The sequence below is a fragment of the Sandaracinobacter neustonicus genome (assembly GCF_006385875.1).
GTDB lineage: Bacteria > Pseudomonadota > Alphaproteobacteria > Sphingomonadales > Sphingomonadaceae > Sandaracinobacteroides > Sandaracinobacteroides neustonicus.
The window spans coordinates 228,995-338,897 of sequence record NZ_VFSU01000011.1 but is presented as its reverse complement, the minus strand read 5'-3'; the positions used below and the strand labels follow the sequence as shown (position 1 = coordinate 338,897).

The 109,903-nt window shown below is 63.3% G+C and carries 124 protein-coding genes, 2 tRNA genes, 1 pseudogene and 1 riboswitch (2 of these 128 cut by a window edge); of the genes and pseudogenes, 89 read left to right on the top strand and 38 right to left on the bottom strand.

Translation table 11 applies throughout. The annotated features are described in order from the left end of the window. From FJQ54_RS03265 to FJQ54_RS03205, 13 genes and pseudogenes are all read left to right on the top strand, one after another. Positions 1–1,288, top strand: a pseudogene (locus FJQ54_RS03265) (conjugal transfer protein TraG); it begins 697 nt to the left of the window's first position. Positions 1,289–1,297: 9 nt separating this feature from the next. Further along, positions 1,298–1,729, top strand: a complete 432-nt coding sequence (locus tag FJQ54_RS03260) for a hypothetical protein (protein WP_024350828.1) — start codon at positions 1,298–1,300, stop codon at positions 1,727–1,729. A 217-nt stretch (positions 1,730–1,946) separates the two neighbouring features. Further along, positions 1,947–2,879, top strand: a complete 933-nt coding sequence (gene trbB, locus FJQ54_RS03255) for a P-type conjugative transfer ATPase TrbB (RefSeq protein ID WP_275436986.1) — start codon at positions 1,947–1,949, stop codon at positions 2,877–2,879. A 2-nt stretch (positions 2,880–2,881) separates the two neighbouring features. Further along, positions 2,882–3,211, top strand: coding sequence for a TrbC/VirB2 family protein (locus tag FJQ54_RS03250; RefSeq protein WP_432215183.1), 330 nt, complete (start codon positions 2,882–2,884; stop codon positions 3,209–3,211). Continuing rightward, positions 3,211–3,492 carry a VirB3 family type IV secretion system protein gene (locus tag FJQ54_RS03245; RefSeq protein ID WP_027297074.1) on the top strand — a complete coding sequence of 94 codons (282 nt, stop codon included), beginning with the start codon at positions 3,211–3,213 and terminating at the stop codon, positions 3,490–3,492. The genes FJQ54_RS03250 and FJQ54_RS03245 overlap by 1 nt, the downstream gene beginning before the upstream one ends. Before the next feature lie 11 nt (positions 3,493–3,503). Continuing rightward, positions 3,504–5,957: a conjugal transfer protein TrbE gene (gene trbE / locus FJQ54_RS03240; protein WP_027297075.1), complete on the top strand. Its 2,454-nt coding sequence runs from the start codon at positions 3,504–3,506 to the stop codon at positions 5,955–5,957. Continuing rightward, complete coding sequence (trbJ, locus tag FJQ54_RS03235) at positions 5,954–6,724, top strand: P-type conjugative transfer protein TrbJ (protein ID WP_027297076.1); 771 nt, start codon at positions 5,954–5,956, stop codon at positions 6,722–6,724. Before trbE (FJQ54_RS03240) ends, trbJ (FJQ54_RS03235) begins: the two co-directional genes overlap by 4 nt. A gap of 11 nt (positions 6,725–6,735) precedes the next feature. Further along, on the top strand, positions 6,736–7,122 hold the full coding sequence (trbK-alt, locus tag FJQ54_RS03230) for a putative entry exclusion protein TrbK-alt (protein ID WP_070154328.1): 387 nt from the start codon (positions 6,736–6,738) through the stop codon (positions 7,120–7,122). A 4-nt stretch (positions 7,123–7,126) separates the two neighbouring features. Beyond that, the gene (gene trbL / locus FJQ54_RS03225; protein WP_024350822.1) at positions 7,127–8,482 is read left to right on the top strand and encodes a P-type conjugative transfer protein TrbL; all 1,356 of its coding nucleotides are present in this window, start codon (positions 7,127–7,129) and stop codon (positions 8,480–8,482) included. Further along, positions 8,482–9,165 (top strand): conjugal transfer protein TrbF, encoded by a 684-nt coding sequence (gene trbF, locus FJQ54_RS03220; RefSeq protein ID WP_024350821.1) that lies wholly within the window; start codon positions 8,482–8,484, stop codon positions 9,163–9,165. Before trbL (FJQ54_RS03225) ends, trbF (FJQ54_RS03220) begins: the two co-directional genes overlap by 1 nt. Next, positions 9,162–10,211 (top strand): P-type conjugative transfer protein TrbG, encoded by a 1,050-nt coding sequence (trbG, locus tag FJQ54_RS03215; protein WP_140926875.1) that lies wholly within the window; start codon positions 9,162–9,164, stop codon positions 10,209–10,211. The genes trbF (FJQ54_RS03220) and trbG (FJQ54_RS03215) overlap by 4 nt, the downstream gene beginning before the upstream one ends. 80 nt (positions 10,212–10,291) lie before the next feature. Further along, positions 10,292–11,428, top strand: coding sequence for a TrbI/VirB10 family protein (locus FJQ54_RS03210; RefSeq protein ID WP_275436983.1), 1,137 nt, complete (start codon positions 10,292–10,294; stop codon positions 11,426–11,428). Beyond that, positions 11,428–11,667, top strand: a complete 240-nt coding sequence (locus FJQ54_RS03205; protein ID WP_081798497.1) for a DUF2274 domain-containing protein — start codon at positions 11,428–11,430, stop codon at positions 11,665–11,667. Before FJQ54_RS03210 ends, FJQ54_RS03205 begins: the two co-directional genes overlap by 1 nt. Here the strand turns inward: FJQ54_RS03205 and FJQ54_RS03200 are convergent. Next, positions 11,664–12,566 (bottom strand): LysR family transcriptional regulator, encoded by a 903-nt coding sequence (locus tag FJQ54_RS03200; RefSeq protein ID WP_027297081.1) that lies wholly within the window; start codon positions 12,564–12,566, stop codon positions 11,664–11,666. The genes FJQ54_RS03205 and FJQ54_RS03200 overlap by 4 nt on opposite strands. Before the next feature lie 213 nt (positions 12,567–12,779). Between FJQ54_RS03200 and FJQ54_RS03195 the strand changes: the two genes are divergently transcribed. Together FJQ54_RS03195 and FJQ54_RS03190 are read left to right on the top strand one after the other, a co-directional pair. Further along, positions 12,780–13,313, top strand: a complete 534-nt coding sequence (locus FJQ54_RS03195; RefSeq protein WP_081798498.1) for a MarR family winged helix-turn-helix transcriptional regulator — start codon at positions 12,780–12,782, stop codon at positions 13,311–13,313. 18 nt (positions 13,314–13,331) lie between these two features. Then, the gene (locus tag FJQ54_RS03190) at positions 13,332–14,309 is read left to right on the top strand and encodes a YeeE/YedE thiosulfate transporter family protein (RefSeq protein WP_328592158.1); all 978 of its coding nucleotides are present in this window, start codon (positions 13,332–13,334) and stop codon (positions 14,307–14,309) included. Here FJQ54_RS03190 and FJQ54_RS17990 read toward each other — a convergent pair. The 5 genes from FJQ54_RS17990 to gap form a co-directional block, all read right to left on the bottom strand. After that, positions 14,289–14,753 carry a DUF6314 family protein gene (locus FJQ54_RS17990; protein ID WP_072492850.1) on the bottom strand — a complete coding sequence of 155 codons (465 nt, stop codon included), beginning with the start codon at positions 14,751–14,753 and terminating at the stop codon, positions 14,289–14,291. The genes FJQ54_RS03190 and FJQ54_RS17990 overlap by 21 nt on opposite strands. An 11-nt stretch (positions 14,754–14,764) precedes the next feature. Then, complete coding sequence (locus tag FJQ54_RS03180; protein WP_027297082.1) at positions 14,765–15,271, bottom strand: YkgB family protein; 507 nt, start codon at positions 15,269–15,271, stop codon at positions 14,765–14,767. A 35-nt stretch (positions 15,272–15,306) separates the two neighbouring features. Then, complete coding sequence (locus tag FJQ54_RS03175) at positions 15,307–15,816, bottom strand: MarR family winged helix-turn-helix transcriptional regulator (RefSeq protein WP_072492849.1); 510 nt, start codon at positions 15,814–15,816, stop codon at positions 15,307–15,309. 92 nt (positions 15,817–15,908) lie between these two features. Beyond that, the gene (locus FJQ54_RS03170; protein ID WP_197430705.1) at positions 15,909–16,130 is read right to left on the bottom strand and encodes an XRE family transcriptional regulator; all 222 of its coding nucleotides are present in this window, start codon (positions 16,128–16,130) and stop codon (positions 15,909–15,911) included. 141 nt (positions 16,131–16,271) lie between these two features. Then, positions 16,272–17,279, bottom strand: coding sequence for a type I glyceraldehyde-3-phosphate dehydrogenase (gap, locus tag FJQ54_RS03165; protein ID WP_037249475.1), 1,008 nt, complete (start codon positions 17,277–17,279; stop codon positions 16,272–16,274). A 258-nt stretch (positions 17,280–17,537) separates the two neighbouring features. On the opposite strand from gap, the gene rpiA reads away from it, so the two are divergent. Next, complete coding sequence (gene rpiA / locus FJQ54_RS03160; RefSeq protein WP_027297085.1) at positions 17,538–18,239, top strand: ribose-5-phosphate isomerase RpiA; 702 nt, start codon at positions 17,538–17,540, stop codon at positions 18,237–18,239. A 311-nt stretch (positions 18,240–18,550) separates the two neighbouring features. Then, entirely contained in the window at positions 18,551–19,045 is a 495-nt protein-coding gene (locus FJQ54_RS03155; RefSeq protein WP_230450755.1) for a MarR family winged helix-turn-helix transcriptional regulator, read from the top strand. A 20-nt stretch (positions 19,046–19,065) separates the two neighbouring features. On the opposite strand, the gene FJQ54_RS03150 is transcribed toward FJQ54_RS03155, so the two are convergent. The 3 genes from FJQ54_RS03150 to FJQ54_RS03140 form a co-directional block, all read right to left on the bottom strand. Next, positions 19,066–19,719, bottom strand: a complete 654-nt coding sequence (locus tag FJQ54_RS03150; protein WP_235890294.1) for a ZIP family metal transporter — start codon at positions 19,717–19,719, stop codon at positions 19,066–19,068. A gap of 184 nt (positions 19,720–19,903) precedes the next feature. Beyond that, positions 19,904–20,440 (bottom strand): peptide-methionine (S)-S-oxide reductase MsrA, encoded by a 537-nt coding sequence (gene msrA / locus FJQ54_RS03145; protein WP_072492901.1) that lies wholly within the window; start codon positions 20,438–20,440, stop codon positions 19,904–19,906. 28 nt (positions 20,441–20,468) lie between these two features. Beyond that, entirely contained in the window at positions 20,469–21,638 is a 1,170-nt protein-coding gene (locus tag FJQ54_RS03140) for a bifunctional alpha/beta hydrolase/OsmC family protein (RefSeq protein ID WP_235890293.1), read from the bottom strand. 283 nt (positions 21,639–21,921) lie between these two features. On the opposite strand from FJQ54_RS03140, the gene FJQ54_RS03135 reads away from it, so the two are divergent. From FJQ54_RS03135 to FJQ54_RS03105, 7 genes are all read left to right on the top strand, one after another. Continuing rightward, complete coding sequence (locus FJQ54_RS03135; protein ID WP_140926873.1) at positions 21,922–22,797, top strand: LysR family transcriptional regulator; 876 nt, start codon at positions 21,922–21,924, stop codon at positions 22,795–22,797. A 146-nt stretch (positions 22,798–22,943) separates the two neighbouring features. Then, the gene (gene msrB / locus FJQ54_RS03130) at positions 22,944–23,387 is read left to right on the top strand and encodes a peptide-methionine (R)-S-oxide reductase MsrB (protein ID WP_024350804.1); all 444 of its coding nucleotides are present in this window, start codon (positions 22,944–22,946) and stop codon (positions 23,385–23,387) included. Between the two features lies 1 nt (position 23,388). After that, positions 23,389–23,928 (top strand): peptide-methionine (S)-S-oxide reductase MsrA, encoded by a 540-nt coding sequence (gene msrA / locus FJQ54_RS03125; protein ID WP_027297090.1) that lies wholly within the window; start codon positions 23,389–23,391, stop codon positions 23,926–23,928. Between the two features lie 134 nt (positions 23,929–24,062). After that, complete coding sequence (locus tag FJQ54_RS03120) at positions 24,063–24,767, top strand: glutathione S-transferase N-terminal domain-containing protein (RefSeq protein ID WP_027297091.1); 705 nt, start codon at positions 24,063–24,065, stop codon at positions 24,765–24,767. After that, positions 24,764–25,732 (top strand): magnesium and cobalt transport protein CorA, encoded by a 969-nt coding sequence (locus FJQ54_RS03115; RefSeq protein WP_027297092.1) that lies wholly within the window; start codon positions 24,764–24,766, stop codon positions 25,730–25,732. The genes FJQ54_RS03120 and FJQ54_RS03115 overlap by 4 nt, the downstream gene beginning before the upstream one ends. 106 nt (positions 25,733–25,838) lie before the next feature. Continuing rightward, on the top strand, positions 25,839–26,399 hold the full coding sequence (locus tag FJQ54_RS03110) for a hypothetical protein (RefSeq protein WP_230450757.1): 561 nt from the start codon (positions 25,839–25,841) through the stop codon (positions 26,397–26,399). 81 nt (positions 26,400–26,480) lie between these two features. Further along, complete coding sequence (locus tag FJQ54_RS03105) at positions 26,481–26,930, top strand: hypothetical protein (protein ID WP_140926871.1); 450 nt, start codon at positions 26,481–26,483, stop codon at positions 26,928–26,930. 106 nt (positions 26,931–27,036) lie between these two features. On the opposite strand, the gene FJQ54_RS03100 is transcribed toward FJQ54_RS03105, so the two are convergent. The 6 genes from FJQ54_RS03100 to nadE all read right to left on the bottom strand — a co-directional run bounded on the left by FJQ54_RS03100 (position 27,037) and on the right by nadE (position 31,484). After that, entirely contained in the window at positions 27,037–27,333 is a 297-nt protein-coding gene (locus FJQ54_RS03100; RefSeq protein ID WP_027297095.1) for an AzlD domain-containing protein, read from the bottom strand. Continuing rightward, positions 27,333–28,055 (bottom strand): AzlC family ABC transporter permease, encoded by a 723-nt coding sequence (locus tag FJQ54_RS03095; protein ID WP_051544221.1) that lies wholly within the window; start codon positions 28,053–28,055, stop codon positions 27,333–27,335. The genes FJQ54_RS03100 and FJQ54_RS03095 overlap by 1 nt, the downstream gene beginning before the upstream one ends. Positions 28,056–28,131: 76 nt before the next feature. After that, positions 28,132–29,391, bottom strand: coding sequence for an MFS transporter (locus FJQ54_RS03090; protein ID WP_027297097.1), 1,260 nt, complete (start codon positions 29,389–29,391; stop codon positions 28,132–28,134). Between the two features lie 8 nt (positions 29,392–29,399). Next, a complete protein-coding gene (locus FJQ54_RS03085; RefSeq protein WP_027297098.1) occupies positions 29,400–29,891 on the bottom strand; it encodes a DM13 domain-containing protein in 492 nt (163 codons plus the stop codon). Between the two features lie 3 nt (positions 29,892–29,894). Beyond that, entirely contained in the window at positions 29,895–30,368 is a 474-nt protein-coding gene (locus tag FJQ54_RS03080) for a peroxiredoxin family protein (RefSeq protein WP_027297099.1), read from the bottom strand. Between the two features lie 234 nt (positions 30,369–30,602). Further along, complete coding sequence (gene nadE / locus FJQ54_RS03075) at positions 30,603–31,484, bottom strand: ammonia-dependent NAD(+) synthetase (RefSeq protein ID WP_051544223.1); 882 nt, start codon at positions 31,482–31,484, stop codon at positions 30,603–30,605. 302 nt (positions 31,485–31,786) lie between these two features. Between nadE and FJQ54_RS03070 the strand changes: the two genes are divergently transcribed. From FJQ54_RS03070 to FJQ54_RS03000, 15 genes are all read left to right on the top strand, one after another. After that, positions 31,787–32,392 carry a sulfite oxidase-like oxidoreductase gene (locus FJQ54_RS03070; RefSeq protein WP_024350792.1) on the top strand — a complete coding sequence of 202 codons (606 nt, stop codon included), beginning with the start codon at positions 31,787–31,789 and terminating at the stop codon, positions 32,390–32,392. Continuing rightward, positions 32,385–33,131 (top strand): ferredoxin reductase, encoded by a 747-nt coding sequence (locus tag FJQ54_RS03065; RefSeq protein WP_027297101.1) that lies wholly within the window; start codon positions 32,385–32,387, stop codon positions 33,129–33,131. The genes FJQ54_RS03070 and FJQ54_RS03065 overlap by 8 nt, the downstream gene beginning before the upstream one ends. A 72-nt stretch (positions 33,132–33,203) precedes the next feature. Further along, positions 33,204–34,217: an NADP-dependent oxidoreductase gene (locus tag FJQ54_RS03060; protein ID WP_027297102.1), complete on the top strand. Its 1,014-nt coding sequence runs from the start codon at positions 33,204–33,206 to the stop codon at positions 34,215–34,217. A 75-nt stretch (positions 34,218–34,292) separates the two neighbouring features. Then, positions 34,293–35,558 carry a thiolase family protein gene (locus FJQ54_RS03055; RefSeq protein WP_027297103.1) on the top strand — a complete coding sequence of 422 codons (1,266 nt, stop codon included), beginning with the start codon at positions 34,293–34,295 and terminating at the stop codon, positions 35,556–35,558. A 14-nt stretch (positions 35,559–35,572) separates the two neighbouring features. Further along, a complete protein-coding gene (locus FJQ54_RS03050; RefSeq protein WP_051544225.1) occupies positions 35,573–36,643 on the top strand; it encodes an NADP-dependent oxidoreductase in 1,071 nt (356 codons plus the stop codon). Between the two features lie 66 nt (positions 36,644–36,709). Further along, the gene (locus tag FJQ54_RS03045) at positions 36,710–38,314 is read left to right on the top strand and encodes a sensor histidine kinase (RefSeq protein ID WP_051544228.1); all 1,605 of its coding nucleotides are present in this window, start codon (positions 36,710–36,712) and stop codon (positions 38,312–38,314) included. Positions 38,315–38,330: 16 nt separating this feature from the next. Continuing rightward, positions 38,331–38,690, top strand: coding sequence for a response regulator (locus FJQ54_RS03040; protein WP_223850255.1), 360 nt, complete (start codon positions 38,331–38,333; stop codon positions 38,688–38,690). A gap of 131 nt (positions 38,691–38,821) precedes the next feature. Continuing rightward, complete coding sequence (grxC, locus tag FJQ54_RS03035) at positions 38,822–39,094, top strand: glutaredoxin 3 (protein WP_027297105.1); 273 nt, start codon at positions 38,822–38,824, stop codon at positions 39,092–39,094. A 64-nt stretch (positions 39,095–39,158) separates the two neighbouring features. Beyond that, entirely contained in the window at positions 39,159–39,440 is a 282-nt protein-coding gene (locus tag FJQ54_RS03030; protein WP_062342448.1) for a DUF427 domain-containing protein, read from the top strand. Between the two features lie 38 nt (positions 39,441–39,478). After that, positions 39,479–40,234 carry an SDR family NAD(P)-dependent oxidoreductase gene (locus FJQ54_RS03025; protein ID WP_027297106.1) on the top strand — a complete coding sequence of 252 codons (756 nt, stop codon included), beginning with the start codon at positions 39,479–39,481 and terminating at the stop codon, positions 40,232–40,234. A gap of 160 nt (positions 40,235–40,394) precedes the next feature. After that, positions 40,395–40,841: a nuclear transport factor 2 family protein gene (locus FJQ54_RS03020; protein WP_207790344.1), complete on the top strand. Its 447-nt coding sequence runs from the start codon at positions 40,395–40,397 to the stop codon at positions 40,839–40,841. A 62-nt stretch (positions 40,842–40,903) separates the two neighbouring features. Continuing rightward, positions 40,904–41,170: a hypothetical protein gene (locus FJQ54_RS03015; protein ID WP_024588016.1), complete on the top strand. Its 267-nt coding sequence runs from the start codon at positions 40,904–40,906 to the stop codon at positions 41,168–41,170. A 193-nt stretch (positions 41,171–41,363) separates the two neighbouring features. Further along, positions 41,364–41,858, top strand: coding sequence for a Dps family protein (locus tag FJQ54_RS03010; protein ID WP_027297107.1), 495 nt, complete (start codon positions 41,364–41,366; stop codon positions 41,856–41,858). A gap of 29 nt (positions 41,859–41,887) precedes the next feature. After that, entirely contained in the window at positions 41,888–42,742 is an 855-nt protein-coding gene (locus FJQ54_RS03005; RefSeq protein WP_072492847.1) for an alpha/beta fold hydrolase, read from the top strand. Between the two features lie 2 nt (positions 42,743–42,744). Further along, positions 42,745–43,230 carry a peptide-methionine (S)-S-oxide reductase gene (locus FJQ54_RS03000; protein WP_027297108.1) on the top strand — a complete coding sequence of 162 codons (486 nt, stop codon included), beginning with the start codon at positions 42,745–42,747 and terminating at the stop codon, positions 43,228–43,230. A gap of 36 nt (positions 43,231–43,266) precedes the next feature. Here FJQ54_RS03000 and FJQ54_RS02995 read toward each other — a convergent pair whose 3' ends face one another. The 3 genes from FJQ54_RS02995 to FJQ54_RS02985 all read right to left on the bottom strand — a co-directional run bounded on the left by FJQ54_RS02995 (position 43,267) and on the right by FJQ54_RS02985 (position 45,438). Then, positions 43,267–44,148, bottom strand: coding sequence for a hypothetical protein (locus FJQ54_RS02995; RefSeq protein ID WP_140926869.1), 882 nt, complete (start codon positions 44,146–44,148; stop codon positions 43,267–43,269). Continuing rightward, entirely contained in the window at positions 44,115–45,056 is a 942-nt protein-coding gene (locus FJQ54_RS02990) for a hypothetical protein (protein ID WP_140926867.1), read from the bottom strand. Before FJQ54_RS02990 ends, FJQ54_RS02995 begins: the two co-directional genes overlap by 34 nt. 305 nt (positions 45,057–45,361) lie before the next feature. Next, positions 45,362–45,438, bottom strand: a tRNA-Arg gene (locus FJQ54_RS02985). Positions 45,439–45,756: 318 nt separating this feature from the next. Here FJQ54_RS02985 and FJQ54_RS02980 point away from each other — a divergent pair. The 7 genes from FJQ54_RS02980 (at position 45,757) to chrA (ending at position 51,641) form a co-directional block, all read left to right on the top strand. After that, positions 45,757–47,112 (top strand): tyrosine-type recombinase/integrase, encoded by a 1,356-nt coding sequence (locus tag FJQ54_RS02980; protein WP_039248776.1) that lies wholly within the window; start codon positions 45,757–45,759, stop codon positions 47,110–47,112. Between the two features lie 159 nt (positions 47,113–47,271). After that, entirely contained in the window at positions 47,272–47,643 is a 372-nt protein-coding gene (locus FJQ54_RS02975; RefSeq protein ID WP_039248779.1) for an ArsR/SmtB family transcription factor, read from the top strand. Continuing rightward, positions 47,636–48,163, top strand: a complete 528-nt coding sequence (locus FJQ54_RS02970; RefSeq protein WP_039248782.1) for an arsenate reductase ArsC — start codon at positions 47,636–47,638, stop codon at positions 48,161–48,163. The genes FJQ54_RS02975 and FJQ54_RS02970 overlap by 8 nt, the downstream gene beginning before the upstream one ends. Before the next feature lie 8 nt (positions 48,164–48,171). Continuing rightward, positions 48,172–48,597 carry an arsenate reductase (glutaredoxin) gene (arsC, locus tag FJQ54_RS02965; RefSeq protein ID WP_039248784.1) on the top strand — a complete coding sequence of 142 codons (426 nt, stop codon included), beginning with the start codon at positions 48,172–48,174 and terminating at the stop codon, positions 48,595–48,597. A gap of 9 nt (positions 48,598–48,606) precedes the next feature. Then, positions 48,607–49,662 carry an ACR3 family arsenite efflux transporter gene (arsB, locus tag FJQ54_RS02960; RefSeq protein WP_039248786.1) on the top strand — a complete coding sequence of 352 codons (1,056 nt, stop codon included), beginning with the start codon at positions 48,607–48,609 and terminating at the stop codon, positions 49,660–49,662. Beyond that, complete coding sequence (gene arsH, locus FJQ54_RS02955; protein ID WP_039248788.1) at positions 49,662–50,375, top strand: arsenical resistance protein ArsH; 714 nt, start codon at positions 49,662–49,664, stop codon at positions 50,373–50,375. The genes arsB and arsH overlap by 1 nt, the downstream gene beginning before the upstream one ends. Positions 50,376–50,441: 66 nt before the next feature. Next, the gene (gene chrA / locus FJQ54_RS02950) at positions 50,442–51,641 is read left to right on the top strand and encodes a chromate efflux transporter (RefSeq protein ID WP_140926865.1); all 1,200 of its coding nucleotides are present in this window, start codon (positions 50,442–50,444) and stop codon (positions 51,639–51,641) included. A gap of 130 nt (positions 51,642–51,771) precedes the next feature. Here the strand turns inward: chrA and FJQ54_RS02945 are convergent, their stop codons facing one another. Genes FJQ54_RS02945 through FJQ54_RS02925 form a run of 5 tightly spaced genes read right to left on the bottom strand, consistent with a single transcriptional unit; the run spans position 51,772 to position 58,401 of the window. Next, on the bottom strand, positions 51,772–52,479 hold the full coding sequence (locus FJQ54_RS02945; RefSeq protein WP_140926863.1) for a competence protein CoiA: 708 nt from the start codon (positions 52,477–52,479) through the stop codon (positions 51,772–51,774). Positions 52,480–52,481: 2 nt separating this feature from the next. Then, on the bottom strand, positions 52,482–56,006 hold the full coding sequence (locus FJQ54_RS02940; RefSeq protein ID WP_039248213.1) for a DEAD/DEAH box helicase: 3,525 nt from the start codon (positions 56,004–56,006) through the stop codon (positions 52,482–52,484). Continuing rightward, positions 55,993–56,775, bottom strand: a complete 783-nt coding sequence (locus tag FJQ54_RS02935) for a HamA C-terminal domain-containing protein (protein WP_039248215.1) — start codon at positions 56,773–56,775, stop codon at positions 55,993–55,995. The genes FJQ54_RS02940 and FJQ54_RS02935 overlap by 14 nt, the downstream gene beginning before the upstream one ends. Positions 56,776–56,792: 17 nt before the next feature. Next, entirely contained in the window at positions 56,793–57,809 is a 1,017-nt protein-coding gene (locus FJQ54_RS02930) for a nucleotidyl transferase AbiEii/AbiGii toxin family protein (RefSeq protein ID WP_140926861.1), read from the bottom strand. Further along, positions 57,802–58,401 (bottom strand): DUF6088 family protein, encoded by a 600-nt coding sequence (locus FJQ54_RS02925; RefSeq protein ID WP_235890292.1) that lies wholly within the window; start codon positions 58,399–58,401, stop codon positions 57,802–57,804. Before FJQ54_RS02925 ends, FJQ54_RS02930 begins: the two co-directional genes overlap by 8 nt. A gap of 269 nt (positions 58,402–58,670) precedes the next feature. On the opposite strand from FJQ54_RS02925, the gene FJQ54_RS02920 reads away from it, so the two are divergent. From FJQ54_RS02920 to FJQ54_RS02725, 40 genes are all read left to right on the top strand, one after another. Then, positions 58,671–59,639, top strand: coding sequence for an ArdC family protein (locus FJQ54_RS02920; protein WP_039248296.1), 969 nt, complete (start codon positions 58,671–58,673; stop codon positions 59,637–59,639). Then, positions 59,636–60,007 (top strand): DUF2958 domain-containing protein, encoded by a 372-nt coding sequence (locus FJQ54_RS02915; protein ID WP_039248219.1) that lies wholly within the window; start codon positions 59,636–59,638, stop codon positions 60,005–60,007. The genes FJQ54_RS02920 and FJQ54_RS02915 overlap by 4 nt, the downstream gene beginning before the upstream one ends. A gap of 178 nt (positions 60,008–60,185) precedes the next feature. After that, a complete protein-coding gene (locus FJQ54_RS02910) occupies positions 60,186–62,321 on the top strand; it encodes a ParB/RepB/Spo0J family partition protein (protein WP_039248222.1) in 2,136 nt (711 codons plus the stop codon). 43 nt (positions 62,322–62,364) lie between these two features. Continuing rightward, positions 62,365–62,598, top strand: a complete 234-nt coding sequence (locus FJQ54_RS02905; RefSeq protein WP_235890291.1) for a hypothetical protein — start codon at positions 62,365–62,367, stop codon at positions 62,596–62,598. Between the two features lie 108 nt (positions 62,599–62,706). Then, positions 62,707–63,264 carry a hypothetical protein gene (locus FJQ54_RS02900; RefSeq protein WP_039248223.1) on the top strand — a complete coding sequence of 186 codons (558 nt, stop codon included), beginning with the start codon at positions 62,707–62,709 and terminating at the stop codon, positions 63,262–63,264. Positions 63,265–63,327: 63 nt separating this feature from the next. Beyond that, entirely contained in the window at positions 63,328–63,744 is a 417-nt protein-coding gene (locus tag FJQ54_RS02895) for a hypothetical protein (protein ID WP_039248226.1), read from the top strand. After that, entirely contained in the window at positions 63,737–64,381 is a 645-nt protein-coding gene (locus tag FJQ54_RS02890) for a hypothetical protein (protein WP_039248228.1), read from the top strand. Before FJQ54_RS02895 ends, FJQ54_RS02890 begins: the two co-directional genes overlap by 8 nt. Before the next feature lie 159 nt (positions 64,382–64,540). Further along, on the top strand, positions 64,541–68,872 hold the full coding sequence (locus tag FJQ54_RS02885; protein WP_039248230.1) for a bifunctional class I SAM-dependent methyltransferase/DEAD/DEAH box helicase: 4,332 nt from the start codon (positions 64,541–64,543) through the stop codon (positions 68,870–68,872). Further along, positions 68,872–69,912, top strand: a complete 1,041-nt coding sequence (locus FJQ54_RS02880; RefSeq protein ID WP_181159964.1) for a DUF7146 domain-containing protein — start codon at positions 68,872–68,874, stop codon at positions 69,910–69,912. The genes FJQ54_RS02885 and FJQ54_RS02880 overlap by 1 nt, the downstream gene beginning before the upstream one ends. 308 nt (positions 69,913–70,220) lie before the next feature. Beyond that, on the top strand, positions 70,221–71,147 hold the full coding sequence (locus FJQ54_RS02875; protein ID WP_039248301.1) for a DUF2493 domain-containing protein: 927 nt from the start codon (positions 70,221–70,223) through the stop codon (positions 71,145–71,147). A gap of 213 nt (positions 71,148–71,360) precedes the next feature. Beyond that, positions 71,361–71,735 carry a hypothetical protein gene (locus tag FJQ54_RS02870; protein WP_039248234.1) on the top strand — a complete coding sequence of 125 codons (375 nt, stop codon included), beginning with the start codon at positions 71,361–71,363 and terminating at the stop codon, positions 71,733–71,735. A 203-nt stretch (positions 71,736–71,938) separates the two neighbouring features. Continuing rightward, positions 71,939–72,106: a hypothetical protein gene (locus FJQ54_RS17380; RefSeq protein WP_167334182.1), complete on the top strand. Its 168-nt coding sequence runs from the start codon at positions 71,939–71,941 to the stop codon at positions 72,104–72,106. Positions 72,107–72,181: 75 nt separating this feature from the next. After that, positions 72,182–72,685: a hypothetical protein gene (locus FJQ54_RS02865; RefSeq protein WP_292075224.1), complete on the top strand. Its 504-nt coding sequence runs from the start codon at positions 72,182–72,184 to the stop codon at positions 72,683–72,685. A gap of 565 nt (positions 72,686–73,250) precedes the next feature. Then, positions 73,251–73,577, top strand: a complete 327-nt coding sequence (locus tag FJQ54_RS02855; RefSeq protein ID WP_039248240.1) for a DUF736 domain-containing protein — start codon at positions 73,251–73,253, stop codon at positions 73,575–73,577. Between the two features lie 194 nt (positions 73,578–73,771). Further along, positions 73,772–74,020, top strand: a complete 249-nt coding sequence (locus tag FJQ54_RS02850) for a helix-turn-helix domain-containing protein (protein WP_039248242.1) — start codon at positions 73,772–73,774, stop codon at positions 74,018–74,020. A 98-nt stretch (positions 74,021–74,118) separates the two neighbouring features. Next, positions 74,119–74,400, top strand: a complete 282-nt coding sequence (locus tag FJQ54_RS02845; RefSeq protein ID WP_084140443.1) for a DNA -binding domain-containing protein — start codon at positions 74,119–74,121, stop codon at positions 74,398–74,400. A 101-nt stretch (positions 74,401–74,501) separates the two neighbouring features. Further along, positions 74,502–74,723: a transcriptional regulator domain-containing protein gene (locus tag FJQ54_RS02840; RefSeq protein WP_084140445.1), complete on the top strand. Its 222-nt coding sequence runs from the start codon at positions 74,502–74,504 to the stop codon at positions 74,721–74,723. Positions 74,724–74,874: 151 nt separating this feature from the next. Continuing rightward, positions 74,875–75,267, top strand: coding sequence for a DUF2285 domain-containing protein (locus FJQ54_RS02835; protein WP_235890290.1), 393 nt, complete (start codon positions 74,875–74,877; stop codon positions 75,265–75,267). A gap of 140 nt (positions 75,268–75,407) precedes the next feature. Then, positions 75,408–75,689 (top strand): helix-turn-helix transcriptional regulator, encoded by a 282-nt coding sequence (locus tag FJQ54_RS02830; protein ID WP_039248249.1) that lies wholly within the window; start codon positions 75,408–75,410, stop codon positions 75,687–75,689. 17 nt (positions 75,690–75,706) lie between these two features. Next, entirely contained in the window at positions 75,707–76,867 is a 1,161-nt protein-coding gene (locus tag FJQ54_RS02825) for a replication initiator protein A (protein ID WP_140926857.1), read from the top strand. Further along, on the top strand, positions 76,864–77,517 hold the full coding sequence (gene parA / locus FJQ54_RS02820) for a ParA family partition ATPase (protein WP_039248252.1): 654 nt from the start codon (positions 76,864–76,866) through the stop codon (positions 77,515–77,517). The genes FJQ54_RS02825 and parA overlap by 4 nt, the downstream gene beginning before the upstream one ends. Next, positions 77,514–77,765 carry a hypothetical protein gene (locus FJQ54_RS02815; RefSeq protein ID WP_039248255.1) on the top strand — a complete coding sequence of 84 codons (252 nt, stop codon included), beginning with the start codon at positions 77,514–77,516 and terminating at the stop codon, positions 77,763–77,765. The genes parA and FJQ54_RS02815 overlap by 4 nt, the downstream gene beginning before the upstream one ends. After that, positions 77,762–78,283, top strand: a complete 522-nt coding sequence (locus tag FJQ54_RS02810; protein WP_039248256.1) for a DUF2840 domain-containing protein — start codon at positions 77,762–77,764, stop codon at positions 78,281–78,283. The genes FJQ54_RS02815 and FJQ54_RS02810 overlap by 4 nt, the downstream gene beginning before the upstream one ends. Next, on the top strand, positions 78,280–78,825 hold the full coding sequence (locus FJQ54_RS02805) for a S26 family signal peptidase (RefSeq protein ID WP_039248259.1): 546 nt from the start codon (positions 78,280–78,282) through the stop codon (positions 78,823–78,825). The genes FJQ54_RS02810 and FJQ54_RS02805 overlap by 4 nt, the downstream gene beginning before the upstream one ends. A 39-nt stretch (positions 78,826–78,864) precedes the next feature. Next, complete coding sequence (locus FJQ54_RS02800) at positions 78,865–79,197, top strand: DUF736 domain-containing protein (protein ID WP_039248262.1); 333 nt, start codon at positions 78,865–78,867, stop codon at positions 79,195–79,197. Between the two features lie 4 nt (positions 79,198–79,201). Beyond that, a complete protein-coding gene (locus FJQ54_RS02795) occupies positions 79,202–79,924 on the top strand; it encodes a lytic transglycosylase domain-containing protein (protein WP_039248264.1) in 723 nt (240 codons plus the stop codon). Between the two features lie 243 nt (positions 79,925–80,167). Then, complete coding sequence (locus FJQ54_RS02790) at positions 80,168–81,907, top strand: relaxase/mobilization nuclease domain-containing protein (RefSeq protein WP_039248266.1); 1,740 nt, start codon at positions 80,168–80,170, stop codon at positions 81,905–81,907. Between the two features lie 24 nt (positions 81,908–81,931). Next, positions 81,932–83,926 (top strand): conjugal transfer protein TraG, encoded by a 1,995-nt coding sequence (locus tag FJQ54_RS02785; protein WP_039248269.1) that lies wholly within the window; start codon positions 81,932–81,934, stop codon positions 83,924–83,926. Continuing rightward, positions 83,907–84,392, top strand: coding sequence for a CopG family transcriptional regulator (locus tag FJQ54_RS02780; protein WP_207790343.1), 486 nt, complete (start codon positions 83,907–83,909; stop codon positions 84,390–84,392). The genes FJQ54_RS02785 and FJQ54_RS02780 overlap by 20 nt, the downstream gene beginning before the upstream one ends. 150 nt (positions 84,393–84,542) lie before the next feature. Next, positions 84,543–85,523 carry a P-type conjugative transfer ATPase TrbB gene (trbB, locus tag FJQ54_RS02775; RefSeq protein ID WP_039248272.1) on the top strand — a complete coding sequence of 327 codons (981 nt, stop codon included), beginning with the start codon at positions 84,543–84,545 and terminating at the stop codon, positions 85,521–85,523. After that, on the top strand, positions 85,520–85,852 hold the full coding sequence (locus FJQ54_RS02770; RefSeq protein WP_039248274.1) for a TrbC/VirB2 family protein: 333 nt from the start codon (positions 85,520–85,522) through the stop codon (positions 85,850–85,852). The genes trbB (FJQ54_RS02775) and FJQ54_RS02770 overlap by 4 nt, the downstream gene beginning before the upstream one ends. Continuing rightward, positions 85,852–86,133 (top strand): VirB3 family type IV secretion system protein, encoded by a 282-nt coding sequence (locus tag FJQ54_RS02765; protein ID WP_039248277.1) that lies wholly within the window; start codon positions 85,852–85,854, stop codon positions 86,131–86,133. The genes FJQ54_RS02770 and FJQ54_RS02765 overlap by 1 nt, the downstream gene beginning before the upstream one ends. Before the next feature lie 12 nt (positions 86,134–86,145). Then, positions 86,146–88,599, top strand: a complete 2,454-nt coding sequence (trbE, locus tag FJQ54_RS02760) for a conjugal transfer protein TrbE (protein WP_039248279.1) — start codon at positions 86,146–86,148, stop codon at positions 88,597–88,599. 2 nt (positions 88,600–88,601) lie between these two features. Then, positions 88,602–89,369: a P-type conjugative transfer protein TrbJ gene (trbJ, locus tag FJQ54_RS02755; protein ID WP_039248282.1), complete on the top strand. Its 768-nt coding sequence runs from the start codon at positions 88,602–88,604 to the stop codon at positions 89,367–89,369. 10 nt (positions 89,370–89,379) lie between these two features. Further along, positions 89,380–89,664, top strand: a complete 285-nt coding sequence (gene trbK-alt / locus FJQ54_RS02750) for a putative entry exclusion protein TrbK-alt (protein WP_039248284.1) — start codon at positions 89,380–89,382, stop codon at positions 89,662–89,664. 3 nt (positions 89,665–89,667) lie between these two features. After that, positions 89,668–91,020, top strand: coding sequence for a P-type conjugative transfer protein TrbL (gene trbL, locus FJQ54_RS02745; protein ID WP_039248287.1), 1,353 nt, complete (start codon positions 89,668–89,670; stop codon positions 91,018–91,020). Between the two features lie 5 nt (positions 91,021–91,025). Further along, a complete protein-coding gene (trbF, locus tag FJQ54_RS02740; protein WP_430803293.1) occupies positions 91,026–91,709 on the top strand; it encodes a conjugal transfer protein TrbF in 684 nt (227 codons plus the stop codon). Continuing rightward, positions 91,706–92,686, top strand: a complete 981-nt coding sequence (gene trbG / locus FJQ54_RS02735) for a P-type conjugative transfer protein TrbG (RefSeq protein ID WP_039248291.1) — start codon at positions 91,706–91,708, stop codon at positions 92,684–92,686. Before trbF (FJQ54_RS02740) ends, trbG (FJQ54_RS02735) begins: the two co-directional genes overlap by 4 nt. A gap of 62 nt (positions 92,687–92,748) precedes the next feature. After that, entirely contained in the window at positions 92,749–93,855 is a 1,107-nt protein-coding gene (locus FJQ54_RS02730) for a TrbI/VirB10 family protein (protein ID WP_207790352.1), read from the top strand. Between the two features lies 1 nt (position 93,856). Beyond that, a complete protein-coding gene (locus FJQ54_RS02725) occupies positions 93,857–94,096 on the top strand; it encodes a DUF2274 domain-containing protein (protein ID WP_084140360.1) in 240 nt (79 codons plus the stop codon). Here the strand turns inward: FJQ54_RS02725 and FJQ54_RS02720 are convergent. From FJQ54_RS02720 to FJQ54_RS02670, 12 genes are all read right to left on the bottom strand, one after another. After that, complete coding sequence (locus FJQ54_RS02720; RefSeq protein ID WP_039246130.1) at positions 94,029–95,012, bottom strand: LysR family transcriptional regulator; 984 nt, start codon at positions 95,010–95,012, stop codon at positions 94,029–94,031. The genes FJQ54_RS02725 and FJQ54_RS02720 overlap by 68 nt on opposite strands. 27 nt (positions 95,013–95,039) lie before the next feature. Then, positions 95,040–95,435: a monovalent cation/H(+) antiporter subunit G gene (gene mnhG / locus FJQ54_RS02715; protein WP_205618580.1), complete on the bottom strand. Its 396-nt coding sequence runs from the start codon at positions 95,433–95,435 to the stop codon at positions 95,040–95,042. Further along, complete coding sequence (locus tag FJQ54_RS02710) at positions 95,432–95,725, bottom strand: monovalent cation/H+ antiporter complex subunit F (protein ID WP_052247720.1); 294 nt, start codon at positions 95,723–95,725, stop codon at positions 95,432–95,434. Before FJQ54_RS02710 ends, mnhG begins: the two co-directional genes overlap by 4 nt. Continuing rightward, positions 95,722–96,063 (bottom strand): Na+/H+ antiporter subunit E, encoded by a 342-nt coding sequence (locus FJQ54_RS02705; protein ID WP_039246132.1) that lies wholly within the window; start codon positions 96,061–96,063, stop codon positions 95,722–95,724. The genes FJQ54_RS02710 and FJQ54_RS02705 overlap by 4 nt, the downstream gene beginning before the upstream one ends. Then, the gene (locus tag FJQ54_RS02700; protein WP_207790342.1) at positions 96,060–97,067 is read right to left on the bottom strand and encodes a proton-conducting transporter transmembrane domain-containing protein; all 1,008 of its coding nucleotides are present in this window, start codon (positions 97,065–97,067) and stop codon (positions 96,060–96,062) included. Before FJQ54_RS02700 ends, FJQ54_RS02705 begins: the two co-directional genes overlap by 4 nt. Then, positions 97,061–97,570 (bottom strand): hypothetical protein, encoded by a 510-nt coding sequence (locus FJQ54_RS17600; protein ID WP_207790341.1) that lies wholly within the window; start codon positions 97,568–97,570, stop codon positions 97,061–97,063. Before FJQ54_RS17600 ends, FJQ54_RS02700 begins: the two co-directional genes overlap by 7 nt. Further along, a complete protein-coding gene (locus FJQ54_RS02695; protein WP_039246135.1) occupies positions 97,567–97,947 on the bottom strand; it encodes an NADH-quinone oxidoreductase subunit K in 381 nt (126 codons plus the stop codon). Before FJQ54_RS02695 ends, FJQ54_RS17600 begins: the two co-directional genes overlap by 4 nt. After that, complete coding sequence (locus FJQ54_RS02690; RefSeq protein ID WP_039246136.1) at positions 97,944–98,351, bottom strand: MnhB domain-containing protein; 408 nt, start codon at positions 98,349–98,351, stop codon at positions 97,944–97,946. The genes FJQ54_RS02695 and FJQ54_RS02690 overlap by 4 nt, the downstream gene beginning before the upstream one ends. 2 nt (positions 98,352–98,353) lie before the next feature. After that, positions 98,354–100,666 carry a hydrogen gas-evolving membrane-bound hydrogenase subunit E gene (mbhE, locus tag FJQ54_RS02685; protein WP_205618581.1) on the bottom strand — a complete coding sequence of 771 codons (2,313 nt, stop codon included), beginning with the start codon at positions 100,664–100,666 and terminating at the stop codon, positions 98,354–98,356. Next, on the bottom strand, positions 100,657–101,811 hold the full coding sequence (locus FJQ54_RS02680; protein ID WP_181159950.1) for a M20/M25/M40 family metallo-hydrolase: 1,155 nt from the start codon (positions 101,809–101,811) through the stop codon (positions 100,657–100,659). Before FJQ54_RS02680 ends, mbhE begins: the two co-directional genes overlap by 10 nt. Before the next feature lie 228 nt (positions 101,812–102,039). Further along, the gene (katA, locus tag FJQ54_RS02675; protein ID WP_140926851.1) at positions 102,040–103,545 is read right to left on the bottom strand and encodes a catalase KatA; all 1,506 of its coding nucleotides are present in this window, start codon (positions 103,543–103,545) and stop codon (positions 102,040–102,042) included. Positions 103,546–103,856: 311 nt separating this feature from the next. Then, positions 103,857–105,212 (bottom strand): IS1380-like element ISPme1 family transposase, encoded by a 1,356-nt coding sequence (locus tag FJQ54_RS02670; protein WP_011997539.1) that lies wholly within the window; start codon positions 105,210–105,212, stop codon positions 103,857–103,859. A 109-nt stretch (positions 105,213–105,321) separates the two neighbouring features. On the opposite strand from FJQ54_RS02670, the gene FJQ54_RS02665 reads away from it, so the two are divergent. Continuing rightward, positions 105,322–106,179: a LysR substrate-binding domain-containing protein gene (locus FJQ54_RS02665; RefSeq protein WP_084140400.1), complete on the top strand. Its 858-nt coding sequence runs from the start codon at positions 105,322–105,324 to the stop codon at positions 106,177–106,179. 157 nt (positions 106,180–106,336) lie between these two features. After that, positions 106,337–106,398, top strand: a riboswitch (Fluoride riboswitch). A gap of 26 nt (positions 106,399–106,424) precedes the next feature. Continuing rightward, the gene (gene crcB / locus FJQ54_RS02660; RefSeq protein WP_039247165.1) at positions 106,425–106,814 is read left to right on the top strand and encodes a fluoride efflux transporter CrcB; all 390 of its coding nucleotides are present in this window, start codon (positions 106,425–106,427) and stop codon (positions 106,812–106,814) included. A gap of 28 nt (positions 106,815–106,842) precedes the next feature. On the opposite strand, the gene FJQ54_RS02655 is transcribed toward crcB, so the two are convergent. Next, a tRNA-Arg gene (locus FJQ54_RS02655) sits at positions 106,843–106,919 on the bottom strand. Between the two features lie 338 nt (positions 106,920–107,257). After that, a complete protein-coding gene (locus tag FJQ54_RS02650; RefSeq protein ID WP_140926849.1) occupies positions 107,258–107,776 on the bottom strand; it encodes a L,D-transpeptidase family protein in 519 nt (172 codons plus the stop codon). A gap of 71 nt (positions 107,777–107,847) precedes the next feature. On the opposite strand from FJQ54_RS02650, the gene FJQ54_RS02645 reads away from it, so the two are divergent. Further along, complete coding sequence (locus FJQ54_RS02645) at positions 107,848–109,902, top strand: patatin-like phospholipase family protein (protein WP_140926847.1); 2,055 nt, start codon at positions 107,848–107,850, stop codon at positions 109,900–109,902. On the opposite strand, the gene FJQ54_RS02640 is transcribed toward FJQ54_RS02645, so the two are convergent. Beyond that, a protein-coding gene (locus FJQ54_RS02640) for a GTP cyclohydrolase II (protein ID WP_235890289.1) crosses the window boundary here: on the bottom strand, positions 109,899–109,903 show its final stretch. Its footprint extends 1,069 nt past the window's final position; the window shows 5 of its 1,074 coding nt (coding positions 1,070–1,074); its start codon lies off the right edge, out of view; its stop codon occupies positions 109,899–109,901. The two genes, FJQ54_RS02645 and FJQ54_RS02640, sit on opposite strands and share 4 nt — an antisense overlap.

Below are 109,903 nucleotides of genomic sequence, written 5' to 3'. Positions count from 1 at the left end.
TCGACCCGGAAGGCTCGCTCGAAAAGCGAAACCACTGGGAGAAGACATCGCACGCGCTTCTGGTCGGCGCGATCCTGCACGTCCTGTACGCAGAGGCCGACAAGACATTGGCCGGCGTCGCCGCCTTCCTCTCCGATCCGAAGCGCCCGATCGAGTCGACGCTCGCGGCGATGATGAAGACCGCCCATCTCGGCGAGGCCGGTCCACATCCGGTGATTGCCAGCGCCGCCCGCGAGTTGCTCAACAAGTCCGATAACGAGCGCTCCGGGGTGCTGTCGACAGCGATGTCGTTCCTCGGCCTGTATCGCGATCCCGTGGTCGCGGAAGTTACCCGTCGGTGCGACTGGCGCATCGCCGACATGGTCGGCGGCAAGTATCCGACCACGCTCTACCTCGTGGTGCCGCCATCTGACATAAACCGGACCAAGCCGCTGATCCGCCTGATCCTTAATCAGGTCGGCCGCCGTCTGACCGAGGACCTCCAGGCGAAGGGCAATCGCCATCGGCTGCTGCTCATGCTCGACGAGTTTCCCGCGCTTGGGCGCCTGGACTTTTTCGAGAGCGCGCTCGCCTTCATGGCGGGCTACGGTCTGAAGGCGTTCCTCATCGCGCAATCGCTGAACCAAATCGAGAAAGCTTACGGTCCGAACAACTCGATCCTCGATAACTGCCATGTGCGCGTCAGCTTCGCCACCAACGACGAGCGAACTGCGAAGCGCGTTTCGGATGCGCTTGGAACCGCGACCGAAATGAAGGCCATGAAGAACTACGCCGGCCACCGGCTATCGCCCTGGCTCGGCCACCTGATGGTCTCGCGCTCGGAGACTGCTCGGCAACTGCTCACGCCGGGCGAGATCATGCAGCTCCCGCCGTCAGACGAGATCGTCATGGTCGCCGGCATCCCGCCTATCCGCGCAAAGAAGGCCCGCTATTACGAGGATCGTCGGCTTCAGGAGCGCATCCTTACGCCTCCCGCACTCACGAAGCCCGCAAGCGCTCGAGCCGACGATTGGAGCGCGCTCGCCATACCGAAACCCCCGTGCTGAGTGCGCCAGCTACGGCAGATAATCTGGCCGACGACGACCCGACGGACTCCGAGCAACGGCATCAGCCTGAACTGAGCCGCACGAAAACCGTCGAACGCAAGGCGATCGTCGACAACGAATTCGAGATCGATCCTCGCGACGACGTCGATGAGGATGCTGCGCGCCTCAGCCGCATGACGCAGACCATGCGCCAGGTCGCTCGGCAGGCATCGCTCGATCCTGGCGATGGCATCGAGCTGTAGGAGGCGGGGGTGACCAAGCCTTTGAAGAAGCAGCGGCTGTCGGTCTATCTCGACCCGGACGTCATGAAGGCGCTCGCAGCCCATGCTGCCCGGCGCGATCTGTCCCTGTCACTGGTAGCCGAGGCCGGTATCGCTTCATTCCTCTCGCCGGACGCTGCCGAGCGTCAGGAGGCCGCGACGACGAAGCGGCTTGACCAGCTCGACCGACGCATGGCGCGTATGGAGCGCGATCTGGGAATATCGGTCGAGACGCTCGCAGTGTTCATCCGCTTCTGGCTGACCTCCAACCCGCCGTTGCCGGAGCCGGCGCAGGTCGCGGCTCGCGCCAAAGCGTCGGAGCGCTACGAAGCCTTCGTGACCGCGCTCGGAAGACGACTCGCGCAAGGTCCGAAGCTCAGGCAGGAAATCGCGGAAGACATCCCCGCGCGCGACGCGGAATAATCACTGTTTGACGCATCACAAGTATTCGACCGTTCCGCCGTTTCCCTGTCTTTGTACGCCACAGTACGACGGCCACATGATGGTTGTTGTCACGCCATGATTTCTGCCTCTTCTACTCATCCCCGATCCAGGGCCGCCCGCGGCGGTCCCGCAAAAGAACGGGGACGACGTGACGGCAGCTCACCAGAAATCGGAGGCGATCCTTCGCGGGGCTCGGATGCTGCGCACTGCGCTCGGCCCGGCGATCGCCACGTTTTTGGAAGACCCCGCGATCGTCGAGGTGATGCTCAACCCCGACGGGCGGCTCTGGGTCGACCGGTTGTCGGAAGGTCTCTCCGACACCGGTGAACGCCTATCTCCAGCCGACGGCGAACGCATAGTTCGACTTGTCGCGCATCACGTCGGGGCCGAGGTTCATGCCGGGGCGCCTCGCGTCTCCGCCGAACTGCCTGAAACAGGGGAGCGGTTTGAGGGCCTTCTGCCGCCGGTGGTGTCCGCGCCGGCTTTCGCGATCAGGAAGCCAGCCGTCGCCGTGTTCACGCTCGATGACTATGTCGCGGCAGGCATCATGCTGTCCGACCAAGCCGAAACGCTGCGTCAGGCCGTTCTTCATAGGCGGAACATTCTCGTAGCCGGCGGCACCTCCACCGGTAAGACCACGCTCACGAACGCCCTGTTAGCGGAGGTATCGAAGACTTCCGATCGCGTCGTGTTGATCGAGGACACCCGTGAACTGCAATGCGCCGCGCCAAACCTGGTCGCAATGCGCACGAAGGACGGCGTCGCTTCTCTCTCCGATCTTGTCCGTTCCTCGCTGCGTCTTCGTCCCGACCGCATCCCGATCGGCGAGGTGCGCGGTGCAGAGGCGCTCGATCTGCTGAAGGCCTGGGGCACTGGGCATCCCGGCGGCGTCGGCACGATCCACGCCGGCACCGCCATCGGCGCTCTTCGCCGGATGGAGCAACTCATCCAGGAAGCCGTCGTCACGGTTCCGCGCGCGCTGATCGCCGAGACCATTGATCTGGTTGCGGTGCTCTCCGGCCGCGGCTCCTCGCGCCGCCTGGCCGAGCTTGCCCGCGTCGAAGGCCTGGGCCCCGACGGTGACTACTGCGTCACTCCAACAATTCCGTCCATCTCAGGAGACAGGTAATGATCAAGCATGCCCTGCGCATCCGCCGTCACATCGCCACGGCGGCTTCCGTCACTTTCATTTCCATAGCCCTCGCACCTGCCGCTCATGCGTCCGGTTCGTCGATGCCATGGGAAGCTCCCCTGCAGTCGATTCTCGAATCGATCGAGGGCCCGGTCGCAAAGATCATCGCGGTGATGATCATCATCATCACCGGCCTGACTCTCGCCTTCGGCGACACGTCGGGCGGAGCGCGCCGCCTGATCCAGATCGTGTTCGGCCTGTCGATCGCCTTCGCCGCGTCGAGCTTCTTCCTGTCGTTCTTCTCGTTCGGCGGCGGGGCGCTTGTCTGATGGCCGTTGGAGCGGATCATAGCGCGGACGTGCCGGGCTTTTCCGTGCCGGTTCATCGTGCGCTGACCGAGCACATCCTGCTCGGCGGTGCGCCGCGCTCGCTCGCGATCCTCAATGGCACCCTGGCCGCCGCGCTTGGCTTGGGCCTTCGCCTTTGGCTGGTCGGGCTGGCGCTATGGGCAGTCGGCCACTTCGCCGCCGTCTGGGCGGCCAAACGTGATGCGCAATTTGTCGACGTCGTGCGCAAACATCTGCGCATCCCCGGCCACTTGGCGACTTGAGGAGCCGGGCAGTGATGAACCTATCCGAATACCGCAATCGGAATACCCGACTCGCCGACTTCCTACCCTGGGCGGCGCTCGCCGGCGAAGGCGTCGTCCTCAACAAAGACGGCAGCCTGCAGCGCTCGGCCCGCTTTCGCGGTCCTGACCTCGACAGCGCAGTGCCAGCCGAGCTCGTCGCCGTCGCTGGCCGGCTGAACAACGCCTTCCGTCGCCTCGGTTCCGGATGGGCCATATTCGTCGAAGCGCAGCGCCATGGCGCGGTGTCATATCCGGCAAGCACGTTTGCCGACAGCGCTTCGGCGCTTGTCGATGCCGAGCGCAAGGCAGACTTTGAAGAAGCCGGCGCCCATTTCGAATCCAGCTACTTCCTCACATTCCTTTATCTACCGCCAGCCGAGGATGCCGCCCGTGCCGAGACCTGGCTTTACGAGGGTCGGGACCATGCCGGCGTCGATGCGCGCGAAGTGCTCCGAAGTTTTGTCGATCGCACCGACCGTATCCTCAACCTGATAGACGCCTTCATGCCGGAGTGCGTATGGCTCGATGACGCCGAAACGCTCACCTACCTGCATTCGACGATCTCGACGAAGCGCCATCGCGTCCGCGTGCCCGAAACGCCGATGTACCTCGACGCTTTGCTCGCCGATCAGCCGCTTACCGGCGGGCTGGAGCCCCGGCTTGGAGATGCGCACGTACGCATCCTCACTATCGTCGGCTTCCCGACCGCGACGACGCCCGGCATCCTCGACGAGCTGAACCGGCTCGCCTTTCCCTATCGCTGGTCGACCCGAGCGATCCTGCTCGACAAGACCGACGCGACCAAGCTGCTGACGAAGATCAGGCGGCAGTGGTTCGCAAAGCGCAAGTCGATCGCCGCCATTCTCAAAGAGGTGATGACCAACGAGGCATCGGCGCTCGTTGACACTGACGCAGCCAACAAGGCCGCTGACGCTGATATGGCGCTGCAGGAACTGGGCGCCGACTATGCCGGCCAAGCCTACGTGACCGCGACCATCACCGTCTGGGACGATGATCCCCGCGTCGCGGCCGAGAAGCTCCGGCTGGTGGAAAAGGTCATTCAGGGCCGCGACTTCACGGCGATGACTGAGACCATCAATGCTGTCGACGCCTGGCTGGGCTCACTCCCCGGGCATGTCTACGCCAACGTCCGCCAGCCGCCCATCAGCACATTGAATCTCGCTCACATGATCCCGCTGTCAGCGGTGTGGGCGGGACCGGAACGGGACGAGCACTTCGATGCACCCCCACTGCTTTACGGCAGAACGGAGGGCTCGACCCCGTTCCGGCTTTCCATCCACGTCGGCGATGTCGGTCATACGCTGATCGTCGGGCCGACCGGCGCCGGTAAATCGGTGCTTCTCGCACTCATGGCGCTCCAGTTTCGCCGCTATGCACAATCTCAGGTCTTCGCCTTCGACTTCGGCGGATCGATCCGCGCCGCGGCGCTCGCCATGCAGGGCGACTGGCATGATCTCGGCGGCGGTTTGACCGAGGGTTCCGAGGAGAGTGTGTCGCTCCAGCCGCTCGCCCGCATCGACGACGTCGCCGAGCGCGCCTGGGCCTCCGACTGGCTGATCGCGATCCTCTCCCGAGAGAGCGTGCCGGTCACGCCCGAGGTCAAGGAGCATCTGTGGTCAGCGCTTTCGTCGTTGGCGTCAGCGCCGGTCGCCGAGCGCACGTTGACCGGGCTGTCGGTACTTCTCCAGTCCAATGACCTGAAACAGGCGCTACGACCCTACTGCGTCGGCGGCCCCTATGGCCGGCTGTTGGACGCTGAGGCCGAGCATCTCGGCGAGGCGCATGTCCAGGCTTTCGAGACCGAAGGTCTGATCGGCACCGGTGCAGCGGCAGCGGTGCTCGCCTATCTCTTCCATCGCATCGAGGACCGCCTCGACGGCCGGCCAACACTCCTGATCGTGGATGAAGGTTGGCTCGCCCTCGACGACGACGGCTTCGCCGGACAACTCCGCGAATGGCTGAAGACGCTGCGCAAGAAAAACGCCAGCGTCATCTTCGCCACCCAGTCGCTCTCCGACATCGACGGCTCTGCGATAGCGCCGGCCATCATCGAGAGCTGCCAAACGCGCATCCTCCTGCCGAACGAGCGCGCGGTCGAGCCGCAGATCACCGCGATTTATCGCCGCTTCGGTCTCAACGACCGGCAGATCGAAATCCTCGCGCGGGCAACGCCCAAGCGAGACTATTACTGCCAATCGCGACGGGGCAATCGCCTGTTCGAGCTGGGCCTGTCGGATGTGGCGCTGGCGCTGTGCGCAGCCTCATCCAAACAGCATCAAGCGATGATCGCCGATGTCCACGCCCGAAGCGGCACCGAGGGGTTCCTCGCCGAGTGGCTGGCGGCCAACCGACTCGACTGGGCTGCCGACCTGATCACCGACCTCACCAACGTCAATCAACGAGACCCGGAGGCACGTCCATGACACGTCTGATTCAAACCCACAGTCGCGCACTGCGCGTGACGGCCGCACTCCTCGCGGTCCCGCTCGCACTTTCACCGGTCCTCAGCACCCCGGCTGCCGCTCAGTGGATCGTCTACGACCCAACGAACTATGCCCAGAACGTCCTCACTGCGGCGCGGACCCTCCAGCAGGTGAATCAGCAGATCACTCAGCTTCAGAACGAAGCTCAGATGCTGATCAATCAGGCGCGTAATCTTGCCAGCCTCCCGCACTCTTCGCTTCAGCAGCTTCAACAGTCGGTTCAGCGGACGCAACAGCTTCTGAGCGAGGCGCAGGGGATAGCCCTTAACGTCCAACAGATCGACCGAGCATTCCAGACCACCTATGGCAATGCCTCGATGTCCGCCTCGGATCAGGCGCTCGTCACACAGGCGCGGGAGCGCTGGCAGAACACTGTCGGTGGTCTGCAGGACGCTATGCGAGTCCAGGCGGCTGTTGTCGGCAACATCGACACCAACCGTACGGAGATGTCAGCGCTTATCGGCCAAAGCCAGGGCGCGACGGGGGCGTTGCAGGCGACGCAGGCCGGCAATCAACTGCTCGCACTGCAGGCCCAACAGCTCGCCGACCTCACCGCCGTCGTCGCCGCTAACGGGCGCGCTCAGAGCCTATCCGAAGCCGAGCGCGCCGCAGCGGCGGAACAGGGTCGTGAGCAGCGCCGTCGCTTTCTCACGCCCGGCAGCGGCTACCAGCCGGGCAATGCGCGCATGTTCCCGAACGGCAATTGAGGGGACCGACCGTGGACGGCAAATTGGTCGCTCGGATGGGCGCGGTGATTTTCGTCGCGGTTGCGGTCACCGCGACCGCGATCGAGATGTCCCGGAAAGAGGAAGTGCCTGAGGCTTGGTCGTCCGGACGAACGCCTCAAGAAACTGCGGATCCCCTGCGCGACGCGCTCATCCGCTGCCAGGCACTCGGCGAAGAAGGTCCGCGAGACCCCGCCTGCCGCCGGGCGTGGGCCGAGAACCGACACCGCTTTCTCGCGCCCGGTTCTCGTCCCGTCGAGCGCTTGCCGGACGTAGCATCACCCATCGGTGACGTCTTCAGCCCTCAACCACGAGGGACAGACGCGCAAGATCACGCGCCGACCGCGCCGAGCACGCCACAGATCAACGAAGCGCGATAGCATCATGGGCAACACCGGGGTCATCGACCACTTCCTCGAGGTCTTCACTCGCTACATCGACAGCGGGTTCGGCCTGCTTAGCGGAGAGGTCGCCTTCATCGCCACGACCCTGATCGTCATCGACGTGACGCTCGCTGCACTGTTCTGGAGCTGGGGCGCCGACGACGACATCATGGCGCGGCTGGTGAAGAAAACGCTCTTCGTCGGCGTCTTCGCCTACATCATCGGCAACTGGAACAACCTCGCACGTATCGTCTTCGAGAGCTTCGCCGGTCTCGGGCTGAAGGCGAGTGGCACCGGATTTTCAACTGCGGACCTCATGCGCCCGGGAAGAGTCGCGCAGACCGGCCTAGACGCCGGTCGACCATTGCTCGACTCCATCTCCAGCCTGATGGGCTACTGGTCGTTCTTCGAGAACTTCATCCAGATTGCCTGCATGTTTCTTGCCTGGGCGCTGGTCCTGCTCGCCTTCTTCATTCTCGCCATCCAGCTGTTCGTCACCCTCATTGAATTCAAGCTGACGACGCTCGCCGGCTTCGTCCTGATCCCGTTCGGCCTGTTCGGCAAATCCGCGTTTATGGCCGAGCGCGTGCTCGGCAACGTCATCTCCTCCGGCATCAAGGTTCTGGTCCTCGCGGTCATCATCGGCATCGGGTCAACGCTCTTCTCAGAGTTCACTTCCGGTTTTGGCGGGCAGAATCCGTCGATCGACGAAGCCATGGCGATCGTGCTGGCCGCGTTGTCACTTCTCGGCCTCGGCATTTTTGGTCCCGGAATCGCCACCGGGCTCGTTTCTGGCGGCCCGCAGCTCAGTGCAGGCGCGGCGATAGGAACCGGCCTCGCAGCGGGCGGCGTGGTCGCTCTTGGCGCCGGCGCCGTCGGTGCAGCAGCCTCCGGCGGCGCGGCCTTGGCAGGCGGTGCGGCAGCCGCAGCTCGTGGTGGCGCCGCCATCGCGGGTGGAGCGTCCACAGCCTACAGCCTTGGCGCAGCCGGACAGTCCGGCGCGGCCGGGGTGGCCTCCGGCCTCGGAGGCGTTGCGCGTGCAGGCGGCAGCGCGGCTGTCTCACCTCTGCGCCGTGCCGCATCGCGCGCTGCCGACACAATGAGGTCAAGCTTCAACGCAGGCGGCAAAGCGGCGTTCGAAGCGACAGGCGGAACGTCCACCATGGGCTCGATAGGGGGTGATGCCGCCAGCGATGGCGCGGCGCCTGCGAGCGCTGGCGGGCCGCCGGCTTGGGCGCAGAGAATGCGCCGGTCCCAGCAAATGACTCACGCCGCCCAGGCCACGGCTCATGCCGTCCGCTCTGGCGACGCCCATGGCGGCGGTTCCTCGGTAAATCTGACTCAAGGCGACCGCTAATGTTCAAACGACCATCCACTCACTACGGCAAGGCACCCGAGCCGGAGACGCCGTATCAACGTGCTGCCCAAGTCTGGGACGATCGGATCGGGGCCTCCAGGATCCAGGCGAAAAACTGGCGGCTGATGGCTTTCGGCTCGCTGATCCTTACGGCGGGGTTCGCCACCGCCCTCGTCGTGCAATCAGCTCGCGGGACCGTCGTGCCGTGGGTCGTGCAGGTCGATCGACTGGGTCAGTCCCAGGCGGTCGCACCCGCCGAGGCCGACTTCCGGCCCACCGATCCACAAATCGCCTTTCATCTCGCGCGCTTCATCGAACAGGTTCGCAGCATCCCGGCGGACGCGATCATCGTGCGCCAGAACTGGCTACGGGCGTACGACTTCACCACTGATCGCGGCGCCATGGCGCTCAACGACTATGCTCGCTCGAACGACCCGTTCACGCGGGTCGGCCGACAGCAGGTTGCTGTCGATGTCTCAAGCGTCATCCGCGCCTCGCCCGACAGCTTCCGCGTCGCCTGGGTCGAGCGCCGCTATGAGAACGGCCAGCTCGCCGAGACCACGCGCTGGACCGCGATCCTGACGATCGTCGTGCAGGTCCCCCGCAACGCCGATCGGCTGAGGGCAAACCCGCTCGGCATCTATGTCAACGCCATCAATTGGTCACGGGAGCTTGGGCAATGAAGCCGTCTTTCCGTAAAGCCGGAAACCCGGCTTCACACGCACTTGTAAACCCGGCTCTCCGCAGAGCCGCAATCCCGATGGTCCTGCTGGCGACAACTGCGCTCGCGGGCTGCGCCACCACGAACCCACCGCCCGAGATCTCCTACGACAACGCGGCTCCCGCCGTGCAGACCGTCGATCCGCCAGCGCCTGTCACCGTGGTCGAACTGCCGCGGCCGCTGCCGCTACCCGGCCAGTTGCAGCGTGTGCCGGAGACGCGACGCGCGCCCGAGCCCGCCAACCCAACGGCGCGCGTCAACCAGGCTAATGAGGCGGCCCGCGTCCAGCCGGTGCGCGACGGCTTCATCAACTCCATGCAGGTCTATCCCTGGACGCAAGGCGCGCTCTATCAGGTATATACCGCTGTCGGTCAGATCACCGACATTGCGCTTCAGCCCGGCGAACAGCTCGTCGGCGCAGGCCCTGTTGCGGCCGGGGACACGGTGCGCTGGATCATCGGCGACACCGAGAGCGGATCGGGCGCGACGCGCCAGATCCACATCCTCGTGAAGCCCACACGGGCCGACCTGATGACGAACCTGGTCATCAACACCAACATGCGCACCTATCACATGGAGTTGCGGTCGACAGAGCGAACCTACATGGCTTCAATGTCCTGGCAGTATCCGCAGGATCAACTCATCGCGCTGCGCCGGCAGAATGCCGACGCGCAGGCCGCTCAACCGGTTGCGAGCGGTGTCGATCTCGCGAACGTCAATTTCCGCTATGCCATCGAGGGTGACCGCGCTCCTTGGCGCCCACTGCGCGCCTTCGACGACGGTCGCCAGGTCTTCATCGAGTTTCCGCGAGGCATTGGTCAGGGCGAGATGCCGCCGCTGTTCGTCGTCGGGCCCGAGGGCAACACCTCAGAACTGGTGAACTACCGCGTTCGCGGCCACCACATGATCGTCGATCGACTCTTCGCGGCGGCGGAACTGCGGTTCGGTTCCGGTCGCGAGCAGAAGCGCGTCAGGATCGTCCGAACAGACGGGAGGCCCACCTCGTGAGCGCGAACTCGCCCCCAAATGAGGAAGTGCCAGACGATGATGCACAGCCCCTGACCGGTGAGCCGGTCGGGCCAGCGCCGATGCGTCTGCGCGCCGAACCGCCCCGCGTCACTCGACTATCGCGCAAGGTCCTCGCCGGCCTTGGTCTTGTCGCCAGCGTCGGCCTCGGCGGTGCACTGCTCTACGCGCTGCAGACGCGCGACGCCGGTCGGCCCAACGACGAACTCTATTCGACCGAAAATCGCTCGACGGCTGACGGCTTGGCCGGCCTGCCGCGAGATTACAGTGGCGTGCCGCAGCTCGGTCCGCCCCTTCCCGGTGACCTCGGCCGGCCGATCCTCAGCACCCAGGATCGCAGACAGCCCGTGCCCGCACCCGGTATCGCCACGCCCAACCCCGGTATCAGCGCGGAAGAGCAACGCCGCCTTCAGGAAATCGAGACCGCACGCACCAGCCGTCTGTTTTCCGGATCGGAAAGCCGGGGCGCTCCCGCTGCAGCGGGAGCTGCCCCAGCACTCCCGTCCGCCCCGGATTTGGCGAGCCTCGGCCTCGCACCTCCGCCGGCCACCCCCTCCGCACAGGAGCGTCAGAACGCTTTCCTGAACGCAGCGACCGATCGACGGACGGTGTCGCCCGATCGCGTCGTTGCTCCAGCGTCGCCAAATGTCCTTCAGGCCGGCGCAGTTATCGCAGCAGCTCTCATAACCGGCATCCGATCCGACCTTCCGGGCCAGATCACCGCTCAGGTGACCGAAAACATCTACGACAGCCCGACAGGGCGCATTCTGCTCGTGCCACAAGGCACGCGGGTTATCGGCCAGTACGATAACAATGTGCAATTCGGTCAAAGCCGCGTCCTGCTAGTCTGGAATCGACTGATTTTCCCAAATGGCCGTTCAATAGTGCTCGAGCGCCAGCCCGGCGCAGACGTCGAAGGCTATGCCGGCCTGCAGGATGGCGTCGATTACCACTGGTGGGATCTTGCCAAGGCCGCCGGCCTCTCGACTCTTCTCGGAGTCGGCGCCGAGCTCGCCGCCGACAATGACGACCGTCTCATCCAGGCGATCCGGAATGGCGGTCAAGACACGATCAACGATGCCGGTCAGCAGATCGTCAGACGGCAACTCAACGTGGCTCCAACATTGACGATCCGACCGGGATTTCCTGTGCGTGTTGTCGTGACCCGTGATCTCGTACTCGAACCTTATGGGGGCTGATGATGTCGAAGCTCAAGCTGGGGCCGATCGCCGACCAGAAGCCGATCAAGGTTCAGGTAGAGCTGCCGGCGGCTCTCCACCAAGACCTTTCTGATTACGCGGATTTGTTGGGACGCGAACAAGGCCTGCCTGCTGTCGAGCCCGCGCGGTTGATCGTACCGATGCTGCAGCGGTTCATCGCAACCGATCGAGGTTTCTCGAAGGCTAGGCGTACGAAGACCCAGAACGCCTCCGATTAGCTGGCGCTGCTCTGCTTGAAGGCTGGCAGGACATCGAAGCACTTCAGCAGCAGCGGCAGAGCCGGATTGTCGTTATCGCTCGACGAAATCATAGCCGCCGTCGGCGCGCGCGCTGGTGTGAGCGGAACCAATGCAATATCGGGCCGATGCACGACGCTCGTTATCGTCAGCCCGAAGCCTTGCTCGACCATGGTCAGAAGTGTTTCCCTGCTGACCTGCTGGATAGATAGTTGGATCGCCTCTTCGGCAGCGCCCAGCATCCGCCGGAGAATAGCTGCGAGTTCGCGCCCGGCACCATCTGAGCGGACAAGAAAGACTTCGTCGCAAATGTCCTCCCAGGCGAGCCGCGGTCGCGACGCGAGTTGGTGTATGGGTGATAGGGCAACGAAGAGGTCGGGTTCGCACAACCGTCGAATCTGAAACGGAGGTCCCTTCGTTGCGCCCAGGCTGATCGCCGCGTCTAGCAGCCCGCGCTCCACGCCGAGGGTGTTCTGCTCTGACGTGCCTTCTTCGAGCTTCACCTCGATCGTCGGGTATCGCTGTCTAAAGGTCGCCAAGAGGTCGATTATGGGACATGCCGGAAACGCCTCGAGCATCCCGAACCTGACTAGTCCAGTCGTAGGTTTACGGACCGATCGCATCTCAGTGGCGGCCTCGCGAAGATACCTCGCTCCGACCGCAGCTTGCTGCAGAAATCGCTCTCCTTCCGGCGTCAATCCAGCGCCCGATCGCGTGCGTTTGAACAGGGAAACGCCAAGCTGCCGTTCGAGCATCTGAACGCGGCGGCTGACCGTTGATTGCGATATCGAAAGGCGGTCCGCCGCCCTGCGGAAACTACCCGCTTCGGCGACATGGATAGCATACTTAAGGTATCGAAGATCGAGCGTCAGATCAGGCATGACGCGCATTCCCCGTTCCCGGCTTCCGTTCACACGAGCAGCGCGCGACGCTCCAAAGCCTTTGCTGGAGGCCCCGCTTTTCGATCTCAGATGGGGAATCCAAGCCGAGCCCATCAGTGAGCATGACCATCTCCGAATCCGTGATAGATGTATGCGCCGGTCATACATATTCGGGCGCTTGATGTCTATGCGTGACGCATATATTCTTTCCGGATGGAGCCCGAGGCCGCCAAATATCATTTTGGTGCACTTGCGCTCGCGGTAGCTGACAGCATCGCGAGCGCATCAGCCTCGCTTTCGCCGAGCGGCCCCGCGGCTGCATTGATGGTTTTCCTTAGCTTCGAGCCGGGATTGCCTATCAGTGTCCTTGCGAGCCGGATCCGGCTTTCGCATGCGGGAACGGTCCGATTGATCGATAGGCTCGAATCCGATCACCTGGTGGAAAGGCGGCGACACACGGCGGACAAGAGGGCGCGCTTTATCCACTTGACCAATGCAGGTGTGAAAATGACCGGCGCTCTGCTCAGAGCGCGCGAACAAGTGATTGCAGCGTGTGTCTCGCCGCTGTCGCCGGCTGACCTGAACAAACTAGGCCGATTGTCCCAGCGGCTCCTTATCGCAAACGGTTACGAGAAATCTGGTGTCGAGACTATGTGGCCCGTGGTTGGCTACCCGGGACAGACACCGGCTGAAAATCCATCTCAGCCCTCCCGCCAGCTGCGCCGGCGCCCTTCGCACAAGGGCTGATGAGAAACCGAGGCAGGCTTGATATCTTTGGCATCGATCGCGTTCGACTTTCTCATATGCATACTGGCCTTCTGGTTCGGGTATTCTGCGAACCGAGGCGGCACGTGCTTGGTCGTAGCGGCTCATGAGTTGCAGCAACGGCGCCGACCAAGAATGTTCGTTGGATTTGTTGCGGCGTCTGCGGCTGCTGGCCTTATTGCGATACCGCTCGCCTGGTCGGGGACGCTGAACGCGACCCTCCCACTCTCGACGAGCGTCAACGGCCTCGTCATCATCGGCGCCATCGCCTTCGGCCTCGGCGCGCTCATAAATGACACCTGCCTGCTAGGTTCACTGGCACGGTTAGGGGATGGAGAGATGCGGTTGCTCGCCCTTCCTGCCGGACTGGCAATCGGCATCTTGGCCGCTGATCTCGGCCGGTTTGGCCCCGTCGCGACATGGCCAAGTTTTATCGCTAGGCCGAGTGTCCCAGGGGGCGCGACGCTTCTCGCCTTAGGCGTGGTGCTCGGGCTAGCGGCGATTTTCGTGTCACGGAAGACCGCACCGCAAAGAAGGCAGAACTGGGCGTTTGGCGCTTCAATGATTGGCCTCGGTATGACTGGTGGGCTTCTCTACGCTCTTTCACCAGCATGGACATTCGCTGACCTCATCCAACGCGGCCTTCCTCTTCGAATGTCGCCGACAGGCGAGGTCGCACTGGTTGCGGTCATTGCCTCTGTTGCGGGAGCAATCACGGCATCCGTGCGTCAGGGTCGCTTGCGTTTCCAGCGACCGACGCTCGCCGGCATCCTGCGGTCGATCGCCGGCGGCGCGTTGATGGGAATAGGCATCGGCCTGATACCCGGTGGCAACGACGCTTTAATCCTTGCCGCAATGCCTACGCTTTCTCCGGGTGGCATTGTCGCCTACCTCGTGATGACGACCACGATCGTTTTTGGATTCGAAGCGCGTGACAGACTGGCCAGGAGCGGCGCGTCAGGCCAGGGGAAAAAGTAGACGGTCCGGCGTCGTTCGTGACACCTTTGAGTACCGGCTCCGCAGGTCGTACGCCTTTCGTGGACCAATGACCCTGATAACTGTCTCGAAAGATCCTGCGTCGAGAATTCGGTAAAAAGCGTGATAGGCGTCGTCACCGCAGACGTGGGTGTCTGTTGCCTCGTACCCCCTATTCTTGCGCGAGAATTCAAGGTTGAGAAACAGCTTCCCGGTGTTCGGTCCGTCTGCGAACTGAACGTCTACTCGGTGGCCGACCGCGCAGTACCGATATTGCCGAGACGCTGAGAGTTCGCGGCCATCCCGAAGCCGAAGTATCCCGCTTTCTCGATAGGTGAGCGCGGATTCACCTGTCGAAGCGAAATCCGCGTCGCCAATCAGTTGTTCGCCCGTCGGATCGACGTTGCGACGAAGCGCCCACTCTCCACGGAGCGTGTCCAAGACCATCGTGCCTATGCTCACGACCGATCGGTGGTCATCGGCCCCAGGCGCTCATTTTTGGGTTGGACCGACGCAAGCAGCAGCACAAGTGATGCCGCCAGCAAGACTGCGTCCTTCAGCAGAAACTGGCCAGGAGCGGCAGATATCGCAGGAAAGCCTCCGGCGGTCGGCTCCCCGACCCCAGGCGTCGTAAAAAAGAAGGTTAGGGTGATGAAGTAGGTCGCCGCCGACATGAGCGCGCCAAGCGCTGAGAAGGATGCGCGGAAAGCCCCTAAGGCCAGCACGACTGCGGTCGACAGCTCGATGACGCCGACAAAGTAACTTTGGCCCTGTACCCCGAACATACCCAGCCAACTCATGATCGGACTATGGCCGATGAAGGGGGCGATGCCATCGGCCTCGTAGGCCGTGAATTTCATCGCGCCGAACCAAGAGAAAACGATCACGAGCGCCCATCTCAACAGCGCCAGTTCCTTCCGACTGCGCTCGGGCACAAGCAATTCATACCGATCGAAAATACTCATATCGAACTCCTCAAAAGGGGATGATCGTCAGGGCGTCACGGACGATGGTGGCCGACTGGGCAATCGGTACAGCGGGCCTGATCGCACAGACGACAGGTTGCCAAGCCGCCGTGGGGGTCCGAGAACAGCGACGACAGGATGTTGTCCGCGGCCCGCTCCAGCACGACGCGATCGTCAGCCGACACTTTGCTCAGCAGCTCGGACACCGCCGCGTTCCGCAGACCTAGCAGCTTGGCCCGCTCCACCTGACCACGCGAGGTCAGCGAGACATGAACTACCCGGCGGTCAGAGGGCGATGGCGATTTCGCCACCAGGCCTTGCTCGCCTAGCCTCTCGACGACGCGAACTGCACCTGCATGCGAAAGCCGGAGAGTTTGCCGTACCTGGCCGATCGACATTCCTGGCGCGTGACCGATCGCGATCAAAGCCGCGGCCGTCTCGCCCCCCGCATTGAATGCTTCAGCGATCGCCAAGCGCACGCGGTCAGACACCGCTTGAGACAGCGCGCCAAAGATGTTGATCAAGCGATCCGAGGGGTCATCCATCGCCGCGACTCACGCAATATATGCGTCGCGCATACAATATCTGTGGGCCGGTGTCGAGCCTCGTGCCGGAGTACAAGCGTTCGCTGGAAGGCTTAGACGTCGTCGGTGCCTACCGGCCCACCTTCGCCCTCCATCCGATTGATCGCACGCACATCCTTGGCGTTGAACTTGAGCCTCACGCCGAGCCCTCCACTATTGTCCTCGCCGATGAAGACCGCGCCGCCGCGTTCGAGCGCGTCCCGCAGCCGCGTCAGATCCGAGGCTGCAAACACGCTGGCGCCGGCTTCGAATTGAGCTAGCGCCTCTTCCTCCAAGCCTGCGATCTTGGCGACATGTGATCGCGGCCACTGAATGAGCGCTCTCGCTGCACGTGCTAGTGGCCCATTCATGTTCAATGCCTCCGTTTCGCGAACGCATCTTGTCGCCAAGATCCGACTTTTCCCGCAACCGATCCGCTAGATGAGCTTCGCCATCACCACGGCGACATCCGCCATGCGTGTCGCAAAGCTCCACTCGTTGTCGTACCAAGCAAGCACGCGAACCATCCGGCCATCGACGACATCGGTCTGGGGTAGCGCGACGATCGAGGATTCGGTCCGGTGGGTCAGATCCACAGACACCAATGGCTCTGTCGTGTAAGCGAGCACCCCACTCATAGGACCACTCGCAGCCTGACGAATGGCGTCGTTCACTTCGTCGATCGTGACCTCCCGGGATGCGGAAATAGCGAGATCGACGACCGATACGTTCGGCGTTGGCACGCGGATTGACGAGCCATGGAGCTTGCCTTTCAGTTCTGGCAGCACGCGTCCGATTGCGTTCGCGGCTCCGGTCGAGGTTGGGATCATCGACAGCGCGGCTGCCCGTGCGCGGTAGAGATCCTTATGCACCGTATCTAGCGTCGGTTGGTCACCGGTATAGGCGTGAACCGTGGTCATGTAGCCCCGCTCAATGCCACATAGATCGTTCAGGATCTTCGCGACGGGGGCGAGGACATTCGTGGTGCATGAGCCATTCGATACGACGACATCATCGGTTGTCAGCGTTTCGTGATTGACCTTGAAGACGATCGTCTTGTCTGCCCCCTCGCTGGGCGCGGAGACGAGCACGCGCTTTGCTCCCGCACGGATGTGCGATTCAGCCTTCTCCCTGGAGGTAAACAGACCTGTGCATTCGAGCGCTACGTCCACTCCAAGCTCATCATGCGGAAGCTTTGATGGATCGCGCTCTGAAGATACTTGGATTTTACCAGACCCGACGTCGATCCAGTCTTCGCCGGTGGCTATTGATCCTTGAAAGGGGCCGTGAACTGAATCGTATTTCAGGAGGTGCGCCAACGTAGCAACCGGCCCGAGGTCGTTGATCGCAACCACCTCGATGTCCTCACGCCGTAGTTCGACGATCGACCTTAAAGCTAGTCGTCCGATCCGACCGAAACCGTTGATTGCGACCTTGACCGTCATGCCTGTGTCCCCTGGTTCGCCGAGATAGTTACGGCATATGCACTTCGCTCAGTGCCGACTGGCACCCGGAGGTGCACTCCGGCAGCGAAAGCTTGCCGATCAGACCATCCGCATTATGTATGCGTCACGCATAGACCTATCCGTCTGCAGGCTGTAGGTCAACGAGGCAATGTCGGCATCGAGGATCAGATTTGCGCTGCCCAGTTTCACAATCGACCTGGTGAAGGCACGCATACCGGCGAGATGAAGTGGCGTTAGATGTTTTCCCAAGAAGCAGAGAAGAGGCTGGCTGCGGCCAGAGCAGTCGACGAGATCGAAGATGGCATGTTCGTTGGCCTTGGGACCGGAAGCACAACAGCCTATGCCATTAAGAGCCTGAGCGACCGCATTCGGCAGGGCCTTCGCATCACCGCTGTCGCCACCTCCCGAGCGACCGAAATGTTCGCTCGTCGTCTCGCGGTGCCGCTCGTTCCTTTTGAGCAGTTCAGTTCGGTAGACCTCACGATCGACGGCGCTGACGAGATCGACTGCCACTTTCAGGCGATCAAAGGCGGCGGCGGCGCCTTGCTCCGAGAGAAGGTCGTGGCCGCCGCTTCTAGCCGGATGATCGTGATCGTAGACGCTAGCAAAGTCGTTCGACGACTCGGCGAGTTTCCTCTGCCGGTCGAAGTCGTGCCCTTCGCGAGCGAGTTCGTTCGAACGCATCTTGCCAAGCTCGGAGCCAGTGTGACGCTTCGCTCGGTCGGCGGAGAACCATTCATCACAGACCAGAGCAATCACATCTTGGATGCAGCCTTCGGCAAGGCCCTTCGGCCGATCGAGATCGCCGGAGCGATCGATGCCATCCCCGGCGTCATGGAGCACGGCTTGTTTCTTAGCGAGATTGACACTGTGGTGGTCGGACGCGGTGAGACGGTCGAGGTGCATCTCAGAAAGCAAGCCCCCGGATCCCTCCGTTAGGTGCCGACGAGGGGTGGCACCTGGCGCAGGCGTGATGTGATTCGGCCGTCAGGCAGCCGAAATCACGACAGCCCACCCCGATCCATAGCCGCCAGGTATCGCCATTTTGTGTGACCCGACGATCGAAGTCCTGTATTTCAATCTTCCGCGCCATCCGCAGCGCATCCTAAACCACTGTAAAGGCGCGCCTTTCGGTTTGCCACAATCCCCCAGCGCCGCAGGGGTATGGCTTGCTGTCTATGCTTCGCGCACATATAGATGGGGCAATGGATGGACCTCGAGATCGAAATATCTTTGGGGCGTTCGCACTCATGATCAGCGACGACATCGTTCGCGCTAGTTCATCGCGGGCGCCAGAAGCTGGACCCGCCGCCTCGGCGCTTGCGTTGATTGCCCATAAGCCAGGGCTATCGATCCGCATGCTGTCAGTTGGGGTGGGACTTTCCCATGCCGCGACCGTCCGCTTGGTGGACCGTTTGTCGACGGAGGGATTGGTCGAGCGGCGTGAGCATTCGACTGACGGGCGCACGCGGTCCCTCCATCTTACAGAGGCTGGCAAGGTCGCGAGCGATGCGGTCTTGGCGTCGCGCGACAAGGTGATCGCTGAGGGACTATCGATCCTCACCCCTACCGAGTTGGACGCCCTTTACAGCATTGCTGAACGCGTGCTGCGCGACCGCTTGGAAAACCTCGAGCATTCCTACCGCATCTGCCGTTTGTGCTGTTACGAGGGCTGCACGAATTGCCCGATCGATGCCGAATTGCACGAGCGCGGGGTAGATCGCGAGAACGGCGGCGAGGCTTAGGGCTCCGGAATTCGCAGGTTTCAGTGTTGAGCGATGAGATACGCCGCCAGGAACCCCACGACCGTGATCAGACCTATGAACGGCGGCGCCTTCTCGAAAGCCTCGGGGATCATGGCCTCCGCCAGCATCGCTATGACCGCGCCAGCTGCGAACGACAGAATGGCAGGGGCTTGAGTGGACGCCGAGCCGAGCAGAAGGTTTCCCGTACCGGCGGCGATGCAAACAAGTAGCGGAATACCGATCCAGACCGCGTAGATATAGCTTCGCGATCGGCCCGCGACCTTCATTCCGGAAGTGCTCGATAGACCCTGTGGCACATTAGCCAAAAAGAAGCCTGCCACTACTGCAAGGCTGATCTTGCCTCCGCCAGCCACGGACATCCCAATCACGAGGGCCTCTGGAATGCCGTCGAGAACGCTGCCGAGCGCAATCGCAGCACCGCTGCCGCGGTGCTCCTGTTCAGTGGCCTGCTCGGTGCATTCACCGCATCGCTTTCGATGCTTCGCGCCCCGCCGAGAGAGAAACCAGTTTGTGCCGCTGAAGATTGCGGCCCCTGCGAGCAGCGCAAAGATCGCCAAGGGTCCCATGCCAGCCGACACGCGATCACCTATGAGTTCGGTAGCGACCACGGCAATCAACACACCACCACCGAAGCCCATCACCGCTGAGATCATGCGGTGAGTGAGTCGCCCGTACAGCACGTCCGCAAGTACCGCCCCCACCAGAAGTCCGCTTCCTGACAAAAGCCCCCACAAGCCGGCGATTGCGTATTCGGGTATCATCGCAAGAACCCGGCTGACCTAGCGACGCGGGGCGAGCGCCATCGCGTGCGTATCGTTGATGACCGTCCCTGCGTGCTCATCGTTTCGCTCGGTCCAGTCGCCAGGCCGGTCGCTCGAAGTGGCAGCTATAGCCGCCGGGTCGACGCTGGAGGTACTGCTGATGCTCTGGCTCGGCCTCCCAGAACGGCTCTTCCGGGTTGATCTCTGACACGACAGGTCCCGGCCAGCGACCCGACGCTTCGATCTCGGCGATTGTCTCCAGAGCAACGTCCATCTGCTTTTCGGACGTGTAGAAAATCGCGGACCGATAGCTTGGTCCGACGTCGCTACCTTGTTGCTCGTATGTCGTCGGATCGTGGATTTGGAAGAAGAGTTCCAGGAGAGCACGATACGTCAGTATCGAAGGATCAAACGTGACCTCCACCGCTTCCGCATGACCATGGTGTCTCGTGTAAGTCGGGTCCGGCAGTTCGCCGCCGATGTAGCCCACACGCGTCGTCACGACGCCCTTCGCGCGGCGAAGTAAATCTTCGAGGCCCCAAAAACATCCACCCGCAAGTATCGCTCGCTCGGTTCGTGTCGGCGTTTGGTCAGTAGTGGGCAGACTCTGCATCCGATCAACCTCCGCTATGTGCACCACATCAGATCGCCGGCGCCGCACCTGCAGGCTGCGCATTGTTCGAAAGTTGGGTCTGCACATCCGAGCCTCGGACGAGTGTCAGGTCGACCGGACACCGATCCGCGATTTCCAGTATGCGCGCCCGCTGTTCATCGTTGAGCGGCCCGTCGAGAAAGACGGTGCGCGTGAAGCGGTCGGGAGGCACCATGTCCGCCACTTTCTCGTGTCGCACGGTCGTCGTCGCTCGCTCCAGCGGAAAGCCTTTGCGGTTCGCGTAAAGACGCATTGTCATCACCGTGCAGGCGGCCAGTCCGGCCGACACCAGTTCGTAAGGAGACAGCCCGCTGCCGAGACCTCCGACCGATTCTGGTTCATCGGCGAACAGCGTGTGCCCGCCACTACGGACCGTGAGTTGGAACTTCCCCGCCAACGTTTCCGACGCCACGACTCCATTCGCTAACTCGACTTGTGGAAGGTCCGCCGCGAGCGGCGGCAGGAAGCGGCTTGCCCACGCTGCGACCATAGCTGAGACGTAATTCGCATCTTCGACATCGGTGAGAAGGTGATCGGCCGTGTCGAGCGAAACAAAGCTCTTGGGATGGCGCGACGCGACGAAGATGCGCGAGGCGTGCTCGATACCCACGACTTGATCCACCGGTGAATGCATCACAAGCACCGGACGTCGAAGGGCAGCGATAGACCTCTCGATGTCCACTTCGTCGACCGTTTCCAGGAAACTGCGGCGGATCAGGAAGGGCCTGCCAGCAATCTCCACAGATGCCTCGCCCTCGCTCGCTATCGCGTCTAGGTCGGCAGGTTGAAAGACGCGCAATATATGCTGAAGGTCAGCCGGGGCGCCGATCGTCACTACCGCCGCGATATCCGGCAAGTCGGCGGCGGCTACGATCGCAGCCGTGCCACCCAGGCTGTGTCCGACAAGGAGGGAGGGCGCCTTACCGGCGACAGCCATGGCCTCCGCGGCGGCCTTAAGATCATCGACGTCGGAAGCGAAGCTTATCGCCTCATCCGCAGAACTCTCGATCCCTGTGCCGGCGAAGTCGAACCGCAAGACGCCGATGCCAGCCCGCGAGAGGGCGCGTGCGATGTACACGGCGGCGCGGCTGTCTTTCCCGCAAGTGAAGCAATGGGCGAAAATAGCCCAGCCGCGAGGCGTACCTTCGGGCGCCTCCAAATACCCGGTTAGATCAGAGCCTCCACCACCGGGAAACGTGAACGGTGTTCCTGTCATAAGCGTCGAGCCTCCCACGGCGACTTAGTGGGTGCACCGGAACCCTTGGGCCCTGGCGGAAGCGCCATCAGGCCCGGACTAGCCGTCCAAGACATTCTTTTTATATGCGTGGTGCATATAGACAAGCCCCTAAAGCGTGATTATATGCGTCGCGCATACTTCTGGTGGCGGTCGAAAAGACCGGTCCTGGAAGCGGCATCAGTCAGGGCGCGCAGGCCGAAGGGCTATGGAACTCAATCAGGTCAGCTATTTCATCAACTTGGCCGAGACGCTGAATTTTACAGCAGCGGCGCGGTTGAGCGGTGTGTCCCAGCCAAGTCTGACACGCGCGATCCGCCGCTTGGAGGAAGAACTCGGCGGTCCGCTCATTTATCGCGATGGGAAGAACAGCCGTCTCACCGGCCTTGGCCAGGACGTGGAGGCTGAGTTTCGGCGCATGTTAGTCGCGATGAAAAGTGTTCGGCATCATTCTGAGAACTGGGCCATGGGAAGGCACCGGGTCTTGGACGTAGCCGTCGCTCCGACCGTCGGGCCGAAGCTTTTCACGACTTTTTTCGAGAGCGCGTTGGCCGAGGTGCCATCGATCGAGATCAAGATGCATTCGCTTGGGGCGAGTGAAGACACATCGGAGGTGCTGTCGGGCAAGTATCACGCATGCATCCTGCCACGCGAGACGCGGCCGGACCGCAAGCTTGATGTGCGACCTCTGTTCCGCGAGCGCTTCGTGCTCGGCTGTTCCGCAAAGCACCCGCTCGCGGCGAGCGATATCGTGCGCGGCGAGGACCTGTTGGAGTTCCCGTTCGTCGATCGTCTGAAGTGTGAGTTTCGCGAGCAGATCCTAGACCATTTCGCACGACGGGAGGTGCTGATGCGACCGCGCTTCCGGTCCGATCGTGACGATTGGGTGCAACGGGTCGTCGCCGAAGGCGAGGCCATATGCATCCTTCCGGAGCGGTCGGCTACAGCCCAAGGTCTGGTTACCCGCCCTATCGACGGGTTCGTCCTCGAACGAGAGGTCGTGATCGCGACGGTCTCCGGCTCCACGGTGCCGGTTGAGATCCGAAAGATCGCGCAGCTGGCGGCCAGATACGCGTGGAACTGAACACCGCTGACACAGCGGAGCTATCGAAACTATACGCACAGCGTATTGGATAAATATATTTGGCACTGCGATAGTCGAGGCGACCGTCAAGCAAGATAAGATGTCCGTAATGTGCCTGGCCCTGTAACCAAGTATTGGAGACGATCATGAAGTTTGAAAAGTCTCAGGCAGCGATCGACCGCCTGACCCCCGAGCAACGCCGGATCACTCAGGAAGACGGCACGGAGCGGGCCTTCACCGGTGAATACAACGACAACAAGGAACCGGGCATCTACGTCGATGTCGTGTCCGGCGAGCCGCTTTTCGCATCGACGGACAAGTTCGAGTCGAAATCCGGCTGGCCCAGCTTCACCAAGCCTATCGTCCCCGCGCACGTGAACGAGGTGCGGGACAGTTCTCACGGCATGGTCCGGACGGAAGTTCGATCGGTCCATGGCGACAGCCATCTCGGCCACGTGTTCCCCGACGGTCCGGCCGACCGTGGCGGACTGCGGTATTGCATCAACTCGGCCGCCCTTCGCTTCATCCCGCGCGATGAGATGGAAGCCGAGGGCTACGGCGAGTATCTCGATCAGGTGGAGGAGGCGTAACATGCATCAGCGCGCTGTTCTCGCAGGCGGATGTTTTTGGGGCATGCAGGATCTGATCCGCAAGCAGCCCGGCATCGTGTCGACCCGCGTCGGATACACCGGTGGCGACGTCCCGAACGCCACCTATCGCAATCACGGCACTCACGCTGAAGGGATCGAGATCATTTTCGACCCGGCAGCGACAAGCTACCGCAACATCCTCGAATACTTCTTCCAGATCCACGACCCGACGACGAAAGATCGGCAAGGCAACGATCGCGGCCTCTCCTATCGATCAGGCATCTACTATGTCGACGAGGAGCAGAAACGGGTCGCCGAGGAGACGATCGCCGACGTCGACGCCTCCGGACTGTGGGACGGAAAAGTCGTCACCGAAGTCGAGCCCGTCGGCGATTTCTGGGAAGCGGAGCCGGAGCACCAAGACTATCTCGAGAAGCGCCCGGGCGGTTACACGTGCCATTTCCCGCGCGCGAATTGGGTGCTCCCCAAGCGTGACGACGCTGGTGCTACCCAGCCTACCACCGGAGCGGCAGCTGAATAGCTGCAGCGCCTATCGCGACATAGCGCTCTGCATCGCAAGCAATGGGACCGCATCGGCGAACGATGCGGTCCTCGAACGGCCCCTCAAGCGGTCATGCCGCTTGCCGGCCATCGATTTGGTAGGATTGCCCCAGCATGCCAGACCTTTCGTCATATCCGATCACCGAGCGCTGGCCTGCCTCCAATCCTGATCTCCTGCAACTCTATGCGGCGCCCACGCCCAACGGCGTCAAGGTGTCCATCATGCTTGAGGAGACCGGGCTGCCATACGAGCCGCACTTTATCGACATCAGCAAAAACGAGACCAAAGACCCCGCATTCGTGTCGCTGAACCCAAACGGGCGGATCCCTGCGATCATCGATCCGTCAGGCCCCGATGGTGAGCCGCTCGGGGTTTGGGAGTCCGGTGCGATCCTCGTTTACCTTGCCGAGAAGACGGGCCGGCTGATCCCACCGGGACAAGCCAGGCGCTATGAGGTGCTGAGCTGGGTATTCTTCCAGATGTCTGCGATCGGCCCGATGTTCGGTCAGCTGGGCTTCTTCCTGCGCTGGGGCGGAAAGGACTACGAAGACAAGCGGCCTCAGCAACGGTTCGCCGACGAGTCGAAGCGCCTGCTGGGAATCTTGGATCGCCAGCTTGATGGGCGCGAGTGGATCGTCGACGACTATTCCATCGCCGACATCGCGACGCTCGGCTGGGTCAATGCCCTGGTCGGCACCTATGACGCCGGCGACCTGTTGCGCATCGCCGATCATCGGAACGTCCGGGGTTGGTTGGATCGCGGCCTCGCTCGACCAGCCGTGCAGCGGGGCCTGGTCATCCCGGCGAGGCCCGCATGAGCGTCATCGCCGCTTATTATTACAACGAGGGTCGCCGCATCCGCGAGGTCGCTATCGACGAGCGGATCGAACTCGACAAGAACCGATCTGGCTTCTGCTGGATCGGGCTCAGCGAGCCTTCGGTCAGCGAACTCAGGGCGCTTCAGGCGACCTACAATCTGCATCCATTGGCGATCGATAACGCGATGCACCCGATGTGCCCGCCGAAGCTCGAAGTCTATAACGGCGAGCTTTACGTCGTCGCTCAGACGGCCGAGCTGGTCGGGGACCGCATACGCTACGGCAAGACGGCGATCTTCACTGGTCACAACCATCTGATCACCGTGCGTCACGGCAACGCCGGAGCGCTCGGCAATCTTCGCGAGCAGCTTGAGGGTTCGCCTGCTCAGTTTGGTAAGGGTGTCGATTACGTCCTGCACGCCATCCTTCACCGCATCGTCGATCAGTATCTGCCGATCTTCGAAATGATCGAAGACGACGTCCTCGCGATGGAGAGGCGATCGCTCGACGACTTCCTGGGGCGGGAGGAGGTCGCGCGCATCTTCGGCTTGCGGTGCGAATTGACCCGTTTCCAGCGAACCCTTGGCGCTATGGCGGAACTGGTGCGCAAGCTTGTTCGCGGACATTTCCCGTGTATCAGCGCTGAGGTGCGGCCGTATTTCAACGACGTTGCCGACCACGTCGACCGCGTCCAGTCCATGGTCGATGGCCTCCTCCAGGTGCTGTCCACGGTCTTCGAATTCAGCAGCCTTCTCGAGGCGCAAAGGACAGGCGTCATCACACGCCAACTCGCTGCATGGGCGGCGATACTCGCGGTCCCTACGGCTATCGCGGGGATATATGGAATGAACTTCAGGAACATGCCGGAGCTGGACACAGCGTACGGCTACTTCGTCGTGCTCGGCCTGATGCTGACGTTCTGTCTTTTCCTGTTCGTCCGCTTCAAGCGAGCCAAGTGGCTGTGATGGCGCTCCGCACCTTCCGTGCTGGTCGGTCACCGCGCCAATGCGCGCCTTCGGTCGGCGCGCAACCCTTACAATCCGAACTCGAGGTGCGTTGATGACAACTCAAGTGACAGACGTTCTGGACGCCGTGCAGTCTTTCGTGGCTAAGGGCTATGACCGAGAGTACCGTGTGAAGGACGGCGCTCTCGTCGATCTCGAGCTCGGATCGACCCTCGACGCATGCAGCATCCGTGTCGATGCCGCGGTACGCCTCGAAAGCGGCGATGGAGCCGAAGACGCATCGAACATCTACGCCATCACCGACCCGGCGACCGAGCACAAAGGTCTGCTGATCGATGCCTTCGATGTGTTCGACGAGATATGCCACCGCGACCTGTCCGAACGGCTTCTTGAGCATCGTGAAACATCTCCGGCCGGTGACGCGGACGTGCCGAGCAAGCATGGGCTGCGCAAGGTCTATAAAAGCGAGTTTGATCGCGACCCTGAGCGTTACGTTCTGCGGGAAGGCTTCCCAGACTTCCCGGCATGCCCGTTCGGGGGAGCCTTCAGCATCCTTGGCTTCGATACAGCAGAACAATCATACGTCTGGCTCGTGACGAGCATTATTCGGGATCCCCGGCTGATAAGGATTCCCTACCAGGGCGAAGACGTGATTCCCGACGAATGAGGTCGGCGCAGCGTGCGGGAACAAATTGGACCCGAACGAAGGATGGGATTTCCCTTTCAGGTCAGCGATAACGAGGCAGAGATGGACTGGAATAAGGACCACATTCGCGAGACCATGCTGTCTCTTGAGACAGCGGCACTGAAAAGCGCTCGCGAGAAGTATCTGGATTACGTTTCCACCGCGCGCCTCGATCGCAGCGAGCCGATCGAGAACGACGAGCAGGCGCAAGCCGAGGTGGCGAGCGATTTCGCTGAGGCGCTCGATGACACTCTCGATGACTATGTTGATAAGCTCGACAAGCTTCGGACGATCGATTTTGGACCGAAGTCAGAAGTCTCGGAAGGCGCCGTCGTCAAGCTGTCCGGCAAGCACTTCGTCATTTCGGTCTCGACTGGCAGGTTCATTTGTCATGGGCAGGAACTGATGGGCATCTCGACGATAGCCCCGATCTACGAGGCGATCGAAGGCGCGCGAGCCGGGGAAACGGTGCAGTTCAATGGCCGCGATTTGACCGTGGAGGCTGTTGCGTAGGCAAGGACCCGCGGTCCTCGGATCGTGAGTGCGGGCCATCGACGTTCGCAGCCTGACTGGACGACTGCTGGCCTCCCCATAGCTCCTTCTCGCAGATGATCGGCACTTACGAGCCAAGCCACCCCAGACCTGCGTAGGCGAGCATTCCCAATACCATCGCCACGATGACCTGGTTCGTGGCGATCGCTGCACCCAGCGCGACACCGGCCGCGATCCAGGTTGGAGGTGGCTGACCGATCAACGACGAAGCGACCAAGCTGACCACGATCAGCCCAGGCAACTCGTCCAGAACCCAAGCCTGCCTGGAAACCCTAATTCGCTCACCGGCAATCAACCCGGCGACCCGGATCGCAAACGCAGCCACGACGAGCAAACCGACGACAGCCCAGTGCGAAGCGCTCATCAGGCTGCCGCCTCGATCCTGCGCTTCAAGGAGATCACCACCAAGCCGAAGAATGCGCCGACGATGATCCCGTAAGCTTTGGGCATGCCGAGCGAGATGACGGCCATGGTCGCTGCCGCGGCCATGGTCCATGGCAGGGCTTGGGAACGTCCCCGCCACAGACCTCGCGCCATTGCAATGAAGGCCGCCGTGAACGCGAAGCTCAGGCCAAAGCGTCCGAGATCGGGCAGCGCGGCGCCAAGCAAAGCCCCGAGCGTCGTGGAGGCTGTCCACATGGAGATATTCACCAGCCCTGAGCCTATGAGGAATGGTGCTCCGACATCGGGGGACTTTGCCCGCTCGGACATCGTCAAAGCCCAGTTCTCGTCGCCAGTAATGTGGATGGCGAAGAGCTTTTTCCTCAGCGACAAGCCGGCCAGCACCTCGGATAAAGAGGCGATGATGCCGACATAGCGCAGGTTCAGTGACGCACCGGCCAGAACCGCGCCCAACACGACACCTGTGGAAGCGAACTGCTCAACCGCGATGATCTGCGAAGAGCCCGCATGGGTAGAGGCGCTCATGATCGCGACGCCCCACCATGGGAAACCTACCTGTACGGCCAGGAAACCGAAGGCCAAGCCATACACGCTGGCCCCGAAGGCCAACGGGAGGATGGCGATCGCCCCCCGTTTAGCCTCGTATGCGTCTCTCGGGGCTGAAGCCTTCACGCCCTCATCCATGACGCGTTCCACCTTGTTCTCAGCCAGGCTCCTCTAACAGCCGACTGGCAGTCCTTCGGTTATGGGCATCGTCGTCTCAGCGGCGCTGATCCGCCGGGGTTCGTATCATCGCGTCGAGCGACCCGGTTATCATCGCCGTGCTCGGGCAGCGTGTCGCTCTTGTCTTGACCGATCGGTCGGAGTGCCTACGCACACCGGCCAAGACCGCCAGGGCAGTCAGCAATGCCGCCGCGTAGAGGAACAGGCCGCCAGGACCGAGGAGGTCCATCACCAGGCCTCCGATGAGCGGCCCGGCGGCGGTTCCGATCCCGTTGAGTAGGAGAAGTCCGCGAGCGGTGCCCAGCAGCCGACCCGGAGGAAGGTCGTCGTTCGCAACGGCAAGGCATAGCGAATAGATGGGAATACCGAAGCCGCCGAACAGCGCGCCCGCCGCAAGTAGCACAGGCAGAGGCGCGTCCGCAGCCAGCGCTACGCCGATCGCGGCCGCCGCGGAAGCCAGGGCGGCGCCGGCAATGACGAGTGTCCGCGACACGCGGTCCGATAGCCATCCCAATGGCCACTGCAGCACGAGCGTTCCACCAAGGACCGCAGCCATGAACGAAGAAATGCCGCCCACATCGAGGCCAATCCTCTGCGCAAAATTGGGCCCTAGTCCCCAGAAGCCGCCGATGGCCAGACCGGCTAGGAAAACGCCGACCGACGGAAGGGGCGAAATTGCAACGAGATCGCGAAAGGCGACGGGCTCCTGTTGAACCTCGGCCGGGGGATGACTGGGCAGTAGCGTGACGGGGACGACGGCCGCAGATATCAGCAGCGAGACGAACAGGAACAGCGTCACGTCTGCGGGTGGAGCGATGTTGAGAAGCGCTTGACCAAGGGCCCATGAACCCATCGAAACAACGCCGAAAATCGACAAAAGCTGACCGCGCGTGGATTGAATCGCGTGAGCGTTGAGCCAGCTCTCAGTCGCCAGGATCATGCCTGCATAGGCGAAACCGGTCACAAGGCGAAGCGGCATCCATACGTTCGCCTCCACGAATGCGACATGAAGAAGAGCCGTCATCGAGGCGATCGCGGCGAAGCCAGCGAAAGTCCTCACATGACCGACGGACACGATCATCCTGGGCAGCGTGAGAGCGCCAATGGTGAAGCCCGCAAAGTATAGGGACATCATCGCGCTGATCGTTTGAGCGGAAAAGCCTTCCTCACCAGCCCTCACGATCAGAAGGGTACCCAATAGACCATTGCCCAAGAGCAAGGTGGCGACACTCAACAACAGCGCTGCGACCGGCGCCAGAACGAGCCCCCGCGCGCAGGCCGCCTTCACGCTATCCATCGCCTGACTCATTTCCGAGCCTGGCGCGGCGGCTGATACGCCGCAGAACTGATGAACTGATCGAAGGCTTCGCACCAGATGACAACGGCACTGTAGTCGCGAACGTCGATGTCGGCGGGCACCTCCATAATGAAGCCGTTGAAGGCCCTCACATCGCCGACCCGAACGGACGCGGCCTTGATCGCGAGGAACGCTTCCTCGGTCTCTACGAAGTGCGGGGCGAGATAAAGCTTGTAGTCCGGCCCGGGAGAGAGACGGCCAATGTGCGCGATCCGGTGAGGCAGGATCTGCACTTCGCCTTCACCCCAGTGCAGCAGGTCGCTGCCGGCTAGATCACGAGAAAGCTTTCCCGAATAGAGCGCCTCAGGCGTCGAACTCCTCAACGCAGCTTCAGTGGGCGACGCCGGCGCGGTGAGGATAGGCAGCGTGTAGATGCCGGCAGCAAAGCCTGTGATGCCAACGACGAAGTGGGTGCAGGCTAGAATGAGCCACCGTGGCATGTTTCACGAGCTCTCCAAATTTGCCACCAAACGATCCGCGTCCAGGTGGAAATCCGAAAAGACGACGCAACCGTCGGCGTTGATGACCGTGAACCACGGCGTTCCCCGTGTCCGGTAATCCTCCATGAACGTTGGAAACGCAGCACCAGGCGGCGGTTCGTCGTGCCCGAAAGCGACGGGGAGACGGTACTCCACCTGATTGATGCGCAACTTGTCGAATGTATTTTCGTGCGCGCCTTCGAAGACCGTCTGGATCACTGCGAATCCGACGCCTCTGGACTCCAGCGCACCATGCAATTTCTGCAGTGTAGGAAACCCATGCAGATGGCAGCCCCTGCACCAATGCTGAAACGCGAAAAGGACCTTCGGCCCTACGCCAAGATCCGATAGCTTGATCGGCGCCTTAAGGTCGCTTCCATCCACGCCGATCCACCGATGAATGCGAAGCTCTGGCGCTTGACGATCGGCCGCGCTCATCCCTCTCTCCGAACACGAAGCATGTGCCCGACGTGCAGCGAAAACTCGCGAGCGCAGGGGAACTGCTATACTTCACCGCCCCACGGCCCGAGCGTCGAATAGTCGATAAGACCAGAATCCTGTCTAGACTATACCCGACGAGGCCACGAGTTTACGTGGATGACTATGAATTCCAACGCCGGTCTTTTCCAATAGCGGCGTGACATAGTTTCTATGTCCTAGGCGGGAGCAAATTTAGCGTCCGTTCGACCCTTGCGGCGCCAGAAGCTGCACGTTGGAGGCCACAGGCAGCGCGCGCTTATGCGCGGTGGCTCGATACGCTCTTTGGATCGTCTCGACCGCCGCCTGGGCCACACCCCTTCCTTCGAGGTAATCGTCTATCTCATCATAGGTCACGCCGTAGGCGTCTTCGTCGGGGTGTAACGGCATCGCGTCATCCAAATCTGCCGTGGGAACCTTACTGATCAGTTCCGCCGGGGCGCCCAGATGAGACGCGATCGCGCGAACGCGCCGCTTATTGAGACCGGCGAGAGGGAGAACATCGGCCGCGCCATCGCCGAACTTTGTGAAGAAACCCATCACCGCTTCGGCTGCATGGTCCGTGCCAATCACAAGGCCGCCCAGGGTCCCCGCGAGAGCAAACTGGGCGACCATCCGTTGGCGTGCCTTGATGTTCCCGAGCACCGTACTGCGCAGGCCGGGGTCGGCGGACTCGTAATCGGAGCCTGTCATCCCGCTCCACAGCGCGTCGGTCGCGGGCTTTATATTGATCACGGCAACGCGGTCGGGCCTGATGGCTGACAAGGCAAGCTGAGCATCGCGCTCGTCCATCTGTTCGCCATAGGGCAGCCGCACCGCTACAAACTCGCATTCGTACCCGATCTGACGCAGATCCTTCACGGCCGATTGCGCGATTAGGCCCGCCGTCAGGGAATCGACGCCGCCGCTGATTCCAAGCACATACGCTCGCTGCCCCGACGACCTAAGATAGTCGCGGAGGAAGGCGGCGCGTTCTGCCGCCTCGCGTCGGGCATCGAACGACGCCGAAACGCCGAGCGCTGCGATAATCTCGTCTTGGATGGGAATGACGACCTCCTGGGCACGCCGCAGTCGCATGCTGGCGACCTCACCTCGCGAAGCTTCTCTGTCCCACGAGCCATAACGCTCACGCAACACCGATTCAAAGCTATCGAAACTATAGCGACAGGGCATTGGGAAAGCAGTCTGATATAAAGCTATAGTCGAGGCGGGATTATCGCGAGTCATAGTGATGAATTGCGTGTCTCTACTGATTTAACACCCGGTTGTCTGAACATCAGCTTTGCGATCCGCTCGATATCTTTCCTTTGCGAGGGTCATCTACGCATTAGCCTGAGATGAAGTCGGTCGGTCCGTCGTGACGAGCAAGGGGGTTCGGCATGGTCACCAGAGGTTTCACCGGCCGCGGTTCAGGCGGCGACCACGAGGGCCGTATTCCGCCAGGTCAACATCTCGTGGAGAACTTTCCCGTTCTTACCGCTGGGCCAACGCCTCGTATCGAGACGTCCGACTGGAAGTTCACGGTCAAGATCGGTCCGAGACCCGTGAAGGTCTGGAGTTGGAGTGAATTCAACGCCCTTCCAAAGACCAAAGTGACCAAAGACATTCACTGCGTCACGTCCTGGTCCAAGCTCGACACGAAGTGGGAAGGCGTGCTGATCGAGGACATCCTCGCTGACGCTGAAGTTAAACAGCCAACAGACTTCGTTCTCGCGCACTGCTACGATGGCTATTCGACGAATGTTCCGCTCGCGGACATGTTGTCCGGCAAAGCTATGGTCGCGCTGAGCTACGCGGGCCAGCCGCTTCCCCGCGACCATGGCGGACCGGCGCGCCTTCTTGTTCCGCATCTCTACTTCTGGAAGTCCGCCAAGTGGGTGAATGCGCTGCAGTTCACCACTCGCGACGAGGCCGGGTTCTGGGAGTTGCGCGGTTATCACATCTACGGTGATCCGTGGCGCGAGCAACGGTACACCCATGACTGAGTTCGATGCGCAACCCGCGTCGTGGCAGTCAGGCGTGATCGACGAAATCGTCCAACAGACACCGAGTATCAAGAGCTTTTTCCTGCGGTTGCAGGAACCATTCGTCCATACAGCAGGCCAGCACGTCGACGTCCGGCTGACCGCCCCAGACGGCTATCAGGCGATGCGCAGTTATTCGATCGCATCGTCGGCGGGCTCTTCACCGATCCTGGAACTCGCCATCGAGCGCCTGCCGAATGGCGAAGTTTCGCCATTCTTCCACGACGTCGCCGCAGCCGGCGACGAGATCGAACTCAGGGGACCGCTTGGAGGCCACTTTCTTTGGCCCGAGCCTACCGACAAGCCGGTGCTGCTGATCGGCGCAGGTTCAGGCGTGGTGCCGCTGATGGCGATGATCCGGCAGCGTCGGGCATCGGCACAGGCCGTTCCAGTCGCTCTGCTCTTGTCGGCGCGAACCGCTGAGGACGTGCTCTTCTCCAGCGAACTCCACTTAATCGAGATGAGCGATCCCACGTTCATCTTGACGCTCGCGATTACGCGAGAAGCGCCAAAGCGCGCCTCGGACTATGGCCGACGGATCGACGATGGGATGGTCCAGGCGACAATCGCACGTCTCGGTCGCGACCCGGGCCACGTGTTCGTTTGCGGGTCGAACGGTTTCGTCAACATCGCGACGGACAGCGCATTGTCGGCAGGGCTGGGCGTCTCGATCATCAAGACCGAGCGCTACGGTGGGTAGGGGCGGCCAGATGATCGCATCCCATCACGCGGGAGCGCCCAGCTCAAGCTCTGTCCGGGAAAGGCTTCGCCCATGACCATCATGGCCCGTCAATTTCACCTTAAAAGTCGTCCCGAAGGGCTACCGCAGGCCAACAACTTCGAACTCGTCGAGCAGGATCTCCCCGCGCCAGAGCGAGGACAACTGCTCGTCGCCAACCGGTGGCTCTCCGTTGACCCTTACATGCGCGGCCGCATGACCGGTCGAGAAAGCTATATGCCGCCCTTCCAAGTTGGCGAGCCTCTCGATGGCGCCGCGATCGGCGTCATAGTCGAAAGCAAGGATGAACGGTTCAGCCCTGGCGAGGTTGTGAGCCACTTTGCCGGCTGGCGCGACCGCGCGATCATCGACGCCGCGTCCGCTACTAGGATCGATACGACGATTCCAGAGCAGGCGTATCTGGGCCCGCTCGGTTTCCCAGGCTTCGCCGCCTACATCGGCATGCTCCAGATCGGAAAGCCGCGAGCTGGCGAAACTGTGTTCGTGTCAGCAGCAGCGGGTTCGGTCGGATCGCTCGCTGTCCAAATCGCAAAGATCAAGGAATGCCGAGTCGTTGCGTCTGCGGGCGGCGAGGACAAATTGCGTTGGCTGCGCGAGGAAGCAGGCGCTGATGCCACGATAAACTACAAGAATACGGACGACATGGTCGCAGCACTTCGCGAAGCTGCGCCTAAGGGTGTCGACATCTATTTCGACAACGTCGGTGGCACGCACCTGGAAGCCGCGCTTGAGGCGGCCAATGGCTTCGCACGCTTCGCTTTGTGCGGAATGATCGAGCAATACAACAGCGAGCCGGTCGGCCCCCGCAATATCTATGCGGTTATTGAGAAGAGCCTCCTGCTGCAAGGCTTCGTCACCATCCACAACATGTCGGTTTGGGAGGATTTCCAGCGCGACGTCACCCGGTGGATCGCCGATGGGAAGGTCAAATGGCAGGAGACGGTAGTTCACGGCCTCGAGAGAACCCCTTCGGCGTTCCTCGATCTGTTCGCCGGAAAAAACATCGGAAAAATGGTCATCGACCTCAGGGATGGGGAGACGCCCTGACGGCCGGCGCCTGCCGTCAGCGGACCGCACTACGCCACCTCGTCTAATTAGAATCTTTAGCTTTGGGAGATCACCGTGAGCCGCTTCGCCGAACCAGTTTTCATAGCCGCAGGCTTGCGGACACCATTCGGTCGTGGCGGAGGAGCGCTGGCAAATTATGACGCGGTCTCGTTGTCAGTGCCAGTCGTTGAAGAAATGGCGAAGCTTGCGGAGCCCGATCTGACGATCTGGGGAACCGTCATCCCGAACCTGGGCTGGAGCAACATCGCTCGCGAAATCTGGCTGGACGGGAAGCTCAACCCCAACGTTCCAGCATTCTCCGTAGTCCTAGCGTGCTCGACCAGCATGACCGCGAGCTTCGCCGCAGCCGGGATGCTCGGCGGCGGGCTCAACCTGATACTGGTCGGCGGGTCTGAGGTCATGAGCCGACCATCGCTCGCTCTCACCGCTGAGGCATCTAAACGACTCACCGATCTCTTCGCGCAGGATCCGGCCGCAGCACTTGCCGCCCTGGGGGCGTTGACCCCTCAAGACTATGTGCTCCCCACGAAGGGCTGGGCCAACCGCCTTACGGGCAGGACGATGGGCGATCACATGGAGGAGACCGCCAAGGCGTGGCGCATCTCGCGTGAGGCTCAGGATGACTGGGCTCTAAAAAGCCACCAGCGCGCCGTCGCCGGCTGGAACGGCGGCTTCTTCGATGACCTCGTGATCTCGTTGCCGGAGCTTTCCCGCGATGCGAACCCGCGCGCGGACACATCCGCCGAACGTCTATCCGGTTTGAAGCCCGCCTTCGATCGTGAGAGCGGAATGGGTAGCCTGACAGCCGGCAACAGCTCCCCCATCACGGATGGGGCGGCCGGCTGTTGGGTGTCCAACGAGGAGGGTCTGAAGAGGCTGCCCGATGGCACGCCCTATGCGCGGATAATCGACTACGAAGTCTCGGCGGTCGACCTGCGCACGGAGGGGCTGCTGATGGCGCCGTCCTATGCCATTCCACGACTTCTGGCGCGCCATCACCTTGGCTTCGCCGACATCGCACTTTGGGAAATCCACGAGGCGTTCGCGGCACAGGTGCTGGCCAACGTCGCGGCCATTACTGATCCGAACTGGGTCCGAGACAAGGCCGGTGTTTCGGAGGAGATGGGCAACTTCGATTGGGATCGCGTCAATCCCAACGGCGGCTCGGTAGCCATCGGACATCCCTTCGGCGCGACCGGCGCGCGCGATCTCAGCCAAGCTGTGAAAGAGCTATGGGCCATGCCGGTCGGATCTCGCGGGATCGTCAGCATCTGCGCCGATGGTGGTCAAGGCACTGTCGCCCTCCTCGAACGCGTCTGATCGGAGGACGAAAAATGAAAGCGATCCGCTTCCATGAGTTCGGCGCTCCTCATGTCCTTCGCTATGAGGAGGCGCCGACACCTGTGACAAAGCCGGGAGAGGTGCTCGTCCGTGTAAAAGCGGCAGGCCTCAACCCGCCCGACTGGTATCTCCGCGAGGGATACAAGGCTCTGCCGCCCGAGTGGCGGCCGTCGGTGACATTCCCCGCCATACCCGGCTCGGATGTCTCCGGGATCGTCGAGAAGGTCGCTGACGATGTGACGGCGTTCTCGGTCGGCGATGAAGTTTTTGGAATGATCCGCTTTCCCAGTTTCGGCGAGAGCTTGGGATACGCCGAGTATGTTTCCGCGCCTGCTTCCGACCTTGCGGCCAAGCCCCGACACCTGGACCACATTCATGCAGCCGCCGTTCCCATGTCGGGGCTGACCGCTTGGCAGTTCCTGATCGAGCTAGGCCATAACGAGCAGAACCCGCTGCAGCCCGAGCGCCACAGCCCGGTCCCGTTGGCTGGGAAGAGCGTTATGATCAACGGGGCTGCGGGCGGTGTCGGTCATCTGGCATTGCAGTTGGCAAAGCACGAAGGCGCGCGTGTCATCGCCGTCGCTTCAACCCGGCACGAAGCGTTCCTTCGCGAACTGGGCGCCGACGAGTTCATCGACTACACGAAGACTAAACCCGAAGACGATGTGCGCGACATCGATCTTGTCGTCGATGCCGTCGGCGGTCCGGCCTCCGGCCGCTTCCTTCGGACCATACGTCGTGGCGGTGCGCTGTTCCCGATCTTTCCCCTTGGCTTTGCCGGACATGACGAGGCTGCCGACCGAGGAGTGACCGTTTCGGCGACGCAGGTGCGTTCCAGCGGCGATCAGTTGGCCAAGCTAGCTCGCTTGCTCGACAGCGGTGAGGTCCGCGTCGCCGTCGATAGCACATATCCCCTTTCCGAAGCGGCCGTCGCTCACGAACGCGCAGAGGCAGGCCATATCCAGGGCAAGATCGTCCTCGCCGTCGGTGACGCCATCGCCGATCAGAGCGGCCAAGCGGGCGTGCCGTCAGCGCAGTGGCCGCCCCGCATGAGGGGGCACTGACATGACGCGGGAAGCGCCGATGATCGGCCACGCTCGACCTTCGAGGCATCATCCAGGAGAACTGCGGTGAGCCTGAGCGCTGACAGAACCGATTTCGGGGCGGCACAGCGGGCGCGGGCGCTTGCAGACCTCATGGTGCTCGACACACCGGATGAGCAAGCCTTCGACGATCTCGTTTTTGTCGCCGCAAAGGCCTGTGACGTTCCCATCGCGCTCATCACCCTGCTGGATACTGACCGGCAATGGTTCAAAGCCAAGTACGGGCTTGAGGTATGCGAGACGGAGATCGAACACTCGGTCTGTCGGATCGAGATCGATCAAGGCGATCTTCTAGAGATCGTCGATCTCACAAATGATGCGCGGACCAAGCGCAATCCGCTCGTCACGGGCGTCCGGCACTTTCGCGCCTACGCTGGCGCGCCGCTCGTCCTGCGATCGGGAGCGATCGTGGGTCGGCTGTGCGTCATCGATACCGTTCCGCGGCCTGAAGGGCTCAGCGAGATGGAAAAGGCGATGCTGCAAGCCCTTGCCCGTCTCGCCAGCGAAAATCTCGAACTCCGCCGGATCGCAAAGGCCAGTGAGCGCCTCACAGCCCTGCAGACAGCCTTGGTCGAAATCGGCGAGACCATTCGGAGCAGCCACGATACGGCAGAGATGGCTTCGGCGACCGCCGCCATTGTCGGCCGAACGCTCTCCGCTGACCGAGCCGGGTTCGGATCCGTCAACGAGGACGTCGATACGATTGACGTCGAAACCGATTGGACGGCCCCGGGGGCGGTGAGCATTGCCGGGCGCCACCGTCTCGACGAGTACGGGAACTTGCGCGAGCCGCTCGTCGTTGGCGACCCTCTCGTTGTGTGGGACGCCCTGACCGACGATCGCACTCTGCACAATCTCGAGAGCGCAATGCGGGTCGGCGTTCGGTCGCTGGTCGACATGCCGGTTCGAGATCGTGGCAAAACCATCGCCGTTTTCTTCGTTCATTCGGCGCATCCCCGACCTTGGCCCGCAGAGGAAATCTCGTTCCTACGAAGTGCGGCAGACCGGCTCGAGGCAGGCGTCGCGAGGCATCGTACCGAGCAGCAGCAACTCATAGTGAACGGCGAAATCGCTCACCGCCTGAAGAACATGCTTACCATGGTGCAGGCCATCGCGAGCCAAACGCTGCGAAGCGTCACCGATCGCGAAGCGGTCTACGCCTTCGAGCGTCGGCTGATGGCTCTGAGCGCGGCGCACGACGCCTTGCACCAAATGAGTTGGACACAAGCTGATCTACAAGCTGTCGCAGCGACAGTGATCGACGCGATCGGGTTCTCAGATCGGGTCGACATGAGTGGGCCGGCGGTGGCGCTGGGACCACGAGCGGCGCTCTCGTTTTCCCTCATCGTCCACGAGTTGCTGACAAACGCCTGCAAATACGGCGCGCTGACCAGTGACGACGGCCACGTCTCGCTGTCGTGGGATGTCGAAGTCGGCCAGGACGACGACCTTCTGCGCGTAACATGGCGAGAACGGGGTGGGCCTCCGGTTGTGCCGCCAACTCACCGAGGCTTTGGATCGAAGCTGATCAACATCGGCCTGGTCGGCACCGGAGGTGTCGATGTTCGCTACGAGCCCGCCGGGTTAACGGCCGATCTGCACGCCTCCATGCGTCACCTGGTTCAAGGTTGATGGGAGTATGGGTGGAATGGTGAAACCCGTGGTGCTCGTCGTCGAAGACGAACCACTTCTCCGACTGTTCGCGACGGACATGATCGAGGAGGCGGGCTTCGAAGTCTTGCAGGCGCCGAATGCATCCGCCGCGCTCATGACCCTGGAGGAACGACTGGATGTGCGCGTCGTGTTCACGGACGTGAACATGCCCGGCGGGATCGATGGCATCATGCTCGCCATTTGCATCCGCCGGCGGTGGCCAACCATCCAGATCATAATCACGTCCGGGAGGCCTTGGCCTGACGAAGCCGTTGTTCCAGCGGACATTGTGTTCTTCGCCAAGCCATACCGGCAAGACCGGGTCTTGGACACGGTCCGAAAGATGGCGGCGTGATGTCCAGCGCCTCGACCAACTCGGACGCCGGAGCTGCGCGGTCCACGAGACCCTGGGGCGCAAGCCTTTGCCTTCGGATGACCGCCGCGAATCCGGCCGGCCCATCACCCCTCAACGATTGGAGATGCAACATGAAGCCTGAAGTCCTCATCTACACCACGAGTTGGTGCCCGTTCTGCCGTCGTGCGAAGGCGCTCCTCAAAGAGAAGGGCGTGGCATTCACTGAGCTTGATATCGAAGCCGATCCTGCACACCGGAAGGCGATGATCGAGTCGTCGGGGCGAAGCACCGTGCCGCAGATCTTCATCAACGAGACGCATGTCGGCGGCTCCGACGATCTCGTTGCGCTCGATGCAGATGGCTCGCTCGACAAGCTGCTTGCCGGACAAACCACGGCAAACTGATTTGTCCCGCCCGACAGGGCCACTTGTCGATGGAAGTGGCTGAACGACGAGAGAGGAGTCCGGTTTGGTCTCAGCAGTTTGGAACGATGTCACCCTCGCGGTAAGCGACGAGACTATGGTTGTGGATGGAAACCATTATTTCCCGCCTCACTCGGTTGACCGGCAGTATCTGGAACCGAGCGAGCACACGTCTGTCTGTCCCGTGAAGGGGACGGCCCAATACTTCCATCTCCGGGTCGGGGACCGGCGCAACGCAAACGCTGCGTGGACCTATGCCGACCCTTCTCCGGCGGCCCATTCCATCAAGGATCACATCGCCTTCTGGAAAGGCGTCAACGTCGCGTAGCCGTCCGCCGGCAATTAGATTTCAGAAAGGAACCGCCGATGTCGAAAGTTTTGGACGGCAAAGTCGCTATCATCACGGGTGGCTCTCGAGGCCTTGGCGCCGTGCTGGCGGCGACGCTCGCCGATCAGGGAGCCGATATTGCTATCACCTACGCTGCGTCGGCCGATAAAGCCGAGTCCGTCGCCGAGGTGGTGAGGGCCAAAGGCGTTCGCGCTCTCGCAATTCGATGCGATCAAGCGGATACGTCCGCCGCCAAGCCGATGGTCGAGCAGGTCGTAGCTGAACTCGGCAAGCTCGACATCTTGATCAACAACGCCGCAATCGCCGTCCAAGGAAAATTGGTTGACGATCCGACGCTCGATTCCGCCGCGTTCGACAGGCAGTGGATGGTCAATGTCATGGGCACCGTGGCGATCACGCGTGCGGCGGCGCAGAAAATCTCTGACGGTGGCCGCATTGTCTTCATCGGTTCCGGCCTGGGCACCCGAGCGATCGTGCCGGGAATTGCCGACTACGCAGGAACCAAGGCAGCGATCGCAGGATATGCCCGTGGGGTGCAACGCGATCTTGGCCCACGCAACATTACCGTCAACGTGGTCCAACCTGGCATCATGCCAACCGACATGACCGGGGAAGTTGCTGAGAATTTTCCGCAGGCCGTCATCGATATGCATCCCATCCGTCGGATCGCCACGATTGAGGAAGTGGCGGGCGCCGTCAGTTACCTCGTTAGTCCCGCTGCAAGCTACACAGCTGGCGCGGTGATAGATGTGTCAGGGGGCGTCCTGGTCTGAATCGATGCTCGACGGGCGTGTCACGCGGATAACTGAAGGACGATCACTTCCGCACCTCAGCGCTCCGTTGAATTCCGGGCAGCAGACCGGCTGATCCTGCAGGGCCCATTATTCTCGAAGCAATAGCGGATAAAGCTTCCGCATCTCAGGAGTTCATAGAGTGCCGAATGCAGAGGTGACCCAAGACCGCATCGCCGTCGCCACCGACTATTTCCGGAAAATCGACAGTGGCGATCCCACCATCCTCGACATTCTGACTGACGATGTCGTGACGTACTTCCCGAAGTTCGGAGTTGGATATGGCAAAGCCGAATTCATGGAAGTCGCCAAGGGTCTGTTGGGGTCGCTTCAGCGGATCGAGCACGATTTCGATCGCATGACCTTCCACGTAGCCGGCGACCACGTGATTGTGGAAGGCTTTGAAGGTGGCGTTATGGCTGACGGCACGGCGTGGCCGGTTGAAGGCCGGTCCGAAGGCCGTTTCGCCAACGTATTCGAGTTCGACGGCGCGCTTATCAAGCGTGTTTTCATCTACGTGGACCCGGACTTCGCTAGCGCTAATGACGCGGGGTTTCTTTGGGGCCGCAACGTCAGACTGACGCGATGACCCCAATCGCATGGCGCAGCACTCACGTTCGCAGGGCGAAGGCCGATTGGCGGTGATGCAGAATGGACCATCCAGAATTCGATACGGCTTTCGAGCGTCTGCCTGAGGGGTATAGCGAAGGCGCTTACGAAGGCAGGCGTTTCGGCGTGACGGTTCGTCGGTCGGAGGATGGACGGAGGAACAGCCTTTTTGCTCGAGAACTAGCCGGGAACGACATCGTCAGCTTCAATCTGTATCGCGTTGCTTCGGGCAGTGCGTCGCTGAAGCCGTGCGAGATGTCCTCGGAGAAGGTTATCGCTTTCGTATTGGGCTATCAGCCGAATGCCTGATGAGCATGTGGGGTTCGCTGCCTTCCCATTTTCCCGTGCCGCTCCAAGCGCCCCTTCTGGTCGCCAGAACTATCGAAACTATAGACACAGGCCATTGGACTTCGATCTGAGGTAAATTCATCTTCTATACCTCAGCGTTCCAGAGAATCGGCGCTGATCTTTTGCGCAAGCCTTCATCGAGGAAGTTCACGCGATGACAAACTCCAGTGCTGCAACCGTGCCTTCACCATCTGACCTCGACGAGAACGCGACCATGACGGTCGCGGATGCGTTGAAGATCATTTTGGCGAACAGCTATGCGGTCTACCTCAAGACCAAGAACTTTCACTGGCATGTCTCGGGCCCGTACTTCAGGGACTACCATCTCCTTCTCGATGAGCAAGCTGCGGAAATCCTCGCAGCGACCGATGCGATGGCGGAGCGCGCCCGGAAGACCGGAAATACGACCATACGATCGATCGGCGATATCGCCAGCCACCAGACGATCAAGGACAACGACGCTGAGTTCGTCACGCCGCAGGACATGCTGGCGGAGCTGCGCGCCGATAATCTTCACATGGTCGAGTCGCTGCGCCGCGCAAAGGAAGTCGCCGACGAGGCGAAGGACAACGCGACCTCCGGCCTGATCGATACCTGGACCGACGAAGCGGAACGCCGAGCGTGGTTCCTTTTCGAAGTCAGCCGATAGGTCTGCTGCTCAACGGATCGGATCGTTTCATGGCGCCTAACGATGTGCAGACCCAGTTCCTTCAGACAGAGGGCGGTAGGATAGCCTTCGACGATACGGGTGGAACCGGACCTCTCGTCGTAGGCATCCCAGGAATGGGAGACCTGCGCTCCGAGTATCGGCTCATCAAGCCCATGCTGCAGCATGCGGGATGCCGAGTGGTGACGATGGACGTCCGCGGATTCGGCCAATCGTCGCCGGAGTGGTCGGATTACTCCGCGCGAGCGGTCGGCCGTGACGCCGTCGCCATCCTCCGACAGTTGGCTGACGGGCCAGCCGTGATCATGGGCAACTCGTTCGCAGCCGGCTCCGCGCTTTGGGCTGCCAAGGAAGCTCCTAGTCACGTCAACGGGGTGGTGCTGCTCGGTCCGATCGTTCGCGATCTTCCCTTCACGACGATCCAGAAACTTGTCCTTGGGCTCGGATTCGCGGGGCCATGGCGAACCTGGTTCTGGACCACTTACTGGAGCAGCCTATTCCCGACGAAACCGGCGCCGGATCATGCTGAGGTAAAAGCGGCGATTGCTGCAAACCTCAGGGAGCCAAAGCGCATGCAGGCTCTCTTGACGATGCTCTCATTGTCGAAGTCCGACACCGCAGCGATCTTGGACGAGATCTCTGTGCCGAGCCTCATCGTCATGGGCACAAAGGATCCCGACTTCACGGACCCTGTCGAAGAAGCCCGAAGCTTGGCTTCGAGGCTCCATGCCGAAACCATGATTGTCGAGGGCGCTGGGCACTACCCTCATGTCGAAATGGCGAACGATGTCGGACAGCGGATCATCGCGTTCGTCCGCCAGCTCGATAAGTCTGGCCCGGCCGTTGTGCCTTTGCGCAGGAGCTAAGTATGGCACAGGTGGGCTTTGGAGGAGGTTGCCACTGGTGCACCGAGGGCGTTTTCCAAGCGTTGCGCGGCGTCACGCAGGTCCACCAGGGCTTTCTACAATCGGCCGCCCCGGCGGACACCTGGGCCGAGGGGGTGATTGTAACGTTCGAACCCTCCGTTATCGGACTGGAGACACTGTCCGAGGTGCACCTGCGCACACACTCCGCCACTCGTGCGCGCTCGGTTCAAAACAAGTACCGAAGCGCGATCTATATCTTCGACGAGATTCAGCGAGCCGAAGCCGATGAGGCGATACGCGGATACGCTGCGGAGACCGGCAAGCCGGTCCACACCCTCGTCCTACCATTCGCGGGCTTCAAAGCTTCGGACGAGCGATATCAGAACTATTATCGCACCGACCCGAACAGGCCTTTTTGTCGGCGATACATCGATCCCAAGCTCGACTTCATCCGCGAGCATTTTTCGGAGAACGCGCTAGAGCGTTAGTCGTACATGTGGAGTAACGCCGGAGTATCTCCGACGTTAGTCAGAACGCACTTCTCCCGGTTGCCCCTCATCCGACTCCGGTCGGTGGCTGGCAGTCGACGCTGCTCCAATAAACTCCGCCTCGCCGAGCACGAAGCGACCGAGATTCAGTACAGGGTCCTCACCGCGTTCGATCGCCTGTTCGAACTCGATCAGGGGAGCAAGTCCGGGAACAGTCTCGACCGCACGACCGAGCTCACCCAGCGCCTTAGTTTTGCTGCCCTCGTGCAAGAGCCGGTCTGCGAGCAGGATGTGGAGAGCCGCATCAACTCGCATCGGAAGAGGGGCGGGTTTGTTGCCTAACCGCTCTTTCCAGCGGGCGTCGGAAAGCAACTGCATATCTTCGGTCGACCATTCAATCGGCCGTCCGAGCACCATTCCGATTGCGAAGCTCACCATGCTCGGTTCCGCCAAGTCGGCCTCAAACCGCTTGGCGAGCTTCGGCTTGAGCCTGCGACGACGGTCCGGGGGAGCGACCGTGTTCCAGACCGTCATGATCCCGGCCATCGCAAGGCGATCCTCTCGTTTGGAAAGGCCGAGCGCCGTGCCCTCGATGGATTCTAGAACAGGGCTCATATCGACAAGACCCGTCTCGCTACGCTTTGATAGCCCCTCGATCAGATATGTTAGCATTCCATCGAAATACTCGGCAGCGGTATCACGATTGAACCCCTCGGCCCGTCCGATCCAATATTGCGCTGCCCAGCGGCCCGGCATGATTCCGGGTAGTGCTGAGCGGTAGTTGAATGTCGAATCGACACCTTGAGGAGCACGCTCAACGAAGCGCCGCACCACATGACGGCTCAGGCGTGACAGTCCTTCCAAACTTAGGACAATGCCGGTGTCTAGCAATGCCGTATCGGCACGATCGCCTGCCATCCAAACCTCCCGAGCCAGCGCTCCAAAGCGTGAACGGTTCGCGAGCGGATAGAATAGGCTTGGCGCAGCGCGTTTGGGAGCTCGGTAGTCTTGATTGGTCGGATCGCGCCAACAGCTTCGTTCCGATAGAAGGAGGGCTCAACGTGATCTAGCACAAAGGCGACGAACTGCCGCTGAAGACCATGATGCTCATTTGCAAGCACGGCGCTCTCGATCCGCGCGCGGACAACGTCGTCAAGTCCTTGGGTGGCTGCGTCTATCCGATGTCGTTTCGACGGATCGTAGTCCTCCCAGACAGCGGGTTCGCTTTCGGACGCTTGGCCGAGTGATTCTAGAGCCGCCACCATCAATGTATATGCTAATGCGGCGTCTTCATCGACGATAAGCGTCGCATCGACGATCTGGCGTATGGCCCTGATGACCGCCTCGTAGCTCTTGCGCTGTAGCCCGAGGAGTGAGCGCGTGAAGCGTTCAAGGTCCGCTACACCCTCGTCCGTGAGGATAACCGTTGCGTCGAAGGTCTGGCGCAATAGGCTCGCGGGACCGCGGCGATTTCTTTCCTCGCCTTGTTGAGCAGAAATCAGCCGGCGCGCCATGTCATGGTCGCGGACGCAAGTGGCTTTGGTACAGAAGGCGACTACTGCGGCAACCTCGTCGAGCAACTGGTCGCCACTGGTGGCGGCGAGGACTTCAAGCGTCCCGGAGGGGCTCTGGGCTTCCAGCTGCTCTCGCGCTTCGACCGTGAAGGTGCGCGGACCATCAAATGTCGTCGAAGGCAGCAGCCTCCCAAAAACGAAGGTCAGTGTCTGCTCACGAAAGGCGCGCAGGTTTGTATAAAAAATACCCCGGTGTAGCGTGTCCGTGAGCGGTACCGGCCGGAAATACATGCCTTGCACGATCTGTAGCATTGGCTAGCCCCCCTTCGCGCTAGCTTGATCAGGAACAGCGCTACGCTCCCTGCTAGATCAATCAACAGTGCGGCATCTGAGCACCCCTTTGAATGTCGGCGTCCGACAATAGCTGTCGGATGCCAAAACACTCGTGAACGGCGAGAAGTCGCAGGTAAGTTCTGCCATTACGCGTGCCGCTTGCGAGCGATGCTGGTCAAGTCCCGCAGGGCTTGGAGGTATTCGCAGCGTCACAACGGCGCCATCAGCTCCGCCCAGTTCCTCATGAAGGAGCCTGAAAGCGATCGTACTGTCTGTCTGAGAGATGGCGCACCCATCAGGATTCGAACCTGAGACCTCTACCTTCGGAGGGTAGCGCTCTATCCAGCTGAGCTATGGGTGCCTGTTGCTTACGCAGTGCTTACGCGGAAAACCTGTAGGGTGGAAGCCTCAACGGTAACTCCCGCAAACCTTTGTAAACAATCTCCTTTTCTACGTCTCTCACAAACCAGCAGCCCTTGACTTCAGCCTTCGGAGCAATTTGTCCTGGCTATCAGAAATGCACGCTAGGACACGCCATGATACTACAACGCTTTGAAACGTATGGACAATCCGGTTTTCCCCGCCGAAATCCATATCCGACACTTCGCTCCGACTTTCATCCGGCTGCTTCCGTGGTGCTTCCGCGGAAACAGCCCGCTCTCCAGGGGGAAATCGCGTAATGGCCAAGCTCACGAAACGAGTCGTGGATGCTGCCGTAGCCCGCGAGAAGGACTACTTCATCTGGGACGACGAACTTCCCGGCTTCGGCCTTCGCATCTTCGCGTCCGGTAAACGCAGCTACCTTATCCAATACCGCGCCGCAGGTCGAACCCGCCGCTTCACAATCGGCCTTCATGGCGTGTGGACGGCGGAGACAGCCCGGCAGGAAGCTAAGGTGCAACTCGGTCGCGTCGCACAGGGTGATAACCCCTCCGAGGAACGCCTGCTGGATCATCAGGCGATCACCGTCAAAGAACTGTGCGCGATGTATCTCAAGGACCTCGAAGCCGGTCTCATTCTCGGAAAGGGAGGCCGACCGAAAAAGGCAACGACCATCGTCAGCGATACCGGTCGCATTCATCGACACATCATTCCGCTGATCGGCACGCGCCGGGTAAAGGATCTCGTCAAAGCCGACATGACCAAGGTGTTGAAGGACATCATGGCGGGCAAGACGGCAGTGTCGGTGAAGACCAAGAAGCTGCGCGGCAAGTCCATCGTGACAGGCGGCGCCGGTACGGCCACGCGGACGCTCGGACTCGTCGGCGGCATTTTCACCTACGCCATGGAGGCAGGGATCATCACGGCCAATCCCGTGCACGGCATCCGCAAGCCCAAGGACAATGTCCGCGACCGTCGTCTCACCGAGGCGGAGTACCGCACGCTCGGCGAGATTCTGCGCGAAGCGGCCGAAACCCCGAAATATGGGATGACGGTCGAGATCATCCGACAGATCGCGCTCACCGGCTGCCGCCGAAGCGAGATGATCGGTCTCAAGTGGACCGAGGCGGACACTGACGCGAGCTGCATGCGTCTGGAGGATAGCAAGGAAGGCGCCTCCATCCGTCCTATCGGCCTCGCCGTGGTCGAGTATCTAGAGAAACGCCGCAAGACCGCGACGGGCAGCTATGTCTTCCCCGGCCAGGGCGAGGACAACGCCTTTGGCGGATTCCCCAATCACTGGCGGCAGATTTTCCGGGACTCGCCGCTGGCAGATGTAACGCCGCACGTCCTGCGTCACAGCTTCGCCAGCATCGCAAACGATCTCGGCTTCACCGAGGTCACCATCGCCGCGCTGGTCGGTCACTCAAAGGGGACCGTCACGAGCAAATACATCCATTCGCTCGACACCGCCCTCATCATGGCCGCCGACACTATCTCCGGCTACGTTCAGGGGCTGCTCGATGGGGTCAAGTTCAAGCAGACCGCCTACGCTCTAGATCGGAATTCCCGAAAGGCCGCACTTTCTCACTTCCTCAAGAAGGCGGTGGAAGACCCCAGCGGGGACAGACAAGATTTGCCCTTGGCCGCTTAGGCGATTTGACGAGTTGATGGGATAGCGAGCTGGACTCTTCGTCGGGCTCGCTTCCCGCTTTCTGTCGCGGCTAGGCATAGGCCCGGCATAACCTGCCATTCTCCATAAGGACAACTCGTGCCTCTGGACTCACCACCAGATGTCGATTAGTCTCGACATATGGAATCAGATGCCGCCATCCTTGCGTTCGCCGCGCTCGCGCAACCGACCCGCCTCGACGTGTTCCGCCTGCTGGTGGAGCACGAACCGGACGGATTAGCTGCAGGCGACATCGCCCGCCGGTTGAACGTCCCGCACAACACCATGTCGACGCATCTTGCGACGCTGACGCGCGCCGGCCTGATCGACGCCGAGCGGCACAGCCGCTCAATTATCTATCGGGCGCGGCTCGAGGCTGTGCATGCACTCACCACATTCCTTGTGAAGGACTGCTGCGGCGGCCGCCCCGAGATCTGCGCGCCGCTGATCGCCGATCTTTCGCCCTGCTGCCCGCCTCAAACTCTCGCCGCCAAGGAGGCCGCCCATGACTGACCGCATCTACAATGTCCTGTTCCTCTGCACGGGGAATTCGGCCCGCTCGATCCTGGCCGAGAGCATTCTGGCCAAGGACGGCGCTGGTCGCTTCCGTGCCTTCTCGGCCGGGAGCATGCCCAAGGGCGCGGTCAACCCGTTCGCCCTGAAGGTGCTCGGAAGCTTCGACTATCCGACCGAAGGCTTCCGCTCGAAGAGCTGGGAGGAGTTCGCCCAACCCGGCGCACCTGTCATGGATTTCGTGTTCACCGTCTGCGACAACGCCGCCGGCGAAGCCTGCCCGGTCTGGCCGGGCCAGCCGATGACCGCGCATTGGGGCATCGAAGATCCCGCTGCCGTCGTCGGACGGGACATCGAAAAGGAAAAGGCGTTCGTCGCCGCCTTCCGCTACATGCGAAACCGGATTTCCGTCTTTACGGCTCTGCCGGTGGCCAGCCTCGACAAGGCTGCGCTTGGCACCAAGCTGCGCGAGATCGGCCGCAGCGAAGGCGCAACCTCGCCGCGCCCTGACGTTGCGTGAGGCCGATCATGGACGTCATCATCTACCACAACCCCGAGTGCGGCACGTCGCGCAATACGCTGGGTCTGATCCGCAATTCCGGCGTCGAGCCGCATGTCATCGAATATCTCAGGACGCCGCCGAGCCGCACGATGCTTGAGCAGCTCAGCGCGCGCATGGAAATCTCCGTTCGCGCGCTGCTGCGCGAGAAGGGCACGCCTTACGCCGAGCTTGGCCTGGACGATCCGGCGCTGAGCGACGCGCAAGTTCTCGACGCCATGATGGCGCATCCCATCCTCATCAATCGTCCGATCGTAGTCACGCCGGAAGGGGTGAGGCTGTGCCGGCCGTCCGAGGACGTGCTGGACCTGCTGCCGCCGCAGCGCGGGGCATTCGTCAAGGAAGACGGCGAGCGGGTGATCGACGAACACGGCCGCCGCGTCGCGACGGCCTGAGGAAAGTCCATGTCCACCTTTGAACGCTATCTCACCCTCTGGGTCGCCCTGTGCATCGTCGTGGGCATTGGCCTCGGCCATCTGATGCCGAGCGTCTTCCATGCCATCGGCGCGGCCGAGATCGCCAAGGTCAATCTGCCGGTCGCGGCGCTGATCTGGCTTATGATCGTGCCGATGCTGGTCAAGATCGACTTCGCCGCTCTCGGCCAGGTCAAGGAACACTGGCGCGGCATTGGCGTCACGCTGTTCGTCAACTGGGCGGTCAAGCCCTTCTCGATGGCGGCGCTCGGGTTGCTATTCATCGGCTATCTGTTCCGGCCCTACCTGCCGGCGGACCAGATCGACTCCTATATCGCCGGCCTCATCATCCTCGCCGCCGCGCCTTGCACGGCCATGGTCTTCGTCTGGTCGAACCTCACCAAAGGCGAGCCGCATTTCACGCTGAGCCAAGTCGCGCTCAACGACACCATCATGGTGTTCGCCTTCGCGCCCGTCGTCGGCTTGCTGCTCGGCCTGTCGGCCATCACCGTGCCATGGGACACGCTGGTCCTGTCCGTCGCGCTGTATATCGTCGTGCCGGTGATCGCCGCGCAGATACTGCGACGCCGGCTACTCGCCACTGGCGGCGAGCCGGCGCTGAAGCGCTTTCTTGACCGCCTTCAGCCACTGTCGCTGGTGGCGCTGCTCGCCACGCTCGTCCTGCTCTTCGGCTTCCAGGGCGAACAGATCCTCGCCCAGCCGCTGGTGATCGCGCTGCTCGCCGTGCCGATCCTGATCCAGGTCTATTTCAACTCCGGCCTTGCCTATCTCCTCAACCGGCTGACTGGCGAGCAGCATTGCGTCGCCGGGCCGTCGGCGCTGATCGGGGCATCTAACTTCTTCGAGCTCGCCGTCGCCGCTGCCATCAGTCTATTCGGCTTTCAGTCCGGTGCGGCGCTCGCCACCGTGGTCGGCGTGCTGATCGAGGTGCCCGTGATGCTCTCCGTCGTCTGGATCGTGAACCGCTCGAAAGGTTGGTACGAGCGCGGCGAAAAGCCCCGGGGCGTGGCTGAGGCGAAGCGCTGATGCTGCGCGATCTTTCCAACGTCGATGGTGCATGCCTGGACGTGCCGACAATCGACCGTCTTCGGGCAGCGCCCTCGGCCCATCCGCCGCGCATCCTCCTGCTCTACGGCTCGCTGCGCGAGCGCTCCTACAGCCGGTTTCTCACCCTGGAGGCAGAGCGCCTGCTGAAACACTTCGGCGCGGAAACGCGCATCTTCGACCCGCATGGCCTGCCGTTGCCGGACGGCGCCGACGTCAACCATCCGAAGGTCAAGGAATTGCGGGAACTCTCGCTCTGGTCAGAAGGTCAGGTCTGGACCAGCCCGGAGCGGCACGGCGCGATGAGCGGGGTGATGAAGGCGCAGATCGATTGGATTCCGCTCTCGGTCGGTGCAGTGCGGCCGACCCAAGGGCGCACGCTCGCCGTCATGCAGGTGTCCGGAGGCTCGCAAAGCTTTAATGCCGTCAATCAGATGCGGGTGCTGGGCCGCTGGATGCGCATGGTGACGATCCCCAACCAGTCCTCCGTCGCCAAAGCCTTTCAGGAGTTCGACGAAGCAGGTCGGATGAAACCGTCATCCTATTATGATCGGGTGGTCGACGTGATGGAGGAACTGGTGAAGTTCACGCTGCTGACGCGCGATGTCTCTTCCTACCTGACCGACCGCTATTCCGAGCGCAAGGAGAGCGGTGAGGCTCTGATGCGGCGGGTCAATCTGACGGCAGCGACCTGAGTATTCGGAACAACGCCAACCGTATCTCATCGTTGGCGAGAGTGACCAATCAACGAGACCGCCTGAATGGATCAAAGCCCCCAGCAGTCAAAGGCCAGCGCCGCCGAAGTTTTCCGCGTCTTCCTGAAGCTGGGGCTCACCTCCTTCGGCGGTCCGATCGCGCATCTGGGTTATTTCCGGGACGAGCTGGTGACGCGTCGAAAATGGCTGAGCGAAAGCGCTTATGCCGATCTGGTCGCGCTATGTCAGTTCCTGCCCGGCCCGGCCTCCAGCCAGGTCGGCTTTGCGCTTGGTTTGACGCGCGCGGGATGGCTCGGGGCATTTGCGGCCTTCCTCGCCTTCACCTTACCATCGGCTCTGATCCTTCTCGCGCTCGCCATGACGGCAACGCGGCTGGAAAGCCCGCTTGCCCTTGGCGTCCTGCATGGTCTCAAGATCGTCGCCGTCGCCATCGTGGCGCAAGCCGTGTGGGGCATGGCAAGAAATCTCTGCCCCGACAAGGAGCGCGCCACGATCGCGGTCGCGGCTGTGCTTCTGCTCGCGTGGGCACCGGGTGCCATCGGAATGATGGGCGCCATTCTCCTCGGCGCAATCGCCGGGTTGGTCCTCAGCAAGGGACAGGTCACGACCGGCGCGCATCTGCCGGTCCCGGTTTCGCGGAAAGCCGGACTGACGGCCTTTGCGCTGTTTGCAGTCTTACTGATTGGCCTGCCGCTCTTGGCCGGACAGGCGCAAGGATGGGCGCTGGCCGACAGCTTCTATCGTGCTGGCTCTCTGGTCTTCGGTGGTGGGCATGTCGTGCTGCCGCTCTTGCAGGCCGAAACCGTCACGCCGGGATGGGTGTCCGACGACGCCTTCCTTGCGGGCTATGGCGCGGCGCAGGCCGTGCCGGGACCGCTCTTCACCTTCGCCGCCTGGCTCGGGGCGGTCATGGGACCGGCGCCGAACGGCGTTGCCGGTGCGGCGATCGCTCTTGTCTCACTCTTCCTGCCGGGCTTCCTCATCCTGATCGGGGCGCTCCCCTTCTGGGATCGGTTGCGCCGCACGACATGGGCGCAGTCGGCCATGCAAGGCGCCAATGCCGCTGTCGTCGGCATCCTCGGCGCGGCGTTGTATTCGCCTGTCTTCACCAGCGCGATCGGCGGCATGCCGGACTTCGCGCTGGCTCTGGTTTGCTTTGTGGCACTGATGGCCTGGAAAGCCCCACCATGGGTTGTCGTATTGCTCGCAGCCGGGGGCGGAGCTGCGCTTGACTCCGTGATGTGAGGGGGTTTCGGTCACGCGCGCCATGTTCGGGCTCCGATGCGCGCGAGCTGGCGCCCAAGGGGTTACGCGCGCGAGACTTCTTTTATCCCTACGGTCACATCGATGATCTCGGGATCAAATCGCGTGACCTTCACTGAGGCGTCGCGCTGTCCTCCCACCGAACGGCCCGCAGAAACTCGTCACGCGACAATGCACAGAGAGCAAACTCACCACGCCGGAACGGGCCGCCCAACCGAGAGGCGACGCCCTGACCGGCGAGGTAAAAGATGTAGGGACCTGCATTGAAGAAGACGTGGGCGCTTGCGCGCTTCCACTTCTCGATGAACTGTTTGCTCGGTCCCATCCAGCGCATGACCGCGAATTCCTTGCCGTCGAGGTTTACGACGCGCGAGCCGAAATCGAGCGACATGCTGAAGTAGGTTCCGAGAAAGGAGCTTTCGCTGTGGATGTGGACCAGCCAAAACATCCGATGCCCTTGCCGATAGAAGGCCTCGCGCGCGTTGCGTTCGTCCTCACTGATCGAGGAATGCTGCAACTCGAGCACGGTCGCGCGAGAGGTGCCGCTGCCAACCAGCACATCGGCGCGATGCAGTTCGCCGGTCATCGGATCGCGCAGGGCGATCTCGCGGCACGACATATCGAAAAGTTCTTTCCAGCCGAGGTGCCAAGGCCCTTCAGGCTCGCTCCACGGATCGCAGTCTCCGGCCTTGTGCCGCCAGTGGGGCGTGTTTTCGACGGGCATCACCGCGGTCAGCAGACCGCCACAGTCACGGCAGGTGGTGCGCTCGCCCTTGGCGAGCGGCGCACGCTTCTGATCACCGACCCAAGCATAGAGCATGTCTAATTTTCCCCTCTAGCGTCAGCGGGCGGCCACCGCAGTTTTCCGCGACCAACGCGCAAGGCTTCGACCAGCCTGGTGTTGCCCGGCAGCCTTCCTGAGAAGAGGCTGGGCTTTGGGTCCACCGCCGGCTTCTTGAAGGGCGCGACCCGCCGGTAGTCAGGCGTTTCGAGCCAAGTTCGTCCGTCCCCCTCGTCCGTGACGATTCGATAAAGGCCCGCGGGCGGGGCCGCCGCGATGTCGAGCAGACGCTTATAGCGTTCGACCGACCATTTATGGATTCCGCCGCTGAGAGCTTCGGTGCGAAAGCGCGCCCAAAGCGCTGCGGTGTCGGGCGTGGGCCAGTCGCCGGCATCAGTGTAGGCCGTAATCTCGTCGGATTCGAGCCAGGCCCGCATCTCCGCGGGCGTCACGAAGATCGGCTCGGCGTCCTGAATGGCCGCGATGGCCGCGCGCCGTGACGGAAGCCCCGCCCGGATCAACATCGCCATCATGAACTGCGGGACGCCGGTTTCGACCGCCGCCGCTGCGCCGCCCGCCACCGTCTCCGGTGACCAGCCGAGCGACATGCGGCGGGTGCGGACGGCTTCCAGCGCCCAGACCAAGCGATAGGTGAAAGCCTCTTCGACCGCCCGCATGTTCTGCGGTCCGATCTTCTCGACCGCGTCGCCTGAGATCCAGGCGCGCAGAATGACTTTCCAATTGGCCGGCAGCGCGTTCTTCTTGTCGGGGATGAAGGGCCGCATGAACAGCAACCGTTCTCCCAGGCCACCAAGGGCGTCGGCGAGCTCGTCGACGTCGCCGCTCAGCGCCGCATCGTCGGCGCGATCGAGCAGCTGGGCCAGTTCATCAGCCATGGTGTCGATAGAAAGGCCGGCTTCAAGTCCAACCCCCATCGCGAAATGCCCGCGCCGCGCCTGTTCGGAGGTGGTCTTCCAAATGAGGTCGGCGCGTGCTTCGAACACCCTCTTGTGCAGGGGCGCGACGTCCTCTTCCTCGCGCGCAATCTGACGAGCCCAGAGTGATCCTTTGAGGGCCTCGTCCAGCAACTTCGGGAGATCGGCGCGATCCGCATCCAGAGCTTCGATCAGGCCGAACACGGTCGCATCGAGGCGCTCGACAATCTGCGACAACGGCTCTTCGTCGATCGTTTCCTCTTGGTCGTCCTCGCTCTCGTCCTCGTCATCGTTCTCGTCGCCGCCGGCGTCGTATTCCACGGCGGCGGCAAGGCGTTCAGCCACCTCGGCCTCCTCGTCGGGCGATCGCCACGCCTCCCGGGAATTGGCGAGATACTCCCAGGCGTCATCGCGATCGAGCACCCCCTCTCGCGACAGGCGCTCGAGGATTTCGGCTACGATCTGGATGAGGCCGCTTTTCAACGTGCGGGCCTTGGCGGAGGCGACCAGCTTCCTCCACTCCTTCTTTCGCCAGTCGGTCTTGTCGAACATGACATGGACGATCAGGCCCTCGACGTCGACGAACGCGCGCCCGGCCCGGCCTGCAACGTTGGCGAACTCCTCGCCCTTGATCTTCTCGCCGGCCCGGTAGAGTGCCGGTACGAGCAGGACGGCGGCGTTGAGGTTGAGCCCTTGGGAAAGCGTCGGCGAAGCGACGATGACTTTGAGCACACCCTCCGAGAGAAGGACTTCCAGTTCGCGCAGGAACGGGCTTGGCAGGCGGCCGTGGTGAATGGCGACGCCGGCCTTGAGGCTGGCAACGGCCGGATGGTTTTCGCCCAGCCACTCCTTGCCGACTTCCAGCGCGCGCGCGACCGACCCCTCATCCTCCAGCAGGGAGTCGAGATAGCCGCGCTTACACAGGTCAACGACCTGCTTGCCGTAGCTCTCGACCCAGTTGGCCTGGGTGGAAAAGATCAGAGTGCGCTTGCCCTGGCCGGCGAATTCCCACGCCGCAAAGAGGGCGAGATGTGAGTTCTTCCGAGGATACGGATTCTTCTCCCTTCCGCGCGCAGGCTTCTCCTCGACGAACTTGTCGAGGAAAGGACCGCCGTCGTCGAGGTCAAGCCGCAGGAGCGCATCCTTGCCGCGCCAGGTTAGGGCGCCGAACCTCTGGCGCGTGGGTCGCCAGTCGGAACGCACGGGCTCGCCGGGTTCGTCCGAGCGTATCCAGGCGGTAAGGTCGTCCAACTCGTCGCCGCTGGGCAGGATCGCGGACAGGCAGACGATCCGGCGATCGGCCGCGTCGGCGCGGCGTAACAGACGCTGCACCAGCGTCTCGTAGCGGATCTCACGCTCGCTGGGCCCGATCATATGGCCCTCGTCGAGAACGATCAGACCGACATCATCGATCAGGGAGGAATCGCTCCGAAGCGCGAAGTCGAGTTTCTCCGGTGTGGCGATGATGATCTCGCGGGTGCGCAGTGCATCCTCGTCACCTGCCGAAAGACCACTGGCGCCGTACAGCGACGAGACGCTGAACCCGAGAGGTGCGAAAGTCTTGCGGAAGGAGCGTTCGGTCTGGGCCGACAACGCACGCAACGGCGTGACGATCAACACCCGCCGCGCGGAGGACAAGGTCATCAATGCGGCGATTTCCGCAACGCGCGTCTTCCCCGCGCTGGTGGGAAGCGCCACAACGAGATCGTCGGTGACATCCGTAGATCGACGAGCGGCCTCGCGTTGAGACGGCCAAAGCTCCACCTCGGATGTTTTGCGGGCGTACAGCGAACCGATGAACAGCCGCCGGAGGTCCGGATATTTCTCCTCCGTTCCAGCGGGTGGCTCCGTTGGCAGGTTCCCGTGCAACGAATGCTGCCAGAGGTCGTCAATCAGGTGACGGCAGAGATTCGAGATCCACCACAACGGGACATTCCCGGCGTTGCCGGCGAGGCTGACCGCAGTGGCCAGCAGATCGCGCGCGGCGTCGATCGGCTCCTCTTCCCCCGTTTCCAGCGCGAAGTCGAAGTAGGCAAGAGCCCGGCAAATCGTCGTATTCAGGATGGTAGACAATACGTCGTCGATATCAGGCTCATCGCCGCCCAGCGCTTCGCCCATCTGCTCATCGCCGTGGGCCTCGTCGCTAAGCCAGTCGCGAACGAAGGCACGTAACTGATCGAGATCCCGCAGGATGAGATGACGGATTGCCGTTTCGCCGGGCGATGCGTTGAGATCTTCATCCGTCTCCTTGAACAACGAATAGGCGACGGCCGAGAAGCCGGCCAGGTGATAGGCGGCAGCCGCGATGGTGCGGCGGAAGCCGCGATCGGGTGCCTCAGGATCACCGTTTCTTACCAGCGCTTCGAAGGCGTTGGCCGCCCGTTCAAATGCCTTGTTCGTCAAGTCTGACGCGCCGGTCTGGGCACGCAAGGCCATGGCGCCCCGAAGCAAGGCGAAGCCGTGCTCGGCAAGGTCGGTTTCGATTGTCGCGCCCAAGGGCGGCGCGGTCTGCGGCAATACGCCTGCTTCCCGCATCAGCGACCACGCAGCACCACGATAGAGCAAACGGCCGAGGATGCCGTCGACGGTCGCGGTGGCGAGGAAGGCGGTCAGCTCGTCAGGCGTCTCCAAGGTCTTGCGCCCCTTCGTACATGGCCGCGATGAAGTCCTGGTGGTCTTCGACGTGGATGTTCACGACGTAGTGGTCGCGATTGGTCCCGGCGGCCTCGAGATCTTCCTTCAGCGAGGCATGGGGGCCGTTGCCGGAAACGGTGAAAAGCATGTGGTCGATGCGATCGGCGCGCAGCGACTTCAAGCCCACCTCATCGCGGAGGTCGCGGCCTAGCGCGTTTTCGTCGGGATCATTGCTCTCCAGGAGGCGGTTGGCGACGAACAGCAACGAGTCCGGCGTGCAGCGGCCATTGTCGCGATCGAGCACCTTACGAGCGCTTGTCACGGTGGATTTGCCGAGCTTCTTGTTGCTTTTGGCTTCCCCCTTCAGGAGCCAAAGCTTCTCGTCCTGGCCGCCATAGCCGGCGCCGATGAAGTCATCGCCGCGCATGGCCATGTTGCGGCCGTCCTTGTAGCGGAGCCGACGCACGGGGACGCGCAGGCCGATTTCTTCCTCCACCAGCTCAGTCGCAAGGATTTCGCCAAGATCGCCAGAGCGGCCCTTGTCCGTATGTGGCATCGCTTCGCTCAGAATCTTGGCGGCGATCTTGTAGCCAAGCCGCTCCACATCCTCGGCGATGCGCTCGAGCCGGTCATAATGGGAGCGAATGGTCTTCGCGAGATCGGCGCTGATCTCGTCACGCCCGCCACCCTTCTCGACATAGGTCCAATAGTGCTTGCGCTTGTCTTTCTCTTTGGTGGCTTCACACCATTTCTCGTAGAACCCCACGCTTTCCCCAGTTTCTACTATCCCGCCGCGCGATTTGCGTGTTCGGCGATGTCTGCGCATCGCTCGATCAGCAACCCAAAAGACTCGGCGTCCTCAAGCAGCAATCCGTCTCCCACCATATGTTCGTAATCGAAGGCCAGGGCCGCGCGTGCCTCTCCGTTCGGCACGAGTTGCAACGATCCACTGACGGCGGCCTCGTAATCGACAGGCGCCCCGTCCGCCGCCTTCTCAGCGAAGAACATCCCCTTGTGACGTGCGACCGCGCGGGCGAGATCTCGGTCAGCCGCTGCCGCGTCGGCGATCCCCGCGTCATCCAGGCGGACCACGTCATGCCAATGGCGAGCGAACCGCTCCCCGCGCAGCCGCTCCTGCAAGCAGAAAACGTGTATCGCGGTCGCCTTTTCCCAAAAGGTCCGCTCGGCGTGCATCACCCGCGGCGACGCCGCCGGGAACGTCACGCCCTCGACCAGGCCCGCCGCATCGCAGACCACGTCGCGTACGCTGGCCGGTTCGCCGGTCGAGCGGGCGCCGAATTCCAGCATGACGCTGGGCGCGACATAACCCGAGCCGGTTGAGGTCGCTTCATAGTCGATGAAGAGCTTCTCGCCCTCGACCCGGGTCGCCGCCGAAACGCCCTGCGCTCCAATTGCGTCGATGAGCAATGGTTGCACCGTGCCCGAAATCCACTCCGGCAACCGGTGGCGCATCACCTTCGACCAGCGCTTCTCTTCACTGCGTGTTGTCGGCAGTGCCTCGCCCTTGTCGCCCACCAGATCAGGCGCGATCGCTCGGATGTCGTAGGTCAGATCGACATCTTCCGAAAAACGCTGAATGACGCCGTAGGCTTTTGAAAGCGATGTCCCACCCTTGAAGACGAGATGATCGCCGAGCGCGGAGCCGAAGACTGTCTGAAGCGCCCAGACGACCCAAACGTCCTTTTCGAGCAGATGGGCGGGCCGCCCCGACCGATCGGCGGCGACGCCCAAGACGTCACGACGGTCCGCCGCCGACAAGGACAGAAAGGGATCAGCCATGGACCGCCTTGCCGACGCTTCGGGCAAGCCAGGTTGGAAACTGCGGCGCGGCGGCCACCAGTTCGCCGAACGCCGTAGGCGGCAGCTTTCGTTTCAGAGCCTTTAGCGCCGATTCCGCCTTCTCCGGCCCGAGCCAGGCTAGCGCGCGAACCGCTTGGCCTGCGGGACGATCGGCGAGCGCAAGCTGCCAGCGTGGCGCATGGCGCAATTCGACGAGCTGCTTGCCCAAGGTCATCGTGCGGCTCCGGCCCGAGGTAAGATAAACGGAGCGGACCGGCACCTGCGTCGTCAGGCCCAGCGCGTTTGCGGCAGCCGCGCCGTTCGGCACGATGACTTCTCCACGCTGCACCGCCAGCGCCTCGACGGCCTTTTCCACCGAAGGCGCGCGGGCGCCGAACCGGCTCTTCACCGGACGCAGATACACGCCGCGCCCGGCACGGATCAGATGCCCTCGTTCTGCAAGACGCGACAAAGCCTGGTCCACCCCAGCGCGGCTGCCGAGGTGGAGAAGGCTCTTTGCCGCCAGCGGCGTTCCTTCCGGAAGCGTCTCGGCGTGCGCCAGAATCTGTTCGGTCAGACGTTGCACCATCATTCTCCTGTCAGAAATATATGCGAGTTTCTGACACTTTTCAACGGCCTTAAAGCTTTCAAACTCAGCCCAACCGTCCTTCGTGGCTCCGGTCGCCACGAGGGATCGATTGAACGGGGAAAGCCTTCCCCTGCGGCCGAGCCACGGTCTCGGCCGACCCCTTCTGCGGGGACACCCCGCAACGCCCCGAGAGCGAGAGTGCGGACGGATCGTCCGTGACGGGTTGAGGGCTGGGAGAGAGGCTCCCGGCGCCCGTCATGGAGTTTATCCCGATGGCCAGAATGGATCGCGCCGCGCGTCGTACCGGTGACCGCACCAATCTCTATGACGACATCACCAACAAGATCATCGCCGAACTCGAGGATGGCCGGCTTCCCTGGGTCCAGCCCTGGGGTACAGCTGCGGCGAAGGCGCCGCTCGCCATGCCGAGGAATGCGGCGACCTCCCGTCAGTATTCCGGCATCAACGTCCTGATCCTTTGGGGCGCCGTGATCCAGCACGGCTTTCCTTCCCAGCATTGGCTGACCTTTCGCCAGGCGCTCGCCCTCGGCGGAAACGTGCGGAAGGGCGAGCACGGCACGACCATCGTCTATGCTGACCGCTTTGTGCCCGACGACGAAAAGCGCCGCGCACGCGAGACCGGCGAAGAGGCGGCCGCTATTCCATTTCTGAAGCATTTCACGGTCTTCAACGCGGCGCAGTGTGAGAGCCTGCCCGACGATATCGCCATTGAGGCTCCGCCTCCGCCGCCAGGCCTGATCGAACCCAAGGTCGAAGCGCTGATCCGGGCGACGAGGATCGACTTTCGCATCGGCGGCGATCGGGCCTTCTATGTCCCCGCCCACGACTATGTGCAGGTGCCGCCGCCACAGGCCTATTTCGAGCCGATCAACTGGCACCGCACTGCGCTGCATGAGCTCGGTCACGCCACCGGCAACGCCACCCGTCTCGGCCGCGACTTCTCCGGCTCCTTTGGCACGAAGAAATATGCGTTCGAGGAGCTGGTGGCCGAGATGAACGCCGCCTTCTGCTGCGCCTCACTCGGCATCGTCCCGACCGTCCGCCACGCGGACTATATCGGCTCCTGGCTCGAGGTCCTGCGCGAGGACAATCGCGCCATCGTGCGGGCCGCAAGTCAGGCGAGCAAGGCCGCCGACTGGCTGCTCGCACACCTTCCCGAAGCACACGCGGAGGATCGCACGGAGGTGAGCTGTCCGGATTGTGACAGGAGGGCGGCATGATCCTCCTGACTGACGAGCTGCGTGAGCAGCTTTTTGCCAACGGCCGGCAGCGCGACGCCGACCATGTGCCGGTCGTGAAATTCTTCAACCCGCTGGGTGAAGGCGTCTGGCTCGCCACCGAACTGGACGAGGATGGCGACACGCTCTTCGGGCTGGCCGATCTCGGTCACCCTGAGCTTGGCTCCTTCTCGCTGCAGGAGATGTCGTCGCTCCGCCTGCCGTTCGGCATGGGGATCGAACGGGACATCCTCTTCACGGGGGATTTCCTGCTCTCCGTTTGGGCGGAAGCCGCGCGGCAGGCCGGCAGCATCCGGGCGGCAGAGCGCATTCTCTATCAGGCCGCTCGGTCACGGCACGGCGAGCATTGATGCGCAAATACGTGGAGGCGTGAAGTCGGCTTTGAGGCTTTGCGCTTCCACGCGGCGATAGGCTTTCCTGACGCGTTCGCGGTTCGGGGTGAGAGAGTAAGAGGGGGGAACGGGATTTTCGTGACGGGTTGGAGGCCGAGAGAGAGGCTTTCGGCCGCCCGTCGCGGAGTACATCCCGATGGCTACTGCCGTTCAGAAGATCACCCTGTCGTCCTCACGCGACATCCCCTTCAACAAGCTGGTGCTGAGCCAGTCCAACGTCCGGCGCGTGAAAGCCGGCGTCTCCATCGACGAACTGGCGGAGTCCATCGTCCGCCGCGGCCTCATCCAGAGCATCCATGTCCGTCCCGTGGTGAACGCCGAAGGTGCGGAGACCGGCATGTTCGAAGTCCCCGCCGGCGGCCGCCGCTACCGCGCCCTCGAATTGCTCGTGAAGCAGAAGCGCCTCGCCAAAACCGCACCGGTCCCCTGCGTCGTCTCTGACTCCAAGGCCGATGTGTTGATCGACGAGGTGTCGCTGGCCGAGAATATCGAGCGTGCGCCGTTGCATCCGCTCGATCAGTTCCGCGCCTTCCAGGCCATGCGCGACAAGGGCATGACCGACGAGACGATCGCCGCTGCCTTCTTCGTCCCGGTCCAGGTGGTGAAGCAGCGGTTGCGGCTCGTCACCGTCTCGCCCGCACTTCTCGACATCTACGCCGAAAACGGCATGACCCTCGAACAGCTCATGGCCTTCTCGATCTCAGAAGACCACGCGCGTCAGGAGCAGGTGTGGGAAGCGATCAGCCATAGCTGGTCGAAGGAACCCTATCAGATCCGCCGCATGCTGACCGAGACCACGGTCCGCGCCTCCGACAAGCGCGCAGTCTTCGTCGGTATCGACGCCTACCAGGCCGCAGGCGGCTGCATCCTGCGCGACCTGTTCCAGGACGACGACGGCGGCTGGCTGCAGGACCCCGTTCTGCTCGATCGACTCGTCGCCGAGAAGCTCAAGACCTGCGCCGACGAAATCGCCGCTGAGGGCTGGAAGTGGGTCGATGTGGCCATGAGCTTTCCCTACGGCCACGATCATGGCCTTCGCGAACTTTCGGGCACGATCGTCGATCTGACCGATGAGGAGCGCGCCACGCGTGAAGCGTTGCGAGCCGAGTATGACCGGATCGAGGAGGAATATTCCGAGGCCGACGAGCTGCCCGACGAGATCGATCAGCGCCTGGGCGAGATCGAGCAGGCTCTGGAAGCCTTCGAACGGCGGCCCGTCACCTACGATCCGGCCGAGATCCGCATCGCCGGCGTCTTCGTCAGTCTCGACGGCGACGGGTCGCTGCTGGTCGAGCGCGGCTACGTGCGCCCTGACGACGAGGCGCCGGTCGAGTCCGAAGGCGACGACGACCACACCGAGGCCGATGGCGACGATGCGCGCGCTGTCCAGCGCGCGGTCATCACTATCGGAGGCCAGCCCGCCGAGCCCGAGGAGGACGAGGACGACAGCCTCAAGCCGTTGCCCGAACGCCTCGTGATCGAGCTGACGGCCCATCGCACGGTGGCGCTGCGCAATGCCGTGGCGGAAAATCCGCAGGTCGCCATGACCATGTTGCTGCACAAGCTGGTCAGCGATACCTTCCGGCACACCGCGCCGACGGGCTGCCTCGAGGCCAGTGTCCGGCACATCTTCTTTCCGGCTCAGTCCGACGAGCTGAAGGAGAGCGACTCCGCCCGGGCCGTGAACGAGCGGCATGAACGCTGGGGCGACCATGTCCCGGCCGACGACCAGGCCCTCTGGGACTGGCTCACCCATCTCGATGACGGCACGCGCATGGACCTGCTGGCCTTGTGCGTGAGCTACGGCGTCAATGCGCTCTTCGAGCGGCCCAATCCGCATTCGGGTTCGGGCGTCAGCCGCCATGGCCTTGACGTGCGGATGGCGCAGGCGGACCGGCTCGCTCGCGAAACCGGCCTCGACATGGTGGCGGCGGGCTGGCGGCCGACCGTGGGCAACTATCTCGGCCGTGTCACTAAGCCGCGCATCCTCGAAGCCGTTCGCGAAGGCGCCGGCGAGCGGGCTGCGCAGCTCATCGACCACCTGAAGAAGGGCGACATGGCCAAGGAAGCCGAGCGCCTGCTGGCCGACACCGGCTGGTTGCCCGAGCCGCTGCGCCTCGCCTCGCTCGATGGCGAACAGGCCAACGGCGCCGAGGCGCAGACGGATGGCGGCGATGACACGGCGCTGCCGGACTTCCTCGCCGATGATGGCGAGGAGGACGAGGGCGCCGATGCCGAGGACGAGGAAACCGTCCTGGCCGCAGCCGAGTGAACACGACAACGGGGAGCGGTCTTTGCCGCTCCCCGCATTTTTCGTGGAGATCATCATGCCCATTATCAACGCGTCCCCGACGCGCCGCCTCGTGTTCCAGTATCTCGTGCCCGTCCATGTCGAGGTCGAGGACGGCCTTGTGACCCGCGTCACCGTGATCGACGAAACTCCTGTGCGCGATCCCTCCCTCATCGAGGGCGACGCGACCTATCTGGCCGAGGCGGTCACGGCCTCCGACGACGGTCAGGCCTGGCCCTCCTGGTCCTTCGGCTACTGACCGGATCGGCTTCGGCGTCGGCGATGAGAGTAAGAGTTCGGGCCAATCGGCCGTGACGGAATAGCAGGTGGAGGAGAGGCCTCCGCCGCCCGTCGCGGAGTATTCCCGATGACCCATGCCAGTGCTGCCCCCTTCGTCTCGATCGGTCAGATCCTCGCGGAGAAGGTGCTTCCCAGACTTCATCGCGCGCAAAAGCTCCCGCTGCGCGTCTCCTGCCTCGGCACGATCAGCTATGCCGAGGCCACCGACGCCGACTGCTGCGACCGGACCATCCCGCTCGGGGACGCGGCGTCCCCTGAAGAGGCCATGATCCTTGCCGCCATGCGCGTCGCGCGCGACGACATCCGCATCGGCCCGGACGACACGCTGCATTTCCGGCCCCGGCTGATCGTCGTGCAGGATAACGCGCTGGGCCTGGTGCTCGCTGGTGACATCCGCGCCGGCGTCATCCTCTGGCAGCATCCCGTCGCCAGTGACCGCGAAGCCCGGCGCATCGTCACCGAATCGAGCCGGATTCGCGGCCTGGCCTTCGCCGCCTCCGGCCGCGGCGATCATAGATCAGCGCGCGACCTTCGCTATCAGGCCTCCCGGCTTGAAGCCCGTCTGGTCGATCAGCTCTGGCGCGAAACCGCCGCCGATCTTCTCCGGCTGCCGCAGGCCGCCTGACCCCGTCACATTCCTTCAATCAGCCCGGCCTCGCGCCGGGCTTTGTCGTTTCAGGAGCCTGCCATGGCCGACTTTTTCACGCATTTCTCCTGCCTGCTCGACGTCGGCACCCCCGACAACGCCGCACGCGCACTCGACCTCTACAACACGCTCTCCGAGGAAGGAGCGTCGGAGGAGCCGCCGTCCGAGGGTTTTCTTCTTTCGATCCAGCCCGAACACGGCGGGACCAAGCTCTGGATGCGCGACGATGTCACCGGCGATCCCGAGCGCCTGATTCAGTTCGTGAAGCGCTGCGCCGCCGCGTTCGGGCTGACCGGGCGCTGGGGTTTCCAATACGCCAACACCTGCTCGAGACCGCGCGTCGATGCCTTTGGCGGCGGCGCGCATGTGCTCGACCTGGCCACGGGCGAGACCGTGGCGTGGACCTATACCAGCGGCTGGCTCGCCGACGTGCTCGACGGAGGTGATCCCGATGCCTGAGATCATCGAAACCACCGTCTATCGGCTGGGCGAACTCTCCGAATCCGCCAGGGAGAAAGCCCGGTCATGGTATCGTGAGATCGGCTTCGAGCACGATTGGCACGAATTCGTCTTTGACGACTTCGTCCGCATCGGCGAGATCCTTGGCCTGACCTTCAAGACCCGGCCCATCCGGCTCCATGGCGGCGGTAGCCGCCAAGAGCTTTGCATCTGGTTTCGCGGCTTCTGGAGTCAGGGCGACGGCGCCTGTTTCGAGGCCCATTATCGCTATCGCAAGGGCGCGCCGAAGGCGCTGCGCGATTATGCCCCGCACGACGAAGCCCTTCATAGGATCGCCGATGCGCTTCAGGTCGTGCAGCGGCGCAATTTCTTCCAGCTCCGCGCCGAAGCCACGCATGGCGGGCGATACTATCACGAATACTGCATGTCGATTTCCGTCGACCGCGACAGTCCGACCTGGCAGCCCATGACCGACGGCGCGGAAGAAGCCGTCACCGAGGCGTTGCGCGATCTCGCCCGATGGCTCTATCGCCAGCTCGAACGCGAGTATGAGCATCTGACCTCGGACGAGGCGATCGACGAATCCATCGCCGCCAACGACTACACCTTCACCGAGGCCGGTTGCCGGTTCGGTTGATACCCAAAGCGCCTAGCCTTCGCGGTTGGGCGCTTTTTTCATGTCAGCCATTGCGAGTCCCTCGAGAGGGAGAGGGTCGCCGGAACGGGACGAGTCCGGGCGGTTGAGAGAGAGCGCCGCGCGGGCTTCCCCGTCTCCGCTCTCCCCGAGGCATTTCCCATGACCCTGGCTTTGACATCAGCGGCGGCCGACGCCGCCGCATCCCCTCCTGTCGTTCCCGTTCCTGCAGCAGAGGTCGCCGCGTTCGGCGCGGCCCTGCGTCTTCTGACCCACCTCGAGCGCGGCGAACGCATCGACGCCACAGCGCTGCGCGGCGCGATGGAAGCGGCGTTCGGCGCATCGGACACGACCGGCGCATGGACCTGGAAGACGGCCTACGACGCCTGCGAAGCGGCGACCGTGCTGTTCCTTCAGAAATACGGCAAGGCGCTTTTCCGCAAAGCCGCTTCTCCGGCTGCACGGCTTTCCGCCATCACGAAAATCACCGGCCTCCTGCCGACGCACACGCGCCGCTCCGAGGAAAGTCAGGCATTGCAGCAATTCTCGACGCCGACGCCGCTTGGGCTCGCCGCCGTGACCGCGGCCGCCATTGCGCCGGGCGACCTCGTGCTTGAGCCGTCGGCCGGCACCGGGCTGCTCGCAATCCTCGCCCAGATCAGCGGCGGCGAACTTCTCCTCAACGAGCTGTCCGACGCCCGCGCCGATCTGCTCGCCGCTCTCTTCCCGGCCATCGCCGTCTCGCGTTTCGACGCGGCCCAGATCGACGATCATCTCCCGCCGACCCACGCGCCCGCCGTCGTCATCATGAACCCGCCGTTCTCGGCCATGGCCCATGTCTCCGGCCGCATGGCTGATGCCGCCTATCGGCATGTCACCTCGGCCCTGGCGCGTCTCGCCGACGGCGGCCGACTGGTCGCCATCACCGGCGCGAACTTCGGGCCCGAAATCCCGGCCTGGACCGACGCTTTCAGGCGGCTCCAGGAGCGTGGCCGCGTCGTCTTCACCGCAGCGATCGACGGCTCGGTCTACGCTCGGCACGGCACGACGATCGAGACCCGGCTGACCGTCATCGACAAGCTCCCGGCTGACGATCCGGCCGTCTTCCCGACCTCTGCGGGCGTTGCGCCGGATGTCGCGACCTTGCTCGGCTGGATCGGGGCCCAGGTCCCCTCGCGCCTTGCCACGGCGACGACGCCGGCTTCGCCCGCCACCCCGGCCACCACGCCGCGCACTGTACGCGGCTATCTCGCGCGCGCCTCGGTCGCTCGCCCGGCCGCATCGCTCGCCATCGAGCCGGACGGTGTCGAACTCGCCTATGAAATCGTCGACTGGACGCCGCCCGAGGGCACGCGTCTCACCGAGGTGATCTACGAAGAATACGGGTTGCAGTCGATCCGCATCCCCGGCGCGCAGGCGCATCCGACCAAGCTCGTGCAGTCGGCGGCCATGGCCAGCATCGCGCCGCCCAAGCCGAGCTACCGGCCGATGCTGCCGGCGAACATCTGCGATCTCCTGTCCGACGCCCAGATCGAAACCGTCATCTTCGCCGGCGCGGCCCATTCCGATTTCCTCGCCGGCTCATGGACGGTCGATGAGACCTTCGATCTCGTGAAGGCCGCTCCGCCCGACGCCGAGAACGCCGTGCGCTTCCGGCGCGGCTACATGCTCGGCGACGGGACTGGCGCCGGCAAGGGCCGTCAGTCAGCGGGCATCATCCTCGACAACTGGCTGCGCGGTCGCCGCAAGGCGGTCTGGGTCTCGAAGTCCGATAAGCTGATCGAGGACGCGCAGCGCGATTGGTCGGCGCTCGGAATGGAACGGCTGCTGGTCACGCCGCTGTCGCGCTTCCCGCAAGGCAAGCCCATTACCCTGTCGGAAGGCGTCCTATTTACGACCTACGCCACGCTACGCTCCGATGACCGCGGCGAGAAGGTTTCGCGCGTCCGGCAGATCGTCGATTGGTTGGGCTCCGATTTCGATGGAGCCATCATCTTCGACGAGGCGCACGCCATGCAGAACGCCGCTGGCGGAAAGGGTGAACGCGGCGACGTCGCCGCCTCGCAGCAGGGCCGCGCAGGTTTGCGCCTCCAGCACGCCCTGCCGAATGCGCGCGTGACCTATGTGTCCGCCACCGGAGCCACCACGGTCCACAATCTCGCTTATGCGCAGCGGCTCGGCCTCTGGGGCGGGGAGGACTTTCCCTTCGCCACCCGCGCCGAATTCGTCGAAGCCATCGAGGACGGCGGCGTGGCGGCCATGGAGGTGCTCGCGCGCGATCTCAGATCGCTCGGCCTCTACACCGCCCGGTCGCTCTCGTATGACGGCGTCGAATACGAGTTGGTTGAACACCAGCTCACCGATGAACAGCGGGGCATTTATGATGCCTATGCTGGCGCCTTCGCAGTCATCCATAACAATCTCGATGCGGCGATGCAGGCCGCCAACATCACCGGCAGCGACGGCACGCTGAATAAGCAGGCCAAGTCCGCCGCCCGCTCGGCGTTCGAGTCCGCCAAGCAGCGCTTCTTCGGCCATCTGCTCACGTCGATGAAGACGCCGACGCTGATCCGCTCCATCGAAGGCGATCTCGATGCGGGCCATGCCGCCGTGATCCAGATCGTCTCGACGGGCGAAGCCTTGATGGAACGTCGGCTGGCGGAGATTCCGACAGAGGAATGGAACGACGTGCGCGTGGACATCACGCCGCGGGAGTATGTCCTGGACTATCTCGCCCATTCCTTCCCGGTGCAGCTCTACGAGCCCTTCACCGACTCCGAGGGCAATCTGTCGTCACGCCCGGTCTATCGGGATGGCCAGCCTGTCGAGAGCAGGGAAGCCGTCGCCCGCCGCAACGATCTGATCGAACGGCTCGCTTCGCTCCCGCCGGTGCCCGGCGCGCTCGACCAGATCGTGCAGCGTTTCGGCACGGAGATGGTCGCGGAGGTGACGGGCCGATCGCGGCGCATCGTGCGCAAGGGCCATCGCCTCGTGGTCGAGAACCGCGCGCCATCGGCGAACCTCGCCGAGACCAGCGCCTTCATGGACGATCAGAAACGCATCCTCGTCTTCTCGGACGCGGGCGGCACCGGGCGTAGCTATCACGCCGAACTCTCCGCGCGGAATCAGCGCCTGCGCGTTCACTATCTGTTGGAACCGGGCTGGAAGGCCGACGCCGCCATCCAGGGCCTTGGTCGCACCAACCGCACCAACCAGGCGCAGCCGCCGCTGTTCCGGCCGATCGCCACGGACGTGAAGGCGGAGAAGCGCTTCCTCTCCACCATTGCCCGCCGCCTCGACACGTTGGGCGCGATCACGCGCGGCCAGCGCCAGACCGGCGGACAGGGCCTGTTCCGGCCCGAGGACAATCTGGAATCGACCTACGCTCGCGATGCCCTTCGCCAGCTCTATCTCCAGATTGTGCGGGGCAAGGTTGAAGGCTGTTCGCTCCAGCGTTTCGAGGAGGCCACCGGCCTGAAGCTGATGGACGAGGGCGGCATCAAGGACGAATTGCCGCCGATCACGACGTTCCTCAACCGGCTGCTCGCCCTGACCATCGAGCTGCAGGGCATCCTGTTTACCGCCTTCGAACTGCTGCTCGAGTCGAAGGTGGCGGGCGCGATCGCCAGCGGAGTCTATGACACCGGCCTGGAGACGCTGACGGCAGAGAGCTTCATCGTCACGGAGCGGACCACCATCTACACCCATCCCGCGACGGGCGCGGAAGCGCGCCTTCTCAGTATCGCCGAACGCCGTCGCAATAGGCCGACGTCGACGAAGACCGCGCTGGCCTGGCTTGACGATCCGCATGCCCGGCTGCTCATCAACGAGCGATCCGGGCGCGCCGCTGTGCAGATTCCGGCGCCGTCGCTCATGCTCGACGATGGCGAGATTGAACGGCGCGTCCGGCTGATCCGGCCGATGGAGCAGCATCACGCGTCGCTGAAAATGATGGTCGACAGCCACTGGCAAGAGGCCGATCGCGAGACCTTCGCCGCCATCTGGCAGCGCGAGGTGTCGGAGGTCCCGACCTTCACCGAAAGCACGATCCATATGGTCAGCGGCCTGTTGCTGCCCGTCTGGAAGCGCCTGCCCAACGAGTCGACGCGCGTTTATCGCCTTCAAACCGATGACGGCGAGCGCATCATCGGCCGACGCGTCTCGCCCGCCTGGGCCGCCAACGCCGCCTCGACCGGCGCGACCAACCTCGGCGCGGAGGACGCCTATGCGGCCCTGATCGACGGCCGCACCATCCTCGACCTCGCCGAAGGCCTTCAGCTTCGCCGGGTCCGTGTCATGGGCGCGAACCGCATCGAACTCTCCGGGTTCACCGACACGATGCGCGATCGGCTGCGGAGCTACGGGCTGTATAGCGAGATCATCTCGTGGAAGCTGCGCTTCTTCGTGCCCGTCGACGCAACCGGGCCGGCCATCCTCGGAAAGCTGCTCGACATCTATCCGCTGGCTCGCATCTCCGAGCGGGAGGCGGCATGATGACACGGATCAACGCCTCCGATCTGGCGCAGCGTCTCGGCCGACAGGCCGAGGCGGTCTGCCGCCATTACCTTTCCAACGGCCGCCGTCAGGGCGGCTATTGGCAGGTCGGCGACGTCCGCAACGCCAGGGGCCGCTCGATGTTTGTGCGGCTCCGCGATACCCCCAAGGGGCCAGCGGGCAAATGGAACGATGCGGCGACTGGCGAGCATGGCGACCTGCTCGACGTGATCCGGGAATCGCTCGGCCTCATCGACTTCACCGATGTCGCCGAAGAGGCACGCAGCTTTCTCAGCATGCCGCAACCCGAACCGCCACCGGCGCCATCACGACAGGGCAGAGCGCCAGCCCCATCGGGATCGTCCGAGGCGGCGCGCCGCCTCTTCGCCATGTCGCAGCCGATCGCGGGCACCATCGTGGAAACGTATCTCCGCAAACGCGGGATTACGGCTTTGCACGGGACCGGCAGCCTGCGATTCCATCCGAGGTGCTACTACCGCCCCGAGGACGATAGCCCGACCGAAACCTGGCCGGCGATGATCGCCGCCGTCACCGATCTGGGCGGCACGATCACGGGAGCCCACCGCACGTGGCTCTCGCTAGACGGCTCCGACAAGGCGCCGATCGACACGCAGCGCAAGGCGATGGGCGATCTGCTCGGTCATGCGGTCCGCATCGGCATGCCGGGAGATGTGATGGCGGCAGGCGAAGGCATCGAAACCATGCTATCGCTGCGTCAGATCGTACCCGACATGGCGATCGCGCCCGCGCTCTCAGCGGCGCACCTTGCCGCCATCCTGTTCCCGTCGACGCTTCGCAGGCTCTACATCGTCCGCGACAACGATCCGGCAGGAGACGGCGCGCGGGACAATCTGATCGAACGCGCCAATGCGGCCGGGATCGAAGCGATCGTGCTTTCGCCGGTGCTCGGGGACTGCAATGAAGATCTGCGCCTGCTTGGACTGGATGCGCTTCGGTCAGGAATCCGCGTGCAGCTCGCCCCCCAGGACGTCGCTCGCTTCATGGCGATCGCAGCATAGCCGGTATCGGAAAGCGAGGCGGCCCGGCGCCGCCTTGCTCGCTGGCTGCTGGACCCGTCAGAGGGACCGCGCCTCGGCCTTCGAGAGGGCGATCGGCCGTCAGCCGGGCCGGATCGGCAATGGCTGCGGCCGACGATTTTCCGGCGGCGCGTACCGCGCCTTTCCATCGCGAAACAAAATCGCCGGCCTTCGCCATCCTCCGCTGACGCTTCGGCCCTGCGCCTTGCTCCGGGTGCAGGTCCGACCCGCCCGACGGCTTCGTCGCCATGAAGGCCGCGACGGTCGCGGTCCAACCGACGGAGCATCCCATGAACGAGCACGACGACTTCGAACCGCACCACGACTCGTCTCCCACCGACGACATGCTGCAGGAACTCCAGCTCTACGGCTATCGCCCCTCCGAGGACGAACCCGATCCCCGCCCGGTCCCGGAAGACCGCGTCATTGAGGGAGCCGTCGCAGACATCTTCGACGCCCTCATCGCCACCCTGGCCGACACCAGCCTCGATCACGACCTCAACGAACTGCTCTGGTCGACCGTCAATATGTTCCACCGCGCCGTCAGCCGCGTCGACAATACGCTGGACGACAACGAACAGGGCCAGAAGCGCCTCCAGCGCGAACAGGACGGCTCCGAGGTCAAGTCACTACAGCTCGAGAACCTGATCGACATGGGCAAGAGCCTGGTCGAACGCCGCGACAGCCTGGAAGTTTTCCGCGAAAGCGCAGCCGAGCATTACCTTCGCGTCACGGGCTCGCCGTGGTCGCCCCGGACCGGATCACGGGTCAACCATCGCCATCTCACCGCCGCGATGATCGACAGCCGCGACTTCCTCGCCGCCAAGCGTCGCGCGGAAACCGAGGTGCTGGTTCCGACCGGGCCGAAGATCGCCTTCTCCGGCGGCGACACCACGGACCACCAGGCCATCTGGGCCAAGCTCGACCAGATCCACGGCAAGCACCCCGACATGGTGCTGATGCACGGCGGCACGCCCAAAGGCGCCGAGAAGATCGCCGCCCGCTGGGCTGATACCCGCAAGGTGCCGCAGGTCGCCTTCAAACCCGACTGGACGAAGCACGGCAAGGCCGCGCCCTTCAAGCGCAACGATCAGATGCTGACCGTCATGCCGATTGGCGTCGTGGTCTTCCCCGGCACCGGCATTCAGGACAATCTCGCCGATAAGGCCCGCAAGCTGGGCATTCCGGTCTATCGGTTCGGATCGGGCGGCGCGTAAGCGCCGCCCTTGGCTGTTCGCCTTCAACCGAAGTCGACATGTCTGAAAGTCGGAACTCCGGCATGCCGCGTGTAAATCAGTGCAAATCGGGCGAAGCAATCGGGTTGGATATTTCTGTTACTTTGGCATCTTGGCGCGATGCCGGACCTTCTACCATTCCCAGATGACTTCGCGCCGGACCTTCATATCTCCGAGATGTTCCGACGGAACGCGATGACTCAGCTCGACTGCGCATCATGGGCGACCACGCAATCCGCCGATAAGCTCGCTCTTCACTCGATCGCTGTCGCGACGGAGCTGCTGCTCAAGTCTCATCTGCTCCGCACCGCGAGCACCGACGCCTGGAATCGAGTGCAGATCGGTCACGATCTGGATAAGGCGGCTCGATACGCCGAACGCGCCGGTCTGAACCTCCCGTCCCGACTCGCGCTCGTTGTCGACCAGATTCATCCCTATTTTCAGCGCGGCGGATTTCAGCGCGATCCGCGAGCATGGCCGGCGGGATTTGCGGATGATGCCTGCGACATTGTGCGTGAACTCGCTCAAGCGGTCTACAATCATGCGCGCCAGGACGCCCACGGCTCCTGAAGCGAAAACGACCACACCCCGCGATCCATTGCGCTGATCCTTGGTCCGGCCGCGGGCCTGACGCCATCAACCCGTAAAGGGTCGGACTACGCAAGCGTGCCGCCGCTCCCGCTTACGCCTACGCGGTGATCGCGGCCCCCGGCCGGACACTTCGGGCGCCTGCCAGCGGGGGATGGTCCTCCGCTCAAACAGGAGCCGGAGCAATGTCCTTCCCCGACGCGCACGCCTACGCCTTCAGCCTCGCCACCACCCTGATGGCCGTCATCGTCATCTTCCGCGCCGGCGACGGCACCCTCTCGGTCACGACCGCCAATGAATTCGACGGCGATGAAATCGAGATCGTCAGCGAGATCGATCCGTTCGCCCCATGACGGGGCGACGGGCCCTTCGGTCGAAGCGGACACCGATCGGTGTCCGCTCCCCGACGGCGCCATTCCCTGCTAGAATTGAGCAGCGCCGTGGTGGTGGTGGAGGCGCAACCGTCAGACCATTCTTACGGAGATACCACCATGATCTTCCTTGGCATCCTTCTCAGCTTCGCCGCCATCGGTTTCCTCTGCTGGCTGCTCTTCACGCTTGCCGTCTATGCGCTCCCGTTCTTCGCGGGCGTGAGTCTCGGCATGTGGGCGTATGGCACAGGCGCCGGCTGGCTCGGCGCGATCATCATCGGCTTCGCGGGGGCCGGTCTGACCTTCGGCATCGGCCAGTTCCTACTCGCCACCGTGCGCCCGATCTGGGCGCGCCTCCTGATCGCCATCGCCTTTGTCGCGCCTGCGGTGATCGCGGGTTTCCACGCCACCCATGGCGTCGTCAAACACACCATGCCGTCCGAGACCTGGCAGATCGTGTTCTCGATCATCGGAGCTGTCGCGGTCGGTGTGACCGCCTTCGTGCGGATCACCGGCATGGCGGCCTCCGACCCTTCGGCGGGCCAACTGTCTCGCGTCTGATGCGGAAAGACCTAAACGGCTCCGACTGAGAGGGATATCACTTTCGTCGTGGGGAAAAGCCCGGAGCAGGCGAGCGCACGTAGCGCCGAGGCGAGTCCCTGTGAGGCGGTCGCGTATTGAGCGGGTGGAGAGGCAGCGCCTGTAGTGACGAGCCGACGATCTCCGGCAGGCAGCGCGATCTTTGCTGTTGGCGTCAGGGACAGAGGTCGCGGGCGAAGGCCCGGAATGGGGCGATGAAGTCGGTGACGTGCAGCGGATCTTTGGCGGTTGCGGGTGGCCAGGGTCTCCGAGTTCTGTCCATTCAGCGACCGCTCCATATGGCCTCTTCAATGGCCTGATCTGGCCGAAGGACGGCTGCGCCTCGAGCGCCTATGCCACAACGGCGCGTCCCGACTTTCTTCCCCTGCCGGCTGCGCCGTCATTCCTCGCGAAACAACAAAGTCGCGCCTGCGCCATCCTCCGCTGCGTTCCGGTCGCAAGCGATGTGTCGTCGCTCGCCTCCGGCCTGCCGATCGCCATCGAGGCCGCAATGGTGCGGGCTCGGAAATGGATACGGAGACCCACAATGGCCACCATCGGCACCTTCAAGAAGACCGCCTCGAACGAGTACACCGGCGACATCGTCACCCTCAGCGTCCAAGCCAAGAACGTCCGCATCGTCCCCGACCTGCGCGCCAGCGGCGAGAACGCCCCCAGCCACCGGGTCCTGGTCGGCCGGGCCGAGATCGGCGCCGCCTGGTCCAAGCGCTCCAACGAGGGCCGCGACTATCTGGGCCTCAAGCTCGACGATCCGAGCTTCAACGCCCCGATCTACGCCAACCTCTTCGACGACGAAGATAGCGACATCTTCTCCCTGATCTGGTCCCGCCCGAACGGTCGCCGCAGCGACTGAGGCGGACAGAGGGCCCCGGCCGAAAGGCCGGGGCCGCCACCTCATTGCTACCGAATCATCCCCGTCATCAAACGGCAGTGCGCCTCGTGTAGCGGCCCCTCCCAATGCTTATTTCTGGTGACGTTTCGCTCCAGAACGACTATTTTAGTCGTAGTACTGGAGTGCGTACAGGCCACGGTGGGAGGTGATCATGCATGATCACCGCCCGACAATCACGGGCCGCACGCGCGTTGCTGGGTTGGACACAGGAGACGCTCGCTGACAAGGCCCGAGTATCGCTGACCGCCCTCAAGCGCCTTGAGTCGGGAAACCGTCTTGAGGTGTACGAATCCACGCGGGATCAGGTGCGAAGGTCTCTCGAAGCCGGCGGGATCGTCTTCCTCTCCACCGACAAGGGCGAGGGCGTGCTGCTCCTGCACGAGAGGAGCGATCGTCCGCGCTAGTGGCGCCGATCTCATAGCCGCCATCCTTGTCGTGCATAGAGGGCGTCCAACCTCAGAAGACGGTTAACGAGGTTGATACGCGCGACTATGGTAGCTTGATGGGACAACCGACACCGACGCTTCTGGACGAACCGCCGTTCAGCAACACGCTCACGTCTTACGACCGCGAGCATATGAAACTCTATCTGCGGCTCCTGGACGCCGAACGTGACGGAGCCGATTGGCGCGAAGCGGTCCATGTTCTTTTCGGCCTGGACCCCGGCCGCGAGCCCAAACGATGCCGCGATATCCACGAGGCGCACCTCGCGCGCGCGCATTGGATGACAGAGCACGGGTATCGTGAACTCGTCCGCGAAAGCCAGCATCGGCCGTTCGCGTGATGCCGCTCCGGCATCGCCTGGAGACATCTCTCCGGCTTCCCTGACGCAACCCACAAGTGAATCGTAAAGCCCCTAAAATGCGTAACTTGGAGGGGATTGTGATGACACCCGATGCATCGACATGGCGCTCCTCGGCGGAATACGACCATCTGGATGCATTGACCGCGTCCGATCTGGCCTGGGAGTGGCTCCGCCGCAATGAAGCGTACGACGCTGATTTCGAGACGCTAGCGGCGTCCGATGCACCAGAAGGACTGAGCGACAAGATTCGGCAACGCTGGGGTTTGCGATTTCCCCGTAGATCCACGGACGCCACCGCCTGAGGCTGCGGTCCTGTGGCTTCCCCAGGATGACACGAGCGTCGTCTTCCTCACGGAAGCGCCGGTAGACCTCCGACGCATTCTAACGGACACCCCTCTCGGGGCCGGCAGCTATCAGCCCTCGCACGACGAGGGCGGGGCGACATTCCGCTACGTGCTCGGAAACGGTCAACGCCTCCAGATCGTCGACTATGCCGAGAAGGGGTCGGCGGAGGTCGCGGTCATTCCGCTTGGCCTGAACGGCTTCGACAGGATCGAGGCCGTTCATCGACTCCTTTCGGCTTTGCATGGCCGCGCCATCCCGCCCGACACGCGCCTGACGCGGCAGCAGCGTGCGCGGTTGCGCAAGATGCTGCAGGCGATCGACGGGGATCGCGATGGAGCGACCCAGCAGGAGATCGCGCAAGTCCTCTTCAACATTGGTCATCTCGACCGGGACGAATGGCAGGCTTCTTCCGCTCGTCATGGCGTGAAGGCCTTGCTTCGCGATGCCCGCGCCATGATCGCCGGCGGATACAAAAAGCTGCTGCGTCATCGACGGCGATAATAGCCGTCGTCGATCCGCCGTTGGGCGAAATCAATACCCCCTAATTTCGCCCTGCAACACGCCGGCTTTCCTTCGCCACCGTGGTCGTTGTTCGCCGCTGAACCCCAGCGGCTTCCCGCAACACCACGGAGGCCCGATCCATGCGACCCGATACCGCCGTTCTACCGCCGCGCTTCCTGCGGACCAAGGAAGCCGCAGAATTCCTCAGCCTTTCAGCCCGCACGCTGGAGAAGCACCGCACCTACGGCACGGGGCCGGCCTATCGAAAGCTCGGCGGCCGCGTCGTCTATTCCGTCGACGATCTCGAAACCTGGGCCGACCGTGGCGCCGTCACCTCGACCTCCGACCCGCGCGGTTCGGTCCTTCCTGCCAAACGCCAGACGCCATCGACGGGCCAGCCCGTCGGTCGCCTCGCACGCTGATCTCGCCCGGTCCGTTCATGGCGGTGCGGCGTCGTCACCCATCGGAGCGCGGACAGCTCGACCTGTTTCGGGCGCTCCCTGGCGACTTCGCGCCAAGAGACGCGCAGGATCTCATGGCCTATCCCTTCTTCTCTCTTTCCAAATCCCATCGCATCGCGCCCATCGACTTCGCCGCCGGCGACGTCGCGATCCGCGTGGAAGCGGTGCCCGATCATGGCATGGCGACCATTTGGGACGCGGACATCCTGATCTGGGCGGCGAGCCAGATCGTCGAGGCGCGTGACGCCGGGCTGCGCACATCGCGCCTGATGGCCGCCACTCCCTACGAGATTCTCACCTATGTCGGCCGCGGCACTAGCTTGCGCGACTACCAACGGCTGAAGGCCGCGCTCGACCGCCTGCAGTCGACCACCGTTTCCACCTCGATCCGACAACCGGCCGAAGGACGCCGCCATCGCTTCTCCTGGATCAATGAGTGGCAGGAGCGCACCGACGGTAACGGTCGCCCCGACGGGATCGAACTGATCGTCCCCGACTGGTTCTACAAGGCCGTGCTCGATGACGCGCTCGTCCTGACCATCGACCGCGCCTATTTCGATCTGACCGGCGGCCTCGACCGTTGGCTCTATCGCCTGGTGCGCAAGCACGGCGGCCGCCAGCGGGCCGGGTGGCGTTTCGATCTGCGTCATCTTCACCAGAAGTCGGGCAGCCTCTCGCCGTTCAAGCGCTTCGCCTTTGAGCTGCGCGATATCGTCCGTCGCCAGCCGCTCCCCGGCTACGCCCTCTTTCTGGAGGTGGAGATCGGCGGTCGCGTCCTACTCGCCTTCGAGCCTCATCCTCCCTGTGGAAAACCTGTGGACGGGGTCGTGCTATCGGGAACCCGCACTATCGTGCCATCGGGAACCCTGGGCTCGTGCTATCAGGAACCCAAACAGGGTCTAACGCACCGAAATCAAAGCCGAAATCGCCCCCTTAACTTAGAGTCTAACCAAGAATCAAACTCTGAAGAGCGCGCGCGCGATGTGGAAAACCTCATCCGGGCGACGGCGCGCAACCTCAGCGCGGCCTCTTCGAGCCGCAAAGTGACAGCCCCGAACGGCGCCCAAACAAAGCTCTTCGGCGATCAATCCCAGACCGGTGAGCGTTCGCCCCGAGGCCGCTCGGGAGGGGTGCGATGATCGTCGCCTTCCTCAATCAGAAGGGCGGCGTGGGAAAAACAACGCTCGCCCTCAACCTCGCGGGCGAACTGGCGAGTCGCGGAAAGCGCGTCACGGTCATCGACGCCGACCCGCAAGGGTCCGCGCTCGACTGGTCGCAGCAGCGCAGCCGCGAGGGCCTTCCGCGCCTCTTCGGCGTCGTCGGCTTGGCGCGCGACACGCTGCACCGCGAGGCTCCAGAACTGGCGCGCGATGTCGATCATGTCGTGATCGACGGCCCGCCCCGAGTCGCCGCGCTGATGCGCTCGGCGCTGCTCGCGGCCGATCTCGTCCTGATCCCGGTGCAGCCTTCGCCGCTCGACGGATGGGCGTCGGCCGAAATGCTGGCGCTCCTTGCGGAAGCGCGCATCTACCGGCCTGATCTTCTGGCGCGCTTCGTTCTCAACCGTTGCGGCGCGCGCACCGTCCTGGCGCGTGAGACCGCCGAGACGCTGGCCGATCATGATCCGCCGGTGCTCGCCACGACCATCGGACAGCGCATCGCCTTCGCATCGGCGGCGCAGACCGGCCGCCTCGTCTGCGAGCTGGACGACGCGACGACGGCGGCCCGCGAGGTGGCGGCGCTTGTGAACGAAATCAGCCGCCTCCGCGCAGGGAGAGCAGGCACATGAGCGAGCGCCCATCGCGACGTGGCTTCGCCACGCGCCCCGCCGACGCCGAGCAATGGATCAAGGCGGCCGACACGCCGCCCCGCGATCCCGCCGCGTCCAGCTTCACCGCGCGGCTCACCATCGACATCACGGCGGATCTGCGCGGCCGTATCAAGATCGTCGCGTTTCAGCGCGGCGTCACCGTCGCCGACATGCTGCGCACGCTGCTCGAGCGCGAGTTTCCTCCCACCGATGGAGCCCCCTCATGACCGGCACCGCGGCCCCGCGCGTGCGCGGCGGTCCGATGCCGCCTGCACAGCCCCACGACGACATGACCTATGTCGAACTGACGTGGGTGGAGAAGAAGATCGAATACTGGATCAGGTTCGGTCGCCAAGCCCACGAACAGATTCTCGACCGCCGTCGGCGTGTCGTCGGCTTCCAGCCGAACGCCGTCTTCGCCTTCGTCCGCTGGGCCGCCAACGACTACGGCACCATCATTTCGCGCATCGACATTCTGCGCGCGATCGTGGCGGGCGAGGCCTATCAGACGGTTCCTTTCGTGCGCCCCGGCGGCGAAATCCTGCTGAAGGTTGAGGGCTGGCCGAAGGTCGAGGACGTGCTTCGGCACATCGACGCCATCGAAGCGCTCGGCGTCGATGCCTGCGACGTCGCGCCGGACCATTGGCGTCACGTCGCCCATCGGGGACAGGCCGGTCACGCGCCACGTCCATACACGGCCGAGCGCCATCTGGCGTGGCTCAAGCGGCGGGGGATCGAAGGATGACCCGCTCCGGCTATGTCAAAGCCACGGCCATCGCCGCGCTCGGCGTAGCGCTCGCCATCGCCGCTCCAACATCCATCAAGCTGGTCTGGAACGTCACACCCAGCGTTCCGGTCGGACTTTACAGCATCGCGCCTTCCGGTCGGCTCGAAGTCACTAATCTGGTCGCCGTCATGCCCCCCGAACCGCTGGCCGGGTTCATGGTCCAGCGCGGCTACATCGGTCCCGACGTGCCGCTTCTGAAACGCGTCATGGCGCTGCCAGGGCAGCGCGTTTGTCGCACCGGCACGGCCATCACCATCGATGACGTGCCGCTCGGCGACGCGCGCGATCGCGACCGCCTCGGCCGCGCGCTGCCAATCTGGCAGGGCTGCCGACGGCTCGCAGACGGCGAACTCTTCCTCATGAATCCCGATGCCGCCGACAGCCTCGACGGCCGCTACTTCGGTCCGCTTGCCGACACCGCAGTGATCGGCCGCGCGACGCCCGTCTGGACCGATGAAGACGGCGACGGCCGCTTCGTCTGGCGCGCACCGATGCGCTGATTGCTTCCATTTTCTCACCCGCAACCCAGGAGACTTCCCATGCAAATCGGTATGTTCACTCGCGAAGCAAGCGGCTTCACCGGGCAGATTCACACGCTGACGCTGGCCTGCGATCTCGCCATTATCCCAGCCGAACCGTCCGAAACGGAGAACGCTCCGGACTACCGCGTCCACCAGGGCGGTGACGAAGGTCCAGAAGTCGGCGCGGGCTGGATGCGCACCGGCGAACGCGCCGGCGAGTACGTCGCGCTTGTCATAGACGATCCCGCTTTCCGGCATCCGATCCGCGCCAATCTCTTCCGTGACGACGATGCCGGTTCGGCTTGGTCCCTGCATTGGAGCCGTCCGTCCAAGCGCGACGCAAAGGACTGACGCCATGCAGCGCGCCGTCCTCCTTCTCCTTTCCGGCCTGGTCCTGACAGCGAACGCGGCGTTGCCCGTTCGCGCGCAGACCTCGCCACCGGCGCGCACGGCATCCGTCGATCCGCACGCCGGTTATGTCGCCGAAGCCTCGCAGCGCTTCGGCATTCCTGAAGCGTGGATCATCGCCGTCAAGCGCGCCGAAAGTTCAGGCGACGTGCGTGCGATCTCTTCGGCCGGAGCTATGGGACTGATGCAGGTGATGCCCGACACATGGACGGGGCTTCGCGTGCGCTATCGGCTCGGTCGCAATCCTTACGACCCGCGCGACAACATCCTGGCGGGAACGGCCTATCTGCGCGAGATGTATGATCGCTACGGCACGATCCCTGCCATGCTCGCGGCCTACAATGCAGGACCCGGCCGCTACGATGAGCACCTCGCGACGGGGCGTGCGCTACCCGCCGAGACCCGCGCCTATGTCGCTCTTCTCGCCCCTCAGCTCGGCTCCGCAGCGCCGTCGAGAGGCGCGCCCGCTGCCGCACCTCCGCCGCCCGATTGGCGCGAGGCCCCGCTGTTCGTCACGCGATCCGCCGACGCTCGTTCTGCAATCGGGACACCATTCAGCGGTCACTCACTCGACAGCCGCTCGTCCCTTCCGGCTGCGACCGATGGCGACGGAGGATCGCAGGCAGCGTCCATCGTTCTTGCCCGCGATGATACCGGAGACCCGCAATGATGGCGCGGCTTTGCATTCGCACCGGGTCGGGCTGCAGCGTGTCATGGAGGGCGCGAGGGCAGGAGGCAGGCACAACAACCGCACGATGGCAGGATAAAAGGGCGCACCTTGTGCGTCGGTCGGGCGGTTGTTTTTGCCGGTTTTTTCGAGTCTGTGCGCACGTTGCCGCCGTGCTGCGCAATGTGCGCTCCTGTCTCAACCCTTTGGGTCGCCTCGCGCTTTCGCACATTGCGGGGCCGCATCATGGCCGATGAACGCGAATTCCGCATTCGTCCGGGGCGCATTCGCTCGACACGCGCGCAGTCGGCGCGCCCCTTCATCGCCCAGGCGCTCGCCGCTGCCAAGAAGGCGGGCGGCGGGGTCTCGCGCTCGGGCCGTGTGGTCTCGGCGAGCCGATCCCGCTTCGGGCGTGGCCAGCGCGCTAGCATCCAGGCCAATCGCTTCATCACCGCCCGCACGCGCGGCGCCGTCATCAAGGCTCGCGTCGTCCGCCATTCCGGACGCATGGCGCCCCTCGGCACCCATCTCGATTATCTTCGCCGCGACGGCGTGACCCGGGACGGGGAGAAGGCTCGCCTCTTCGGTCCTGGGAGTGAAGACGTCGATGGCCGGGCCTTCGCCGAGCGTTGCGAGGACGACCGTCATCACTTCCGGTTCATCGTGTCGCCCGACGACGCAGTGGATATGTCGGACCTGCGATCCTTCACGCGCGACCTGGTCGGGCAGATGGAGAAGGATCTGGGTACGCGGCTCGAGTGGGCCGCGGTGGATCACTGGAACACCGAGCATCCCCATGTGCACCTGATCGTGCGGGGCGTCCGTGACGACGGCCAGGACCTGGTCATCTCACGCGACTACATCAAGGAGGGGATGCGCGATCGCGCCCGCGACCTCATTACCCAGGAGTTGGGGCCGCGCACCGATCTCGACATCCGGCGGGCGCTCGACAATCAGGTCGGGGCCGAACGCTGGACGCAGCTCGATCGGCAGCTTGCCCGCGACGCGCGTGACACGGGCGTCATCGATCTCGCCCCGGACCGCGATCGCCAGCCGGGCACCTACAGCGTCCAGAAGGTCGGCAGGCTTCGCAAGCTGGAGACGCTCGGCCTCGCGCAACAGGTCGGGCCCGGGCAGTGGACGATAGATGACAGGGCCGAGGCGACCCTGCGCGAACTCGGCGAGCGTGGCGATATCATCAAGCGCATGCACCGCGCGCTCACCGAACGCGGCATCGAGCGCGGGGCTGGCGCCTATGTGCTGGCGGCCGAGAGCCTCGACACGCCCATTGTCGGCCGCCTGATCGCGCGCGGCCTCGACGATGAATTGAAGGGCACAGCCTATGCCGTCGTCGATGGCGTCGACGGAAGTACCCACCACATCCGGCTTTCCGATCTCGACGCCGCCGGAGACAGCGCGCCCGGCTCGATCGTCGAGCTGCGCGCCTTCGATGACGCGCGTGGCCAGCGCCGCGTCGCGCTTGCCGTTCGATCCGATCTCGACATCCAGGCCCAGGTTACGGCCGGGGGCGCGACCTGGCTCGACCGGCAGGCCATCGCCCGTGAGCCCGCCGCGCTATCGGATGGCGGATTTGGAGCCGAGGTACGGCAGGCGATGACAGACCGTGCCGATCATCTGACGAACGAAGGTCTGGCGGAGCGGCAGGGACAGCGTGTGATCTTCTCCCGCAGGCTGATCGAGACGCTGCGACGTCGGGAGCTTGAGGCGGTCGCCAGCAAACTCACCGGCGAAACCAGTCTTCCGTTCAAGGCCGCTCAGACCGGCGAATACGTCGCCGGAGCCTATCGCCAGCGCCTGACTCTGGCTTCGGGCCGGTTCGCCATGATCGACGACGGCCTCGGCTTCCAGCTCGTACCCTGGTCCCCCTCGCTCGACAAACATCTCGGCCGCCAGGTCTCCGGCGTCACTCGCGGCGACGGCGGCGTCGACTGGAGCTTCGGCCGCAAGCGAGGCCTCGGCCTCTAGCCCCATTCTCGAAAGGACTTCTGCATGTCCGCGACAAAAATCCTCTGGGGGCAGATCACCGTCGTCTTCCTCATCATCCTCATCACCACCTGGGGCGCCACCCAGTATGTCGCCTGGAGCCTCGGCTTTCAGGCCCAACTCGGCACGCCGTGGTTCGAACTCTCCGGCGTCCCGATCTACTATCCGCCAGCCATCTTTTGGTGGTGGTACTTCTACGACGCCTACGCGCCGGAGATCTTCGCCAAGGGCGGGATGATCGCCGCGTCCGGCGGCTTCATCGCGATCGCCGTCGCGATCGGCATGTCGGTCTGGCGCGCACGCGAGGCGAAGAACGCCGCCACCTATGGCTCGGCGCGCTGGGCCGAGAAGGGAGAGGTCAAGGCCGCGGGCCTCCTCGGGCCGGATGGCGTCGTGCTGGGGCGCTACGAGCGCGAGTATCTGCGCCATGACGGCCCCGAGCATGTTCTGTGCTTCGCGCCAACCCGATCAGGCAAGGGTGTCGGTCTCGTCGTCCCTTCACTTCTGACATGGCCGGGCTCGGCCATCGTTCACGACATCAAGGGCGAGAACTGGCAGCTCACCGCCGGCTTCCGGGCGCGGCATGGTCGCGTGCTCCTGTTCGATCCCACCAATCCGAATTCGTCAGCCTACAATCCGCTGCTCGAGGTCCGCCGCGGCGAATGGGAGGTTCGCGATGTCCAGAACATCGCCGATATCCTGGTCGATCCCGAAGGCTCGCTGGAAAAGCGCAACCACTGGGAAAAGACCAGTCACGCCTTGCTGGTCGGCGCCATCCTGCACGTCCTCTATGCCGAGACCGACAAGACGCTGGCTGGCGTCGCCGCCTTCCTCTCCGATCCCAGGCGACCGATCGAGTCGACGCTCGCCGCCATGATGAAAACCGCGCATCTCGGCGAAACGGGGCCACACCCCGTGATCGCCAGCGCCGCCCGCGAGCTGCTCAACAAATCCGACAACGAACGATCGGGGGTCCTCTCGACCGCCATGTCCTTCCTCGGCCTCTATCGCGATCCCGTCGTCGCCCAGGTCACGCGGCGCTGCGACTGGCGCATAACCGACATGGTGGGCGGCAAGCGCCCAACCACCCTTTACCTTGTCGTGCCGCCTTCGGACATCAACCGCACCAAGCCGTTGATCCGCCTGATCCTCAATCAGGTCGGGCGGCGGCTGACGGAAGATCTGCAAGCCAAAGCCGGCCGCCATCGCCTCCTGCTGATGCTTGACGAGTTTCCCGCGCTCGGCCGCCTCGACTTCTTCGAGAGCGCACTGGCTTTCATGGCGGGATACGGGCTCAAGAGCTTCCTCATCGCTCAGTCCCTGAACCAGATCGAGAAGGCGTATGGGCCGAACAACTCGATTCTCGACAACTGCCATGTCCGGGTGAGCTTCGCCACGAACGATGAGCGGACCGCCAAACGCGTATCCGATGCGCTCGGCACTGCCACCGAAATGAAGGCCATGAAGAACTATGCCGGTCATCGGCTGTCGCCTTGGCTCGGACATCTGATGGTGTCGCGTTCCGAGACCGCGCGCCAACTCCTGACGCCAGGGGAGATCATGCAGCTTCCCCCGACCGACGAGATCGTCATGGCCGCCGGCACGCCGCCGATCAGGGCAAAGAAGGCTCGTTACTACGAGGACGGGCGCTTCAAGGAGCGTGTCCTGGCTCCGCCCGAGCTTGTCCGCGCGCCCGAGGGGCGTCCCGACGATTGGAGCAGCCTGCCGATCCCGGCTGGTCCTCCAGAGGATTCAGCCAGCGCGTTGCCGCCTGATGACCGGGAGGAGGATGAAGACCCCACGAACTCCGAACGGCGACATCAACCGGAACTCAACCGCGTCGCACCCGTCGAGAAGAAGACACCGATCGACAATGAGTTCGAAATCGATCCGCCCGACGAGTTCGAAGAAGAGGCCACCCGCAATCGACGTATGACACGCGTCATGCATGGCGTTGCGCGCCAGGTTTCGCTCGATCCCAATGACGGCATGGAGTTGTGATCTCGTGACCGGACGAAAGAAAAAGACCCAGATCTCCGTCTATCTCGACCCCGAGATCATGGCGATGCTGTCGGACTATGCGGCGCGACGAGAACAATCCCTATCCCTTGTCGCTGAAGCGGCACTCGCGTCATTCCTGTCGCCGGACGACGCGGAGCGTCGTGAGGCGATTGTCGCCAGACGTCTTGATCAGCTTGACCGCCGCATGACCCGCATAGAACGCGACGTCGGCATCTCGGTGGAGACGCTCGCCGTCTTCATACGCTTCTGGATCAACAGCACGCCGGCGCTTCCGGAACCGGCGGCCCAGGCGGCGCGCGCCAAGGCGGGAGAGCGCTACGAGCGCTTTGTGGCGGCGCTAGGCCGGCGACTGGCTCAGGGTCCCAAGCTCCGCCAAGAGATTTCAGAAGATGTCGACGGCGATTCGTCAAAAGCTGGGAGCGGCAAAGCAGAGGATCAGGTGTAGAGTTCCATCGGCTCGAACCGCCGTTCTCCTGTATTTGCACGCCACACTACTACTACGACCGATACTTGTTGAATCGGCCTGATTTCAGGCTCCTTTAATCGACCCCGATCCGGGGATCGACTTTTCGCCCCGTCAAGAAGCGGGGCTGAGATGACCACCACAGACCTCAAACCTGAGGCATTTGTTCGCGGCGCGCGCATGCTGCGCACCGCGCTTGGTCCCTCGATCACGCGGTTCCTCGAAGACCCCGCCGTCGTCGAGGTGATGCTGAACCCCGATGGTCGCCTTTGGGTGGATCGTCTGTCGGAGGGTCTCTCCGACACGGGGGAGCGTCTCTCCCCCGCTGACGGCGAACGTATCGTCCGGCTCGTGGCCCACCATGTCGGCGCCGAGGTGCATCCACGCAGCCCGCGCGTCTCCGCCGAACTGCCGGACAGCGGCGAGCGCTTCGAAGGCCTCCTGCCACCTGTCGTCGCCGCTCCCGCCTTCGCCATCCGTAAGCCGGCCGTCGCCGTCTTCAGCCTCGACGATTATGTGGCCGCCAACATCATGACTACCGATCAGGCGGTCATCCTTCGCCAGGCTGTCGCCTCCCGCGCCAACATCCTCGTCGCCGGAGGAACCTCGACAGGCAAGACGACACTGACCAACGCCCTCTTGGCCGAGGTCGCCAAGACCGCCGACCGGGTGGTCATCATCGAGGACACACGCGAGCTGCAATGCGCCGCGCCCAACCTCGTCGCCATGCGCACGAAAGACGGCGTGGCGACGCTCTCGGAACTGGTCCGGTCGTCCCTCCGCCTTCGGCCCGACCGCATACCGATCGGCGAGGTCCGAGGCTCCGAGGCGCTCGACCTCCTCAAAGCTTGGGGCACCGGCCACCCCGGAGGAATCGGGACCATCCACGCCGGCTCGGGCATCGGCGCGCTGCGTCGCCTCGAACAGCTCATCCAGGAAGCGGTGATCACGGTGCCGCGCGCACTGATCGCCGAAACGATCGACCTCGTGGCCGTCCTCTCCGGCCGTGGGTCCGCGCGCCGACTGGCGGATCTCGCCCGCGTCGAAGGGCTCGGCCCCGACGGCGACTACCGCATCACCCCCGCGACTCCCAGCACAGGAGAACCTTCATGATTCGCACGCTCGCGCGCGGCTGCCACGTCCTTGCGACCTCGGCAGCCACCATATCCGTCAGCATCCTCTTTTCTACCGCCGCCCACGCCTCCGGTTCTTCCATGCCGTGGGAGGCGCCTTTGCAATCCATCCTGCAATCGATCGAGGGCCCCGTCGCCAAGATCATCGCCGTGATCATCATCATCGTCACCGGGCTCACCCTGGCGTTCGGTGACACGTCCGGCGGCTTCCGTCGCCTCATCCAGATCGTCTTCGGCTTGTCGATCGCCTTCGCCGCCAGTTCGTTCTTCCTCTCTTTCTTCTCATTCGGCGGCGGAGCGCTCGTCTGATGGCGGCTGGCCTCGAACAACTCGCCGAGGTCCCGGGCTTCACCGTTCCGGTGCACCGGGCGTTGACCGAGCATATCCTGCTCGGCGGCGCCCCTCGTTCCATCGCCATCATGAACGGCACCCTCGCCGGTGCCGTGGGTCTCGGCCTTCGCCTCTGGCTGGTCGGGCTCGCGATCTGGGCGATCGGGCATTTCGCCGCCGTGTGGGCGGCCAAACGCGATCCGCTCTTCGTGGAGGTCGGCCGACGGCACCTGCGCATCCCTGGCCATCTGGCGGTCTGAGGAGCGCGCCGAATGATGAACCTCGCTGAATATCGCCGGACCGCCGCACGTCTGGCCGACTTCCTGCCCTGGGTCGGGCTCGTCGCCGAGGGCGTTGTCCTCAACAAGGACGGCTCTTTCCAGCGCACAGCTCGATTTCGTGGGCCGGATTTGGACTCCGCCGTTGCTGCCGAGCTGGTCGCGGTGGCTGGCCGTCTCAATAACGCTTTCCGTCGGCTTGGGTCGGGCTGGGCGATCTTCGTTGAAGCACAGCGTCACGAAGCCTCGACCTATCCTCAAAGCCTGTTCCCCGATGCCGCGTCTGGTCTGCTCGACGCCGAGCGCAAGGCCGACTTCGAGGAAGCCGGCGCGCACTACATCTCAGGCTATTTCCTCACCATCGCCTATCTGCCGCCGGCCGAGGATGCGGCTCGCACGGAAGCGTGGCTCTACGAGGGACGCGACCGCGGCGGTCTCGACCCCCATGAGGTCCTCAACAGCTTTGTCGATCGGACCGATCGCGTTATCGCGCTTCTCGACGGCTTCATGCCCGAATGCGCCTGGCTCGACAGCGCCGAGACCTTGACCTACCTGCATTCGGCGGTCTCGACGAAGCGCCATCGGGTGCGGGTGCCCGAGACCCCAATCTATCTCGACTCGCTGCTCGCGGATCAAGCTTTGACAGGCGGCCTCGAGCCTCGCCTGGGGACCGCGCATCTGCGCATCCTGACGGTCGTCGGATTCCCGACTGCCACCACGCCCGGAATTCTCGACGATCTCAACCGTCTGGCTTTTCCCTACCGCTGGTCGACGCGCGCGATCCTGCTCGACAAGACCGACGCGACCAAGCTGCTGACCAAGATTCGTCGGCAATGGTTCGCCAAGCGCAAGTCCATCGCGGCGATCCTGAAAGAGGTCATGACCAATGAGGCTTCCGCCCTCGTGGACACCGACGCCGCGAACAAGGCCGCGGATGCGGATCTCGCTCTTCAGGAACTGGGCGCAGACTATGCTGGCCAAGCCTATGTCACCGCCACGGTCGCCGTCTGGGACGATGACCCCCGAATTGCCGACGAGAAGCTGCGTCTCGTCGAAAAGGTCATCCAGGGCCGGGATTTCACCTGCATGGCCGAGACCATCAACGCCGTCGATGCATGGCTGGGCTCCCTGCCGGGACATGTCTACGCCAATGTCCGCCAGCCCCCCATCTCGACGCTCAATCTCGCCCACATCATCCCGCTTTCAGCGGTGTGGGCGGGGCCGGAACGGGACGAGCACTTCGGGTCGCCCCCCTTGCTTTACGGCAAGACCGAGGGAAGCACCCCGTTCCGGTTTTCGCTTCATGTCGGCGACGTCGGCCACACGCTGGTGGTCGGACCAACCGGCGCCGGCAAGTCGGTTCTGCTCGCCATCATGGCGTTGCAATTCCGTCGCTACGAGGGCTCCCAGGTCTTCGCCTTCGATTTCGGCGGCTCGATCCGGGCGGCCGCGCTCGCCATGGGCGGAGACTGGCACGACCTCGGCGGCGACCTCACTGACGGCGTCGAGTCCTCCGTTTCGTTGCAACCTCTGGCGCGCGTCGATGACATCCCGGAGCGCGCCTGGGCGGCCGATTGGCTGACATCGATCCTTACGCGCGAAGGCGTGCCGATCACGCCAGAGGTGAAGGAACACCTGTGGACCGCGCTCACCTCGCTGGCCTCCGCGCCCGCCGAAGAGCGCACGATCACAGGCCTGACGGTCCTGTTGCAATCGAACGATCTGAAGCAGGCGCTTCGCCCCTATTGCGTCGGTGGTCCCTACGGCCGGTTGCTCGATGCCGAGGTCGAGCATCTCGGAGCGGCATCCGTCCAGGCGTTCGAGATCGAAGGCCTCGTCGGGACAGGCGCAGCTCCGGCCGTCCTGTCCTACCTCTTTCACCGCATCGGCGATCGTCTCGATGGTTCGCCGACGCTTCTCATCATCGACGAAGGCTGGCTGGCCCTTGATGACGACGCCTTCGCGGGCCAGCTCCGTGAATGGCTGAAAACCCTGCGCAAGAAGAACGCCAGTGTCATCTTCGCCACCCAGTCGCTTAGCGACATCGACAACAGTGGGATCGCACCGGCCATTATCGAGAGCTGTCCGACGCGGCTGCTCCTGCCGAACGAGCGCGCGATCGAGCCGCAGATCACGGCGATCTACCGCCGCTTCGGTCTGAATGACAGACAGATCGAGATATTGGCCAGGGCGACGCCCAAGCGGGACTATTACTGTCAGTCGCGCCGCGGCAACCGACTTTTCGAATTGGGGCTTTCTGAAGTCGGCCTCGCGTTCGCTGCCGCCTCCTCCAAGACGGATCAATCGCTGATCGCACGCACCGTGGCCGAGCATGGTCGCGAGGGCTTCCTCGCGGCCTGGCTGCGTCTGCGCGGTGTCGATTGGGCGGCCGATCTCATTCCCGACCTCACCAACCTCATCCCCACGCAGCCCGAGAAGGAGGCTTGACCATGACGACCCATCGTTCCCCCCGCCGCGCGCTTCGGCTCGCCGCAACCCTGTTGGCAATGCCGATCGCTATGGCGCCTATGCTGTCGCCGCCGGCCGCGGCGCAGTGGGTGGTCTATGATCCCACCAATTACGCTCAGAACGTCCTGACGGCGGCGCGCTCGCTCGAACAGATCAACAATCAGATACGCTCGCTTCAGAACGAGGCGCAGGGCCTCATCAACCAAGCGCGCAACCTCGCCAGCCTTCCATACTCGTCGCTGCAGCAGCTTCAGCAGAACGTCCAACGCACGCAGCAGCTCTTGCAGCAGGCGCAGAACATCGCCTTCGACGTCCAGAATGTCGACCGGATGTTTCAGCAGCAATATGGCCGGGCTTCGCTCTCGGCTACGGATGCCGAACTGATCTCCGGCGCCCGCACGCGCTGGCAGAATACGGTCGGCGGTCTCCAGGACGCCATGCGCGTGCAGGCCGGCGTCGTCACCAATATCGACACCAACCGCGCCGAGATGTCCTCCCTTGTCGGCCAGAGTCAGGGCGCGACGGGAGCGCTGCAGGCGACGCAGGCCGGCAACCAGCTCCTCGCACTCCAGTCGCAACAGCTCTCGGATCTGATCGCGCTGATCTCGGCCAACGGCCGGTCGGGTGCGTTGACCGAGGCCGAGCGTGCGGCCGCTGCCGAGCAGGGACGCGAACAGCGCCGTCGCTTCCTGACGCCCGGTGCCGGCTATCAGCCGGGCAATGCCCGGATGTACGGCAACGGCAACTGAGGGCGTAGCCATGGACGGCAAGATGCTGGCCCGGCTGGGCGCAGTCGTCTTCGTCGCCATCGCCATCACGGCGACAGCGATCGAGATGACCCGAAAGGAACCACTTCCGTCGCAGCAGCCGGTCAGGCCGGTTCAGGCGATGCGAGATCCGCTTCGGGATGCGCAGCGCCGGTGCCAGCAGCTTGGCCAAGAGGCTGCCAGCGATCCGGCCTGCATGCGCGTCTGGGCGGAAACCCGCGACCGCTTCCTCGGGCGTGCGACGCCCCCGGCGCCCCAGCCTCAGGAAGGGCGCTGAATCATGGGCGGCTCAGGCGTCATCGACAATTTCCTGGGGGTCTTCACCTCCTATATCGACAGCGGCTTCGGATTGCTTGGTGGCGAGGTCGCCTTCATTGCGACCACGCTCATAGTGATCGATGTGACGCTCGCCGCGTTGTTCTGGAGCTGGGGCGCTGACGACGACATCATCGCGCGGCTCGTCAAGAAGACCCTCTTCGTCGGCGCCTTCGCCTACATCATCGGCAACTGGAACAACCTCGCCAGAATCATTTTCGAATCCTTCGCCGGCCTCGGCCTGAAGGGATCGGGCACGAGCTTCACGGCTCAGGATCTGATGCGGCCCGGAAAGGTCGCTCAAACCGGGCTGGATGCGGCACGGCCGCTGCTGGAGTCCATCTCCGATCTGATGGGATGGATCAGCTTTTTCGAGAATTTCATCCAGATCGCGTGTCTGCTCTTCGCCTGGGCGCTGGTCATCCTCGCCTTCTTCATTCTCGCCATCCAGCTCTTCGTCACGTTGATCGAGTTCAAGCTGACGACGCTTGCCGGCTTTGTTCTGATCCCCTTTGGGCTCTTCGGAAAGACCGCGTTCATGGCCGAGCGCGTGCTGGGCAACGTCGTCTCCTCCGGCATCAAGGTGTTGGTTCTCGCCGTTATCATCGGCATCGGCTCGACACTGTTTTCACAGTTCACGACCGGATTCGGAGGCCAGACGCCGACGATCGACGACGCCATGGCTGTCGTGCTGGCTGCGCTTTCCCTGCTGGGTCTCGGCATCTTCGGTCCCGGCATCGCCGCCGGCTTGGTTCAGGGCGGGCCGCAGCTCAGCGCCGGCGCCGCCGTTGGTACCGGCCTTGCGGTCGGCGGGGCGGCGCTTGCCGCAGGTGGCGCCGCCGGCCTGGCCGTAAAGGGAAGCGCGGCGGCGCTCTCTGGCGGCGCTGCTGTCGCCCGCGGAGGCGCCGCAGCCGCGGGTGGTGCGAGCGCCGCGTACAGCCTCGGTTCCCTGGGCCAGTCCGGCGCGGCGGGCGTCGCATCCGGTCTCGGCGGCGTCGCCCGCGCTGCGAGCGCGGCGACCGTCTCCCCGCTGAAGCGCGCCACCTCGCGCGCCGCCGACAGCATGAAATCCAGCTTCTCCGACGGCGCCAAGGCCGGCTTCGGGGCCACGGGCGGTTCCTCAACCAAAGGGACCATCGGCGGGGAACCTGCTGCCGACAGTTCGGCCGGCTCCCGCGAAGGTCCTCCCGCCTGGGCCAGGCGCATGCAGCGCAGCCGTTCAATCGGGCACGGCGCAACAGTCGCCGCTCATGCCGTTCGCGCCGGCGACAGCCACGGCGGCGGCTCTTCCGTCAACCTCTCCGAAAGTGACCGCTAATGAGCTTGTTCAAACGCCCCACAACCCACTACGGCAAGTCGCCCGAGCCGGTGACGCCCTATCAGAAGGCTGCACAAGTCTGGGACGACCGCATCGGCTCCGCCCGTGTGCAGGCCAGGAACTGGCGCGCTATGGCCTTTGGCTCGCTGATCCTGTCCGCGGGTTTCGCCACGGCACTGGTCTTGCAATCGGCGCGCGGCACTGTGGTGCCCTGGGTCGTTCAGGTCGATCGTTTCGGCCAGGCCCAGAGCGTCGCCCCCGCCGTGGCCGATTATCGGCCGACCGATCCGCAGATTGCCTTCCATCTCGGCCGCTTCATTGAGCAGGTTCGCGCCATCCCGGCCGACGCGATCATTGTCCGTCAGAATTGGCTTCGCGCCTACGAATGGACGACAGACCGTGGCGCAGCCGCCCTCAACGACTACGCCCGCGCCAATGACCCGTTCACCAAAGTCGGGCGGCAGCAGATCGCGGTGGAAGTGTCGAGCGTCATTCGCGCTTCGCCGGACTCTTTCCGCGTGGCCTGGACAGAGAGGCGCTACGAGAACGGCCAGCTCGCCACGACCGAGCGCTGGACCGCGATCCTCACCATCGTGATCCAGCCCCCGCGCGACGCCGAACGGCTGCGCGCCAATCCGTTAGGAATCTACGTCAACGCCATCAACTGGTCGCGGGAGATGTCGCAATGAGTCCGGCTCTCAGCAAAGCCGGCACTCCGGCTTTCCGTAAATCCGCCTTGGTGCTTGCGCTTCTTTCCGCCACCACGCTGGCGGGATGCGCGACCACCAAGCCGTCGCAGATCAGCTACGACGAAAGCGTGCCGCCTCTACCGGCTGCGCCAGCGCCTGTCGTTGAAGAACGACCGCGTCCATTGCACATACCGCCGGCCTGGGTGCCGGCGCGCGGTGGGACCGCCGCGAATTCACCCACTGGACGCGTCGGAAACGCCAATGCCGCGGCGCGGATCGAGCCCCGACGCGAAGGCTACTACAACTCCATTCAGATTTATCCATGGAGCGAAGGTGCCCTCTATCAGGTGTATGCCTCGCCGGGCCAGATCACGAACATCGCGCTCGAGCCAGGCGAACGCCTCACCGGCGCCGGTCCGATCGCTGCTGGCGATACAGCGCGTTGGATCATCGGCGACACCGAAAGCGGATCGGGCATTACCCGGCGTGTCCATGTGCTGGTGAAGCCCACAAGGACCGGCATCTCGACCAATCTGGTGATTACGACCGACCGGCGCATATACATGATCGAGCTGCGCGCCGCCGAAACACCTTACATGCCGGCGATAGCTTGGGCCTATCCCAAGCTGCCGGCCTCCCAGCGTCTGAATATTCCGGCAACGCCCGTCATTCCTGCGGCATCGCAGCGGCGGTATCGCTATGGGTTGACCGGCGACACGCCGCCCTGGCGGCCGGTCTCCGTCTATGACGATGGCCGGCGGGTCTATGTGGAGTTTCCACGCGGCATCGCCCAAGGCGAAATGCCGCCCATCTTCGTCCTTGGCTCGGACGGCGAACCTCAGATCGTCAACAGTCGAATTTACCAGAACATCCTGATCGTAGACCGGATCTTCGCCGCCGCCGAGCTGCGCCTCGGAGGCGGCGATCGCCAGCAAACCGTCAGGATCGTCCGCACCGACGGGAGGCCCGCATCGTGAGCAACAATGAAACGAATAGGGACGAAGCGCTGACAGGAGCGACCGCTGAATCGGCTGAACCCATGCGCCTACGCGCTGAACCGCCACGCATAACTCGTCTCTCCCGCAAGGTGCTCGCGACCGCCGGACTTATCGTCAGCGTCGGCATCGGCGGTGCCCTGATCTATGCGTTGCAGACGCGCGACGCTGGCGACAGCGATCGGGAACTTTACTCGACCGAGAACCGTCCGACTGCCGACGGCCTCGCAGGCCTTCCGCGGGATTATTCTGGCCCTGTTCTCGGTCCGCCGCTCCCTGGCGATCTCGGCCGCCCGATCCTCGATGCGCAAAATCGTGGTCAACCCGTCGTTCCCCCGCCCGTGGCGTCGCCCCAACCCGATCCGGAGGAACAACGTCGACTGGCGGAAATGGAAGCGGCGCGCATCAGCCGAGTCTTTTTTCAAACCGGGCCTGGAGCTACCACCGCGCCTGCGGAAACGGCGACGCTTGGTATGCCTAGTCTCGAAATGCCTGGCGCAGCACGAACGGCTCAGGAACGTCAGCTCGCATTCCTGAATGGTCCGGTCGATCGCCGCACCGTATCGGCCGATCGTGTAGTGGCTCCCGCCTCTCCCTACGTTCTTCAGGCCGGTGCCGTCATCCCCGCCGCACTGATCACGGGCATACGCTCCGATCTGCCCGGACAGATTACCGCGCAGGTGACGGAAAATATCTACGATAGCCCTACCGGTCGCGTGCTCATCGTGCCCCAGGGGACACGAATTATCGGGGAATACAGCAACGACGTCGGCTTTGGGCAACGCCGTGTTCTTCTCGTCTGGAACAGGCTGATCCTTCCGAACGGCCGTTCGATCGTTTTGGAGAGGCAACCGGGCGCCGATACCCAAGGGTATGCCGGCCTCCAGGATGGCGTCGACTATCACTGGTGGGATCTAGCGAAAGCCGTAGGCCTCTCGACCTTGCTGGCCGTCGGCTCGCAACGTGCCGTTAGCGATGAAGACCGCCTGATCCGCGCGATCCGCGATGGGGCGCAAGACACGATCAATGATGCAGGCCAGCAAATTATTCGGCGTCAACTGCAGATCGCGCCCACGTTGACGATCCGCCCCGGTTATCCCGTCCGGGTCATCGTCACACGCGACTTAGTACTCGAACCTTACAGAGGCTGATATGGCGAAGTTGAAATTGGGAGCGATTGTCGAAGAAAAGCCCGTAAAGACGACCGTGGAACTCCCGGCCACTCTTCACCGCGATCTTCTTGCCTATGCTGACGCTCTCGGGCAGGAGACTGGCCGGAATATCAGCGATCCCATGAAGTTAATCGTGCCCATGCTGGAGCGTTTCATTGCAACCGATCGGGGATTCGCGAGGCTGCGGCGCTCGGTTCAATCGTCTCGCTCGGCAGAGTGAGCGAGTTTGCTCCGTGCAATCTTGCCATAGACATAGCAAGATCCAGCAGTCGACGTAGGGCGGGATTTTCGTTCTTGTCCGACCAAACGGCGCCAAAGGGCAGAATCTCTCCGGCGATGGGGCGATACAAGATGTTTGGAAAAGCCGCAGCGGTCATGGCCTCACTGACTATGGTGATGCCGCAGTTTAGCGCGACCAACGACAACAGGTTTTCCCTGCCGACGCGCTGTGTCCTGATTGACGGGTGATGACCGAATGCCGCGAGGCTTTGGATCAGATAGTCATGGATTTCCTGGCCGGGTGCCATGTCGTTGATGATAAACATTTCCTCAGCGAGCTGCTCCCATCGGACCTCCGCCTCTTCGGCCAGGAAATGACTCGTCGGGAGAACTGCGAAAACTCGCTCTGACCACAGCCGCGCTGATTGACAACCTGACCAAGTCCGCTCGCCGGTGACGAACGCGACGTCGATGCGAAGCTGGCGAATGGCTGCAACATGCTCGGCTGGATTGTCATCAATCAGATCGAGCTGGACCTTCGGATGACCGTCGGCATATCGCTGCAGTAACTCCGCTAGAAAGCCCGAGGCAATCGAGGAGTAGATGCCGATCTTGACACGGCCATGCTCTGAGCGACCGATAGAGGCGATATCGTGCAACCCCTCACCGACATTCCGCAAAATCTGCCGGGCACGGCGAAGAAATTGCTGACCGGCGAACGTGAGGGTAACCCCACCGCTATGACGGTGGAATAGCGCCGCTCCGAGATGATATTCCAGATCGCGAATACGACGGCTGAGAGCAGATTGCTGAATGCCTATGCTCGCACCAGCTTTTCGAAAGCTGCCATACTCGGCGGCAGCCACGAAGTAGCGGAGATGGCGAAGCTCGATGGCGTGGATTGACACCTTCGCCATGGCTAAGTCACACCGTAAACCTGATCATCATGAATCGGGCTGCGCCAAGTGGGTCGATTGTGCCTCATCGCCCCGCCGCTTCGCTATGCGCTGAAGAACCCCAGTTAAGGCATGTTCTGAGGCGAGGCCCTGAAGTGGTGCCCCCGAAGTGTACGCAGCTCGACCGAGTAAATGCCCAGCAACGGGTGCGGTAAACAGCAGAAACGCGATTGCCAGCAGGCCGATGACGATGGTTTCCATGTCCGACGCATTGGCAAGCGAACCCAGGATCACCAGGCCCGCGCCTATCGTGCCTGCTTTGGTGGCGGCGTGCATACGCTGCAAAACATCCTTGAAGCGCAGCACACCCAAAGCAGCGGCGAACAGGAAAACGACGCCTGCGAGCTTCAGCACGATCCCGACCATGGCGAGGATAAGAGTCATGATTTGCCGCCTCCCTTGTGCTCCAAAAACGCCGCAAGAGCGCAGGTGCCTACAAACCCGAAGATCGCCAAACCAAGCGCCACGTCGAGAAACTCGCGACGCCCGGTGGCGGCCATGGTCAATGCGCCCATGGCAACAGCGAGGCCCGTAAGCATATCAAGCGCGACAAAGCGGTCGGCATAGCTCGGCCCTCGCAGCATCCGCAGCAAGGTCATCGTCAAAGGGACGAGCAGGACGACGAGCAGGCCCGCCGCGATTTGAGAAAGAAGAAGGTCGAGATTCGCGATCATGCTTCAATCTCCGCTATGCGCCGCTCGAACGTGTCCTTGATATCGGCCACGATCTCGTCGACCACTGGCGCGTCGAGGCAATGGACGTAGAGAATCTTGCGATCATCGCTGACATGAAGGGAGGTCGTGCCCGGCGTCAGCGACACGAGATTGGCAAGCATCGCGATACCGAAATCGGTTCTAAGGCCGATCGGGACAGCGATGATTGCGGGTGTGTTCCGCTGCTCGACGGCGAAGGCCGCTCTCGCCACGGCCCAAGACGACTTGGCCAGCTCGCGTAGAAAGACGAGCGCCAGAAGTGCGACGAGCCACCACCGCCTGATGATGCGCCCTATCATGGCAGTTCTCCCGTGGTGCCGGCAAAGGTGGCCCGGACATACGCGCTCCGATCCAGAAGGCTTTCTCCTGTCGCAAGGGCATAGTTCACCAAAGGCTCGGGTTGCAGGCCGATCCAGACAGTGATCGCGCCAAGGGTCGCGATGGACACCAGCATGACGGCAGGCACCGGTCGGGGCCTGGTGCGGCCCAACGGTGCGGGCTTCCAGAACGCTTCGATCCAGATTTTGCTCATGGAGAAGATCGTCAGCAGGCCGACGAACAGCCCAACGGCCGCCAGCCAGCCGGCGCCAGCCTGAAAGGAGGCGTCGATGACCATGACCTTGGCCCAAAATCCCGACAGGGGCGGGATGCCGGCGAGGGACAAGGCAGGAATTGAGAACAGCAGGGCCAGCATCGGATGGCTCGCCATCAGGCCGCCCGACTTGCGCAGGTCGAAGGTTCCGCTGGCGCGATAGATGGCTCCGGCGATCAGGAACAGATTGGCCTTAACGATGATGTGATGGACGATGTAGAAGGCCGCACCGCCCAGCGCGGCCGGGGTTCCAAGCGCAAGGCCGAGCAGCATGTAGCCAATCTGGCTGATGATGTGGAATGAGAGGATGCGGCGAACGTCCCACTGCACGGCGGCACCGAACACCCCGAACAGCATGGTGCCGGCCGCCATGATCGCCATCACGTCCCGCATGGCCTCGCCGCCTTCGAAGAACAGCGAGAAAATGCGGAAGGTCGCGTAAACGCCCACCTTGGTCAGCAGGCCCGCGAAGATCGCGGCTACCGTCATCGAGGCCGTGTGATAGGAGCCGGGAAGCCAGAAGAAGAGCGGGAAGTAGCCCGCCTTGATGCCGAAGCCGACGAGGAACAGGGCGGCGGCCAGGGCTAGCGCGTTATTGTCCTGCGTCTGACCAAGGACAACGGACAGGTCCGCCATGTTGAGCGTTCCCGTAACCCCGTAAACGATGGCGATGGCCAGCAGGAACAGCAATGTGCTGAAGAGGTTCAGCACCGCATATTTGATCGTGCCATCCAGTTGCGCGCGGGTCCGGTCGATGACCAGCAGGCCATCGCCGTGATGAGCATGATCTCGAACCAGACATAGAGATTGAAGAGATCTCCGGTGAGGAATGCGCCGTTGATCGAGGCGAGCATGCCGAGCATGAGGGGATGGAACCCCGAGCGCTCCTGACGGCCCCGAATATCGGCGCGACCGAACAGCATGACCGCAGCGGCGAGCAACGCCGTCACCATCACCATGGCCGTTCCAAGTCGATCGGCGACGAAGCTGATGCCGAAGGGGGGAGCCCAGCCCCCGAAGGTCAACGCGATCTGCCCATCGGAGAGGACGCGGTTGAGCAGGAGCAGAGCGGCCGCCAGCATCGCCGCCAATGCGGCGGCCGTGACGATACGCTGTGCGGCCGGCGATGACCAAAACAGCATCGCAAGCATCGCGCCGGTGAGCGGCACGACAATCGGCCAGAGGATGACATTTGACGTGATGAACCCGATCATTGGCTCTTGCCCTCCTCATAGGGCGAGCCCAGCGCTTCCGCCTGGTTCAGCTTCCGACTGTCCAGCGTTCCAATGGTTCGAAAGGTCTGGAGCGCCAGCGCCACAGCAAAGGCGACCAGCGAAAAGCCGATGACGATGGCCGTCAGCACCAGCGCTTGGGGCAGCGGATTGGCGGCCCCGGCAGAAAGGACCGTCTCTCCGGACGGGATCACGGGGGGCGGATTAGGGCCGATCCTGCCCGAGAGGAAGAGGACGAGGTTGACCGAGGCCGAGATCAGGATCACGCCATACACGATGCGCATGACGTGCCGGGACAGCAGGAGGTAAACACCGCAAGCCATGATGGCGGCGAAGCCGGCGGAATAGATCAGGTTCATGGCGCATCCTCGTAGAGGCGGAAGACAAGGGACAGCATCCCGCCCAACACGACGAGATAGACGCCGAGGTCGAACACCATGGTCGTGCCGAGCTTGAATCCGTTGTCGAAGATGAGCCATTGATGCGCGAGAAACCCCCCGCCCGCGACAAAGCCCGGGATGCCGCTGACGATGGTCAGCAGCCCTCCAAGACCGAGCAGGACGACAGGTTGTGCGACGAGACGACGGCGGGCGGCGGCGACGCCATCGGCAAGCGCCACGACACCGATCGCCATGGCGGCGACCAGGCCGCCGACGAAGCCGCCTCCGGGCTGGTCGTGGCCTCGCAGAAGGATCAGCACCGAGACGGCCAGCATGATCCAGAAGAACGCCCTGGCCATGGCGGAGAAGATCACCGAGCGCATGGTCAGCTCCCCTTTCCGGCACGGCGGCGCTTGAGCAGCGCCCAAACCGCAAGGGTGGCGAAGGCCACAACGGCAACCTCCCCGACGGTATCGAAGGCGCGGTAATCAACGATGATGACGTTGACGACGTTGTGCCCCCGCGCTTCGAGATAGCTGGTCGCGCCATAGAAATCGGACAGGCGGGTGTCGAACGGCTGGGCCGTCATGGTTGCAAGGCCGCCGAAGACGAGGAAGCCAAAGATAGTTGCAATGCCCGCATCGATCCGGCTTTCCCTTGGCGATCGCGTTTTGGGCGCATCGGTCGGCAAGCGCACGAGAACGGCCATCAGCACGACCAGCACAAGGGTCTCGACCGCGAATTGGGTGAGCGCCAGATCGGGTGCTCCGTTGGCGAGAAAGAGCAGCGCCGAGCCGTAGCCGACAATGCCGATGCCGACGAGCCCCGTGACCAGAGAGGTCGATCTAATGGCTACGACACATCCTACTATCGCCAGAATCAGGATGATGGCCGGAAACGGGAGGATTTCCCCGCCGCTCCACGTCAGGTTCAGCGGTCCCCCTGTCACAAGGGCATAACCGGCCACGATCAGCAGCGACGATGCCACGGTTAGGGTGTATCGCCGTTGATCCCCGTTCTGGAGCCATCGGGTTGTGGCGCGTGCTGTCCCCAGCACCCTATCTACAACCCGATAATAGGCCCGGTCGGCATCGATTTTCTGGACGAGCCTCATCTGACCAATGGCGCGATGAAACTCATTCCACTTCCACATCAGCGCGATACCGAGGATCACCACGGCAGCGCTCAGACCCAGCATCGGGGTCAGGCCGTGCCATAGCGAAAATGAAACCTGGACAGGTGAACCGCGCAGGGCACCGGCCGCAGGAGCGATCAGGTTGTCCACGATCAGGTGCGGTGCGATGCCGAATACGACGCCGAGGATAGCCAGCAGCATCGGCCCGATCAGAAGGCCGGGCGTCTCCCCATGATGCACATGCTCGATCTTGCCGCGCCCCCGGAAGAAGGGGCGAAGCGACACCGCACCGGCGACGGCAACCATGACGCCGTTGACCAGCACGGCGACGATCACGGCGATCGCGCTCCAACTGCTCTGGAGCTGCGCTTCAAACAGGTATTCCTTGGCGATGAAGCCCACAAAGGGCGGCAGTCCGGCCATGGACAGACTTGCCAGAACCGCCGCTGCCGCCGTGAACGGCAGATGCTTGGCGAGACCGCCGAGCTTGCGCAACTCGGTGATGTGAGTGGCGTGGATAGCTGTGCCCGCGCAGAAGAACAGCGCCGCCTTGTAGAGGGCGTGGGATAGAATGAAGCCGATGACCGCTACGGACGACACAGGACCATCGAGGCCGATCAGCATCACCAGAATACCGAGCGAGGCCACGGTCGATTGCGCCAGAATGGCCTTATAGCCAGTCGCGCGGATCGCGTTGAAGGCCGCTATCGACATGGTGAGCAGGCCGAAGGTGACGAGGATCACCCCGTAGGCCGGGACGCCGGCAAAGATGCCGTCGAAGCGGGCAAGCAGATAGACGCCCAGCTTCACCATGGTCGCAGAGTGCAGATAGGCCGAGGCCGGCGTCGGTGCGGCCATGGCCTTCGGGAGCCAGAAGTGAAAGGGAAACTGCGCCGACTTGGTGAATGTCCCGATCAGAAGCAGGACGATCACGGCCGGCAGCAACGGGCTTGCGACAAGTTCCGGCGCCCGGGCGGTGATGGCGGCCAACGAAAATGAGCCAAGCTCCATGCCGATGAGCAGGATCGCGCCGAGCAGCGCCAGCCCGCCGCCACAGGTAATGAGCAGCGACTGCAACGCGGCGCGGCGGGCCTCCGTCTTCGCGGTCTCGAAGCCGATCAGCATGAAGGAGGTCAGGCTTGTCGCTTCCCAGAACACGAACATGACAATGAGGTTGTCCGACAGCACCGTCCCGAGCATCGCTGTCATAAACAGATGGATCAGGAAGACGAAGCGGGCGCGCTCGCGTGCATCGGCCTCAGAAAAATAGCTCGTGGCATAGATCGTCACGAGCGAGCCGATGCCGGTAATCAGGAGAGCGAACAGAAGCGAAAATCCGTCCAGCCTGAAAGCCAGGTCGATTCCCAAAGAGGGCACCCATGCGGCCGTATCGGTGACGACCCCGCCGGAGGCCACCGGCTCAATGTGAAAGATGAAGCAGGCAAAAAGGGCGATAGGTAGAAGTGCAGCGACGTGCTTCAGACCGGATGAAACGTGCCGCCCCACCCGCCATGCAGCAACGGAACCCAAAGCTGATAGTAGAAGAATGGAGATCAGGGACACGCAGACTCGTTTCGTTTTGGTGACGCGTTTGGCAGCGCCTCGTTGCCGAGGCGGGTTGCCTGCTCAACACGCATGGGCTGGCGCTCATCGGGCAGAACCTGCGAGCGAGCCCCAAGAACCACAAATTGCGACCAAAGGAAAATCGAAAGCTCCTTGGCATCTAATAGAGATCGTCTATAAAGCGAATCCGCCGTCTGCTCCAGCGGCACGAACTCGCCCTTGATCGTGAGCGTGCCCGACGCCCCCGGGATGTCCGGCGTCTCGACGATGGCGCGGATCGCCTCGACGGTGTCGTCGCGCTGCGAGGCGGTCCGATAGCGCAGATCGATCTCGCACCAGGCCGAGGGCGCGATGGTGTTCACCGTCTGGCCACCACCCACCAGCCCGACATTCACCGTGATGCCGGCATCGAGGTCGGTCAGCCCCTGCAGGCGGGCGATCTTCTGGCCGAGTTCGACGATGGCCGAGATGCCCTTCTCGTAATTCGCGCCGGAATGGGCCGCCTTGCCGGCGAAGTCGGCGCGCAGGAACACGCCGCCCTTGCGCCCGCTGGTGATCGACTGGCGCCGGTCGGCGGTGAAATCCGTGCCCGCCGGCAGGCGGCTAGGCTCGGCGTTGAAGACGCAGCGGGATTCGCGCGCGGCCTCCTCGATCACCGGACGCGAGGATGGCGAGGCGATCTCCTCGTCGCTCGTCGTCAGCATGGTCAACGGCGCGGCGAGCCCGTCATTCGCAGCGAAGGCAGCAGCGACGAAAGCCTCGATGACGAGCCCCGCCTTCATGTCCGCGACGCCCGGCCCGTAGGCACGCGCACCCTCGATCCTGAACGGCCGGCGCGTCGGCTCGCCTTCGGGGAAGACGGTATCGCGATGGCCGAGCAGCAGGACCGGGCGCTGGTCGTTCGCGGCGGGGTTGGCGAGGCGCGCCTTCACCGCGTCGCCATAGCGCGCATCGGGAATGATCTCGACGGAGAGCCCGTTCGCCTCGTGGAAGCGCGCGAGAACCTGCCCTGCCCTGTCGACGCCCGCCTTGTCGTAGGAGCCCGAATCCGTATCGACCAGCTCGCGCAGCAGGTCGATCATCTCGTCCTTCCGCTCGCCCAGCCAGGCGATGATGCGGGCTTCGTCTTGCGTCAGGTCGGTCATGAGGCAGGCTTTCGTGGTGGCAGATTGGCGAGGGTGCCAGTGCATATCGTCGGTCGGGCGATCGGAGCGAGCCCCGTCATTCTCGGGCAGAGCGAGGCGCGGACCCGAAAATCTCTCGTGGGCGATGCTCGGGTCAAGTCCGGGCATGACGCGCGCCTCATGGCCGGCCCATAAAAAAGGGCCGCGGCGTCAGCCACGGCCCTCTCCATTCCAATCATGGTCGCGACGTTACTCCGCCGCGTGCTGCGGCGTGTTCTCGGTCACCGAGATCGCGGGACGCTCGCGCCCATCCGACTTGGCGAGCGCGCGGCGCACGCCATTGCCGTATTCGGAATGGATCTTGTCGAAATGGGCGAGCTGGCGCTCCTCGATCGCCTGCGGGATGCCGCCCATCGCAGCGGCGATGTTGGAGAACAGGCGCTCCTTCTGGGCGGGGTCGAACAGGTTGAACAGCGCGCGCGGCTGCGAGTAGTCGTCATTGCCGATGCGATGGTTGTAGCGATCCGCATCGCCCGAAATCTTCAGCGGCGGCTCCTTGGCGGAAGGCTGCTCGACCGGTCCGCCGAAGGAGTTCGGCTCGTAATAGGCGTCCGGGCTGCCGGTCTTGATGCCGCCATACGTGTTCATCTGCCCGTCACGGTGATAGTGGTGCACCGGGCATTTCGGCTGGTTGACCGGAATGGTCTCGTAATGCGTGCCGAGCCGGTGGCGATGGGCATCCGCATAGGAGAAGATGCGGGCCTGCAGCATCTTGTCGGGCGAGAACCCGATGCCGGGCACGATGTTCGACGGCGAGAACGCGGCGTTCTCGATCTCGGCGAAGTAATTGTCCGGATTGCGGTTGAGCTCCATCACGCCGATGTCGATCGGCGGATAGTCCGCATGCGGCCAGACCTTGGTCAGGTCGAAGGGATTGTAGGAGGTCTTCTCCGCATCCAGCTCCGGCATGATCTGGACCTGGACCTTCCATTTCGGGAACTCGCCGCGATCGATCGTGCCGTAGAGCTCTTCCTGATAGCTCTCGCGCGTCCGGCCGATGACCTGCTCTGCCTGCTCGTTGGTGTAGTGCTTGTGACCCTGCACGGTCTTGAAGTGGAATTTCACCCAGTAGCGCTCGCCCTGGTCGTTCCAGAACGAATAGGTGTGCGAACCGTAGCCGTTCATGAACATCGGGGCGACCGGCAGGCCGCGATCCGACATCAGGATCGTGACCTGATGCAGGCTCTCCGGCGAGAGAGACCAGAAGTCCCACATCGCCGTCGGCGAGCGCATGTTGGTCTTCGGATGGCGCTTCTGGGTGTGGATGAAGTCGGGGAATTTCACCGGATCGCGCACGAAGAACACCGGCGTGTTGTTGCCGACGAGATCCCAGTTGCCTTCAGGCGTATAGAACTTGATCGCGAAGCCGCGCACGTCGCGCTCGGCATCGGCCGCGCCCATCTCGCCAGCCACGGTCGAGAAACGCAGGATCAGCGGCGTCTCCGCGCCCGGCTGCAGCGCCTTGGCCTTGGTGTATTTCGAGATGTCGCCGGTGATCTTCAGCGTGCCATGCGCGCCCCACCCCTTGGCATGGACGACACGCTCGGGAATGCGCTCGCGGTTCTGGTGGGCGAGCTTCTCGAGCAGCTGATAATCCTGCAGCAGGACCGGGCCGCGCTCGCCGGCGGTGATCGAATTCTGGTTGTCGGGAACCGGCGCGCCCGCGCTCGTCGTCATGGTCGGGTTCTTGGTCATGCTCGTCCTCCACTGCATGCGGCTCCGCAGCGACGGAACCCAGATTCGAATTGGAGGAACTAACACGCCAATATGACGATGATGTCCAATCCGACATTCCCCAAGTGGCCCGCCGCTTGACTTCAAGATCGCCTGATTTTGCTCGCTGGGCAAGCGTTTTTCGCCCCGAGCGGTGTCTGTCGTCGCGCAAACGGCCGAAGTCGGGTGGATCAAGCCTCGAACCCGCAGCATTCTGGCCCGGCAGAGCCGCTTTTCCGCGCGGCAGACGGACCTGTCCTGCCGCTTTCGTTCAGCTTGGGCATGGATCGTGGTCATGCGCATGACGGAGGCGTTCGAAGACGGCGGATGGCGGCAAGGACGGCCCGCACCATCGGGCCGGTGACGGCGACCTCGGCCAACTGGAAGGTAATGGCGCGGGCGTGGCGGACGACGCGGGCGCCGATCTTGATCAGCTTGAGTTGCAGGCTGGTCAACGACCAGTCCGCCATGGCCTCGGGCAGTTCGATGCAGCGCAGGAAGGTTGCCAGGTTGTAGGCCAGCGCGTGCAGTTGCAGCCGCACCTCGTTGTGCCGGAACTTCCGGCATGACAGCCGCGTCCAGCGAAAGGCATATTTGCCTTCCTTGATGTGCTGCTCTGCGGTGCCGCGCTGGTTGTAGAACCTCACCACCCAGTCTGGCTCCATCGGCAGGTTGGTGACGATGAAGCCGACTTTGGGGAACAGCTCGCCCGGATGCCATTCGATCTTGGCGATGACGCGGCGCGGCTTGTCCCAGGACGCCGCCTGATACTCGAAGTCCTCGAAGAACCGTTTGACCTTGGTCAGCGAAGGCCGTCCCACGGGCCGTGTCAGCCGATGCGCGATCTTCTCGCGCAAGACGGCGTTGGCGGGCAGACGGATGGCGTAGAAGAACCTGGCTTCTTCCAGCCGCATATAGATCGCGGGGATCGCGTAGGCAGCGTCGGCCCGGAAGAAGCGTCCACCAAGGTCGCGGCCAGCATATCGGGCAATGACGGGATCAAGGACATCCCGCCAGCCATCGGCGCTGTGGACATTGCCGTTACGCAGGGCGCAGCGCTCCAGCATGCCAAACTGGTTGAACAAGAAGATGGGGTGATAGCAGGTGCAGTCGAAATGCCCGTTCCAGGCAGTACCTTCCTGATCGCCGTGGGTGGGGCTGACCGAGCTGTCCATGTCCAGCACGATGTATTTCAACCCGTTGCGGTCATGAAACCGGTCGATCCATTGGCCGTTCAGATCGGCCAGCGCCGCCCGGTTCGCGGCCAGAGCCAGCGTCTCGGTCTCGAACCGTCCCATCTGCGATGCCGAAGCAGCTTGCGCCTCGACGGCCCTGCCGCCAACGACCTGACGCATCACGGGATCGAGGGCCAAGCGGTCGGCATCGTTCACATCCTCGTATCCGGCCAGTCGTCCGAACACCGATTGCCGGAACAATCCGTCAAGCCGATGGAGCGTGTTCTTCCCGGTGCGGCTGTCTCGCAGCGCCTCCGACGCCAGATTGGACAGGCCGAGCACGTCATCAAGCTCGCGCATCACCAGCAGGCCACCGTCTGAACTGATCTGCGCACCACGGAACTCCAGACGCACACGGCGGTCGAAATCAACCCGATCTCCCCGCGCCAAGCCCGCACCCTCCAGGTGATCCATGAAACGCGCCCCTCGCAGCCGTCAACGCCATGATTTATATGCGAAATATCACGATTACGACAGCGAAATCAGCGACTTACTTGGAGAATGTGGGCTATAAGTATGTCTCATGCCAAGCGTTCAACAATTGCGATACCTCATCGCCGTAGCCGACCATGGAAATTTCAGCCGCGCAGCGGACGCGTGCAACGTGACGCAGCCCACGTTGAGCATGCAGCTCAAGGAGATGGAGAACCGGCTAGGGGTCCAGCTTGTAGAGCGCACGCGGACCAAAGTGTTAATGACACCCGTCGGTTCGGAGATCGCGCGACGCGCGAGAAGCGTTGTTGCCGAAGTCGAGGACATTCGGGAAATCGCCCGCCACGATGAAGCGGACGTGCCGCGTGGCCCGTTGCGATTAGGTGTGGTCCAGACCGTAGGAGGCTATGTGCTTTCGCTCGCTGTGCCACAGCTTCGGGAGTCTTACCCCGATTTACGCATCATGGTCAGGGAGGATCGGCTCGAAAATCTGCCGGGCAAATTATCCGATGGTGCTCACGATGTGCTGCTGCTTCCCGAAAGACTGGACGATCCCGAGTTCACCAGCGTCGTCTTGCTGTGTGAGCCCCTGCACCTTGTCGTTCAGGCCGATCATCGCCTGGCCGCATTCGACACCGTTGATCCGAAGAATCTGGCAGGCGAAACGATTCTGAGTATGGAACGGGGGCACCGAATTCACGATCAGATCGCCCGGCTTTGCGATAAGGTCGGCGCAGCCCATGCTACGGACTACGCGGGCACGACGCTGGACACGCTCAGGCTCATGGTGACTTGCGGTATGGGAATATCTCTTCTGCCGGCTCTCTATGTGCGGTCAGACGTCCAGCGGGAGACGCAGGTGGTATCGCGACCGCTCTCAATCGGCGCGCCGGTCAGGGAGTTGACCATGGTCTGGCGGACGGCTTCGCCACGCCACAAGGCGTATTAGAAAATCGCCAAGACGATTTCCAACAGCATCGCGCCTTGGGGTTTGGCGGATTGAGTTTATGACCACCCCGGCTGGAGTCCGCATCCTCGAAGTGAAACTGGCGCACAACGCGGCGTGAGTGGTGCCACCTGTTGTCGCCTGCCTCTCGCACTGATATTTTCTCAAAGGGAATGGTGTCTCCCTTATAACCGCGCTGGTGCTGATGACGCCTGCTTTCGCGCCGTTGGGCGCTAAGGGAGGCATGCGTGGGTTTTCTTCTCGTCTTCATAGGATCTGGTATCGGGGGCATGGCTCGTCACGGCGTCAGCCTACTGGCGCTCAAATGTTTCGGCACGAGCTTTCCCTTTGGCACGCTTGCCATCAATATTACCGGATCTTTCCTAGTAGGAATGGTCGTCGAGTATTGGGCCATCAAGACTGGGCTTCCGCAGCCTGCGCGCCTGTTCCTGACAACAGGCGTCATCGGTGGATTCACAACCTTCTCGACGTTCTCTCTGGAAACAGCGCTGCTATGGGAGCGGGGGCAGCCGATCTACGCTGCTATCTATGTGGCGGCGTCGGTTGCGCTATCTACCGGAGCATTATTCGCCGGGCTCAGGCTGGTCCGCTTCCTCGCTGGAAGGGTCGCTCTCTAAGCGCCGTAGTAAATTGTCTGTACCGAAATGGCGCACCCATCAGGATTCGAACCTGAGACCTCACCCTTCGGAGGGGTGCGCTCTATCCAGCTGAGCTATGGGTGCATCGGTATTCAGATAGGGCTCGTGACCGATCAGGGTCAATCGAGAATCCAGCAATCGAACGAATGCAAACGGGGTGGCCAAAAATCCGCTGCCGATTGTCGCCGTTCGTACTCCATATCCTCCTTCAATTTGCTTCCGCAGTGCTTCCGCGACCACGGAAGCAGTTTTCCTGCTTCCTTCGAGTTCCGCCAATCGCTTGGTTTCCCTCGATTTTCTTTGCCTTCACCCACAGCGCGCTTGACTTAGCTTTGCCTTCGGAGGGCAACGCTCTATCCAGCTGAGCTACGGGTGCTTGCGCGGACGGGGCTGATGCGGCGGGCGGGCTGCAAAGTCAAGGTTCAACCGATGTCCAACGCAGTCTGCGGCGACAATAATGGCAGCAATGACTGAAGCTCGCCCGCCTCCATCGCGATGCACCCCTCTGTTGGCCGCCAGTCCGGCTGGGCGACGTGCCAGAAGACCGCGCTGCCCGCGCCTGCAATCACCGGGTGTCGATTGTGCGACAGGATGACGATCAGGTCATAGGCATGATCGTCGCGCCAGAGCCGTTCGGCAGAGGCCGGATAGGGGTGGCTGACGGGGCTGTTATAGGCCGGGTCTGCGGAATCATCGCACCAGCCGTCCCATGGGCGCAGCCAGCGCCATGGCAGGGTTGTCTGCGGTGCGGGCATCCGGTCTGGCCGCACCAGCAACCCTTCCACCTGCCAGCGGCCCAGCGGGGTTGCGCCATCGCCTTCCCGCTTCTCTGCGGCGGGCTTTGCCCCGCCCTTGCCGATGGCGATTCTGAATTCCCGCCAGCCAGCGCGCAGCGTTCGGGCGGAGGTGTCGACTTCCACGGTTTTGATTGCGCTTTGCATACCCTCCCTTGCGCGGCTTCGGCGCTTGCTGCAACAGGTGCGCCGGGGCCGAAGCAGAGGGGGAATTCGGCATGGCCGCCGAGCATCTGAGCCGTTTCGTCAACCTGTCCGATCCATCGGCAGAGGGGTATCCCACCGACATCGGCCGCTTTGGAGGGCCGGTGGCGGGCAGCGTCCCCGATCCCGTGCGCTATCCCGTGAAGGATGGCGGAACGGTGGAACTGCCCTGTTTCGAGATCGGGCTGGTGCTGGCAGGTGCCGTTTCGGCGGGCGCTTATTCCGCAGGCGTGCTCGATTACCTATGGGAAGCGCTGGACGATTGGGAGGCCGCGAAAGAGGCCGACGCGTGGGAACATGGCGACGCGTTCGAGAAGTGGCGCGTGCCGCCCCACGCGCTGCGCATCCGCGTAGTGGCGGGGGCGTCTGCGGGCAGTGTCTGTTCCGCGCTGATCGCAGTGGCGGCGCAGCGGCGGTTCCTGCCGGTGCGGGCGACAGAGGCGAACGTCGGCGGCCCGGATGCGAACCGGGCCGACAACCCCTTCTACGATTTGTGGGTGAACCGGCTGGATATCCGGGGGATGCTGGAAACCGGCGACATCGGCGCGGATACCAGCTTCATGACGCTGCGCTCCTTGTTGAACAGCGGCGTGGTGCGGGCGGCGGCGGATTCGGTGCTGGCCGCCGCGCCCGGCACGCCGGATGGCCGGGCGTTCCCGAAGCTGCGCCGTTATGTGGCCGATCCGCTGCCCGTGGCCTTGAGCGTGGCGAATCTGAACGGGGTGCCGTTTCGCTATCGCTTCGAAGGGCTGGAGGGCGCGCGTTTCGCCACCATCCGCCATGCCGACGTGATGCGCTTTCTGGTGCATGCCGATACCAAGCCACAGCCCGAGGCGGAGCGGCCCGGCGGATTCCGCATCGTGGAGGGTGTGCCCACCAGCGATCCCGCGCAGAATCCCAACGCCCTGCAATGGGTGGCGCTGGCCAATGCCGCGCTGGCAAGCGGAGCCTTCCCCGTGGCCTTCGCGCCCATCGAGTTGCGCAAATCGGCGGATGATTACCGTTTCGACCTGCGCATCCGGGGCGACACGGAGGTGGCGGATGGCTCGAAATGGGCGCAACCGGCGACACTGTGCGCGGGGTTCTCTACCGTGGACGGCAGCATCGACCACCAGTTCGACACCGCCGACGGCGGCACCATGAACAACCAGCCCTTCCAATATGCCCGCAGCATCCTGACCGGGCCGCTGGGCGAACTGGATGGCAATGGCCCCACCGCGCGCAAGGCGATGGTGATCATCGATCCCTTCCCCGCCGACGAGAAAGAGCAGCCCGCCGGGATGGACATTCCGCCGCGTGCGCCGCTGGGCGTGGTGGGGGCCGCTGCCAAGCTGCTGCGGGCATGGATCAATCAGGCGCGTTACGACGCCAATGATCTGGCGCTCGCCGCCGATGGCGATACTTACAGCCGATTCATGCTCTCTCCGCTGCGCGGACGGCGCACGCCGGATGGCGGGCGCGGCACCACGGCATTGGGGCAGGCGGCGATTGCCAGCGGAGCGATGGGGGGGTTTTCCGGCTTCCTCTCGCGCGGCTATCGCCACCATGATTTCCTGCTGGGGCGGCGCAATGCGGAAAATTTCCTGCGCAATTACTTCGCCTTGCCCGAGGAGAACAGCCTGTTCCATCAGGGCTGGTGGGATGCGCAAACCGATGCCGCAAAGGCGCAGCATCTGACGCTGACGGCAGAGGCCGGCTCGCCGGGCGAGCGGCTGATCGTGCCACCGCTGCGGGCGATGGAGGTGCGGCCGATGGTGGCCACGGATCGCCGCCGCACGCTGGAAAATGAAGATCAGCGCAAGGCCTTTGTGCGCGAAGCGCTGCTGGAGCTATCCCCGCTGTGGCCCGGCGAAGCGCAGCCGCGTTTCAACCCGGATTCGCTGGTGCATCTGATTGAGGGCCGGGCCGAAGCGCTGGCGGATGTGGCGGTGAAAAGCTTCGCACCCAAGCTGCCGAAATTGCTGCGGCTGCTCGCCCGCCGCTGGGTCGCCAACCGGCTGGGTGCGCCCTCTGCGAACGGCTTGCGCGAGGCGCTGAAGGCGCATGGGTTGTTCGATCCCTACGCCTAGA

Bases quoted from the DNA above. Each gene is read 5' to 3' on its own strand.
- trbB (WP_275436986.1), top strand. From the start codon at position 1,947: ATGCTGCGCACTGCGCTCGGCCCGGCGATCGCCACGTTTTTGGAAGAC.
- FJQ54_RS03245 (WP_027297074.1), top strand. From the start codon at position 3,211: ATGGCCGTTGGAGCGGATCATAGCGCGGACGTGCCGGGCTTTTCCGTG.
- trbJ (WP_027297076.1), top strand. From the start codon at position 5,954: ATGACACGTCTGATTCAAACCCACAGTCGCGCACTGCGCGTGACGGCC.
- trbL (WP_024350822.1), top strand. From the start codon at position 7,127: ATGGGCAACACCGGGGTCATCGACCACTTCCTCGAGGTCTTCACTCGC.
- trbF (WP_024350821.1), top strand. From the start codon at position 8,482: ATGTTCAAACGACCATCCACTCACTACGGCAAGGCACCCGAGCCGGAG.
- trbG (WP_140926875.1), top strand. From the start codon at position 9,162: ATGAAGCCGTCTTTCCGTAAAGCCGGAAACCCGGCTTCACACGCACTT.
- FJQ54_RS03210 (WP_275436983.1), top strand. From the start codon at position 10,292: ATGCGTCTGCGCGCCGAACCGCCCCGCGTCACTCGACTATCGCGCAAG.
- FJQ54_RS03205 (WP_081798497.1), top strand. From the start codon at position 11,428: ATGATGTCGAAGCTCAAGCTGGGGCCGATCGCCGACCAGAAGCCGATC.
- FJQ54_RS03200 (WP_027297081.1), bottom strand. From the start codon at position 12,566: ATGCCTGATCTGACGCTCGATCTTCGATACCTTAAGTATGCTATCCAT.
- FJQ54_RS03195 (WP_081798498.1), top strand. From the start codon at position 12,780: ATGGAGCCCGAGGCCGCCAAATATCATTTTGGTGCACTTGCGCTCGCG.
- FJQ54_RS17990 (WP_072492850.1), bottom strand. From the start codon at position 14,753: ATGGTCTTGGACACGCTCCGTGGAGAGTGGGCGCTTCGTCGCAACGTC.
- FJQ54_RS03180 (WP_027297082.1), bottom strand. From the start codon at position 15,271: ATGAGTATTTTCGATCGGTATGAATTGCTTGTGCCCGAGCGCAGTCGG.
- FJQ54_RS03175 (WP_072492849.1), bottom strand. From the start codon at position 15,816: ATGGATGACCCCTCGGATCGCTTGATCAACATCTTTGGCGCGCTGTCT.
- gap (WP_037249475.1), bottom strand. From the start codon at position 17,279: ATGACGGTCAAGGTCGCAATCAACGGTTTCGGTCGGATCGGACGACTA.
- rpiA (WP_027297085.1), top strand. From the start codon at position 17,538: ATGTTTTCCCAAGAAGCAGAGAAGAGGCTGGCTGCGGCCAGAGCAGTC.
- FJQ54_RS03155 (WP_230450755.1), top strand. From the start codon at position 18,551: ATGATCAGCGACGACATCGTTCGCGCTAGTTCATCGCGGGCGCCAGAA.
- FJQ54_RS03150 (WP_235890294.1), bottom strand. From the start codon at position 19,719: ATGATCTCAGCGGTGATGGGCTTCGGTGGTGGTGTGTTGATTGCCGTG.
- msrA (WP_072492901.1), bottom strand. From the start codon at position 20,440: ATGCAGAGTCTGCCCACTACTGACCAAACGCCGACACGAACCGAGCGA.
- FJQ54_RS03135 (WP_140926873.1), top strand. From the start codon at position 21,922: ATGGAACTCAATCAGGTCAGCTATTTCATCAACTTGGCCGAGACGCTG.
- msrB (WP_024350804.1), top strand. From the start codon at position 22,944: ATGAAGTTTGAAAAGTCTCAGGCAGCGATCGACCGCCTGACCCCCGAG.
- msrA (WP_027297090.1), top strand. From the start codon at position 23,389: ATGCATCAGCGCGCTGTTCTCGCAGGCGGATGTTTTTGGGGCATGCAG.
- FJQ54_RS03120 (WP_027297091.1), top strand. From the start codon at position 24,063: ATGCCAGACCTTTCGTCATATCCGATCACCGAGCGCTGGCCTGCCTCC.
- FJQ54_RS03115 (WP_027297092.1), top strand. From the start codon at position 24,764: ATGAGCGTCATCGCCGCTTATTATTACAACGAGGGTCGCCGCATCCGC.
- FJQ54_RS03105 (WP_140926871.1), top strand. From the start codon at position 26,481: ATGGACTGGAATAAGGACCACATTCGCGAGACCATGCTGTCTCTTGAG.
- FJQ54_RS03100 (WP_027297095.1), bottom strand. From the start codon at position 27,333: ATGAGCGCTTCGCACTGGGCTGTCGTCGGTTTGCTCGTCGTGGCTGCG.
- FJQ54_RS03095 (WP_051544221.1), bottom strand. From the start codon at position 28,055: ATGGATGAGGGCGTGAAGGCTTCAGCCCCGAGAGACGCATACGAGGCT.
- FJQ54_RS03090 (WP_027297097.1), bottom strand. From the start codon at position 29,391: ATGGATAGCGTGAAGGCGGCCTGCGCGCGGGGGCTCGTTCTGGCGCCG.
- FJQ54_RS03085 (WP_027297098.1), bottom strand. From the start codon at position 29,891: ATGCCACGGTGGCTCATTCTAGCCTGCACCCACTTCGTCGTTGGCATC.
- FJQ54_RS03080 (WP_027297099.1), bottom strand. From the start codon at position 30,368: ATGAGCGCGGCCGATCGTCAAGCGCCAGAGCTTCGCATTCATCGGTGG.
- nadE (WP_051544223.1), bottom strand. From the start codon at position 31,484: ATGCGACTGCGGCGTGCCCAGGAGGTCGTCATTCCCATCCAAGACGAG.
- FJQ54_RS03070 (WP_024350792.1), top strand. From the start codon at position 31,787: ATGGTCACCAGAGGTTTCACCGGCCGCGGTTCAGGCGGCGACCACGAG.
- FJQ54_RS03065 (WP_027297101.1), top strand. From the start codon at position 32,385: ATGACTGAGTTCGATGCGCAACCCGCGTCGTGGCAGTCAGGCGTGATC.
- FJQ54_RS03060 (WP_027297102.1), top strand. From the start codon at position 33,204: ATGACCATCATGGCCCGTCAATTTCACCTTAAAAGTCGTCCCGAAGGG.
- FJQ54_RS03050 (WP_051544225.1), top strand. From the start codon at position 35,573: ATGAAAGCGATCCGCTTCCATGAGTTCGGCGCTCCTCATGTCCTTCGC.
- FJQ54_RS03040 (WP_223850255.1), top strand. From the start codon at position 38,331: ATGGTGAAACCCGTGGTGCTCGTCGTCGAAGACGAACCACTTCTCCGA.
- grxC (WP_027297105.1), top strand. From the start codon at position 38,822: ATGAAGCCTGAAGTCCTCATCTACACCACGAGTTGGTGCCCGTTCTGC.
- FJQ54_RS03025 (WP_027297106.1), top strand. From the start codon at position 39,479: ATGTCGAAAGTTTTGGACGGCAAAGTCGCTATCATCACGGGTGGCTCT.
- FJQ54_RS03015 (WP_024588016.1), top strand. From the start codon at position 40,904: ATGGACCATCCAGAATTCGATACGGCTTTCGAGCGTCTGCCTGAGGGG.
- FJQ54_RS03010 (WP_027297107.1), top strand. From the start codon at position 41,364: ATGACAAACTCCAGTGCTGCAACCGTGCCTTCACCATCTGACCTCGAC.
- FJQ54_RS03005 (WP_072492847.1), top strand. From the start codon at position 41,888: ATGGCGCCTAACGATGTGCAGACCCAGTTCCTTCAGACAGAGGGCGGT.
- FJQ54_RS03000 (WP_027297108.1), top strand. From the start codon at position 42,745: ATGGCACAGGTGGGCTTTGGAGGAGGTTGCCACTGGTGCACCGAGGGC.
- FJQ54_RS02995 (WP_140926869.1), bottom strand. From the start codon at position 44,148: ATGGCAGGCGATCGTGCCGATACGGCATTGCTAGACACCGGCATTGTC.
- FJQ54_RS02990 (WP_140926867.1), bottom strand. From the start codon at position 45,056: ATGCTACAGATCGTGCAAGGCATGTATTTCCGGCCGGTACCGCTCACG.
- FJQ54_RS02980 (WP_039248776.1), top strand. From the start codon at position 45,757: ATGGCCAAGCTCACGAAACGAGTCGTGGATGCTGCCGTAGCCCGCGAG.
- FJQ54_RS02975 (WP_039248779.1), top strand. From the start codon at position 47,272: ATGGAATCAGATGCCGCCATCCTTGCGTTCGCCGCGCTCGCGCAACCG.
- FJQ54_RS02970 (WP_039248782.1), top strand. From the start codon at position 47,636: ATGACTGACCGCATCTACAATGTCCTGTTCCTCTGCACGGGGAATTCG.
- arsC (WP_039248784.1), top strand. From the start codon at position 48,172: ATGGACGTCATCATCTACCACAACCCCGAGTGCGGCACGTCGCGCAAT.
- arsB (WP_039248786.1), top strand. From the start codon at position 48,607: ATGTCCACCTTTGAACGCTATCTCACCCTCTGGGTCGCCCTGTGCATC.
- arsH (WP_039248788.1), top strand. From the start codon at position 49,662: ATGCTGCGCGATCTTTCCAACGTCGATGGTGCATGCCTGGACGTGCCG.
- chrA (WP_140926865.1), top strand. From the start codon at position 50,442: ATGGATCAAAGCCCCCAGCAGTCAAAGGCCAGCGCCGCCGAAGTTTTC.
- FJQ54_RS02945 (WP_140926863.1), bottom strand. From the start codon at position 52,479: ATGCTCTATGCTTGGGTCGGTGATCAGAAGCGTGCGCCGCTCGCCAAG.
- FJQ54_RS02930 (WP_140926861.1), bottom strand. From the start codon at position 57,809: ATGGCTGATCCCTTTCTGTCCTTGTCGGCGGCGGACCGTCGTGACGTC.
- FJQ54_RS02925 (WP_235890292.1), bottom strand. From the start codon at position 58,401: ATGATGGTGCAACGTCTGACCGAACAGATTCTGGCGCACGCCGAGACG.
- FJQ54_RS02920 (WP_039248296.1), top strand. From the start codon at position 58,671: ATGGCCAGAATGGATCGCGCCGCGCGTCGTACCGGTGACCGCACCAAT.
- FJQ54_RS02915 (WP_039248219.1), top strand. From the start codon at position 59,636: ATGATCCTCCTGACTGACGAGCTGCGTGAGCAGCTTTTTGCCAACGGC.
- FJQ54_RS02910 (WP_039248222.1), top strand. From the start codon at position 60,186: ATGGCTACTGCCGTTCAGAAGATCACCCTGTCGTCCTCACGCGACATC.
- FJQ54_RS02900 (WP_039248223.1), top strand. From the start codon at position 62,707: ATGACCCATGCCAGTGCTGCCCCCTTCGTCTCGATCGGTCAGATCCTC.
- FJQ54_RS02895 (WP_039248226.1), top strand. From the start codon at position 63,328: ATGGCCGACTTTTTCACGCATTTCTCCTGCCTGCTCGACGTCGGCACC.
- FJQ54_RS02890 (WP_039248228.1), top strand. From the start codon at position 63,737: ATGCCTGAGATCATCGAAACCACCGTCTATCGGCTGGGCGAACTCTCC.
- FJQ54_RS02885 (WP_039248230.1), top strand. From the start codon at position 64,541: ATGACCCTGGCTTTGACATCAGCGGCGGCCGACGCCGCCGCATCCCCT.
- FJQ54_RS02880 (WP_181159964.1), top strand. From the start codon at position 68,872: ATGACACGGATCAACGCCTCCGATCTGGCGCAGCGTCTCGGCCGACAG.
- FJQ54_RS02875 (WP_039248301.1), top strand. From the start codon at position 70,221: ATGAACGAGCACGACGACTTCGAACCGCACCACGACTCGTCTCCCACC.
- FJQ54_RS02870 (WP_039248234.1), top strand. From the start codon at position 71,361: ATGACTCAGCTCGACTGCGCATCATGGGCGACCACGCAATCCGCCGAT.
- FJQ54_RS17380 (WP_167334182.1), top strand. From the start codon at position 71,939: ATGTCCTTCCCCGACGCGCACGCCTACGCCTTCAGCCTCGCCACCACC.
- FJQ54_RS02855 (WP_039248240.1), top strand. From the start codon at position 73,251: ATGGCCACCATCGGCACCTTCAAGAAGACCGCCTCGAACGAGTACACC.
- FJQ54_RS02850 (WP_039248242.1), top strand. From the start codon at position 73,772: ATGATCACCGCCCGACAATCACGGGCCGCACGCGCGTTGCTGGGTTGG.
- FJQ54_RS02845 (WP_084140443.1), top strand. From the start codon at position 74,119: ATGGGACAACCGACACCGACGCTTCTGGACGAACCGCCGTTCAGCAAC.
- FJQ54_RS02840 (WP_084140445.1), top strand. From the start codon at position 74,502: ATGACACCCGATGCATCGACATGGCGCTCCTCGGCGGAATACGACCAT.
- FJQ54_RS02830 (WP_039248249.1), top strand. From the start codon at position 75,408: ATGCGACCCGATACCGCCGTTCTACCGCCGCGCTTCCTGCGGACCAAG.
- FJQ54_RS02825 (WP_140926857.1), top strand. From the start codon at position 75,707: ATGGCGGTGCGGCGTCGTCACCCATCGGAGCGCGGACAGCTCGACCTG.
- parA (WP_039248252.1), top strand. From the start codon at position 76,864: ATGATCGTCGCCTTCCTCAATCAGAAGGGCGGCGTGGGAAAAACAACG.
- FJQ54_RS02815 (WP_039248255.1), top strand. From the start codon at position 77,514: ATGAGCGAGCGCCCATCGCGACGTGGCTTCGCCACGCGCCCCGCCGAC.
- FJQ54_RS02810 (WP_039248256.1), top strand. From the start codon at position 77,762: ATGACCGGCACCGCGGCCCCGCGCGTGCGCGGCGGTCCGATGCCGCCT.
- FJQ54_RS02805 (WP_039248259.1), top strand. From the start codon at position 78,280: ATGACCCGCTCCGGCTATGTCAAAGCCACGGCCATCGCCGCGCTCGGC.
- FJQ54_RS02800 (WP_039248262.1), top strand. From the start codon at position 78,865: ATGCAAATCGGTATGTTCACTCGCGAAGCAAGCGGCTTCACCGGGCAG.
- FJQ54_RS02795 (WP_039248264.1), top strand. From the start codon at position 79,202: ATGCAGCGCGCCGTCCTCCTTCTCCTTTCCGGCCTGGTCCTGACAGCG.
- FJQ54_RS02790 (WP_039248266.1), top strand. From the start codon at position 80,168: ATGGCCGATGAACGCGAATTCCGCATTCGTCCGGGGCGCATTCGCTCG.
- FJQ54_RS02785 (WP_039248269.1), top strand. From the start codon at position 81,932: ATGTCCGCGACAAAAATCCTCTGGGGGCAGATCACCGTCGTCTTCCTC.
- FJQ54_RS02780 (WP_207790343.1), top strand. From the start codon at position 83,907: ATGACGGCATGGAGTTGTGATCTCGTGACCGGACGAAAGAAAAAGACC.
- trbB (WP_039248272.1), top strand. From the start codon at position 84,543: ATGACCACCACAGACCTCAAACCTGAGGCATTTGTTCGCGGCGCGCGC.
- FJQ54_RS02770 (WP_039248274.1), top strand. From the start codon at position 85,520: ATGATTCGCACGCTCGCGCGCGGCTGCCACGTCCTTGCGACCTCGGCA.
- FJQ54_RS02765 (WP_039248277.1), top strand. From the start codon at position 85,852: ATGGCGGCTGGCCTCGAACAACTCGCCGAGGTCCCGGGCTTCACCGTT.
- trbE (WP_039248279.1), top strand. From the start codon at position 86,146: ATGATGAACCTCGCTGAATATCGCCGGACCGCCGCACGTCTGGCCGAC.
- trbJ (WP_039248282.1), top strand. From the start codon at position 88,602: ATGACGACCCATCGTTCCCCCCGCCGCGCGCTTCGGCTCGCCGCAACC.
- trbK-alt (WP_039248284.1), top strand. From the start codon at position 89,380: ATGGACGGCAAGATGCTGGCCCGGCTGGGCGCAGTCGTCTTCGTCGCC.
- trbL (WP_039248287.1), top strand. From the start codon at position 89,668: ATGGGCGGCTCAGGCGTCATCGACAATTTCCTGGGGGTCTTCACCTCC.
- trbG (WP_039248291.1), top strand. From the start codon at position 91,706: ATGAGTCCGGCTCTCAGCAAAGCCGGCACTCCGGCTTTCCGTAAATCC.
- FJQ54_RS02730 (WP_207790352.1), top strand. From the start codon at position 92,749: ATGCGCCTACGCGCTGAACCGCCACGCATAACTCGTCTCTCCCGCAAG.
- FJQ54_RS02725 (WP_084140360.1), top strand. From the start codon at position 93,857: ATGGCGAAGTTGAAATTGGGAGCGATTGTCGAAGAAAAGCCCGTAAAG.
- FJQ54_RS02720 (WP_039246130.1), bottom strand. From the start codon at position 95,012: ATGGCGAAGGTGTCAATCCACGCCATCGAGCTTCGCCATCTCCGCTAC.
- mnhG (WP_205618580.1), bottom strand. From the start codon at position 95,435: ATGACTCTTATCCTCGCCATGGTCGGGATCGTGCTGAAGCTCGCAGGC.
- FJQ54_RS02710 (WP_052247720.1), bottom strand. From the start codon at position 95,725: ATGATCGCGAATCTCGACCTTCTTCTTTCTCAAATCGCGGCGGGCCTG.
- FJQ54_RS02705 (WP_039246132.1), bottom strand. From the start codon at position 96,063: ATGATAGGGCGCATCATCAGGCGGTGGTGGCTCGTCGCACTTCTGGCG.
- FJQ54_RS17600 (WP_207790341.1), bottom strand. From the start codon at position 97,570: ATGATCGGGTTCATCACGTCAAATGTCATCCTCTGGCCGATTGTCGTG.
- FJQ54_RS02695 (WP_039246135.1), bottom strand. From the start codon at position 97,947: ATGAACCTGATCTATTCCGCCGGCTTCGCCGCCATCATGGCTTGCGGT.
- FJQ54_RS02690 (WP_039246136.1), bottom strand. From the start codon at position 98,351: ATGCGCTCGGTGATCTTCTCCGCCATGGCCAGGGCGTTCTTCTGGATC.
- FJQ54_RS02680 (WP_181159950.1), bottom strand. From the start codon at position 101,811: ATGACCGACCTGACGCAAGACGAAGCCCGCATCATCGCCTGGCTGGGC.
- katA (WP_140926851.1), bottom strand. From the start codon at position 103,545: ATGACCAAGAACCCGACCATGACGACGAGCGCGGGCGCGCCGGTTCCC.
- FJQ54_RS02670 (WP_011997539.1), bottom strand. From the start codon at position 105,212: ATGGATCACCTGGAGGGTGCGGGCTTGGCGCGGGGAGATCGGGTTGAT.
- FJQ54_RS02665 (WP_084140400.1), top strand. From the start codon at position 105,322: ATGCCAAGCGTTCAACAATTGCGATACCTCATCGCCGTAGCCGACCAT.
- FJQ54_RS02650 (WP_140926849.1), bottom strand. From the start codon at position 107,776: ATGCAAAGCGCAATCAAAACCGTGGAAGTCGACACCTCCGCCCGAACG.
- FJQ54_RS02645 (WP_140926847.1), top strand. From the start codon at position 107,848: ATGGCCGCCGAGCATCTGAGCCGTTTCGTCAACCTGTCCGATCCATCG.